Source organism: Pseudomonas muyukensis (assembly GCF_019139535.1).
Classification (GTDB): Bacteria; Pseudomonadota; Gammaproteobacteria; order Pseudomonadales; family Pseudomonadaceae; genus Aquipseudomonas; species Aquipseudomonas muyukensis.
On record NZ_CP077073.1, the window covers coordinates 926,925 to 1,041,560 of the forward strand.

The following is a 114,636-nucleotide window of genomic DNA, read 5'->3' on the forward strand; positions in this document are numbered from 1 at the left end:
AGGCGATGTCCTGCGCAAGATGCCCCTGGTCGGCTGGGCCAACCCCGAAGGGGTCGCGGTGCTCGAGGATGGCCAGATCGCCATCGTCGATGAGCGTAACCATGACCTGACGGTGGTCAAGGTAGACGCCGGCACCACCTCGCTCAACCGCGCCGATTACCCGAGCCACGACCTGGGGGACGCCGCCAACGGCAACAAGGGCTTCGAGGCCATTGCCTGGGATGTGCTGCGCCAGCGTCTGGTCATCGGCGAGGAGCGTCCGCCGAAGCTGTACACCTGGAACACCGATGGTCGCAGCCCCTTGCAGGGTGACAAGCAACCGCTGCCCAGCGACGAGTTGGACCTGCGCAACCTGTCGGCCCTGGGTGTCGACCCGCGCACCGGCCACCTGCTGGTGCTTTCGGCCGACTCCAACCTGCTGCTGGAGCTGGACGAGCAGGGCGAGCAAGTCAGCTTCATGACCCTGCTGGGCGGCTTCAATGGCCTGGAGGACACCATCCCGCGGGCCGAGGGCGTGGCCATGGACGAGCGAGGCACGCTGTATATCGTCAGTGAACCGAATCTGTTCTATCGCTTCAGAAAACCCTGACAGCACTCTCAGCCATTGCTGATGATGGCATTAAGCTTTGCTTCAGTTGATAGTGGTTAGATGCGTGCTCCTTCAGCCGAGTCTGCCACCATGCGCCGTCCCTTTCGCCTGCTTTTGCTCTTCATCGTGTTCGTGCCATTGCTCGTGCTGGGCGTGGCCGGCCACGAATTCCGCCTGTTCGAGCGCGGCTGGTTCAACCTCAAGACCTGGTGGCAGCCGGCCGAGCAGAGCATGGGCCTGGACCGTTACCAGGTGCTGATCGAGGCGCAGCCCGTCGCGGGGCTGGACGACGATATCTCGGCGCTGACCTACGACCCTGACCGCAAGAGCCTGTTCACCGTCACCAACGCCAAGTCGGAACTGATCGAGCTGTCGCTGGACGGGCGTATCCTGCGGCGGGTGCCGCTGACCGGCTTCGGCGACCCCGAGGCGGTGGAGTACGTGGGCCCCAACAGCTATGTGATAACCGACGAACGCGAGCAGCGGCTGATACGTGTGCGCCTGGACGATGACACCTTGTTCCTCGACGCCAGCGATGCCGAACAGCTGTCCCTGGGCATTGGCCTGAACGGCAACAAGGGTTTCGAGGGCTTGGCCTACGACTCGGCCGGCAAGCGCCTGTTCGTGGCCAAGGAGCGCGACCCGATGATGATCTACGAGGTGCACGGCTTCCCCCACGACAATCCCGACAAACCCTATGCCGTGCACGTGGTGCAGGACCGCAAGCGTGACCGCCGGCTGTTCGTGCGTGACTTGTCCAGCTTGCAGTTCGACGAGCGCAGCGGGCACCTGCTGGCGCTGTCGGACGAGTCGCGGCTGGTATTGGAACTGGATGTCAAAGGTCGGCCGTTGAGCACCCTGTCGCTGCGCAAGGGCTTTCAGGGCTTGCAGGCGACGGTGCCGCAGGCGGAGGGGATCGCGATGGACGAGGCGGGGACCATCTACCTGGTCAGTGAGCCGAACCTGTTCTACGTGTTCAAGCAGCCTTGATGCCATCGCGGCGCAAGCCCGCCCCCACATTGCCTGTGGCAGCGGGCTTGCCTGGCCTGTTTACTCGGCCTTGAGGGTCTTCACGCCTTCAGCGGTACCCAGCAGCAGCACATCGGCTGGGCGCGCGGCGAACAGGCCGTTGGTGACCACGCCGACGATGGCGTTGATCTGGCTTTCCAGCGCCACCGGGTCGCTGATCTGCAGGTTGTGCACATCGAGGATGACGTTGCCGTTGTCGGTGACCACGCCTTCGCGATAGACCGGGTCGCCGCCCAGCTTGACCAGCTGGCGCGCGACGTGGCTGCGGGCCATCGGGATCACTTCGACCGGCAGCGGGAAGGCGCCGAGCACCGGCACCAGCTTGCTGGCGTCGGCAATGCAGATGAAGGTCTTGGCCACTGCCGCGACGATCTTCTCGCGGGTCAGGGCCGCGCCGCCGCCCTTGATCAGGTTGAGGTGGGCGTCGCTTTCGTCGGCGCCGTCGACGTAGAACTCCAGCTCGCTGACGCTGTTCAGCTCGTATACCGCAATGCCGTGGCCCTTCAGGCGCTGGGCGGTGGCCTCGGAGCTGGCGACGGCGCCGTCGAAGGCGCTCTTGTGCTGGGCCAGGGCGTCGATGAAGAAGTTGGCGGTCGAGCCGGTGCCGACACCGACGACGCTTTTGTCGTCCAGTTTCGGCAGGATGAGGTCGACGGCGGCCTGGGCGACGGCCTGTTTGAGTTGGTCCTGGGTCATGCGGGCTCCGGGAGGGGCGGGCGGATATCGAAAGTTGCCTAGTATAACGGCTCGCGCGGCGTTGCTGTGGTCGCCCGACGTAGCGCTGCGGTAGACTCCCAGCCCTTGTCCCGCGGCCCAGTGAAGCTTTCCGATGCTCGAACAGTACGTCAAGAAGATCCTCACCTCGCGCGTCTACGACGTTGCCGTCGAAACCCCGCTGCACAGCGCCGGGCAATTGAGCAAGCGCCTGGGCAACACGGTGCTGCTCAAGCGCGAGGACCTGCAGCCGGTGTTCTCGTTCAAGATCCGTGGGGCCTACAACAAGCTGGCGCAGCTCAGTGCCGAGGAACTGGCCCGCGGCGTGGTCACCGCCTCGGCCGGCAACCACGCCCAGGGCGTGGCCCTGGCGGCCCGCGAACTGGGGATCAAGGCGACCATCGTGATGCCCAAGACCACCCCGGAGATCAAGGTCGAAGGCGTGCGTTCGCGGGGCGGCAAGGTGGTGCTGCACGGCGACTCCTTCCCCGAGGCGCTGGCCTACTCGCTGAAGCTGGTCGAGGAAAAAGGCTTCGTCTACATCCACCCCTACGACGACCCGCACACCATCGCCGGGCAGGGCACGGTGGCCATGGAGATCCTGCGCCAGCACCCGGGCCAGCTGGACGCGATCTTCGTGCCGGTCGGCGGCGGCGGCCTGATCGCCGGCATCGCCGCCTACGTGAAGTACCTGCGCCCGGAAATCAAGGTGATCGGTGTCGAACCGGACGATTCCAACTGCCTGCAGGCCGCCATGGCCGCCGGTGAGCGCGTGGTGTTGCCCCAGGTCGGGCTGTTCGCCGATGGCGTGGCCGTGGCGCAGATCGGCCAGCACACCTTCGACATCTGCCGTCATCACGTGGATGAGGTGATCACCGTCAGTACCGACGAGATCTGCGCGGCAATCAAGGATATCTACGACGATACCCGCTCGATCACCGAGCCTGCCGGCGCTTTGGGCGTAGCCGGGATCAAGAAGTACGTCGAGCTCAAGGGCGTTGCCGGGCAGACCCTGGTGGCCATCGACTCAGGCGCCAACGTCAATTTCGACCGCCTGCGCCACGTGGCCGAGCGCGCCGAACTGGGTGAGAAGCGCGAGGCGATCATCGCCGTGACCATTCCCGAGCGTCCGGGCAGCTTCAAGGCCTTCTGCGAGGCCATCGGCAAGCGCCAGATCACCGAATTCAACTACCGCAAGCACACCTCCGACGAGGCGCACATCTTCGTTGGCGTGCAGACCCACCCGGAAACCGACCCGCGTGCCGCCTTGGTGCAGCAACTGGGCGAGCAGGGCTTCCCGGTAACCGACCTGACCGACAACGAACTGGCCAAGCTGCATATTCGCCACATGGTCGGCGGCCACTCGGCCGGGGCCAGCGACGAGATGGTGCTGCGCTTCGAATTCCCCGAGCGACCGGGTGCGCTGTTCAACTTCCTCAACAAGCTGGGTGGGCGCTGGAACATCTCGATGTTCCACTACCGCAACCACGGCGCCGCCGATGGCCGCGTGGTCGCGGGCCTGCAAGTGCCGGAGGAAGAACGCCACCTGGTGCCGGCGGCACTGGCCAAGATCGGCTACCCCTACTGGGACGAAACCGAGAACCCGGCGTACCGGCTATTCTTGGGCTGAACACGCCACACCGGCCCCGTGGGCGCGGCGGCACGCCGATGCGACGTGCCCCGCGATGCGGCCATCAGCAAGAAGGACGAACGCAAAATGGAACACCTGACCACCCTCAAGACCCTGCACATCCTCGCCACCGCCGTGCTGCTGCTCGGCGCCCTGGGCCTGGCGACCTGGACCTGGCTGGCCCGCCGCAAGGGTGACCGCGAGGCCTATGCCAAGCTGCTGCGCCGGCCGCTGCTGTTCGTCTGGCTGCTGATGGGCCTGTGCCTGGTGAGCATGCCGTTCACCGGCTGGTGGCTGGTGCACCTGGTGGGTTGGCCCCTGGGGCAGACCTGGGTGCTGGCCTCCAGCGTCATCTACAGCGTTGGCGCGTTCGCCGTGTGGTGGTTGCTGGTGCGCCTGAACCGCCTGCGCAAGGCCGAGGCGGTGGGCCTGAAGTTCACCCTGGCGTTGGCGCTGTTCAGTGGTGTGTGCTTCCTGTCCATCGCCGGCCTGATGGGCGCCAAGCCAGTCTGAAGGCCTGCGCCCACCTGGAAGAGCCAGCCTTGCTGGCGCGCTCGACGGCGATTCGCCAGCAACGCTGGCTCTTCCCGTGCAACACGGCGTTTTCAGCGCGCCGCAGATAAGCGTGGCGGGCGCGTTGCTGCGCGCTCGGGCTTTGTGGAACAATGCGGCGACATGCGTTTGCGAGGTTGCTGCCGTGATCGACCCGGATGGTTTTCGCCCCAATGTCGGGATCATTCTTACGAATGATGCCGGGCAGGTGCTATGGGCTCGGCGGATCAACCAGGATGCCTGGCAGTTTCCCCAGGGTGGCATCAACCCTGATGAAACGCCGGAAGACGCCCTGTACCGCGAGCTGAACGAAGAAGTGGGCCTGGAGCGCGAGGATGTGGAAATTCTTGCCTGCACCCGTGGCTGGTTGCGTTATCGTTTACCCCAGCGCCTGGTGCGCACCCACAGCCAACCGCTGTGCATCGGCCAGAAACAGAAGTGGTTCCTGCTGCGCCTGGTGAGCAACGAGCAACGGGTACGCATGGACCTCACCGGCAAACCGGAATTCGACGGCTGGCGCTGGGTCAGCTACTGGTATCCGCTGGGCCAGGTGGTGACATTCAAGCGCGAGGTGTACCGACGCGCCCTGAAAGAGCTAGCCCCGCGCCTGCTGACGCGCGACTGACGACGGAGTCCGACCCCGAGCCATGCTCAATACGCTGCGCAAGATCGTCCAGGAAGTGAACTCCGCCAAAGATCTCAAGACGGCGTTGGGGATCATTGTCTTGCGCGTCAAGGAAGCCATGGGCAGCCAGGTCTGCTCGGTGTACCTGCTCGACCCGGACAGCAACCGCTTCGTGCTGATGGCCACCGAGGGCCTGAACAAGCGCTCCATCGGCAAGGTCAGCATGGCCCCCAACGAGGGCCTGGTCGGCCTGGTCGGCACCCGCGAGGAGCCGCTCAACCTGGAGAACGCCGCCGACCACCCCCGCTACCGCTACTTCGCCGAGACCGGCGAAGAGAAATTCGCCTCCTTCCTCGGTGCGCCGATCATCCACCACCGCCGGGTGGTCGGGGTGCTGGTCATCCAGCAGAAGGAGCGCCGCCAGTTCGACGAGGGCGAGGAAGCCTTCCTGGTCACCATGAGCGCCCAGCTCGCCGGGGTGATCGCCCACGCCGAGGCCACCGGCTCGATCCGTGGCCTGGGGCGCCAGGGCAAGGGCATTCAGGAGGCGCGCTTCGTCGGCGTGCCGGGTTCGCCCGGCGCGGCGGTCGGCCGTGCCGTGGTGATGCTGCCCCCCGCCGACCTGGAAGTGGTGCCGGACAAGACCGTCGAGGACATCGACAACGAACTGAAACTGTTCAACAACGCCCTTGAAGGCGTGCGCGAGGACATGCGCAAGCTGTCGGCCAAGCTGGCCACCCAGCTGCGCCCCGAGGAGCGCGCGCTGTTCGATGTGTACCTGATGATGCTCGAGGACGCCGCCCTCGGTGGCGAGGTGATCGAGGTCATCAAGACCGGCCAGTGGGCCCAGGGCGCGCTGCGCCAGGTGGTCGGCGAGCACGTCAACCGCTTCGAACTGATGGACGACGACTACCTGCGCGAGCGTGCCTCCGACGTCAAGGACCTCGGCCGGCGCCTGCTCGCCTACCTGCAGGAAGCGCGCTCGCAGTCGCTGGTGTACCAGGACAACACCATCCTGGTCAGCGAGGAGCTGACCCCGGCCATGCTTGGCGAGGTGCCGGAAGGCAAGCTGGTGGGCCTGGTGTCGGTGCTCGGCTCGGGTAACTCCCATGTGGCGATCCTCGCCCGGGCCATGGGCATTCCCACCGTCATGGGCCTGGTCGACCTGCCGTATTCGAAGGTCGATGGCATCGAGCTGATCGTCGACGGCTACAAGGGCGAGGTGTTCACCAACCCCGGCGAAGTGCTGCGCAAGCAGTACAGCGACGTGGTCGAGGAGGAGCGCCAACTGGCCAAGGGCCTCGACGCCCTGCGCGAGCTGCCCTGCATCACCCCTGACGGCCATCGCATGCCGCTGTGGGTCAACACCGGCCTGCTCGCCGATGTCGCCCGCGCCCAGCAGCGTGGCGCCGAGGGCGTCGGCCTGTACCGCACCGAAGTGCCGTTCATGATCAACCAGCGCTTCCCCAGCGAGAAGGAACAGCTGGCGATCTACCGCGAGCAGTTGCAGGCCTTCCACCCGCTGCCGGTGACCATGCGCAGCCTCGACATCGGCGGCGACAAGTCGCTGTCGTACTTCCCGATCAAGGAAGAGAACCCGTTCCTTGGCTGGCGCGGCATTCGCGTGACCCTCGACCACCCGGAAATCTTCCTGGTGCAGACCCGCGCCATGCTCAAGGCCAGCGAGGGCCTGAACAACCTGCGCATCCTGCTGCCGATGATTTCCGGCATCCACGAGCTGGAAGAAGCCCAGCACCTGATCCACCGCGCCTGGGGCGAGGTGCGGGACGAAGGTACCGACGTGCCGATGCCGCCGGTGGGGGTGATGGTGGAGATTCCGGCCGCGGTGTACCAGACCCGCGAACTGGCGCGCCAGGTGGACTTCCTGTCGGTCGGCTCCAACGACCTGACCCAGTACCTGCTGGCGGTGGACCGCAACAATCCACGGGTCGCCGACCTCTACGACTACCTGCACCCGGCGGTGCTGCAAGCGTTGCAGACGGTGGTCAGCGTCGCCCACGAGGAAGGCAAGCCGGTGAGCATCTGCGGCGAAATGGCCGGGGACCCGGCGGCGGCGATCCTGTTGATGGCCATGGGCTTCGACAGCTTGTCGATGAACGCCACCAACCTGCCGAAGGTCAAGTGGATGCTGCGCCAGGTCAACCTGGGCAAGGCCCGCGAGTTGCTGGCCGACGCCATGAGCCACGACAACCCGCAAGTTATCCACAGCTCGTTGCAACTGGCGCTGAAGAACCTTGGCCTGGCGCGGATGATCGGGCCGAACAAGACCCTCTGATTCGCGGCGCCTGGACGGGCCCTTTCGCCGGCAAAGCCGGCTCCTACGACGGTCGCGGCGTTACGCCTATCCTGTAGGAGCCGGCTTTGCCGGCGAACCGTCCGTAAACCACCTCAAACCTCCAGGCTGACCTCCCCGAGGTGCCCGCCAAACGGCCCGAAACTGCGCTCGACCATCCGCCGCCGCCCCTGGCCGTCCACGATCAGCACCGTGCTCGCCCGCGTCCCGTAGTTCTGGCTGGCAATGAACACGCTCGACAGCAGTCGCTCGGTGGCCAGCCCCACTCCAGTCTCAGGTAGGTCGCCGTCCAACGCAGGCTGTGTATCGCCCAGCAGCGCCAATAGCCGCTGTGGATCGGCGCTCTCAAGCAATCCCTCCAACCCACTGCGGGCCTTCACCAGCTTCGGCCAAGGCGTATCCAGCCCGGCATTCGACAGCCCGTAGACCCCGGCGTCCAACAAGCGTGGCGCCGGCTCTCGGCCATGCAGGTAGCCCAGCCGCTCGCTGTCTCCCACCAGCAGGTTGAACCCCGCGTAGTGCCCGCTACGGCTGGCCACCTGGTCCAGGTAGGCCTCCACCCCCAGCTCGCCTTGCAGGTACGCCGCCACCAACTCGCCCCGTGAGCGCGGCCCCACCGGCTGGCCTGGGGCGCGGATGTTGGTCAGCGCCGCGAAGCGCCCGCCCGGGCCGATACCCAGCCAGGTGCCGCCGGCTTCCAGGTCGCGCCCGGCATGCACCCCCGGGGCATCCTCCCAGGCGGCCAGGGCCTGGGTCGGCCGGGCATAGAACTCGTCGCGGTTGGCCGCGACGATCAGCGGCAAGGCATGCCCCGGCCGCCAGGCGAATACGATCAGGCACATAGGTTGTCCCCTGTGTTTTCGGCCACTCTACCCGCGCTGCCGGCCGCTATCCATCATCTGACACAGAGTTCACTAGAGCGCCGGGCTTGGCTTCCGTTACCATGCCGGATTGTTTTCCACAGGGGCGGCGAATGGAATTCGTACTGTATCTGCTGTTGGGTGCCTGCGCCGGAGTGCTGGCCGGGCTGTTCGGCGTGGGCGGCGGCATCATCATCGTGCCGGTGCTGGTGTTCAGTTTCACCCTGCAGGGCTTCGACCCGGCAGTGCTGACCCACCTGGCCGTCGGTACCTCGCTGGCGACCATCGTCTTCACCTCGATCAACGCCGTGCTCGAGCACCAGCGCAAGGGCGCGGTGCAGTGGCCGATCTTCGCCTGGATGACCCTGGGCATCCTGCTCGGCGCGCTGGTCGGGGCCAAGACCGCCTCGTTGATCCAGGGCCCGATACTGCAGAAGATCATCGGCGTGTTCGCCCTGGTGATCGCCGTGCAGATGGCCCTGGACTTCAAGCCCAAGGCCAGCCGCGGCATCCCCGGCAAGCCGGGCCTGAGTGCCGCTGGCGGGGTGATCGGCTGGGCCTCGGCGATCTTCGGCATCGGTGGCGGCTCCTTGACCGTGCCGTTCCTGACCTGGCGCAGCCTGCCCATGCAGCAGGCGGTGGCGACTTCGTCGGCCTGCGGCCTGCCGATCGCCCTGGCCAGTGCCCTGAGCTTCATGTGGCTGGGCTGGCACGAAACCCACCTGCCGGCGCACAGCCTCGGTTACGTATACCTGCCGGCGCTGCTCGGCATCGCCGTGACCAGCATGTTCTTCGCCCGCTTCGGTGCGCGCCTGGCGCACAAGTTGTCGCCGCGTCTGCTCAAGCGCCTGTTCGCCGCGTTGCTGTTCTGCGTCGGCCTGAGCTTCCTGATTTGAACCAAGAGGAATAACCATGCTGCCTTACCCGCAGATCGACCCCGTGGCCGTGGCCCTCGGGCCGCTGAAAATCCACTGGTACGGCCTGATGTACCTGATCGGCATCGGCGGCGCCTGGCTGCTGGCCTCGCGCCGGCTGAACCGCTTCGACCCGAGCTGGAACCGCGAGAAACTCTCCGACCTGGTGTTCTGGTTGTCGATGGGGGTGATCGTCGGCGGCCGCCTGGGCTACGTGCTGTTCTACGACCTGCACCAGTACCTGGCCAACCCGACGCTGATCTTCGAGGTGTGGAAGGGCGGCATGTCGTTCCACGGCGGCTTTATCGGCGTGATGCTGGCGGCGCTGTGGTTCGGCAAGCGCAACAACAAGTCGTTCTTCGAGCTGATGGACTTCGTCGCCCCGCTGGTGCCGATCGGCCTGGGCGCCGGGCGCATTGGCAACTTCATCAACGCCGAGCTGTGGGGCAAGGCCACCGATGTGCCGTGGGCCATGGTGTTCCCGCCGTTCAGCGACCCGGCCCAGTTGCCACGTCACCCGTCGCAGCTGTACCAGTTCGCCCTCGAAGGTGTGGCATTATTCGCCATCCTTTGGCTGTACTCGCGCAAGCCGCGCCCGACCATGGCGGTTTCCGGCATGTTCGCGCTGTTCTACGGCATTTTCCGCTTCATCGTGGAGTTCGTGCGGGTACCCGACGCCCAGCTCGGCTACATCGCCTTCGGCTGGTTGACCATGGGTCAGTTGCTCTGCGTGCCGATGATCGTCGGCGGCATCTTCCTGATCTGGCTGGCCTACAACCGCAAACCGACGGCCAAGGCCACCGTTTGATTCCCACGGCAGGGGCGATCCCCCTGCCGTTCTTGCTACAGGTAAGCCATGAAACAGTATCTAGACCTGGTCCGTGACGTCATCGACAACGGCACGCTGCAGCAGAACCGCACCGGCGTGCGCACCATCAGCCTGCCGGGCGCCATGCTGCGCTTCGACCTGCAAAAAGGCTTCCCGGCCATCACCACGCGCAAGCTGGCGTTCAAGTCGGCGATCGGCGAGATGGTGGGCTTTTTGCGCAGCGTGAAGAACGCTGGCGAGTTCCGCGACCTGGGCTGCAAGGTCTGGGACCAGAACGCCAACGAGAATGCCCAGTGGCTGGCCAACCCGTTCCGCCAGGGCCATGACGACCTCGGCGAGATCTACGGCGTGCAGTGGCGCCAGTGGCCGGGCTACAAGCGCATCCCGCTGAGCAACCCGGCGGCCATCGAAATGGCCGAACAGGCGGGCTTCCGCCAGATCGCCAGGGACGAGGAGGACGGCCAGGCGTTCGTCATCCTGTACAAGGCCATCGACCAGGTGCGCCAGTGCCTGGACACCATCGTCAACGACCCGGGCAGCCGGCGCATCCTGTTCCACGGCTGGAACTGCGCCCAGCTCGACGAGATGGCCCTGCCGCCGTGCCACTTGCTGTACCAGTTCCACCCGAATGTCGAGACCAAGGAAATCTCCCTGACGCTCTACATCCGCTCCAACGACCTGGGCCTGGGCACGCCGTTCAACCTCACCGAAGGCGCGGCGCTGCTGTCGCTGTTCGGTCGCCTGACTGGCTACACCCCGCGCTGGTTCACCTATTTCATCGGCGATGCCCATGTGTACGAGAACCACCTGGACATGCTGGGCGAGCAGATGAAGCGCGAGCCGCTGGCGGCGCCGAAGCTGGTGATCAGCGACCGTGTGCCGGAGTTCGCCAAGACTGGCAAGTATGAGCCGCAGTGGCTGGAGAAGATCGAGCCGAGCGACTTCTGGCTGGAAGGCTACGAGCACCATGCGCCGATGACGGCGCCGATGGCGGTGTAGTTTTTCAGATCGCCGGGGCTGCCTCGCAGCCCATCGCGGCACAAGGCCGCTGCCACAGGTATGGCGCAGAACCTGAAACTGCGCCGTACCTGTGGCAGCGGCCTTGAGTCGCGAAAGGGGTACGCAGCGCCCCCAGTACTTTCAATGCCCGTGGCTTCTGCCTACATGGGAATGCTCGGTCTCCGGCACCGACACTGCCCCAGTGGTCTCCAACTGCTGCAAGATCGCGCACTCCGCCCCCTGCGCGTTGCACTGGCGCCTCAACTCCACCAGCTGCGTCTGCAGCGCCAGCAACCCATCGATCCTCGCCTGCACATGTTCGATATGCTCGTCGATCAGCGCATTGACGCTGCCGCACGAGCTGTCCGGGCTGTCGCGCAGGTTCAGCAGGCTGCGAATTTCGTCCAGGGTCATGTCCAGGGTGCGGCAGTTGCGGATGAAGGTCAGCCGCTCGACATGCGCCTGGGTATACACCCGGTAGTTGCCGTCGCTGCGCGCAGGCTCTGGCAGCAGCTGTTCACGCTCGTAATAGCGAATGGTCTCGACCGCGCAGTCGGTGGCTTTGGCCAGCTCTCCGATCTTCATGATGGCAAATCTCCAGCAAGGGGCTTGACCCTATAGTGGCTACAGGGTGTTCACTTGGCAACAACCCTCCCCGTAGGAGCCGGCTTGCCGGCGAAGGCGTCAGCAGGAACGGCACCTTTGCCTGGGCGGACGCTTTCGCCAGCTAGGCTGGCTCCTACAGGAAGCAAGCACCCTTTAAGGACGATGCCATGAACCAGCCTGTCAGCCCCGAACACAAGCATGACCACGACCATGGTGAACAGGGTCATGGCCACGAACCCCATGCGCACAGTTGCTGCGGCTCTCACGCCGCGCCGGCCAAGGTGCAATTGACCGAGAAGGCCAGCGACCAGGCGCGCCTCAGTCGCTTTCGCATCGAGGCCATGGATTGCCCCACCGAGCAGACCCTGATCCAGGACAAGCTGGGCAAGCTGGCCGGCATCGAGCAACTGGAGTTCAATCTGATCAACCGGGTGCTCGGCGTGCGCCACACCCTGGGCGATACCGCCGAGATCGAGCGGGCCATCGACAGCCTGGGCATGAAGGCCGAGCCGCTGGCCGCCGAGGACGATGGCAGCGCCGCTGCGCCCCAGGCCGCCAAGACCCGCTGGTGGCCGCTGGCCTTGTCGGGGGTTGCCGCCATCGCCGCAGAGCTTGCGCACTTCTCTGGCAAGGCCCCGGAGTGGCTGGTGGCCGCGCTGGCCTTGGCCGCGATCATCGGCTGTGGCCTGGGCACCTACAAGAAGGGCTGGATCGCCCTGAAAAACCGCAACCTCAATATCAACGCGCTGATGAGCATCGCCGTGACCGGCGCCGTGCTGATCGGCCAGTGGCCGGAAGCGGCGATGGTGATGGTGCTGTTCACCGTCGCCGAGCTGATCGAGGCGCGCTCGCTGGACCGCGCGCGCAATGCCATTGGCGGGTTGATGCAGCTGGCGCCGGACATGGCCACCGTACAGCAGGCCGATGGCCAGTGGCGCGAAGTCGATGTGCGCGAGGTGGCCATCGGTGCCCTGGTGCGGGTGCGCCCAGGCGAGCGTATCGGCCTGGACGGCGAGGTGGTCAGTGGCCAGTCCAGCGTCGACCAGGCGCCGATCACCGGCGAAAGCCTGCCAGTGGAGAAAGCCGTGGGCGACAAGCTGTTCGCCGGCACCATCAACCAGGCGGGTTCGCTGGAATACCGTGTCACCGCGGGCGCTGGCCAGTCGACCCTGGCGCGCATCATCAAGGCGGTCGAAGAAGCCCAGGGCGCCCGTGCGCCGACCCAGCGCTTCGTCGACCAGTTCTCGCGCATCTATACCCCGGTGGTGTTCGCCGTGGCCCTGGCGGTAGCGATCATCCCGCCGCTGTTCATGGCCGGTGCCTGGTTCGACTGGATCTACCGGGCCCTGGTGCTGCTGGTGGTGGCCTGCCCGTGCGCGCTGGTGATCTCCACCCCGGTGACCATCGTCAGCGGCCTGGCCGCGGCGGCGCGCAAGGGCATCCTGATCAAGGGCGGGGTGTACCTGGAAGGCGGTCGCAAGCTGGACTACCTGGCCCTGGACAAGACCGGCACCATCACCCACGGCAAGCCGGTGCAGACCGACAGCCAAGTGCTCGACAGGCTGTTCGAAGACCGCGCCCAGGCCCTGGCCGCCAGCCTGGCGGCCCGCTCCGACCACCCGGTGTCCGGTGCCATCGCCCTGTTCGCCAAGGACCAGGGGCTGGTCCTGAGCGAAGTCAGCGAATTCGCGGCGCTGGCCGGGCGTGGTGTGCGCGGTGATATCGACGGTCAGACCTACCACCTGGGCAACCATCGCCTGGTCGAGGAGCTGGGTTTGTGCTCGGCGCAGTTGGAGGCGCAGTTGGACGTGCTGGAGCGCCAGGGCAAGACCGTGGTGTTGCTGCTCGATCGCAGTGGCCCGCTGGCGCTGTTCGCCGTGGCCGACACGGTCAAGGACAGCAGCCGCGAGGCGATAGCCGAGTTGCATGAGTTGGGTATCAAGACGGTCATGCTGACCGGCGACAATCCGCACACCGCCCAGGCGATCGCCGCCCAGGTGGGGATCGACCGCGCCGAGGGCAACCTGCTGCCGGCGGACAAGCTGGCCAGCATCGAAGCCCTGTACGCCCAGCAGCACCGTGTCGGCATGGTCGGTGACGGCATCAACGACGCGCCGGCCCTGGCCCGCGCCGAAATCGGCTTCGCCATGGCCGCCGCGGGTACCGACACGGCCATCGAGACCGCCGACGTGGCGTTGATGGACGATGACTTGCGCAAAATCCCGGCGTTCGTCAGGCTGTCGCGCCAATGTGGGGCGATCCTCACCCAGAACATCGTGCTGGCCCTGGGGATCAAGGCGATTTTCCTGGCGATCACCTTCGCGGGCATGGCGACCATGTGGATGGCGGTGTTCGCCGACATGGGGGTGAGCTTGCTGGTGGTGTTCAACGGCCTGCGCCTGCTGCGCAAGTAGCAGGGTAGGCGCGGATCTGTTCAATGCGAGGTTATTCACAATGCTCAGTGCCGAGCTCAAAGCCTTCTACATGGTGGCCCGCCTGGGCAGCGTCACCTTGGCGGCGAAGAAGCTTGGGCTCAGCCAGCCGACGGTGACCACGCAGATTCGCAACCTTGAGAGCCAGTACAACGTCGAGCTGTTCTATCGGGGTGGTCGGCGTCTGGTATTGAGCGAGGAGGGTGTGCGCTTGCTGCCGTTGGTCAAGGCGTTGTTGCAGCAGGAGGCGGACATCGAGTTCGAGCTGCGTAACAGCGGCCAGGCCCAGGGCAGCTTGCGCATCGCTGCCACCGCGCCGTACTACATCCTCGACCTGGTGAAGATCTTCCGCGAGCGTCTGCCCCAGGTGGAGGTGGCGGTGGAGATTGGCAATTCGCAGCAGGTGTTGCAGATGCTGGAGGATTACCGGGTGGACATCGCGGCCTCTTCGCAGCTGCTTGAGGATGCGCGGTTGGTGCGGCGAGTGTTGGGGACTGATCCGTTGGTGCTGGCGGTGCATCGCAACCACCCGTTGGCCCAGCGTCAGGCGGTGTCGATCGATGCGCTGGCGGGGCATTGCCTGCTGATGCGCGAGGCCGGTTCGACCACGCGCAAGCTGACTGAACAGATGATGCAGGAGGCGGGGGTCAAGGCTGGGGCGTTGCTGGAGATTGGCAGCCGGGAGTCGATTCGCGAGGCGGTTTTGCGCAATATCGGGGTCAGTGTCATTGCCCGGCATGAAGTGCCGCATAACCCGGAGTTACGGGTGTTGGCGTTGGAAAATGCGCCGGTGATGCATGAGTATCTGTATTGCCTGAAAGAGCGGCGTCAGGCGCGGTTGCCGGCGGCGTTTCTTGGGGTGGCGCAGGAAGTTGTTGGATCGCAGTTCTGAAAGTACTCTTCTCTTGACCGAAAGCCACAAATAACAACGCAACTTCCTTGCTCTTGCTCTTGCTCTTGCTCTTGCTCTTGCTCTGTTTTTGATTTTGCTTCTAAGCGCGCGATAGTCCAGGCAACACAAATTGCGACTTCAGGAGGCCGAGCGGAGTTCTTGCGTAGTGGGGCGACGGCCATGGATGGCCGTCGAGCGCTGCGCCCCAGGATGGGGCGTACAGCGCGGTACCCACGGGAGCAAGAACGGAGCGAGGGGACCCCGGAGCGAAGCGTAGGGGCCGGATGAATGGAGCGAGGATTTTTTGGTTCCTTTTTGATCCTTCAAAAAGGGACCCGCCGTAAGGGCGGAAAGGTGACTATGCGTCGCCATCGCCAATGAATGCGCGTATAGCTTTCAAAACTCACGCTCTGAAAGTCAAAGTCAAAGTCAAAGTCAAAGTCAAAGTCAAAGTCAAAGTCAAAGTCAAAGTCAAAGTCGGTCGGTGTGTGTATTTACAGGTGTAAGCGCATTCATTGGCTATATCGACGCTTAGTCATCTTTTCGCCCTTACGGCGAGTCACTTTTTGTCAAACGCGACAAAAAGTAACCAAAAAACGCTGCGCTCCATTCATCCGGCCCTACGCTTCGCTCCGGGTTCCCTCACTCCGGCCTTGCTCCCGGGAGGACCGCGCTGTAGGGCCCATCCTGGGCCCCAGCGCTTGACGGGCATCCATGCCCGTCACCTCCCTACGCAAGGCCTGCGTTCGGCCTCCTGAAGTCGCGAAGATACGGGCGGCGCCTGGGCTGGCGCAGCTGTCGCTCGCTGGGGTTGGCGCTAGCCTCTTGATCGCCAAAGCCAAAGCCAAAGCCAAAGCCAAAGCCAAAGCCAAAGCCAAAGCCAGCGGCTCGCACTTGCATGGCTAGTACAAAATCCATCAATACAACTATCAGCCGCTTTGGCCTCACCGCCATACAACCGTCTCATAGCCTTCCTAGCATGGCCCCCATCGCTTCGATGAGGACCGGCCATGAACAACGTCACCCCAGGCGCACAGATGAAAGTGCGTGGTATCCACAAACGCTTCGGCGCCTTCACCGCGCTCAACGACGTGTCCCTCGACATCGCCGCCGGCGAACTGGTCTGCCTGCTCGGCCCCTCCGGCTGCGGCAAGACCACCCTGCTGCGCTGCATCGCCGGGCTCGAGCGCCAGGACCGCGGCACCCTGCACATCGGCGAGCGCGACATCTCCGAACTGCCACCCCAGGCCCGCGACTACGGCATCCTGTTCCAGTCCTACGCGCTGTTCCCCAACCTCACCGTCGAGGCCAACATCGCCTACGGCCTGACCGGCGACAGCCGCGACGCCGCCCGCCAGCGGGTCGCCGAAATGCTCGAACTGGTCGGCCTTTCGGGCAGCGAAAAGAAATACCCCGGCCAATTGTCCGGCGGCCAGCAACAACGCGTCGCCCTGGCCCGCGCCCTGGCCCCCAAACCCTCGCTGCTGCTGCTCGACGAACCGATGTCGGCACTCGACGCCCGGGTGCGCGAGCACCTGTGCACCGAGCTGCGCCAACTGCAGCGCCAGCTCGGCATCACCACCCTGATGGTTACCCACAACCAGGACGAAGCCATGCTGATGGCCGACCGCATCGCCGTGATGAACAACGGCCAGGTCGAGCAGTACGCCACCCCCCAGGAAATCTACGACCAGCCGGCCACGCCGTTCGTCGCCGAGTTCGTCGGCCAAGGCAACTGGCTGCCGTTCCAGCGCAGCGGCGACAGCCATGCCCAGGTCGGCGGCATGCACATGCGCCTGGCGAGCAACGCCGGGGGCGCCAGCAGCGGCCGCCTGTTCTGCCGCCCCGAGGCGATCACCGTCAACCCGCTGGTGCACGAGGAAAACCTGTTCCCGGCCAAAGTCCGCGAAATCACCTTCCTCGGCAACCGCTGCCGCATGAGCTTCGAACTCATGGCCCTGCCGGGCCACGCGCTGCTCGCCGAGCTGGCGCCGGAGGCCATGCCGCGCCTGGGCTCGCAGGACATCTGGGTGGCGCTGCCGCCGCACAGCCTGCAGGTGTTTGCCTGAGATGGCCGCGTCCATGAGCCAGCCGCTCCCCCAGGCCAAGGCCGCGCCGCGCAACGGGGTCGCCCTGGGTGATCGCCTGTTCGTCGTCGGTGGCAAGAGCCTGCTGCTGATCCTGCTGGTGCTGGCGGTGCTGCTGCCGCTGCTGGCGATCTTCTGGAAAGGCTTCAGCGCTGAGGCCGGGCAGGGCGGTGGCTTGCCGGCCGCCCGTGAACTGTTCGCCAGCGCCAACTTCCACTGGCTGCTCGGCAACAGCCTGTCGGTGGCCGGCACCGTCGCGCTCATCGTCGTGCCGCTGGCCTACCTGTTCGCCTATGCCCTGCAACGCACGCTGATCCCGGCCAAGGGCCTATGGCGCGGTATTTCGTTGCTGCCGCTGTTGGCACCGTCGATGCTGCCGGCCATCGCCCTGGTCTACCTGTTCGGCAACCAGGGCCTGCTGCGCGGGCTGCTCAGCGACAACATCTACGGCTTCTGGGGCATCGTCCTCGGCGAGGCCATCTACACCTTCCCCCATGCCTTGATGATCCTGCTGTCGGCGCTGTCGCTGGCCGACGCACGGCTGTTCGATGCGGCCTCGAGCATGGGCGCCGGGCCTGCTCGGGCGTTCTTCAGCATCACCTGGCCAGCCACGCGCCAGGCTGTGTTCGCCGCGTTCTGCCTGGTGTTCACCCTGACCATCACCGACTTCGGCGTGCCGGTGGTGGTGGGTGGCGATTACCAGGTACTGGCGCTGGAAGCCTACAAGGCGGTGGTCGGCCAGCAGCAGTTTGGCCGCGGCGCGCTGATCGGCATGGTGCTGCTGGTGCCGGCGCTGCTCAGCTTTGCCGTCGACGCCTGGCTGCGCCGGCGCCAGGGCCAGGGCATGAGTGGCCGCGCCCAGGTGTTCGAGCCTAAGCCGTCGAAGCTGCGCGACAACTGTTTTCTGGCCATCGTGCTGCTGGTGTGCGCGGTGCTGTTGGTGGTGATCGGCATGGCGGTGTACTCGTCGCTGGTCAAGTTCTGGCCCTACAACCTGTCGCTGTCGCTCAAGCACTACAGGTTCGACGACACCGCCGGCGGCGGCTGGCTGGCCTACCGCAACAGCGTGACCATGGCCCTGTGCACGGCGCTGATCGGCAGCGTGGTGATCTTCACCGGCGCCTACCTGATGGAAAAGACCCAGGGCCTGCGCCCGCTCAACCAACTGCTGCGCCTGCTCAGCTTCATCCCCATGGCGGTGCCGGGCTTGGTGCTGGGCCTGGGCTACGTGTTCTTCTTCAACCTGGCCGGCAACCCGCTGCATGTGTTCTACGGCAGCATGGCGCTGCTGGTGGTGTGCACCATCGCCCACTACCTGACCACCGCGCAGATGACCGCCACCACCGCCCTGCGCCAGCTCGACGGCGAGTTCGAAGCCGCCGCGCTGTCGCTCAAGGCGCCGCTGTACAAGCACTTTGTGCGCGTCACCGTGCCGATCTGCCTGCCGGCGCTGCTGGACATCATCCGCTACCTGTTCGTCTCGGCGATGACCACGGTGTCGGCGGCGATCTTCCTCTACAGCCCCGACACCATCCTTGCCGCCGTCGCCGTGCTGAACATGGACGATGCCGGCAACGTCGGCGGCGCCGCGGCCATGTCCACCCTGATCCTGCTCACCAGTGCCGCCGCTTCGTTGGTACTGGCCGGCGCATCACGCGGCCTGCTGCGCCGCTCCCAGGCTTGGCGCCAGCGCGCGCCCGGCCACTGACCGACTGCCCATACCCATAGGAAACGCACCATGTTCAAGCCCTTCGCACTTGCCGCTGCCGTATCCGCCGTCTTCACCCTGCAAGCTTCGGCTGCCACCCAGCTGACCGTCTACACCGCCCTGGAGGCCGAACAGCTCAAGCGCTACCAGCAGGCCTTCGAGAAGGCCAACCCGGACATCGAGATCAAGTGGGTACGGGATTCCACCGGCATCATCACCGCCAAGCTTCTGGCCGAAAAAGACCGCCCGCAGGCCGACGTGGTATGGGGCCTGGCGGCTTCCAGCCTGGCCATCCTCGACCAGAACGGCATGCTTGAAGCCTACGCACCGAAAGACCTGGGCAAGATCTCGGCAAACTACCGCGACGCCGCCAACCCGCCGGCCTGGGTGGGCATGGACGTATGGGCCGCGACCCTCTGCTTCAACACCGTCGAGGCCGAAAAACAGGGCCTGAGCAAGCCGGTGAGCTGGCAGGACCTGACCAAGCCTGAATACAAAGGCAAGATCGTCATGCCCAACCCGGCCTCCTCCGGCACTGGTTTCCTCGACGTCAGCGCCTGGCTGCAGACCTTTGGCGAGCCCCAGGGCTGGGCCTACATGGATGCGCTGCACCAGAACATCGGCCAGTACGTTCACTCCGGCTCCAAGCCGTGCAAGCTGGCAGCGGCTGGCGAATTCCCGATCGGGATCTCGTTCGAATACCCGGCGGTGCAGCTCAAGCGCCAGGGCGCGCCGTTGGACATCGTGCTGCCGAAGGAGGGCCTGGGCTGGGAGATCGAGGCCACGGCGCTGATCAAAGGCTCGCCCAAGACCGACGCGGCCAAGCGCCTGGCCGACTTCTCGGCCAGCCCGGCGGCGATGGAACTGTACAAGGAGAACTTCGCCGTGCTCGCCGCGCCAGGGATCGCCAAGCCGCAGACCGAGCTGCCGGCCGACTATGAGCAGCGCCTGATCAAGAACGACTTCGCCTGGGCCTCGAAAAACCGTGACCAGATCCTCAGCGAATGGCGCAAGCGCTATGACGGCAAGTCGGAGAAAGTCGCGCAGCAGTAGGCCCGGCGAGGCCTGCGGCCTCGTTCGCCGGCAAGCCGGCTCCTACCGGTCGCTGTAGGAGCCGGCTTGCCGGCGAACATTCCGTGCCTCAGGAGCATGCCAGTGCTCTGCGACGGCGAAGACATGGGCGGCTATGGTGTGGTCAGCCACGAACGCATTGGCGCCGTCTACAGCTCCTCTACCAGGGCATCCAGCTGCTCCTGGCGCTCGGCCTGGTTGACCTTGGCCCCGGGATTGAGCGTCGACCACTGCGGATGCGCTCGCGCCTTGCTCAGCGCCTCGGGCAGCTTGCCCTCGCGCCAGCTCGTGGCATCCGGCGCCGCCAGGCGAATGCTGTCCTGCGCCGCATGCCCACGCCCCTCCAATGCCACCATCAGCTGCTGCTGACGCAGCGCCAACAAGCGCAACACCGTGTCGTCCACGGTCAGCTCACGCTGCCCCTTGAGCTTGCCCATCAGCCGCGATCCATAGTTGCGCGCGGTCTGCAGCGCGCCGCCGGCAATCGCCCCGGCCAGGGCGGCGGCGCCGAGGGTCAGGCCACCCACCAGCAGGTCTACCCCCGCCCCCGCCGCCGCACCTGCGGCCACGCCGCTGCCCAGGCGCACGCCCAGCAGCTTCAAGGTCTCGGGGTTGAACAGGTCATCGCCCCAGCGGCCGTCGAGCAACGGCAGGTCACCGGCGTTGGCATCTTCGCGGCGGAAGGCGTAGAGCTTGAGCAGCGCCTCGACGCAGCGCTGCTCGCGCTGGCGCACGTCCTGACGCAGGGCCTCGATGGCCTGGGCCTCGGCGGCCGGTTCCGCGGCGACGGCGCGCCGGCAGGCGGCGCAGTCGAGCAGCAATTCGGCGATCAGGCGCTTGCCGCTGTGCTGGCGGGCCAGGCGCTGGGCCTGCTGGTCGTCGATCAGCCGTTGCAGGGCTGGGCGGGCCTCCTCCAGCAGCAGGGCCAGGCTTTCGTAGAGGCGGCGCTCGCCGTCCTCGGGTGGGGCCACGCTGTCGAACCGCACCAGCGCGTGCAGGCCCAGGCGGGCCAGGGCCTCACGCCATTGCGGCTCACGGTGGTGCTGGCTGGCGACGAAGTTGAGCACCGGCAGCAGCGGCTTGCCGCAGCCGGCCAGCACCTGCAGTTCGTCGCGGTACTTGGCCAGCACCGGCTCCCGGGCGTCGATCACGTACAGGCCGGCGTTGCTCGCCAGCAACTGGCGCAGCACCTTGGCTTCCTGCTCGAAACGCTGGCGCGCCTCGCTGCCCTGCAGGAAGCGCTCCAGGCGGGCTGGGCCGTCCAGGCGTTCGCCCGGCCGTTCCAGGCGCTCGAGATAGTCGAGCAGGGCGATGGCGTCTTCCAGGCCCGGGGTGTCGTACAGCTCCAGCAGCGGCTCGCCATCCACCGACAGGCGCGCGCCTTCGACATGGCGGGTGGTGCTGGGGCGGTGCGAGACCTCGCCGAAGCCGACATCGCGGGTCAGGGTGCGCAGCAGCGAAGTCTTGCCGACATTGGTATGGCCGACCACGGCCAGTTTCAGCGGCTCAGTCATGGCCATGCTCCAGCCAGGTCAGGGGCGAGGTGTCGGCGTGGGCCAGGCCGAGGCGGTCGAGCGCTGCGTGCCAGTCGCCCAGGCGCGCGGCGTCCAGGGCCTGGCCAGGCGCTGCCTGCAACAGCCAGACGCGCGTGGCGCCGGCATTGCGCGCAAGCTCGGCGAGCAGCGCCAGGCTGCCGCGGTCCGGCGAGCGCTGCGGGTCGCAGGCGATGGCCAGGCGTGCCGGCGGGAAGCGGCCGAGTTGCTCCAGCAGCTTGTTGCGCGATTCGCGGCTGTCGAGCACGCCGGCATCGACCACGCCCTTGGGCAGGGCCGGGGGCCAGGGGCGCTGGTTATCCAGCTCCAGGCCAACCAGCAGGGCGCCGCTGCTGCCGCTTTCCAGCTGGCCGGCCGCGAAGTGGGGCAATGCCTCGGGGGCGGCGTCCTGCACGCCGATGCGTTCGCTGCGCGGCATCAGCGCGTCGCGCAGCGGCGCGTAACCGGGCAGGTTGAGGTCCAGGGCCAGGCGCGCGCGGCCCTGGCGCCAACGCCACAGGCACAACGCGGCCAGCGCCAGGCGCGGCAGCAGGCCGTAGACCAGCACCACGCCGAGCAGCCAGCTGGCCCAGGCCTGGCGTGCCAGGTCGAGGGCCGGCAGGCTGTCGCCGCTGGCACGGATCATCGCGGCGTCCGGCACGTTGAAACCGAGCAGCGCGGGCAGGGCGCCCAGGGCCTGGGTCAGGCCAATGAAGGGTTCGGCGGCCAGCAGCGTGGTTTCCCAGACGAAACCGTAGCGCCGCGTCGCCAGCAGTGCCAGGAGCATGCCCAGGGCGCTGAGCATCGCCAGCAGCCACAGGCCATGCACCAACAGGCCGAGCAGCCAGCGGTTCAGGCGCTGGCGCTGCAGCAACACCAGCAGCGCCGGGGCCAGTTGCGCGGCCTTGGCGTCGCGGGCGAAGCGCTCGCTCAGCCACAGCCACAAGCGTCCCAGCGGCGCGCCTTGGTCGCCCGCGAAGAGCAAACCCAGCGCCCAGCCGACCAGCAACAGCAGGTTGACCCCGAGCAGGCTGCCCAGGGCCCAGAACACGTTGACCGGGCGCTGGCCGTCGCCCAAGGCCGCCATGCCGAGGCCAGCGCCGCTGAGCCCGGCGAACAGCAGCAGGGCCAGCAGCGCCAGGCGCGCGCCCTGTTTCCAGTGTTGCAGCGCCGTGCTCATGCCGTCGCGCTCGGCCAGCCACAGGGCGCGGGTTTCGATGCGCGTTGCCAGGTCGCCGCCTTGCTGGCGGGCGCGGCGGTTGGCCTCCTGGTCTTCCAGGGGGCCGGCGTGTTCCTCGCGCAGGCGCACCGCTTCGGTGAGCCAGCGCTTGTCGAGTGGCGTCAGTGCGGTCACAAGCTCTTCCATTGCACAGGTCAGGGCGCAAGCATAACCCACGTGCCCGGTGCTATCCTCGCCGGCATGAATACATCACTCCCCCTCAGCCTGATCGCGGCGCTCGCCGAGAACCGTGTGATCGGCATCGACAACTCCATGCCCTGGCACCTGCCGGGGGATTTCAAGTACTTCAAGGCCACCACCCTGGGCAAGCCGATCATCATGGGGCGCAAGACCTGGGACTCACTGGGCCGGCCGCTGCCGGGGCGCTTGAATATCGTGGTCAGCCGCCAGCCGGGGCTGCAGCTCGAAGGCGCCGAGGTGTTCGCCTCGCTGGAGCAGGCGCTGGTACGTGCCGAGCAGTGGGCGCGGGAGCAGGGTATCGATGAGCTGATGCTGATCGGTGGCGCGCAGCTGTATGCGCAGGCGCTGGAGAAGGGGCTGGTGAGCCGGATGTACCTGACCCGGGTGGAGCTGTCGCCGCAGGGGGATGCCTGGTTCCCCGAGTTCGACAACAGCCAGTGGCACCTGGCCTCGAGCGCGGCACAGGCTGAAGAGGGCAAGCCTGCCTATCACTTCGAGGTCTGGGACAGGGCTTGAGGTTGCTGGGGCTGCTGCGCAGCCCTCTGGCGACGCATGGCCGCTCCTACAGGGAATAATCGGAGCGGCGCAATTAAGCTGTAGGCGCCGGCTTTGCCGGCGAATGCGGCCTCAGGAATGGTTCAACTCGGCGTGCTCATCGCCGCCCAGCACCTGCTGGTCGGTCTGTTTGAGCAACTGGCTGGTGACCACGCCAGCGGTCATCGACCCATTCACGTTCAGCGCCGTGCGGCCCATGTCGATCAGCGGTTCCACCGAGATCAGCAGCGCCACCAGTTCCACCGGCAGGCCCATGGCCGGCAGCACGATCAGCGCGGCGAAGGTGGCGCCGCCACCGACCCCGGCGACGCCGGCCGAGCTGAGGGTGACGATGGCCACCAAGGTGGCGATCCACAGCGGGTCGAAGGTGTCGATGCCCACCGCCGGGGCGACCATCACCGCCAGCATCGCCGGGTACAGGCCGGCGCAGCCGTTCTGGCCGATGGTGGCGCCGAACGAGGCGCTGAAGCTGGCGATCGACTGCGGCACGCCCAGGCGCAGGGTCTGCGCCTCGATGCTCAGCGGGATGCTGGCAGCGCTGGAGCGGCTGGTGAAGGCGAAGGTCAGCACCGGCCAGACCTTGCGCAAGAAGCGCAGCGGGCTGACCCCGGTCAGCGCCAGGATCACCCCGTGGACCACGAACATCAGGCCCAGGCCGATGTACGAAACCACCACGAAGCTGCCCAGCTTGAGGATGTCCTCCAGGTTGGAGCTGGCCACCACCTTGGTCATCAGTGCCAGCACGCCGTAGGGGGTGAGCTTCATCACCAGGCGCACCAGGCGCATCACCCAGGCCTGCAGCACGTCGATGGCCGCCAGCGCGCGTTCGCCTTTGTCCTTGTCGTCCTTGATCAGTTGCAAGGCGGCAAGGCCCAGGAACACGGCGAAGATCACCACGCTGATGATCGAGGTCGGCTTGGCCCGGGCCAGGTCGCCCACCGGGTTGCTCGGCACGAACGACAGCAGCAGCTGCGGGATGTTGAGGTCGGCGACCTTGCCCGCGTAGTCGTTGTGGATGGCTTGCAGGCGAGCGCTTTCCTGGACGCCAGCCACCAGGCCCTCGGCGCTGAGGCCGAACAGGTTGGTCAGGGCGATGCCGATCAGGGCGGCGATAGCGGTGGTCAGCAGCAGGGTGCCAATGCTCAGCACGCTGATCCGGCCCAGTGACGAGGCGTTGTGCAGGCGGGTCACGGCGCTGAGGATCGAGGCGAAGATCAGCGGCATGACGATCATCTGCAGCAGGCCGACGTAGCCGTTGCCGACCAGGTCGAGCCAGGCGATGGTGGCCTTGAGCACCGGGTGGCCCGCGCCGTACAGCGTGTGCAGGACCAGGCCGAAGAGCACGCCCAGCACCAGGCCGAGCAGGACCTTTTTAGCCAGGCTCCAGTCGGTGCGGCGGGTTTGTGCCAGGCCCAGCAGCAGGGCCAGGAACGCCAGCAGGTTGAGTGACAGGGGCAGGTTCATTGAAGCTCCAGAAAAAGGCAGAAGAGGCATCGCCTCTGTGAGCGATTACGAACGGAAATGCTAACAGCCTGAAAACAAACGAATTTATACCCAAAAGTAATTTGCATAGTCGTTTATGGAATAACGACCTGTCGTTATTGGCAATCAACATGGCGTTTGCGGTTGCGTCGGGGTCGGTGTCGAGCGTCTGGCTGTCACGAATCGGGTCTAGGGTTGAGCGGCCACGTCTTTGGGAGAACTGCACATGATGTCTGCTCCGAGAATCCTCGCCGCCAGCCTGGCCTTGCTGCTCAGCGCCAACAGCTGGGCGGCCACCGAGCTCAAGCACTGGCCCGCCGAGGCCGCGAAACAGCTGGATGCGATGATTGCCGCCAATGCCAACCAGGGCAACTATGCGGTGTTCGACATGGACAACACCAGCTACCGCTTCGACCTTGAGGAGGCATTGCTGCCGTTCATGGAGAACAAGGGCCTGCTGAGCCGCGACAAGCTCGACCCTTCGCTCAAGCTGATGCCGTTCAAGGACACCGCCGAGCACAAGGAGAGCCTGTTCAGCTACTACAACCGCCTGTGCGAAGTCGACGACATGGTCTGCTACCCGTGGGTGGCCCAGGTGTTCTCCGGTTTCACTCTCGAGGAGCTGAAGGTCCAGGTCGATGAGCTGATGGCTTCGGGCAAGCCGGTGCCGGCGACCTACTTCGACGGCGACCAGGTCAAGACCACCGAAGTGCAGCCGCCCAAGGTGTTTGCCGGGCAGACCGAGCTGTACAACAAGCTGATGGAGAACGGCATCGAGGTCTATGTGATCTCGGCGGCGTCCGAAGAGCTGGTGCGCATGGTCGCCGCCGACCCCAAGTACGGCTACAACGTCAAACCGCAGAACGTCATCGGTGTCAGCCTGCTGCTCAAGGATCGCCAGAGCGGCGCGCTGACCACCGCGCGCAAGCAGATCAGCGCCGGGCACTACGACCCCAAGGCCAACCAGCGCCTCGAACTGACCCCCTACCTGTGGACCCCGGCGACCTGGATGGCCGGCAAGCAGGCGGCCATCCTCACCTACATCGATGAGTGGAAGAAACCGGTGTTGGTGGGTGGCGACACGCCAACCAGCGATGGCTACATGCAGTTCCACGGTGTCGACGTGAGCAAGGGCGGCATCCACCTGTGGATCAACCGCAAGGCCAAGTACATGGACCAGTTGAACGGCATGATCGCGAAGAACGCGGCGGCGCAGGCCAAGCAAGGCTTGCCGGTGACGGCGGACAAGAACTGGGTGATCGTCACGCCCGAGCAAATACAGTAATCGGTGTTGCTCCCTTCGCCGGCAAGCCGGCTCCTACAGGTCATGTGCCGACCCTGTAGGAGCCGGCTTGCCGGCGAAGAGGCCGGTACAGGCAATAAAAAAACCGGCGCACCAGGCGCCGGTTTTTTCATGCCTTCAAAGCCTCACAGCCCCTCGAGCATCGCCTTGTTGCGCACCGCGCCCTTGTCGGCGCTGGTGGCCAGCAGGGCGTAGGCCTTCAGCGCGGTGGTCACCTTGCGTGGGCGTACTTCGGCTGGCTTCCAGCCCTTCTTGTCCTGCTCGATGCGGCGTGCGGCCAGCTCGTCGTCGCTGACCAGCAGGTTGATCGAGCGGTTGGGGATGTCGATCAGCACCTTGTCGCCGTCCTGCACCAGGCCGATGGCGCCGCCTGCGGCCGCTTCCGGCGAGGCGTGGCCAATGGACAGGCCCGAGGTGCCGCCGGAGAAGCGGCCGTCGGTGAGCAGGGCGCAGGCCTTGCCCAGGCCCTTGGACTTCAGGTACGAGGTCGGGTAGAGCATCTCTTGCATGCCCGGGCCGCCTTTCGGGCCTTCGTAGCGGATGATCACGATGTCGCCGGCCTTCACTTCGTCGGCGAGGATGCCGCGCACGGCGCTGTCCTGGCTTTCGAAGATCTTCGCGGTGCCTTCGAACACCAGGATCGAGTCGTCGACCCCGGCGGTCTTCACCACGCAACCGTCCAGGGCGATGTTGCCGTACAGCACGGCCAGGCCGCCCTCTTGCGAGTAGGCGTGCTCGACGCTGCGGATGCAGCCGTTTTCGCGGTCGTCGTCGAGGGTTTCCCAACGGGTCGACTGGCTGAAGGCGGTTTGCGTAGGGATGCCGGCCGGGCCTGCCTTGAAGAAGGTGTGCACGGCTTCGTCATCGGTCTGGGTGATGTCCCACTTGGCGATGGCCTCTTCCATGCTGCGGCTGTGCACGGTCGGCAGGTCGGTGTGCAGCAGGCCGCCGCGGGCCAGCGAGCCGAGGATGCTGAAGATGCCGCCAGCGCGGTGCACGTCTTCCATGTGGTACTTCTGGATATTCGGCGCCACCTTGCACAGCTGCGGCACCTTGCGCGACAGGCGATCGATGTCGCGCAGGTCGAATGCCACCTCGCCTTCCTGGGCGGCGGCCAGCAGGTGCAGGATGGTGTTGGTCGAGCCACCCATGGCGATGTCGAGCATCATGGCGTTCTCGAACGCCTTGAAGTTGGCGATGCTGCGCGGCAGCACCGATTCGTCGTTCTCGCCGTAGTAGCGTTTGCACAGCTCGACGATGGTACGGCCGGCGGTGAGGAACAGCTGCTCGCGATCGGCGTGGGTGGCCAGGGTCGAGCCGTTGCCCGGCAGGGCGAGACCCAAGGCTTCGGTCAGGCAGTTCATCGAGTTGGCGGTGAACATGCCGGAGCACGAGCCGCAGGTCGGGCAGGCGCTGCGCTCGTACTCGGCGACCTTCTCGTCGCTGGCGGTGGAGTCGGCGGCGATGACCATGGCGTCGACCAGGTCCAGGCCATGGCTGGCCAGCTTGGTCTTGCCGGCTTCCATCGGGCCGCCGGAAACGAAGATCACCGGGATGTTCAGGCGCAGGGCGGCCATCAGCATGCCGGGGGTGATCTTGTCGCAGTTGGAAATGCACACGATGGCGTCGGCGCAGTGGGCGTTGACCATGTACTCGACGGCGTCGGCGATGATCTCGCGGCTGGGCAGCGAATAGAGCATGCCGTCGTGGCCCATGGCGATGCCGTCGTCCACGGCGATGGTGTTGAACTCTTTCGCCACGCCACCGGCGCGTTCGATCTCGCGGGCGACCAACTGGCCCAAGTCCTTCAGGTGCACGTGGCCCGGGACGAACTGGGTGAACGAGTTGGCGATGGCGATGATCGGCTTCTTGAAGTCTTCGTCCTTCATCCCGGTGGCGCGCCACAGGGCACGCGCGCCGGCCATGTTGCGGCCCTGGGTGGAGGTCTTGGAACGATAATCAGGCATGGAGCGCTCCTGGCGGCTTAATCAGGTCACTAATAGGGGAGTGAGCTTCTCTTGTCCTCATGCGCCGAGGGCCGGTTGCCACAGGCAAGGATGGGCGTCGAAGGACCGCGCGGGATCGCCGCAGGCTCGACCAGAGCTCATAAACCCGCCGGGGATGACTGGCGATGAATAGGCCGATTCTACACCGCTGGCGCGGTGAGGGAATGCAGATGTGCAGGCTTGGCGGGGAGTTTGCAGCAGGAAAGGGCCGCTCGGCGGCCCTTTTTGGCAGGGATCAGCTGTTTGGCAGCAAGCGGCAGGTGATGCTCTTGATGTAGCGGGTCTCGGCGATCGCCGGGTGTACCGGATGGTCCGGGCCCTGGCCGCCGCGTTCGAGCAACTGCAGGTTGCGGTCCAGGTGGCGGGCGCTGGTCAGCAGGATGTTGTGCAGGTCGTCCTCGGGCAGGTGCATCGAGCACGAGGCGCTGACCAGGATGCCGTCCTTGTTCAGCATGCGCATGGCCTGTTCGTTGAGGCGGCGGTAGGCCGCTTCGCCGTTTTTCAGGTCTTTCTTGCGCTTGATGAAGGCGGGTGGGTCGGCAATGATCACGTCGAAGCGCTCCTCGGCGGCCTTCAGCTCGCGCAGGGCCTCGAACACATCGCCTTCGATGCAGGTCAGCTTCTCGCTGATACCGTTCAGCGCGGCGTTGCGCTCGACGCCGTCCAGGGCGAAGCCCGAGGCATCCACGCAGAACACTTCGCTGGCGCCGAACGCGCCGGCCTGCACGCCCCAGCCACCGATGTAGCTGAACAGGTCGAGCACGCGCTTGCCCTTGACGTAGGGGGCCAGGCGCGCGCGGTTCATGCGGTGGTCGTAGAACCAGCCGGTCTTCTGCCCTTCGCGTACCGGGGCCTCGAACCTGACGCCGTTCTCTTCCAGCGCCACCCAGTCCGGTACTTCGCCGTAGACGGTCTCGACATAGCGCCCGAGGCCTTCGGCGTCACGGGCGGCGGAGTCGTTCTTGAACAGGATGCCGCTGGGCTTGAGCACCTGGACCAGGGCGGCGATCACCTCGTCCTTGTGCGCTTCCATGGTGGCCGAGGCCAGTTGCACCACAAGGATGTCGAAGAAGCGGTCGACCACCAGGCCGGGGAGCAGGTCGGAATCGCCGTACACCAGGCGGTAGCACGGTTTGTCGAACAGGCGCTCGCGCAGCGACAGGGCCACGTTCAGGCGGTGCACCAGCAGCGACTTGTCCAGGGGCAGCTTGGCGTCGCGCGACAGCAGGCGGGCGCAGATCAGGTTGTTCGGGCTCACGGCCACCACGCCCAGGGGCTTGCCGCTGGCGCTTTCGAGAATGGCCTGCTGGCCGGCCTTCAGGCCCTGCAGCGGGGTCGCGGCAACGTCTACTTCATTGCTGTAGACCCACAGGTGGCCGGCGCGCAGGCGGCGGTCGGCGTTGGCTTTGAGACGAAGGCTGGGCAGGGACATGACGTCGCTCCGGGAAAAAAGAGCGGGAGTATACCGCGTCGGCCCCGGATTCGCTGTCGCCTGCGACCAAGCGTGAGGTTATCGCTTCATCCTGTAGGGACCGCTCCTACAGGTCCGGTTGGGCCGGTCAGGAGGTGTATGCGAGCCGCGGGTGAGCGCACTCCATGCGGCGCTGCTGAAACCTGGGGCCGCTGCGCGCCCCATCGCGACGCATGCTGGCGAACCAGACGCCGCAGTGCATGGCACCGGCCTTGCCGGTGTTCGCCAGCAAGGCTGGCTCCGACAGCGCTAAAGAAATTCTTGGATCCAACGATCCACTGATAGTTACCCTGCCGGAGTACAGGGTTAGAATCCCCCGTCCCCAGCGAGAGTGCACGCATGTCCCAGGAACTTACCGCCGAACAGATCCAGCAAGCCCTGCAGGGCATTACCATTCCGCCGCAGCCGCAGATCATGGTCGACCTGCAGTTCGAGCAGTACATGCCCGACCCGGACCTGGAAACCATCGCCAAGTTGATCGCCCAGGACCCAGGCCTGTCCGGCGCCTTGCTCAAGCTGGTCAATTCGGCGCAGTTCGGCCTGGCGAATAAGATCGGTTCGATCCAGCGCGCGGTGAACCTGCTGGGTAGCCGTTCGATCATCAACCTGATCAACGCGCAGTCGATCAAGGGCGAGATGAGCGACGAGACCATCGTTACCCTCAACCCGTTCTGGGACACCGCCCAGGACGTGGCCATGACCTGCCTGACCCTGGCCAAGCGCACCGGCATCCAGGCGGTGGACGAGGCCTACACCCTGGGCCTGTTCCACGATTGCGGCGTGCCGCTGATGCACAAGCGCTTCCCCAACTACATGGAAGTGCTGGAGGAGTCCTACGCCAAGGCCAGCGATGAAGTGCGCGTGGTGGACACCGAGAACCGCGTGTTCAACACCAACCATTCGGTGGTCGGCTACTTCACCGCCAAGTCCTGGCGCCTGCCGGAGCACATCAGCGCGGCCATCGCCAACCACCACAACGCCCTGGCGGTGTTCCGCGACGAGTCCTCACGCAACACCCAGACCCAGCTGAAGAACCTGTTGGCGGTACTGAAGATGTCCGAGCACATCTGCGCCTCGTACCGGGTCCTGGGCAACCAGAGCGTCGATCACGAATGGAACATGGTCGGCCCGCTGGTGCTGGACTACATTGGCCTGACCGAATACGACTTCGAGCAGCTCAAGCAGAACATTCGCGAAATGGGCGGGCACTGAACCATGCCGGAACTACCAGAGGTCGAGACCACCCGGCGCGGTATCGCTCCGCACCTGGAAGGCCAGCGGGTCAGCCGCGTGGTGGTGCGCGACCGGCGCCTGCGCTGGCCGATTCCGGAAGACCTCGACGTGCGCCTGTCGGGGCAGCGGATCGTCAGTGTCGAGCGCCGGGCCAAGTACCTGTTGATCAACGCCGAGGTCGGCACGCTGATCAGCCACCTGGGCATGTCGGGCAACCTGCGCCTGGTCGAGCTGGGGTTGCCGGCGGCCAAGCACGAGCATGTGGATATCGAGCTGGAGTCGGGGCTGATGCTGCGCTACACCGACCCGCGGCGCTTTGGCGCCATGCTCTGGAGCCTCGACCCGCTCAACCATGAACTGCTCTTGCGCCTGGGGCCGGAGCCGTTGACCGAGCTGTTCGACGGCGAACGCCTGTTCCAGCTGTCGCGCGGGCGGTCGATGGCGGTCAAGCCGTTCATCATGGACAACGCGGTGGTGGTGGGGGTGGGCAACATCTACGCCACCGAGGCGTTGTTCGCCGCCGGTATCGACCCGCGCCGCGAGGCGGGCGGGATTTCCCGGGCGCGTTACCTGAAGCTGGCGATCGAGATCAAGCGCGTGCTGGCGGCGGCCATCGAGCAGGGCGGCACCACCTTGCGCGACTTCATCGGCGGCGATGGCCAGCCGGGGTATTTCCAGCAGGAGTTGTTCGTGTATGGGCGCGGTGGGCAGCCGTGCAAGCTGTGCGGCACCGAGCTGCGCGAGGTGAAGCTGGGGCAGCGGGCCAGCGTGTTCTGCCCGAAATGCCAGCGCTAGCGTCAGTACGGAGCCTGCAGGGGCGGCCTGATGGGAATCTGTAGGAGCCGGCTTGCCGGCGCAAGGGCCGAGGGCTCAGTAGCCTGTTGCTGACTGCCCCACGCCTCGCGGATCACTGGCCGCCTCCACGGTCCCGCCAGCCTTGTCCCAATACAGCACCTGCTGATTTCCATACTGGCGCCCGACATCCTTCAGCCGATACCCGCGCTCTTCAAGTTCGGCCTTCTGCCGTGCACTGAACGTCCCCGGCTCATGCTCCAGCACATCCGGCAGGTACTGATGGTGATAGCGCGGCGTCGCCGGCCACTCGGCCACTGGCCTGCCTTCGAGCAGACCCATGACCGATAGCAGCACCATGCTGGGTATGCGGCTGCCGCCAGGGGTGCCGAAGCTGGCGAACTGGCCGGGGCTTTCGATGAAGGTCGGGCTCATGCTCGACAATGGCCGCTTGCCCGCCGCCACGGCATTCGCCTGGCTGCCCGCCAGCCCGTAGCTGTTGCTGCCGCCAGGATCGGCGGCGAAATCGTCCATTTCGTTGTTCAGCACCAGGCCGGTGCCGGGCACGCTGAAGGCCGCGCCAAACGGCAGGTTGACCGACAGCGTGGCCGAGACGGCATTGCCCTGGGCGTCGATCACCGAGAAATGCGTGGTGTGGTCGCCTTCGCGCCAGGCCGGCGAGGGCGGCAGGGCGCTGCTCGGCGTGGCCTGGTGCACCTCGATACTGTCGGCCAGGCCGGTCAGGTAGTGCCGCGCCAGCAGGCGATTGACCGGATTGCTGACATAGTCCGGGTCGCCCAGCAGGCCGCGGTCGCGGTAGGCGCGGCGCAGCACCTCGACTACGTAGTGGCTGCGCTGCACCGGCTCGGCACTCTGCCAGGGCAGGCGCTGGAGCATGGCCAGGCTCTGGGCCAGGGCGATGCCGCCGGCCGAGGGCGGTGGGCTGCTGATCAGCTCGCGCTGCTCGGCCAGTGGGTAGCGCAACGGCTCGCGCCAGGCGCTGCGGTAAGCGGCCAGGTCGTCCAGGGTCCAGATGCCGCCGGCCTGGCGCACGCCATCGACCAGGCGCTTGGCCAGCGGGCCGCGATAGAAACCGTCGCGACCGTGCTCGGCCATGCGCTGCAGGGTGGTGGCCAGCTCCGGCTGGCGGATCAGCGTGCCCAGGGCCGGTACGTCATTGCCGGCGAGGAACAGCCGGGCGCTCTCGGCGTCGTCACGCAGGGCGTTCAGGCGCATGGTGGCGCGGTCGCGGTAGATGCGGTCGACGGCAAAGCCCTGGTTGGCCAGGCGAATGGCCGGGGCCAGGCTGTCCTTGAGCGGCAGCTTGCCGTGGGTGGCGGCGAGGTCGGCCAGGGCCTGGGGCAGGCCGGGAATGGCGGCCGCCAGCGGGCCGTTGATCGACAGGCCCGGCTGCACCTTGCCGTCCTTGAGGTACATATCGGCACGCGCAGCGGCGGGCGCGCGCTCGCGCGCGTCGAGGAAGGCATAGCGCGGCGTGTCGCCCGCTTCGCGCAACAGGAAGAAACCGCCGCCGCCCAGGCCCGAGCCATAGGGCTCGACCACGGCCAGTGCGGCGCTGATGGCCACCGCGGCGTCGAAGGCGTTACCGCCCTGCTGCAGGATGTGCTGCGCCGCCGCGGTGGCTTCGTGGTGCGGGCTGGCGATCGCCGAGCGGCCCGGGCCTGCGGCCAGGGCACCGCTGGCCAGCAGCGCCAGGACGGCGCCGAGGGCTACGCGGCGTATTGCGGCGACGAACGGCATCAGGCCTTGCCGGTGATCCGGCGGTACTTGGCCATCAGCTCGTCTTCGGTTTCCGGGTGGGCTTCATCCAGCGGGATGCAGTCGACCGGGCAGACCTGCTGGCACTGTGGCTCGTCGTAGTGGCCCACGCACTGGGTGCACAGGTTCGGGTCGATCACGTAGATCTCTTCGCCTTGCGAGATGGCGGCGTTCGGGCACTCGGGTTCGCAGACGTCGCAGTTGATGCAATCGTCGGTGATGATCAGGGACATGGGGACTCCGGCCTGGGCGTCGGGCCCGGGCATGTTTCAAAGCGATGGGGGCAATTGTGCCGGATTCGCGCCCGCAGTGCACGCGGGCGCGACATCCTGCCCCGTGGCTTACTTGCGGAAGCGCTCGGTCAGCGCGTCGGCCACCGCCGGGTGGACGAACTTGGTGATATCACCACCCAGCGCGGCGATTTCCCGGACCAGGGTCGAGGAAATGAACGAGTAGCGCTCCGATGGCGTCAGGAACAGGCTTTCGACGTCCGGCGCCAGCTGGCGGTTCATGTTGGCCAGCTGGAACTCGTACTCGAAGTCGGAGACCGCGCGCAGGCCACGCAGGAAGACATTGGCGCCCTGCTCCTTGGCGAAGTGCGCCAGCAGGGTGGAGAAGCCGATGACTTCGACATTGGGCAGGTGCTTGGTGACCTCGCGGGCCAGCTCGACCCGTTGTTCCAGCGGGAACAGGGGGTTTTTCTTGGGGCTGGCCGCCACGGCGATGATCACGTGGTCGAACAGCCGCGAGGCGCGTTCGACCAGGTCGCCATGGCCTTTGGTAATGGGGTCGAAAGTACCCGGGTACAACACTCGGTTCATCGCGTCATCCTGGCTGGAGTGCGTTGGGGAGTCGGATGGTAGCGCAGCGATTGCGCCCGGCCAAGTCGCGTGGCCGGCCGATGGCACTATAGACAGTACGGCCATTGGCTGTCATGCGCGTGCTGCCAGGCGGCCGATCAGCGCGTCACTGAGCCGCGCGGCCAGGGCATACACCGATAATTGCGGGTTGGCGCCGATGCTGGTGGGGAACAGCGAACCATCGTGGATCGACAGGTTTTCCAGCTGGTGGTGGCGGCCGAGGCTGTCGCACACGGCCTGGCGCGGGTCTTCGCCGAGGGCGCAGCCGCCCATCACATGGGCGCTGCCCAGGCGCATGCGCAACAGTTGCAGGGGCAACTGGTCGATCATCACCTGGGCTTGCCCGAGCGTGTCGACATAGCGGGCGTCGCCGTGCACCGGCAACACCCTGCGGGCACCGGCGGCGAACTGGATCTGCGCCATGCTGTGCCAGGCGCGACGCAAACCGTCGCGCAGGTAGTCGGTCACCGGGTAGTCGAGCACGGGCGAGCCGTCGCCGCGCAGTTCCACCTGGCCGCCGGGGCTGTCGGGGTGGAAGCCGTCGCGCAGCAGCGCCAGCATCACATGGGTGTGGGGCAGCTCGGCCATGCGCAGGGCGTTGTCCTGGCCATGGCCGCCCAGCAGGGTGCTGGCCAGCGCCGGGTGCAGCGGCGGCACCTCGAGCTTGTAGCCGACCGGACCGGTGACGCCCGCCTGCCATTGGAACTGGTCGCTGTAGATCGACTGCGGGGCGCCGTAGTAAGGGTCGATGCGTGCCCCGAACTGCGCGGCGCTGAAATTGACCAGGTGCAGGAAGGTGCGTTTGCCCAGGCGCTGGTGCGGGTCTGGCGCCTGGGAGCGCAGCAGCAAGGCCGGGCTGTTGATGCCGCCGCCGGCCAGCACGTAGTGGCGGGCACGCACGCGCACCTGGCGGCCGCTGGGCTGGATGCCCTGGGCGTCGAGGGCCTGGCATTGCAGGTGGTCGATGCGCTGGCCGTCGTGGCTGAAACGTTCGGCGCGGGCCAGGTAGAGCAGCGCGCCGCCGTTGTCCAGGGTGGCGGGGATGCTGGTCACCAGCATCGACTGCTTGGCGTTGACCGGGCAGCCCATGCCGCAATAACCCAGGTTCCAGCAGCCGCGCACATTGCGCGGGATCACCGCCCAGCGATGGCCGAGGGCCTCGCAGCCACGGCGCAGCACGTCGTTGTTGGCGTTCGGCGGCAGCGCCCAGGGGCTGATGCCCAGGCGTTGCTCCATGCGCGCGAACCAGGGTGCCATGGTGGCACTGTCGAGGCCTTCGACTGCGTGTTCCCGGGCCCAGTGCTCCAGGGTCTGGGGTGGGGTGCGAAAGCTCGAGGTCCAGTTGACCAGGGTGGTGCCGCCCACCGCCCGGCCCTGGAGGATGGTGATGGCGCCATCCTTGCTCAGGCGCCCGAGGCCTTCCTGGTAGAGGTCGGCGTAGGCCTGGTTTTCCAGCAGGTGGAAGTCGCTGCTGGTTTTCAGCGGGCCTTCCTCGATCAGCAGCACCTTCAGCCCGGCGGCGCTGAGCAGCTCGGCAGTGGTGGCGCCGCCCGCGCCGCTGCCGATCACGGCGACGTCGGCCTCGAGGGTCTGGTCCTGCTCCAGGCGTGAACCGTCATGGGTGATCCAGCCTCGTTCGAGGCCTTGGCGAAACGGGTCTGGCACGGGCATGGGCTTCTCTCTGGCAGCTATCGGGTGGTTGAAACCATGGGCGCGATGAGTCAGATCCTGGGTGGCCCGGGGTAGCCGCAGGCCGCCCAGGCTTCGGGGCGCTCGTACCAGGCCATCAACAGCAATTGCAGCAACGACGCATGTCCCTGGCGCAGCAGGTCCAGTGAACTGTCGCGCCAGCGTTGCAGAAACGCCTCGACCTGCGTGGCGTCAGCGCTTGCCCAACTGCCCCAGACCCCGGTCAACGGCCCGCGGGTCAGGGGCAGGCTCAGCACATCGAACAATTGCCGGCTGAGCTTGAGCATGGCCGGCGACAGTGCTGCCAGCTTGTGGTCGAGGCTATGCAGCACCAGCTCGGGGGCTGCCTGGGTGCCGGCCAGCACCACCGGGATCAACGCCCGCAGCAGCGCCAGGTCGTCCTCGCGCAGCGCGTGGTAGCCGCTCGCGGGCGTCTGCTGGGCGCACCCGAGCAGGCTGGTGGCGCCCAGGAACAGCGTGGCGCCCATGCCCAGGCGCAGCAGCTCGCGGCGCTGCATCAGCGGATGAACAGCTTGTAGACCAGGCGTTGCAAGGCCTTGCCATAGGGTGGGTAGATCAGCCGGGCCGCATTGATGCGCTGCTTGGCCAGCACCGCCTTGGCCTTGCTGAAGGTCAGGAAACCCTCGTGGCCATGGTAGTGGCCCATACCCGACGGGCCGATGCCGCCGAACGGCAGGTCGTCCTGGGCCACGTGCAACAGGGTGTCGTTGAGGCACACCCCGCCGGAGTGGGTGTCGCGCAGCACCCGCGCCTGCTCGGCGCGGTCGTAGCCGAAGTAGTACAGGGCCAACGGCCGCGGGCGCTGGTTGATGTAGGCCAGCGCCTGGTCGAGGCTGTCGTAGGGCACCAGCGGCAGCAGCGGGCCGAAGATCTCCTCGTGCATCACCTGCATGTCGTCGTTCACCTCAAGCAGCAGGTGTGGCGGCAGGCAGCGGCCCTGGCGGGGCTCGTCGGGGTACAGGTCGAGCACCTGGGCGCCGCGGGCGCGGGCGTCGGCCAGCAGGTGCTCGAGGCGCTGCAACTGGCGTGGGTTGATGATGCGGGTGTAGTCAGGGTTGTCGGTAACCCGCGGGAACTGCCGGCGCACGGCGCGCTGGTAGGCCTCGGCGAAGGCGCCCAGGCGGTTGCGCGGCACCAGCACGTAGTCGGGGGCGACGCAGGTCTGCCCAGCGTTGAGGTGCTTGCCGAAGGCGATGCGTTCGGCGGCGGTGTCCAGGGGCACCTGCTGCGAGACGATGGCCGGCGACTTGCCGCCCAGCTCGAGGGTCACCGGGGTGAGGTTGTGCGCCGCGGCCTGCATGACATGGCGGCCCACGCCGGTGGCGCCGGTGAACAGCAGGTGGTCGAAGGGCAGGCGCGAGAAAGCCTGGCCCACCTCCACCTCGCCCAGCACCACGCTGACCAGGTCGGCGGGGAACACCCGCTCGAGCAACGCCTTGAGCAGCAGGCCGGTGGCCGGGGTGGCCTCGCTGAGCTTGAGCATCACCCGGTTGCCGGCGGCCAGGGCGCCGGTCAGCGGGCCGATGGCGAGAAACAGCGGGTAGTTCCACGGCACGATCACCCCCACCACCCCCAGCGGCTGGTACAGCACCTTGGCGCTGGCCGGCTGGAACGCCAGGCCCGCGCGCCGCCGTGATGGTCGCATCCAGCGCTGCAGGTGGCGCTCGGCATGGCGCAGGCCCTGCACCGAGGGCAGCAGTTCGGCGATCAGGGTCTCGTCGCGGCTGCGCCCGGAAAAGTCGCTGTCGATGGCCGCGATCAGCGCTTGCTGCTCATTCACCAGGGCTTCGCGCAGGCTTTTCAACCACTGCCGGCGTTGCGCGGCCGGCGGCATGGGGTTGTCGACGAACGCCTGGCGCTGGGCGGCGAACATCGCCTCCAGCCCGAGGTCGGATGCAACAGGAGGTGGGGTGGTGATCGAGGTCATGGCGCGGACACCCGTGGCTGGAAGTGAATAGAGCCTATACTCTAATTCTTTCCAGGGAGAGTGTTTTTTCTGCCAGATCAACGGACATTCGTGCAGCCCGGCCCTGACGTTACCGGGCAATAGCCCGTAAGATGCCCCATCACTTGAACGCCCGGAGACTGGAGCTGAGCATGGCCCCGCGCATGAAGACCCGAGAGCGCATCGTGCAGAACAGCCTGGAGCTGTTCAACCAGCAGGGCGAGCGCAGTGTCAGTACCAACCACATTGCCGCGCACATGGAAATTTCGCCCGGCAACCTGTACTACCACTTCCCCAACAAGCAGGCGATCATCGCCTTGCTGTTCAGCCAGTACGAAGAGCTGGTCGACAGTTTTTTGCGCCCGCCCCAGGGCCGCGTCGCCACCGTCGAGGACAAGCGTTTCTACCTCAAGGCGCTGCTGGCGGCGATGTGGAACTACCGTTTCCTGCACCGCGACCTCGAGCACCTGCTCGACAGCGACCCAGAGCTGGCCGCCCGCTACCGGCGCTTCTCGCGGCGCTGCCTGCAGCAGGGCCAGGCGATCTACCGTGGTTTCGTCGAGGCCGGGATCCTGGCCATGGAGGCTGCGCAGATCGAATCGCTGACCATCAATGCCTGGATCGTGCTGACCTCCTGGGTGCGTTTTCTCAGCACCACCCGCGAGCATAGCGCGCACCTGGGCGAGGAAGCGTTCAAACGCGGCGTGTACCAGGTGCTGGTGCTGGAGCTGGGGTTTGTCACCCCGGCCTCGCGCGGTGCGGTGGATGCCCTGTGCGACGAGTTCCACGTTCCCTTCAACCAGGCCCTGGAGCACTAGCCAGGGCCATCGAGCCACCTGTCAGGAGATTGTCATGCCCCTTGCGCAACTGATCACCCCGCAGCAACTGGCCGAGCGCCTGGACGCGCCCGGCCTGGTGATCCTCGATTGTCGCTTTGCCCTGGAAGATGTCGACTACGGCCAACGCAGCTATGCCCAAGGGCATATCGCCGGGGCGCACTTCGCCGACCTGGAACGCGACCTGAGCGGGCCGGTGGTCAAGGGCCGCACCGGGCGGCACCCGTTGCCAGACCCGCACCGGCTGGTCGAGCGCCTGCGCGAGTGGGGGCTGGACGACGACAGCCAGGTGGTGCTCTACGACGACGGCCCAGGGGCTTATGCCGCCCGTGCCTGGTGGTTGCTGGCCTGGTTGGGCAAGCGCAGCGCGGTGTTCATCCTCGATGGCGGGCTCAAGGCCTGGCATGCCGCGCACCTGCCGCTGAGCCTCGACCCGCCGCCACGGCGCGAGGGCACGTTCAGCGGTGAGCCAGACATGAAACTGTTGGTCGACGCCGAGCACCTGGCCAAGCGCCTGGGCGACCCGGCGCTGACCTTGATCGATGCCCGCGGGCTGCCGCGTTTTCGTGGCGAGGTGGAGCCAATCGACCCGGTGGCTGGGCATATTCCGGGGGCGCAGTGCGCGGCGTTTACCGACAACCTCGGTGCCGACGGGCGCTTCCTGCCGGCCGTGCAACTCAAGCAGCGTTTTGCCGAAAAACTGGGCGATCGCTCGCCGGAGCAGCTGGTGGCCTACTGCGGCTCGGGCGTGACCGCTTGCCACAACCTGTTCGCCCTGGCGCTGGCGGGCTATCCGTTGGGGCGGCTGTACGCAGGTTCCTGGAGCGAGTGGATCAATGAGCCGCAACACCCCGTGGCGACCGGCGACTGACCTGGACCTGTAGGAGCCTTGCTGGCGATGCAAGGCGCAGCCTTGCCAGCAGGCCCATTCACCAGCAAGGCTGGCTGCTGCAGAGTCACCGCCCCTGCAGCAGCCACTGTGGAATCCGTCGTTCCAGGTAATACCCCGGGTTACGCAGGCTGCCGTCCACGAAGCCAACGTGGCCACCCCGGCTGTGCAGTTCGAACTGCGTCCCTGTGGCCAGCTCATTGGCACTCGGCAGGCTGTGGCCGAACACGAATGGATCGTCGCTGGCGTGGATGATCAGCGTCGGCGTGCGGTTTTCGCCCAGGTAATAGCGGCTTGAGGCCCGCCGGTAGTAATCGTGGGCGTCGTTGAAACCATTGAGCGGCGCAGTGACTCGCCCGTCGAAATCCCAGAACGTGCGCAGGTTGCGCAGCGAGCCAAGGCGTTCGAGCGCGGCCAGCCCTTCGTGGTGGCCCTGGTCGCGAAAAAGCCGCTGCTTGTTGTGCACGTAGCCACGCATCTCGCGCATGAAATGCGCCTGGTAGACCTTCGAGAAACCCTGGCCGATGCGGTCGGCGCACTGGTCCAGGCGAAACGGCACCGACACTGCCACCGCCGCCTCCAGCAAGCTGGCCGAGCCACTTTCCCCCAGGTACTTGAGCAGTACGTTGCCGCCCAGCGAGTAACCCACTGCATACAGCGGCGCCAGCGGTCGCTGGGCGCGCAGGTGCCGGAGGGTCTCGGCCAGGTCTTCGCTGGCGCCGGAGTGGTAGCTGCGTGGCAGCAGGTTGGGCTCGCCCGAGCACCCGCGCCAGTTCAGCGCGACGCTGGCCCAGCCGTGCGCCTGCAGCGCTTGCTGCAAGCCTTTGACGTAGGGCGAGTGGGATGAGCCGGTCAGGCCGTGCAGTACCAGCACCAGCGGTGCGTCAGGCCGGTGCGGGCCGTGCCAGTCGAGGTCGAGGAAGTCGCCGTCAGCCAGCCACAGGCGTTCGCGTTGGCGTGGCAGGTCGGGGAGTTTGCGCCACAGTGGCCCCCACAAGGTTTGCAGGTGGGGGTTGGACAGGCCGGTGGCCGGGCGGAAGGTGGCGCTGAGGCTGGACATGCTGGGGGCTCGTGTTGTGCCCGCCTAGAGTGCCATGAAACAGCGCCACTGTACCTGCGCTATTGGTCGGCTGTCGGCAAAGGCGGCAGGGGGGCCTGGTCCTGCGAGGGCCCGGTACTCACCGCGACGATGGCCTCGAGGTCAAGATGGCGCAATGCGTGGCGAACCTCTTGTGCCGTGAGGCGGGTGAGGTTGTCGACGTACGTGGACAGATGGTCATCCGCCAAGCCCTGGCGCCCCATCTGGGCCAGCAACTGGGCCAGCGACTGGTTGCGAGCGACCTCGCGCAATCGCTGGCCGGCCAGTTGCTGGCGGGCCAGAACCAGTTCCGACTGGGTTGGGCCGTCGACGATGAATTGCCTGAGCACATCGGTCACCAGCGTTTGGGACGCGTCGTTGTAGCGCGCGTCGATCTCCCACTCGATGGCCAGTATTCCGCCGGCCTGCAAGGGAACCAAGGTGGACCGCACATCGTAGGTCAGCCCGCGCTGCTGACGCAGCACTTGCATCAACCGTGACTCGAGCCCGACGCCAAGCACCTGGTTGGCCAGCACAAGGGCGGGATAGCCTGGCGCGTCCGGCAACAGCGGCAAGGGCAACGCCAGCAGCACGGTGTTACTGATGCCGGCTTGTTCCACGTGGATGATTTCCGCCTCTGGTGCCGGCAATGGCTCGGCATCGACTGCCGCCCAGCCTTGTGGCAGGGCCCGACAGATACGCTCGGCCAGGGCCTCGGCCTGGGGCCTGGACAGGTCGCCAACCAGCGAGATCTGCAGGTTGGTGGCGCTGTAGGCTCGTTTGTGGAAGGTCCTGACCGCGTCGCCTGTCACCGCCTCAAGCCCTGCTTGCGTGGCGCCCATGGCGTGGGCGTAGGGGTGGCCCTTGAACAGGTGCTGGAAGGTTTCGTGGCGAATACGCGGTCGCGGCGATGCATCTTGCCCAGCCTGCGCTGTCGAAACCTGGCGCCTGATACGCTCCACGGCCGCGTCGCTCAACGCCGGTTGCGCCACCATCGCGATCAGCAGGTCGACCGCTGGCGCCAGCACCTCGCGGTCGGCCAGGCTGCGCAGGCTCACGCTTGCATATTCGGCGCGCAGCCGCTTTTCGACGTTGACGCCAAGGCTATCGAGGCGCTCGTTGAACTGCTGGGCATCCATTGCCTGGGTACCTTCGTCCAGGGTGTAGAGCGTCAGTGCGGCCAGCCCCGGGGTGTCGCCATCCTGTGTCCGACCTGCCTTGAAATCCAGCACCAGGTCGACCAGCGCAAGCTCATGGCTCGGCACGAACCTGACGGCTGTCCCTGTCTCGGTGTGCCAGTGCTGTACGTGCTTGCTGAGCTGTTCGGTCTGGTTCAGGTCAAGGCCGTGGGTCGAGCTGAACTGCTCGGGGATCAGGCCCGCGCCGGCCTGGGTCGGTTCGCTGCGAGTGGCGTCATGCATGGGCGTGCTCCTTGCGTTGCAGGTAAGTGATGGTCATGCGCTCGGGGGTTAGCCAGGTTTTCGCAGCCGCTTGCAACTGCTCGGCGCTGATGTGTTCGACCAAGTGTTTTTCCTGGCCCAGCCGTTGTGGGTCAAACCCGCTGGCGGCGGCTTCGCCAATGACCTGTGCCTGTTTCTCGATGTCGTCGCCGGTGAAGGCCTGCTGGGCGAGCAGGCGAATCCGTGCGCGCTTGAGTTCCTGCGCTGTGGGAGGGCTTTCCTGCAACAGGGCGATCTGCTCCAGTACCCGCTGGCCGGCGGCATGCACGCTGGTTCCAGGCGAGGTATAGGCAGTCAGGGTCCATAGACCGTCACCGCGACTCAGATGGTCGTACTGCGCACGCACGCCCAGCAATTGCTCTTGCTCGGTGACCAGTCGGCGGATCAGGCGCGAACTGTTGCCTTCGGCCAGCAAATGGCAGATCAGCCGCAGTGCGTGGGCCTGCTCAGGGACTGTGGCGGTCGTCAGGCTGGCGGTGTTGAAGCTGATCAACAGGCCATTGCGCAGGCCCGGTTGGGTCAGCGTCTGCTCGCGGGGGGAGAGTACGGCGGGTGTTCCAGGGCGAACCACGGGCGGCATCGGCTGCGCCGGGATGGCATTGAAATGGCGCAACACCATGCTTTTCAATCGCGCCAAGGTGGTGTCGCCGACCACCACCAGGGTTGCGTTGTTCGGCCGGTACCATTGGCGATGCCAGGCGCGGATGGCGTGCGTGGTCATTTGCGCAAGGTCTTCGCGGTGGCCGATCACAGGGGTCGCATAGGGGCTGGTGCCATGGGCCAGGGTCAGATGACGTTCGTACGCCAAGCCCAAAGGCGAGTTGTCGACCTGGGAGCGCCGTTCGGCCATGACCACGGCCAGCTCACGGGTAAAGGGCTCTTCGCCCAGTGTCGCGCTGGCCATGGCGTCGGCCATGGCTTCCAGGGCAACCTCCAGGCGTGAGGCGGGCAGGGTCGCGGGGAAGTAGGTGGCGTCGTGGCTGGTATAGGCGCCGGATGTACCACCCAGGCGGCTGATCAGGCGCGAATACTGGCCGGGGGCGAGTTTGCTGCTGCCTTCGAACATCATGTGTTCCAGCAGGTGAGAGAGCCCGGACTGGCCGTTGGGTTCATGGCTGGCGCCCACGTGATACCACAATTGGGCGCAGGCCAGCGGGGCGCGATGGTCCTCGCGCAGGTACACCGTAAGGCCGTTGTCGAGGGTGAAGTGCTGCAGCGCTGACGTGGCAGCCGCTGGCGGAGAAAGGGCGGGCATGGCGTGAGTTGCTCCGTTGAGGCGATATGCCGGAGCAGTGTCATGCTGCTGAGCTGCCCGCCTGCGTTACATATGTCTGCAGGCGGGGAGTTTGTGCCTTAGCCGCGTTGCCACAGGGCGTAATGCACCTGCCCGGTCTTTTTCTCGCGGTGCAGGCGCCAGTTGCCCGGCATCGGCAGCGAGGAAGGGGACGCCTCGCTTTCGGTGTAGATCCACGCCTGCTCGCGCAGCCACTGGCCTTGTTCCAGCAGGTTGCAGGTGTTGGCCAGCAGGTCCTGGTGGAACGGCGGGTCGAGGAACACCACGTCGAACTGCTGCTTGGTCAGGCCTTGCAGGTAACGCAGGGCGTCGCTGTGCAGGATCTGCCCGCGCGGGCAGCGCAGCAGCTCCAGGTTGTGCTTGAGGTTGGCGATGGCCGCTGGGTTGCTGTCCAGCGCCACGGCGTCTTGCGCGCCGCGCGACAACGCCTCGAGCACCAGTGCGCCGCTGCCGGTGAAGGCATCGAGCACCCGGGCGCCCTCGATGTAGGGCGCCAGCCAGTTGAACAGGGTCTCGCGCACGCGGTCGGGGGTCGGGCGCAGGCCTTCGCCTTCCGGCACGGCCAGGCGGCGGCTGCGCCACTCGCCGGCGATGATGCGCAGCTGGCCGGGGCCCTTGCTGGCGCCCGGGGCCGGGCGCGCGGTGGGGGTGGATCTTGGCATTAGTGCTCCGGTACGCCGAGCGGCTGCTCGGCGGGTTTGTCAGTGGGGGCCGGCAGCGGCTGTTGCGCCACCTTCGGGCCGACGGTGACGATCACCAGCTGGTCCGCCGCGAGGTGCTTGTTCATCGCGGCCTTGACCTGCTCGACGGTCAGCGCCTGGGACTGTTGCATGAAATCTTCCAGCCAGCTCAGCGGCAAGTTGTAGAAACCGATCGCGCCCAGTTGGCCGACGATGCTGGCGTTGCTGGCATTGGACAGCGGGAAGCTGCCGGCCAGTTCGCGCTTGGCGTCGTCCAGTTCCTGTTGCGTGGGGCCGTTCTTCAGGTACTCGGCGAGGATGTCCTGGACCAGCTTGAGCGTGCCTTCGCTGAGCTCGGCGCGGGTCTGCAGGTTGATCATGAACGGGCCGCGCACCTGCATCGGGCTGAATACCGAGTATACGCCGTAGGTCAGGCCGCGCTTCTCGCGCACTTCGCTCATCAGCCGGGTGCCGAAGGCGCCGCCGCCGAGGATCTGGTTGCCCAGCGACAGGGCGGCCCAGTCCGGGTCGTTACGGTCGATGCCCAGCTCGGCCAGCATCAGGTGGGTCTGCTTGGACGGGAAGTCGATGTGGGTCACCCCCGGCTTGGGCTCGACCGGCTGCTCGGGCTTGGCCAGGGCCTGGCCCTTGGGCAGGCCGGCGGAAACCTGGGCGGCGATGGCCTCGGCCTCGGTGCGGCTCAGATCGCCGACCAGGGCGATCACCGCGTTGCCAGCGGTGTAGGCCTTGGCGTGGAAGGCGCGCAGTTGCTCCAGGGTGATGCCGGGGATGGTCTGCGCGGTGCCGTCGCTGGGGTGGGCGTAGGGGTGGCTGGCATAGAGGTTGGCGAACAGCGTCTTGCCGGCGATCTTGCCCGGGTTCTGCTTCTCGTACTCGAAGCCGGCGAGCATCTGGTTCTTGATGCGCTTGAGGGCGTCCTCGGGGAAGCTCGGCTTGCCGACCACCTCGGTGAACAACCTGAGCGCCGGCTCGCGCTTGTCGGCAACGCTGAGGCTGCGCAGCGAGGCCACGGCCATGTCGCGGTAGGAGCCGTTGCCGAAGTCGGCGCCCAGGCCTTCGAAGCCCTCGGCGATGGCGGTCACGTCCTTGCCGGTCACGCCCTCGTTGAGCATGGCGTTGGTCAGGGCGGCCAGGCCCGGGACGCTGCCGTCCTGGCTGCTGCCGGCGGCGAAGGTCAGGCGCAGGTCGAACATCGGCAGCTCGCGGGCTTCGACGAACAGGACGCGGGCGCCTTCGGCGGTGGTCCAGTGCTGGATGTCCAGCTGACGGCGGCTAGGCGCCTTGCCGTCGAGCTCGGCCAGCGACTGCAAGGTATTGGCCGGGCGGGCGGCGGTGTCCGGCTTGGCGGCGTTGTCGGATTGGGCCGGGCGGGCCAGCAGTACGGCAACGGCCACCACCAGCACGATGATCGCCAGGCCGAACAGGGTGTAGCGCGGTGCGCTGCGATCACTCATGAGCGGACTCCTCGGGCAGTACATGGGCAACGCTCAGGCGTTCGCGGGTGAAGTAGGTGCGGGCGGCGGCCTGGATGTCCTGCGGGGTGACGCGCTTGAGGTCGTCGAGCTCGCTGTCGATCAGTTTCCAGGACAGGCCGACGGTTTCCAGCTGGCCGATGGTGGTGGCCTGGCTGCTGATGGAGTCGCGGTCATAGACCAGGCCGGCGATCACCTGGGCGCGTACGCGCTCGAGTTCTTCGGCACTGGGCGGGGTGGTCTTGAGTTCGTCGAGCAGTTGCCAGACGCCTTTCTCGACCTCGGCCAGGGTCTTGTGCTTTTGCACATTGGGCGTGGCCGAGATCAGGAACAGGCTGTCGCCGCGGGTGAAGGCGTCGTAGCTGGACGAGGCGCCGGCCACCAGCTCCTGGCCGCGCTCCAGGCGGGCCGGCATGCGGGCGCTGTAGCCGCCGTCGAGCAAGGCCGAGATCAGCCGCAGGGCGTTGACGCTGCGCGGGTCCTTGGCGGTGGCCAGGGCCGGGACGTTGAAACCGTAGATCAGGCTGGGCAGTTGCGTGCGCAGGTGCAGGGTCAACTGGCGCTGGCCGGGCTCGGCCAGCTCCAGCGGCAGTTTGCTCGGCGGCACGGCACGCTTGGGGATGGGGCCGAAGTACTTCTGCGCCAGGGCTTTGACTTCGTCGGGCTTGACGTCGCCGACCACCACCAGGGTGGCGTTGTTCGGCGCGTACCAGGATTCGTACCAGTGCCGCAGCTCCTCGACCTTCATGCGCTCGAGGTCGGCCATCCAGCCGATGGTCGGGGTGTGGTAGCCGCTGGCCGGGTAGGCCATGGCGCGGAACAGCTCGAAGGCCTTGGCGCTGGGCTGGTCGTCGGTACGCAGGCGACGCTCTTCCTTGATCACCTCGATTTCCCGGCTGAACTCATCGGCCGGCAGGCGCAGGCTGGCCAGGCGATCGGCCTCGAGCTCGAAGGCCACCGGCAGGCGGTCGCGGGCCAGCACCTGGTAATAGGCGGTGTAGTCGTCGCTGGTGAAGGCGTTTTCCTCGGCGCCGAGGTCGCGCAGGATGCGCGAGGCCTCGCCGGGGCCAACCTTGGCGCTGCCCTTGAACATCATGTGCTCGAGGGCGTGGGACAGGCCGGTCTGGCCCGGTGTCTCGTAGCTGGAGCCGACCTTGTACCAGATCTGCGAAACCACCACCGGGGCGCGGTGATCCTCGCGCACGACCACCTTCAGGCCGTTGTCGAGGATGAATTCGTGGGTGGGTTGCACATCGGCGGCCAAGGCCGCGAGCGGCAGGCACAACGTGCCGAGCAACAGGCCTGCGGCGCGGCGGGCTAGAGCATTCATACGGTGTTTAACCTGTTCGGCGGCCCGCTTGGGTTTAGCGTCGGCGGGCCAGGAGGTGCTAGGATACTGATCCGGTTGCCTGGCGACCATGCCTGTCGCCGTTCTGGCCCGCAGGCCCTTACGACAAAACGTTGCGCATGAACCAGATGGCTCCACGGTAGTCTGTTCTGCGTGACTCGAGAATTCCCGATGCGCCGCTGCTGGCCCATCGCTACCCTGAGATAGCCGTCTTCCATGTTTGGTTCCAACGACGACAAAAAAGCGCCGGCCGAGGCTGGCGAGAAGAAAGGCCTGTTCAGCTGGTTTCGCAAGAAGCCGCAGCCCACTGTCGCCGAACAGCCGCAAGCCCCTGAACCGCAGGCCGTAGAGCCGACGGCGCCGGTCGAGCCGGTTGCCGCGGCCGAACCGCCTGCCCCGCTCGAGCCGGTTGCGCCAGTGGCCCCGGTGGTCGAGGCGCCCGCGCCCGAGGCGGTGGCGTCCGTGCCTTCGCTGGCCCAGGCGGCAGATCCTGTCGTGCAGGTGCAAGCCGTCGAGCCGCAGGCCCAAGAGCCCGTCCAGCCCGCTCTGGTCGAGCCTGAGCCGACTCCGCCAGCCCCAGCCCCAGCCCCGGAGCAGGCGCCTGCCGCGCCGGTCAGCAACCTGGTTCTGCCGGTTGCCGAAGAGCCGGTGGCGCTGGTCCCTGATCTTGAGCCCAAGGCGCCGCCGGCCATTGCGCAACGTCCGACAGTCGAGCCGGAGGTAGTCGAGGCCGCCGTGCTGGCGCCAGTGGTAGTCGAACCCGTCATGGCCGCCGTTTCAGCGGAACCAGCACCGGAACCGGAACCAGCACCGGAGCCAGAGCCGACCCCCGTCGCCACCGAACAGGCCAAGCCTGGCTTCTTCGCCCGCCTCAAGCAGGGCCTGTCGAAGACCAGCGCCAGCATCGGCGAAGGCATGGCCAGCCTGTTCCTGGGCAAGAAAGTCATCGACGACGACCTGCTCGACGAGATCGAGACCCGCCTGCTCACCGCCGACGTTGGCGTCGAGGCCACCTCGACCATCGTCCAGAACCTCACGCAGAAGGTCGCCCGCAAACAGTTGGCCGACGCCGACGCGCTGTACAAGTCGCTGCAGGACGAACTGGCCGCGCTGCTGCGCCCGGTCGAGCAGCCGCTGAAGATCGAGGCGCAGAACAAGCCCTACGTGATCCTCGTGGTCGGCGTGAACGGTGCCGGCAAGACCACCACCATCGGCAAGCTGGCCAAAAAGCTGCAGCTCGAAGGCAAGAAGGTCATGCTCGCCGCCGGTGACACCTTCCGCGCTGCCGCGGTGGAGCAGTTGCAGGTGTGGGGCGAGCGCAACCAGATCCCGGTGATCGCCCAGCACACCGGTGCCGACTCGGCCTCGGTGATCTTCGACGCCGTGCAGGCCGCCAAGGCCCGTAACGTCGATGTGCTGATCGCCGACACCGCCGGGCGCCTGCACACCAAGGACAACCTGATGGAAGAACTGAAGAAGGTTCGGCGGGTCATGGGCAAGCTGGACGCCGAGGCGCCGCACGAGGTGCTGCTGGTGCTCGACGCCGGTACCGGGCAGAACGCCATCAGCCAGGCCAAGTACTTCAACCAGAGCGTCGAGCTGACCGGCCTGGCCCTGACCAAGCTGGACGGCACGGCCAAGGGCGGGGTGATCTTCGCCCTGGCCAAGCAGTTCAATATCCCGATCCGCTTCATCGGTGTGGGCGAAGGCATCGACGACCTGCGCACCTTCGAGGCCGAACCTTTCGTCAAGGCGCTGTTCGCCGAGCGGGAACCTTCATGATCCGATTCGAACAGGTAGCCAAGCGCTATCCCAACGGCCATGTCGGCCTGCACGAACTGAGCTTCCGGGCGCGTCGTGGCGAGTTCCTGTTCGTCACCGGCCATTCCGGCGCCGGCAAGAGCACCTTGCTGCGCCTGCTGCTGGCCATGGAGCGCCCGACCAGCGGCAAGCTGCTGCTGGCCGGCCAGGACCTGGGGCAGATCAGCAACGCGCAGATTCCATTCCTGCGCCGGCAGATCGGCGTGGTGTTCCAGAACCACCAACTGCTGTTCGACCGCACCGTGTTCAACAACATCGCCCTGCCGCTGCAGATCCTCGGCCTGTCCAAGGCCGAGATCGCCAAGCGGGTGGACTCGGCACTGGAGCGTGTGTCGCTGAGCGACAAGGGCGAGCTGTTCCCGGCCGACCTGTCCACCGGCCAGCAGCAGCGCGTCGGCATCGCCCGCGCGATCGTCCACCAGCCCGCCTTGCTACTGGCCGACGAACCCACCGGTAACCTCGACCCGCGCCTGGCCGCGGAGATCATGGGCGTGTTCGAGGACATCAACCGCCTCGGCACCACGGTGCTGATCGCCAGCCACGACCTGGCGCTGATCGCGCGCATGCGCCACCGCATGCTGACGCTGCAACGCGGCCGCTTGATCGGCGATGGGGAGGCCGGGCAATGAGCACTACACGTACACCAAAGGTTTCCGAGCGCGTCGCGCCGAAAGCCGCCGATCCGCAGCCGTCGAAGAAAAAGCGTGGCGATCACGATGACGATGGTCCGGACTTTCGCAGCCTCCTGCACGCCTGGCTGGAAAGCCATCGTGCCAGCCTCGCCGACAGCTTGCGCCGTCTGGGCAAGCAGCCGATCGGCAGTTTCTTCACCTGCCTGGTGATGGCCGTGGCGCTGAGCATGCCCATGGGCCTGTCGCTGCTGCTCAAGAACGTCGAGAAGCTTGGCGGCTCGTGGCAGCGCGCGGCGCAGATTTCGCTGTATCTCAAGCTCGATGCCAGCAGCCGCGATGGCGAGGCCCTGCGCGACGAGATCAAGGGCATGCCGGGGGTTGCCGAGGCCCAGTACATCAGTCGCGAGCAGGCGCTGGAAGAGTTTCAGCAGCAGTCCGGGCTGGGTGAAGCCCTGCGCGAGCTGCCGGACAACCCGCTGCCCGGCGTGGTGGTGGTGACCCCGACCGAGGTCGACAAGCCAGCCTTGGAAGCCCTGCGCCAGCGCCTTTCGGAGCTGCCGCGGGTGGAAGCGGCGCAATTGGACCTGGTGTGGGTCGAGCGCCTGGCGGCGATCCTCAAGCTCGGTGACCGTTTCGTCTTCGGTCTGGCGGTGATGTTGATTTCCGCACTGCTGTTAGTAATTGGTAACACTATTCGTCTACATATTGAAAACCGCCGCGTCGAGATCGAAGTGATCAAGCTGGTGGGTGGCACCGACAGCTACGTACGCCGGCCGTTCCTCTACATGGGCGCGCTGTACGGCCTGGGTGCCGGTGTGCTGGCCTGGGGCATCCTGGCGTTCGGCCTGAACTGGCTCAACGACGCGGTAGTCGGGCTTTCGGGCCTGTACGGCAGTGATTTTGCCCTGGGCGGTGTTCCCGCTGCGGATGGTCTTTCGCTCTTGATCGGGGCGGTGCTGTTGGGGTATATCGGTGCATGGATCGCAGTGGCTCGCCACCTGAACGAGCTGGCGCCGCGATAATGTTTTGTGGCCAGTATTGACAAAATTTTCATTTTGGAACTTGTACAAGGGTTCCTTGTCTATGCTGGCAGTGCCCAAAAGGCATGAGTCTGTAAGCCGGAGGTACTTGAATGACCAATTCGTTGCAACCTGCCTATGCCCTGGTTCCCGGTGCAAACCTGGAAGCCTATGTGCACACGGTCAACAGCATTCCGTTGCTGACCCCGGAGCAGGAGCGTGAACTGGCCGAGCGTCTCTACTACGAGCAGGATCTTGAGGCCGCTCGGCAAATGGTGATGGCCCACCTGCGTTTCGTTGTCCACATCGCCCGTAGCTATGCAGGCTACGGGCTGGCCCAGGCCGACCTGATCCAGGAAGGCAACGTTGGCCTGATGAAAGCGGTAAAGCGCTTCAACCCGGAAATGGGCGTGCGTCTGGTGTCCTTCGCGGTGCACTGGATCAAGGCCGAGATCCACGAGTTCATCCTGCGCAACTGGCGCATCGTCAAGGTGGCTACCACCAAGGCCCAGCGCAAGTTGTTCTTCAACCTGCGCAGCCAGAAGAAGCGCCTGGCCTGGTTGAACAATGACGAAGTGCATCGCGTGGCCGAAAGCCTCGGCGTCGAGCCCCGTGAAGTGCGCGAGATGGAAAGCCGTCTGAGCGGGCACGACATGGCCTTCGACCCGGCGGCGGAAGCCGACGACGACAGTGCCTTCCAGTCGCCTGCGCATTACCTGGAAGACCATCGCTACGACCCGGCCGTGCAGCTGGAAGACGCTGACTGGAGCGACAACTCCACCAGCAACCTGCATGAAGCCCTGCAAGGCCTGGATGATCGCAGCCGTGACATCCTCTACCAGCGTTGGCTGGCCGAGGAGAAGGCCACCTTGCATGAGCTGGCCGAGAAGTACAGCGTGTCGGCGGAGCGTATTCGCCAGCTCGAGAAGAACGCGATGAACAAGGTCAAGGCATTGATCACGATCTGATCGACGCCTGGCTGGTACGAAAAGGCCGCTTGCCTCCTGGGCAAGCGGCCTTTTCATTGGTGTTGTCTGCGCTGGCCTCTTCGCCGGCAAGGCCGGCTCCTACAGGTATCGCGCCCCCTGTAGGAGCCGGCCTTGCCGGCGAAGAGGCCAGTACACAAAACTCAAAGTTTGCGCGAAGCATCCAGCTGCATCAGATAGCTCGGCCCGCCCAGCTGGCTCATCTGCCGGCGGATCCAGCCGGCGCGGCTGGCCACATAGGCGCTGGGGCGGCTGGCGCTCCACTTGATCGGGCTCGGCAGCACCGCGGCCAACTGTGCGGCCTGTTGTCGCGTCAACCGGCTGGCATCCACGCCGAAGTGATAACGCGCCGCGGCCTGGGCACCGAACACGCCCTTGCCCCATTCGGCACTGTTCAGATACACCTCGAGTATCCGCTCCTTCGACCAGAACAGCTCGATCAGTGCGGTGAACCAGGCTTCCAGCCCCTTGCGCAGCCAGCTGCGCCCAGACCACAGGAACAGGTTCTTGGCCACTTGCTGGGTGAGCGTGCTGGCGCCGCGTACCTTGCCGCCACGCTCGTTGTAGGCCAGTGCCGCCTGGATTGCCGGAATGTCGAAGCCCCAGTGGTTGGCGAACTTCTGGTCTTCGCCGGCGATCACCGCCACCTTCAGTTCATCGGAGATGTCTGCCCAGGGTGTCCAGTCGCGTTGCAGGTCGATCGGCTCACCACTGCCCCAGGATTGCACCTTGCGCTCGACCATCAGCGCCGTGCCGGGCGGCGGCACCCAGCGCAGCACCAGCACCACGACAATGCTGGCAGCGGCGAACCAGAGCAGGGCGCGGGCAAGGCGACGGAGAAGGGATGACAGCATGGTGATGGCTTGGCCGGACGGTAGGAACCGGCCATTATACAGACCCCTCTCGAGGAGTCGTCCCATGCTTCGCAGCTTCCTGATGCTCGCCGCGTTCTTCGGCTTTACCGGCGTCGCGCTTGGCGCCTTCGCCGCCCATGGCTTGAAAAACCGGCTCAGCGCCGACTACCTGGCGATCTTCCATACCGGCGTCACTTACCAGCTGGTGCATGCCCTGGCGATTTTCGGCGTGGCGCTGCTGGCGGCGCATTTGCCCGGACGCCTGGTCGGCTGGGCCGGTGGTCTGTTCGCGCTGGGCATCCTGCTGTTCTCCGGTAGCCTCTACGTGCTGACCCTCAGCGGCTTGGGCAAGCTCGGCATGATCACCCCACTGGGTGGCTTGTGCTTCCTCGCCGGCTGGCTGTGCCTGGGCCTGGCCGCCTGGCGCCTGGGCTGACCGAACGGTCCACAATCGCGACTAATGGCGCGCGCCGCCCTTGGGTTGCGGGGTGGATCGGGGCTAGAATGCGGGCCCCAAAGAACAATGGTGGCCGTGCGCATGCTCATTCAACTGAACGGTGAACCTTACGAATTGCCCGCGGGCGAAAGCGTCGCGGCCCTGCTCGGCCGGCTGGAGCTGGCCGGCCGCCGGGTGGCGGTGGAACTGAACCTGGACATCGTGCCGCGCAGCCAGCACGAGAGCACGTCATTGCGCGAGGGCGACCAGGTTGAAGTGGTTCACGCCATTGGCGGTGGTTGAGCGCGTCCCGCCGTTTCATCCAAAAGCCCCGTAACCTTTGCAGAGGAACATCGATGAGCAACGTTCGAAGCGACAAGCCTTTCGTCCTGGCCGGGCGCACGTTCCAGTCGCGCCTGCTGGTCGGCACCGGCAAGTACCGTGACATGGACGAAACCCGCCTGGCCACCGAGGCCTCGGGTGCCGAGATCGTCACCGTAGCCGTGCGTCGCACCAACCTCGGCCAGAATGCGGGCGAGCCGAACCTGCTCGATGTGCTGTCGCCCGACAAGTACACCATCCTGCCGAACACCGCGGGCTGCTTCGATGCAGTCGAGGCGGTACGCACCTGCCGCCTGGCCCGTGAGCTGCTCGATGGCTACAAGTCCCACGAGAGCCGGACGCTGGTGAAGCTGGAAGTGCTGGCTGACCAGAAAACCCTGTTCCCCAACGTGATCGAAACCCTCAAGGCCGCCGAGGTGCTGGTCAAGGACGGTTTCGACGTGATGGTCTACACCAGCGATGACCCGATCATTGCCCGCCAGCTGGCCGAAGCCGGCTGCATCGCGGTCATGCCGCTGGCCGGCCTGATCGGTACCGGCCTGGGTATCTGCAACCCGTACAACCTGCAGATCATCCTGGAAGAATCCAAGGTGCCGGTGTTGGTCGATGCCGGCGTGGGTACCGCCTCCGACGCCACCATCGCCATGGAGATGGGCTGCGAGGCGGTGTTGATGAACTCGGCCATTGCCCACGCCCAGCAGCCGGTGCTGATGGCCGAGGCCATGAAACACGCCATCGTCGCCGGTCGCATGGCGTATCTCGCCGGGCGCATGCCGAAGAAACTCTATGCCAGCGCGTCTTCGCCGCTGGAAGGTCTGATCAAGTAAGAGCCCCTGATGACTGAATCGCAAGAAACGCCGATCACCGAAGACGGCGAAGCCCGCCCGCACCGCCGCATCAAGAGCTTCGTGATGCGCGCCGGGCGCATGACCGAAGGCCAGCAACGGGGCCTGGACCAGGGCGGCCCGCAGTTCATCCTGCCGCTGGCCGACAGCCCGGTGGACTACGACCAGGTGTTTGGCCGTTCGGCGCCGCGCACCCTGGAGATCGGCTTCGGCATGGGCCACTCGCTGCTGGAAATGGCGGCGGCCTCGCCGGAGCTGGACTTCATCGGTGTCGAAGTGCACCGCCCAGGTGTTGGCGCGCTGCTCAACGGCGTGCTCACTCAGGGCCTGAAGAACCTGCGGGTGTACGACTGCGACGCCATCGAGGTGCTCAACCGCTGTGTGGCCGACAACAGCCTCGACCGCCTGATGCTGTTCTTCCCGGATCCATGGCACAAGGCGCGTCACCACAAACGCCGGATCGTTCAGCTGGAGTTCGCCGAGCTGGTGCGCCGCAAACTCAAGCCCGGTGGCGTGTTTCACATGGCGACCGACTGGGAGCCCTATGCCGAATACATGCTGGAAGTGATGAGCGCAGCGCCCGGCTATCGCAACCAGGCGGCTGATGGCGCCTATGTACCGCGCCCTGAAGAGCGCCCGATCACCAAGTTCGAGCGCCGTGGTGAGCGCCTTGGGCATGGGGTGTGGGACTTGAAGTTCGAGAAGGTGAGCTGAGCCTGGGTTGCCTGACCGCAAACAAAAAAACCGCCTTGTGAAAGGCGGTTTTTTTATGCGGGCTTCGGGTTACGAATCCTCAGCCTGCGCGTTTCAAGCGTCACTGGAGACCACCCACAAACGCGATACTAGGAGTACTTGTGGAGTGCGTCAATCACGGAAATATTAGGCATCAAGTGTGACTGAGCAGGTAACAGCCTTGAACCTTTCGCTGTCGTAAGATTGCCCCGCTCTCATGGGGGAATCTCCAGTGGCGGGCCGGGAAACGAATTCGTTCTGTTGTCTCGGCCCCTTCGACGCGGCCTACGAACCGCGCCGGCAGGGTTTCGAAGGGCCATCTACCCGGCCACTTCACTGGAGACCACCCCACATGATCTCCGAAGGTGTCGAAGTGCCGGTTAGACGCTGGAAGAATGGCCCAGCCAACACGGAGGCCAAGGCATATGAAGCGTTTGCTGAATACGCTGAGCCGCGTTTGGAAGCTCATTCGGATCCTGATCGTTTTCAGGACCGTCAGGGACTTCCTGCGTGATCACTTCGACGATGCCCGATAAGAGGTTAGTCGGGTGAGAAGCCGCCCTGGCCCGCCAGGGCGGCTTTTAGCAAGTGCTCAACCCTGTTGATCCGCCACCACACCCATTCGAATCCTCCTGAAAATCAGGCCTGTGTTCTTGTCCGGCCTTTGCGCAGGTAGCACATGTTATGCACTGGTCGTCCACGCGCTGTGTGAGCCTTCTGGTCCGGGTATTCAAGCCTGAAAGACAGGAAACTCACCATGCATGTCACACCTTGTTCCGCGTCCACACCAGGTGCACTGCTTAGCGTTGCCACGCTATGCATGGTCGCGTTCGGCTGTGAAGCGTCGGCACCGCCAGGGAGCGGTATCAACCTCTCTGGCATGGCGATGTACGAGCGCACGACCAAAAACTTTGCACCGAACTTCGCGCTGCGCCAAGTCGCGCAGAGCACGGCATTTCTGATCGACAGCGGCAACGATGCAGCACCCGCTTTGCTAGTGGGTAGCGGACATGCACTGGAGGACAGCGCCGACATCGTCGAGGCAGAGTTGCCTGGGGTGGGGCATATCAGTTTCCCGGGTGTTGCCGGGAGGCATTTCTCCGTCGCTCGGGTGCGTTACGCCTCGCGTCGGGGCCTGGATTTCGCCATCCTCGAACTGTCCCAGACCCAGGGGGCACTCAAGGCGCTTGGGGTTGCGCCCTTGGCCTTGGCTGGACGCAAGGCCGTCGGGGGTGAAGCGGTTATCGCCGCGCCACGACTGAGTGACAGCCGTCTCGGTGTCGCCAGTTGGCCGGAACAGGACCTGCCGTGGATCGACATGAAGACTGGCGATGGTGTCGTGTACCGCCATCTGTTGAGGGTGGAGGGTGCAAGCCTGCAGCCGGGTGACTCTGGCAGTCCGGTGCTGGATGCAACGCATCGTGTCTTGGCAATCTTCCACAGCACCTTGCCTGGTGCCGGCCATGCTTCGGACCTGAGCTTCCTTCCGGCCTGCCTGACGCAGGGGCGCTTCAATGCTCAGGGCTGCGGGTTGGACAATGCCTTCAACGTGCTGGTGGAAAAAGACGATGACAGCCGCCTGATCTACAAGCAGTCCGTTCAGGCACCTATCGTCATCGATTCACCCGTGTACTCTACGACGCCCTTCTATCAGGCCAAGCTTGCGCAATGGCCGGAGCAATGTGAGCAAGCGGATGGATACGGCGTGCAGCAAGTCTCGGGTGATGCGCTGAATCTTTCTGCGACGGGCTTGATCCTGGCGCCGGCGAATCCAACGGTACTGGCGTTGTGCTTATGGGGGCGCGGGGCCGATGGACCCGAGCCTGCCAACCGCAATGCCGTGGCGTTGCCAGTGCTGGTACACCCGCCGGGGCCCGCAGCACAACCGCAGATGAGCGTCAGCGCACCCTACCAGGATGCATTCGGTCGCAGGGCCTACCGGATCAATGTGCCGTCAAGGCACATCCTGTTCCAGCGCGTGGAGTTCAAGCTGGGGCCCTGGCACAGTACCGCCTGTGCAGATCCCCGTGGCTACGGCGATTTGAGCAGCAAGATCATCGTCCGCCAAGACAGCCGCTTGTGTGCCGTGGGCATCGATCACGCCGGGCAGCGTTCAGTAGCGGTGGAGGCCAGGCTGCGCCCCTGAGCTCGAACAGTGCGCGGGTACTTTGCGGCCCGCGCACGCTTGCAGGCTCAACCCCGTCGATCAGCCACCACGCCGATCAGTACCAGCACCACCAGCAGCACCGGTGCCAGCGCATAGTTGTTGAACTGCCCCAGCCCCTTGACGATCCACGGCGTTGCGTAGATCAGCGCCGCGCCGCTGCCGATCATCACCAGCAAGGCCATGAACGGCACCCGCAAGGCGCCGGCCAGGCCGCCCAGGCGGCCTTCCACCCAGCCCTTGATATCGGTGCCGAACAGCACCAGCAGGCAGCCCACCAGGGCTAGCGAGATCTCCGACAAATTGCTGCGGCTCCAGCGGGAAACGGTCGAGAGCAGGTCAAGTACCAGGTCCATGGGTCATCCTTAATTCAAGAAGTACTGCAGCAGGTCGTTGAGGAACAGCTGGCCGCGCGGCGTGGCCGCCAATCGATCCGGTTCGACCCGCAAAAGGCCTTTTTGTTCGGCTTCACGGCGGGCTTCGGCCAGTTGTGCAAGAGGCAGGCCGGTACGCAGGTTGAACAGTTCGGCCTCCACTCCGTCGGTGAGGCGCAGGGCGTTCATCAGGAACTCGAAGGGTAGCTCTTCGGCGGGCAGCAGCTTTTCCCCGGCCTTGAACGGCTTGGCCGGGTTCAGGTAGTCCTTGGGCAGGCGGGTCTTCCAGGTGCGCAGGATGCGTCCGTCCGGGAACGACAGCTTGCCATGGGCGCCTGCACCGATGCCGATGAAGTCGCCGAAGCGCCAGTAGTTCAGGTTGTGCCGCGCGGCACGACCGGCCTGAGCGTAGGCCGAGACTTCATATTGGCGGTAACCGTGGTCGGCCATCAGCGCCTGGCCCGCTTCCTGGATATCCCAGAGGATGTCGTCCTCGGGCAGCTCCGGCGGCTGGTTCCAGAACACCGTGTTGGGTTCTACCGTCAGCTGGTACCAGGACAGGTGCGTCGGCGCCAGTTCGATGGCCTGGCGTAGGTCGCCCAAGGCGTCGTCGAGCGACTGGTCTGGCAAACCGTGCATCAGGTCCATGTTGAAGTTGTCGAAGCCTGCCGCGCGGGCCATATCGGCGGCGCGCACCGCTTCGGCGCCATTGTGGATGCGCCCGAGCTTCTCAAGCTTGGCGGGCTGGAAGCTCTGCACGCCGATGGACAGGCGGTTGATGCCGGTCTGGCGGTAGGCCTTGAACTTCTCCTGCTCGAAGGTGCCCGGGTTGGCCTCGAGGGTGATCTCGATGTCCGGGGCGAACGGGATGCGTTGCTCGACTCCGCGCAGCAGGCGCCCCAGCGCATCGGCGCTGAACAGACTGGGGGTGCCGCCGCCGAAGAAGATCGTGCTGATGGCGCGGCCCTGGACGGCCGGCAGCTCCTGGTCGAGATCGGCGAGCAGGGCGTCGATGTACTCGGCTTCTGGCAGGGTCGGGCCGGCCTGGTGCGAGTTGAAGTCGCAGTACGGGCATTTGCGCACGCACCAGGGGATATGGATATACAGCGACAGCGGCGGGAGCTCGGGAAGGACCAGGCCCGCCGGCTGCAAGGACAGCTTTTCGGTCATGCTAGGCCCAGACGTTGACGCAGCAGGGCCATGGCGCGGGCGCGGTGGCTGAGCTGGTTCTTTTCGAGCGGGGCGAGGTCGGCGCTGGAGCACTTGCGCTCCGGCACCCAGAACAGCGGGTCGTAGCCGAAGCCGTGTTCGCCGCTGGCCTCGAACAGGATGCTGCCATGCCACAAGCCTTCGCAGAGGATCGGCAGCGGATCGTCGGCATGCCGCACCAGGGCCAGCACGCAGACGAACTGCGCGCCGCGCTGGTCTGCAGGCACGTCCTTGAGGGCTTCGAGCAGCTTGGCGTTGTTCGCCGCGTCGCCCTTGCCGTCGGCGTAGCGCGCCGAGTAGATGCCCGGCGCGCCGCCGAGGAAGTCCACTGCCAGGCCCGAATCGTCGGCCAGCGCCGGCAAGCCGGAGATGCGCGCGGCGTTGCGGGCCTTGAGGATGGCGTTCTCGACGAACGACAGGCCGGTCTCCTCCGGCTCTACCTGGCTGAATTCGCCGATCGAACGCAGCTGCACGGACTCGCCGAGCATGGCCTGCAGTTCCTTGAGTTTGCCGGCGTTGTGGCTGGCCAATACGAGTTGCTGGAAATTCATCATTCGCCTGGGAACACTTCCTGGTTGAAGCTGAGTGTGTGGCTGACGCCGCCGGATTCGATATTGAGGTCGAAGGTGACGGTCTCGGCCTGGTCGATCTTGAACTGGGCGATATAGTAAACCGCGCCTTGGTCGGTGATCTGTTTGAACGACAGCGGGTTGCTGCGCCCGGTAAGGTCCTTCACGGTGCCGCTGACCACCGCCATGGCCGGCTTGCCAGCCTTGAGCACGGCGATGTTGAGCACGCCCTGGTTCTTGCTGCGGGTAAGGCCCGTGGCTGCGGCGATCTCCGGTTGCAGCATGCTCGAGGTGAAGGCGCTGTAGTGCACCGTCACGTCGCCGAAGTCCTGCTTGCGCTCGGGCCTGGCGGCATCGGCAGCCAGTACCGGCAAGGCCAGGCACAGGCTGATCAGAAACAGTGCTAGTCGACGCATGATCGCATTCCTCCGTTCGCGAGGGTCAGACCGCGAGCTGGTGCTCCTGCAGGCCCGGGCTGCTGACCCGATAGATACCGATTTCACCTAGAAGATTAGGCCAAAGCCGGCCGCCCAACCCATTACGGTGCAGGCGGTCGACGGCCAGGCGGTCGAGCACCTTGGCGTGGCGCTCATGGCACAGGTTCTCGAAGTCTTCGAAGGTGCAGAAGTGGATGTTCGGGGTGTTGTACCAGGTATACGGCATGAAGTCCGATACCGGCATGCGACCCTTGGTCGCCAGGTACCAGCGGCAGCGCCAGTGGCCGAAGTTGGGGAAGGTGATGATGCACTGGCGGCCTACACGCAGCATCTCGTCGAGGATCCGGTCGGGGTATTCCACGGCCTGCAGGGCCTGGGTCATGACCACCACGTCGAAGCTGTTGCTGGCGAAGTTGCCCAGGCCCTTGTCGAGGTCCTGTTCGATGACGTTGACGCCCTTGGCCACGCACGCGGCGATGTTGTCGGCGTCGATTTCCAGGCCATAGCCGGTGACGTTCTTGCGCTCGCGCAGCGAGGCCAGCAGTTCGCCGTTGCCGCAACCGAGGTCGAGTACCCGGCTGCCGGCGGGGATCCAGTCTTGGATGATTTCCAGGTCGGCTCTCATGGGGTCCTCAGACAGCGATGCGGTTCATGTAGTTGGCGAAGCCCTGCATGTAGCGGGGCGTCGGGATGAGGAAGGCGTCGTGGCCGTAGGGCGAGTCGATGTCCAGGTAGCAGACGTTCTTGCGCGCGGCCATCAGGGCGTCGACGATCTCCCGCGAACGGGCCGGCGAGAAGCGCCAGTCGGTGGTGAACGACATGATGCAGTAGTCCGCCTTGACGTGCGCCAGGGTGGCCGCCAGGTCGCCGCCATGGGCCGCGGCCGGGTCGTAGTAGTCCAGCGCCTTGGTCATCAGCAGGTAGGTGTTGGCGTCGAAACGCCCGGAGAACTCCTCGCCCTGGTAGCGCAGGTAGCTCTCGACCTGGAACTCGACGCTGTGGAAGTCGTAGTTGAGCTTGTCGCTCTTGAGCTCGCGGCCGAATTTCTCGCCCATCGAGTCGTCCGACAGGTAGGTGATGTGGCCGACCATGCGCGCCAGCATCAGGCCGCGCTTGGGGACCACGCCCTGGTCCTGGAACGAGCCGCCGTGGAATTCGGGGTCGGTGAGGATGGCCTGGCGCGCCACTTCGTTGAAGGCGATGTTCTGAGCCGACAGCTTGGGCGCCGAGGCGATGTCCACGCAGTGGCGCACCCGGTCGGGGTAGGTGATGGTCCATTGCAATGCCTGCATGCCGCCAAGGCTGCCGCCGACGATGGCGGCCCAGGTCTGGACGCCTAGGCGATCGGCCAGGCGCGCCTGGCTGTGTACCCAGTCTTCCACGGTCAGTACCGGGAAGTCGGCGCCGTAGGGCTTGCCAGTGGCCGGGTTGAGGCTGCTGGGGCCGGTGCTGCCGTTGCAGCCGCCGAGGTTGTTCAGGCTGACCACGAAGAACCGGTTGGTGTCGATTGGCTTGCCGGGGCCGATGCAGCTGTCCCACCAGCCCGGCTTGCGGTCGCTGGCGGCATGATAGCCGGCGGCATGGTGGTGGCCGGACAACGCGTGGCAGATAAGCACGGCGTTGCTGGCGCTGGCGTTCAGCTGGCCATAGGTTTCGTAGATGAGTTCGTAGCTGGCCAGGGCGCGGCCACAGGCCAGGGCCAGCGGTTCATCGAACCGGGCGACTTGCGGTGTTACCAGACCGACGGAATCTTCGGGAAGGACAGTGGACATCGACCCTGCTCACGCTTGACGGAGGCGTAAGTCTAAAGAGCGCTACCACCAGCGGCAAGCAAAGGCTTGCCGCTGGAAGTGTCGATGTGCCGGGGGCGGATCAGATCATCCGCCACAGCTCCTGCGGCATGCCGGCGTAGGCGGCCAGCTGCGGCATGAGGAACGACTGGATCACCTGGATGGCGATGAAGGCGAAGATCGGCGAGATGTCCATGCCGCCGAGGTTCGGCACCAGGCGCCGGAAGGGTGCCAGCACCGGCTCGCTGATCTGGTAGGCCAGCTCGGCCGCTGGGTTGTGGCTGTTCGGTGCGACCCAGGAGACGATCACCATGACGATCATCGCCACCCAGAAAATCTTCAGGAACAGCGAAGTGATGCCCAGGATCGACCACATCAGCAGGTGCAGGATGTCGCCGAAAGTGCCGTAGGTGACCATCAGCACGAAGGCCATCAACAGCGCCTGGATGATGATCGACAGCAGCAGCGACGAGGTGTCCAGGCCGGCGATGCTGGGGATCACCCGGCGCAGCGGCTTGAGCAGCGGCTGGGTGGCGCGCACGGCGAACTGGCTGAGCGGGTTGTAGAAGTCGGCCTTGACCAGTTGCAGCACGAAGCGCAGCAGGACGATCACCAGGTACAGGCTGACCAAGGTTTGCACCACGAAGATCGCGGCGCCGGACAGTGCATTCATCAAAGGCTCCTTATTTGCCCAGTTGTTCGGCCAGCTCGGCGGAACGGGTTGCCGCGGCTTGCAGTGCCTGCTCGACGATCGCTTCGAAGCCGCTGGCCTGGAAGGACTTGATCGCCGCCTCGGTGGTGCCGGCCGGCGAGGTGACGCGGCGGCGCAGTTCGGCGGCGTCGACATCGCTGGCTACCGCCATGCGCGCGGCGCCCAGGGCGGTTTGCAGGGTGAGTTGCGAGGCGGTTTCGCGTGGCAGGCCGAGTTTCTCGCCGGCGGCGGTCATGGCTTCGATCAGCAGGAAGAAGTACGCCGGGCCGCTGCCGGAAACGGCGGTGACGGCGTCCAGTTGCTGTTCCTGTTGCAGCCACAGTGCGGTGCCCACCGCGGACAACAGTTGCTCGGCTTGCTGGCGTTGTGCGGCGGACACTTGCTCGGTTGCATAGAGGCCGCTGACCCCTTGGCGCAACAACGCCGGGGTGTTGGGCATGCAGCGCACCAGCGGGACCTGGCCCAGCCAGGCCTGCAGGCTGGCGCAGGTGATGCCGGCGGCAATCGAGACGATCAGTTGGCCGGGTTTCAGGTTGGGCTTGAGCGTTTCGCAGACCGCCTTCATCACCTGCGGCTTGACCGCGAGGACGATCACATCCACGCCGTCGATGGCCTGGGCGTTGCTTTCGAAGGCTGCGATGCCGTGTTCGGCCTGGATCCGCGCGCGGGTCTCGGCACCCGGGTCGCTGGCGCGAATCTGCGCGGCGTCCAGGCCCTGGGCACGCAGGCCGCCGATCAGGCTGGCGGCCATGTTGCCGGCGCCGATAAAGGCAATACGAGTCTTGCTCATGTCAGGTCCTTGAGGGAAAGAGTGAGTTAAGCATGGATTCAGGCCTGGCCGTAGTCGCGGGCACCGAACAGGGCGGTGCCGATGCGGACCCAGGTCGCCCCTTGGGCGATGGCGGCTTCCAGGTCATGGCTCATGCCCATCGACAGGGTGTCCAGGCCAAGGCCCAGTTGCTCCTGGAGCTGGCGCAGGGTGGCGAAGGCGGCCTCTTGTTCGGCGCGCTCCTCGGTCGGTTCCGGGATCGCCATCAGCCCGCGCAGGCGCAGGCCGGGCAGGGCATTCACGGCCTGCGCCAGGGCCGGCAACTCGGCTGGAGCGCAACCGGACTTGCTGTCCTCGCCACTGACATTCACCTGCAGGCAGATGTTCAGCGGCGCCAGGCCGGCGGGGCGCTGCTCGCTGAGGCGTTGGGCGATCTTCAGGCGGTCCACGGAATGTACCCAGTCGAAATGCTCGGCGATGGCCTTGGTCTTGTTCGACTGAATGGGGCCGATGAAGTGCCAGATCAAGGGCAGGTCGGAAAGTGCCTGTTGTTTGGTCAGGGCTTCCTGAAGGTAATTCTCACCTACATCGCGCAGGCCGGCGGCGTAGGCCTCGCGGATGGCGCTGGCAGGCTTGGTCTTGCTCACCGCCAGCAGCTGGACGCTGGCGGGATCGCGCCCGGCGGCCCTGGCCGCGCTGTCGATGCGGCGGGCAATGGCGCAAATGTTGTCTGCTAGGGTGGACATGGTTGGTCGCCGACGGCTTTGGGGTCTGCGGCATTCTACCTGCTTGCTCGTCGTTGGGGAGTCTCATGGATGTGACCGAGCTGCTGGGCCAGGCCCGGGCGGCGGGTGCCAGCGACCTGCACCTGGCCGTGGGGGAGCGGCCGTTGCTGCGCCTGGAGGGTGTGTTGCAGCGGCTGGCGCTTGCGCCGTTGACCGCGCTGGTGCTGGAGCAAGGCATGGCCGCGTTGCTCGACGACGACCAGCGCCGGCAATGGCTGGCGGCAGACGAACTGGACCTGGCGGTGAGCCTGCCTGGGCTGGGGCGCTTTCGGCTGAACCTGTTTCGTCAGTGCAATGGGCTGGGCGCCAGCGTGCGCTTGATCCCGGCGCAGGTGCCGAATCTCGAGGCGCTGGAGCTGGTGGATGTTTTTGCAGCTATCAGCCGCTGTCGTGATGGCCTGGTGCTGGTGAGCGGGCCGACCGGCAGCGGCAAGTCCAGCACATTGGCGGCGCTGGTCGACCGCCTCAACCGCGACCATGCGCTGCACATCGTCACCCTCGAAGACCCGATCGAAGTGATCCACAGCGGCCAACGCAGCCTGGTCAATCAGCGCGAGATCGGGCGTCACAGCCGCGACTTCGCCCAGGGCCTGCGCAGTGCCCTGCGCCAGGATCCGGATGTGATCATGGTTGGTGAACTGCGTGACCTGGAGAGCATCCGCCTGGCGCTGCGGGCAGCGGAAACCGGGCATCTGGTGCTGGCCACCGTGCATACACGCTCGGCGGTGAACAGCATCGACCGGCTGGTGGAGGTGTTCGCGCCGCAAGAGAAACCATTGGTGCGCGCGATGCTCGCCGAATCGCTACGCCTGGTGGTCGCGCAGGTGCTGGTCAGGCGTCGCGGTGGCGGGCGTGTGGCGGCGCGTGAGGTGCTGGTGGCGACGCCTGCGGTGCGCAATTTGATCCGCGAGGGACGGATGGCGCAGCTCTACTCGTTGATGCAGGCGGGCGGGGCGGTCGGGATGCGGACGATGGAGGCGGCGATGCAGGCGCTGAAGGCCCAAGGTGTGCTGTAGGCGGCAACACCCAGGCGTGCCTGCTTCGCCAGCAGCAGGGGGCTTGGGCTTAGCGTTTGGCCAGGCGCAGCGCCTGCTGCTCTTTGGGCAGCACGCGCTTGGCCACCACGTAGTGCTTCTGCCAGTAGGGTTTTTCCAGGCTGTCGATGCTTACCCGCTTGCCGGTGCGCGGGGCGTGGATGAAGCGGTCGTTGCCCAGGTAGATGGCCACATGGTTGACCCGGCGGCTCTTGATGTTGAAGAAGATCAGGTCGCCCGGCTTGAGGTCGCCCTTGGCCACCTTCACCCCCTGGCCCTGGGCCATGGCGTTGGAGGTGCGCGGCAGGTCGACATCGGCCACGTCGTTGAAGGCGTACTTGACCAGGCCGCTGCAGTCGAAACCTTTCTTCGGGCTGCTGCCGCCCCAGCGGTAGGGGGTGCCGAGCACGTTCACCGCGCGGCTGAGCACCTCACTGCTCTGCTTGGGCGACATCGCCACGGCCTGCAGGCCCACGGCCTGTTGCTTGGCGGCGTTGCCTGGGCGGGCGCGCAGGGTGGTGGTGCGGTATTGAACCGGGGCGCGTTTCACCGTGGCATCGGCATTGGCCGTGTAACCGGTGAAACCGCTGGGGAGTCGTTGCTCACGGTTGGTGGCGTGGGCGGCCAGGGGCAATAAAAGGCAGAGGGTCAGCCATGTCTTGAAGAAAGGTGGCATAGATGAAGCTCTTATAGGTGTTGGCGCGCAACTTTATAACAGCTTTTTGATCAAATTCTGATCCGTTGGTCGCTCGGCCACGTACCATATGTCGGGTCAACACGGAAAAGTCACATTTTCCGTTAGAAAATTTTCGGCTAACCCACGAGGGCTTCGAATGAATGGTTATCAACAGGGTGTGCCTGCGCACGACACCCACAGCAAGGTCCTCGGCTACCTGCTCTGGATCTTCGGCTTCACCGGTTCGCACCGGTTCTACTATGGCAAACCCGTTACCGGGACGATCTGGTTCTTCACCTTTGGCCTGCTCGGCATCGGCTGGCTGATCGACCTGTTCCTGATCCCGTCGATGGACCGCGAGGCGGACGTGCGCTTTGAGTCCGGTGGGGTGGACTACAACCTGGCGTGGATCTTCCTGACCTTCCTGGGCATCTTCGGCGTGCACCGCCTGTACCAGGGCAAATGGATCAGCGCGTTGATCTACCTGTTCACCGGTGGCCTGTTCCTGCTGGGGGTGCTGTATGACTTCTGGACCCTGAACCGGCAGATTTCCGAGGTCAACCTCGCCCGTCGGCGGGTATGAAAAAAGGCCTTGTCGCGGTGTGCGGCAAGGCCTTTTTCGTTATTGGCGGCGTTGTTGCAGCAGCAGGTTGCTGAAGCCTGCCCCGGCCAGTTGCTTCTGCGCCACGGTCAGCTGTTCGCGGTTGCTGAACGGGCCGACCATCACGCGGTACCAGGTCTCTTCCTTGACCGTCCCCGACTCCACCTTCACCGCCTGGCCGAGCAGGATGATCTGTGCGCGGACCTTGTCGGCGTCCGCCTGCTTGCGGAACGAGCCGGCCTGCAGGAAGAACTGGGTGGTGGCCGCCGGCTTGATCACCGGTGGTGCCGGTGGCGGTGTCTGCCCCAGCAGCGCGGCCTGGGCACGGGCGGTATCGATCTTCGCCGCCTCCGCCGGGGTGACCGGCGTGCTCGGCACCGGTGGTTGCGCCGGCACCGGCGGGGTCTTCTCCGGCACGGCCTCGGGCGGCACGATCACCTCCGACTCCGGCAGCAGGGTGTAGAAGTCGTACTTCGGCTTCACCGGCTGCTGGGGTGTCGGCGTGGTGGTCTTGCTGGTCTCGGCGACTCGCTCCGGCTTCTGCTGTTCGGGCTTGGCGCGCTTGATATCGCCGCCGCCGGGTTCGAGCTTCATCAGGAACACGATAAAGGCGCCCACGGTCAGGCCGACCGCCAGCCACACCCAGCCGGGGATCGGCTGCTTGGCGGGTGGCTGGTGGCGGCTGGCGCCGCGCTTGGGCGCGGGTTTTTTCTTTGCAGCCAACTTACATGCGCTCCAGGGTTTCCAGGCCGAGCAGCTCCAGGCCCTGCTTGAGGGTGCGGCCGGTCAGGGCGGCCAGGCGCAGGCGGCTCTGCTGCTGTTCGGCGGTATCGGCGGAGAGGATCGGGCAGTTCTCGTAGAAGCTTGAGAACAGGCCGGCGAGGTCGTACAGGTAGCTGCACAGTACGTGCGGGGTGCCCTTGTCGGCAACGTTGTTGAGGATTTCGCCGAACTGCGCCAGGCGCGCGGCCAGGTCCTGCTCATGGGCCGCCTGCAGGACGATTGCGCCGTCCACCTCGTCGAAACCCTTGCCCAGCTTGCGGAACACACCGGCCACGCGGGTGTAGGCATAGAGCAGGTAGGGCGCGGTGTTGCCTTCGAAGTTGAGCATCAGTTCGAAATTGAAGCTGTAGTCGCTGGTGCGGTGCTTGGACAGGTCGGCGTACTTGACCGCGCCGATACCGACCACCTCGCCGATGTGGCGCAGTTCGTCCTCGCCCAGCGAGGGGTTCTTTTCCTTGACCAGCGCGTAGGCGCGGTCCTTGGCTTCGCTGAGCAGGTCGATGAGCTTGACGGTGCCGCCATCGCGGGTCTTGAACGGACGGCCGTCGGCGCCGTTCATGGTGCCGAAGCCCATGTGCTCCATTTTCATCGGGTGGCCGACGAAGCCGGCACGGCGGGCCACTTCGAACACCTGGTTGAAGTGCAGGGCCTGGCGCTGGTCGACGAAGTACAGGGCGCGATCAGCGTGCAGCGTGTTGCTGCGGTAGCGTACCGCGGCCAGGTCGGTGGTGGCGTACAGGTAGCCGCCGTCGGCCTTCTGCACGATCACCGGCAAAGGCTCGCCTTCGCTGTTCTTGAATTCGTCGAGGAACACGCACTGGGCGCCCTGGTCCTCGACCAGCAGGCCCTTGGCCTTGAGGTCGGCGACCACGTTGGCCAGGTCGGCGTTGTAGGCGCTCTCGCCCATCACGTCAGCCATGGTCAGCTTGACGTTGAGCAGCTCGTAGGTCTTCTGGCAGTGCGACAGCGAGATGTCCTTGAAGCGCGTCCACAGGGCCATGCACTCAGGGTCGCCGGCCTGCAGCTTGACCACCAGGCCGCGGGCGCGGGTGGCGAACGCCTCGGACTCGTCGAAGCGCTTCTTCGCGGCGCGGTAGAAGTTCTCCAGATCCGACAGTTCGTCGCTGGTGATCGGGTTCTCTTCCAGGTACGCCAGCAGCATGCCGAACTGGGTACCCCAGTCGCCGACGTGGTTCTGGCGGATGACGTCGTCGCCGAGGAACTCCAGCACCCGCGCGACGCTGTCGCCGATGATGGTCGAGCGCAGGTGGCCGACGTGCATCTCCTTGGCCAGGTTCGGCGCCGACATGTCGATGACGACTTTCTCGGCCGGGCCGGCCTTGCGCACACCCAGTTGGGCATCGGCCAGGGCGGCGTCGAGGCGCTGAGCCAGGGCGGCGGTGTTCTGGAAGAAGTTCAGAAAGCCAGGGCCGGCGATCTCGACCTTGCTGATGTCGGCGCTGGCGGGCAGGGCGGCGATCAGCTTTTCAGCCAGGTCGCGTGGCTTCATGCCGGCCGGCTTGGCCAGCATCATGGCGATGTTGCTGGCGAAGTCGCCGTGGGTCTTGTCCCGGGCGTTTTCCACCTGGATCGCCGGCGTCAGCCCGTCAGGCAGCACACCGTCGGCGACGAGTTGGGTGAGGGCTTGCTGGATCAGCTGGCGAATGGTGTCTTTCATGGGGTTCTCTTTTCGACCGCAAGCGCGGTGGAGCGCTTCGATGCGCAGGTGGAAAAACTGGGCATTATCCGTTGCCGGGGGCGGGTTGCCAACCTTTTGGCCGGTATCGCTGGTCAGGCGTGGGGGCGGGCTTGCCCCGCGATGGGCTCGATCGCGGGGCAAGCCCGCTCAATCGCTCAATACAGGTCGACCGGGTCGACATCCAGCGACCAGCGTACCTGGCGCCCCGATGGCATCTGCTCCAACACTAGCAACCAGGCGCTGATCAGTCGATGCAAGGGGCCCCGGGCATTGGCCTGGAGCAATAGTTGCGCGCGGAATCGGCCCGCCCGTCGCTCCATCGGCGCGGGCACCGGGCCCAGCAGCTCGATACCGTGCAGGCCTTGCTCGCGCAGCAGGCGCTCGGCGGCGCTGCACGCCTCGTCGAGGAAGCTTTCTGCCTGGCCCGGCATGTGCGCATCGGCGCGCAGCAGGGTCAGGTGGGCGAACGGTGGCAGGCCGGCGGCGCGGCGTTCGCTCAGGGCCTGCTCGGCGAAGGCGAAGTAGCCCTGCTCGGTGAGTTGCACCAGCAGCGGATGGTCGGCCAGGTGGGTCTGTACGATCACCTTGCCAGGCTCCTCGGCCCGCCCAGCGCGGCCGGCCACCTGGACGATCAACTGGGCCATGCGCTCGCTGGCGCGGAAGTCGCCGGAGAACAACCCGCCGTCGGCATCGAGGATGGCCACCAGGGTCACCCGGGGGAAGTGATGCCCCTTGGCCAGCATCTGGGTGCCGACCAGGATGCTCGGCTGGCCGCGCTGGATGGTGCTGAACAGCTGGTGCATGGCGTCCTTGCGCGAGGTGCTGTCGCGGTCCACGCGCAGGATCGGGTAGTCGGGGAACAGCACCTTGAGGCGCTCTTCGGCGCGCTCGGTGCCAGCACCCACCGGGCGCAGGTCGACATGGGCGCACTGCGGGCACTGCAGTGGCAGGCGCTCGTCGTAGCCGCAATGGTGGCAGCGCAGCACGCCCGAGCGTTGGTGCACGGTCATGCGCGCGTCGCAGCGCGGGCACTCCGACAGCCAGCCGCAGTCATGGCACAGCAGGGTCGGGGCGAAGCCACGGCGGTTGAGGAACACCAGCACCTGCTGGCCAGCCTCCAGGGTCTGGCGGATGGCCTGTTGCAACGGGCCGCTGATGCCGCTGTCCAGCGGCAGGCTGCGCACATCCAGGCGCAGGAAGCGCGGCGGCTTGGCACCACCGGCGCGCTGGGTCATGCGCAGCAGGCCGTAGCGGCCGCTGTGGGCGTTGTGCAGGCTCTCCAGCGACGGCGTGGCCGAGCCCAGCAGGATCGGCACGTTCTCCTGGTGCGCGCGTACCACCGCCAGGTCGCGGGCATGGTAGCGCAGGCCTTCCTGCTGCTTGTAGGAGCCGTCGTGCTCCTCGTCGATGATGATCAGCCCGGGGTTTTTCATCGGCGTGAACAATGCCGAGCGGGTGCCGATGATGATGTCGGCCTCGCCATCGCGGGCCGCCAGCCAGGCGTCCAGGCGTTCGCGGTCGCTCACTGCCGAATGCAGCAGGGCGATGCGGGCGTTGAAGCGTTGTTCGAAGCGCTGCAGGGTCTGCGGGCCGAGGTTGATCTCGGGAATCAGAATCAATGCCTGCTTGCCGGCCTCGAGGGTCTCGCGGATCAGTTGCAGGTAGACCTCGGTCTTGCCGCTGCCGGTGACGCCGGCCAGCAAATAGGCATGGAAGCCGCCGAAGCCCGCGCGCACGGCCTCGAAGGCGGCGCGTTGCTCCTCGTTGAGCGGCAGCTCCGGCTGGGCCAGCCAATGTTCGTGGCGTGCTGCCGGCAGGTGGCGGCGTACTTCGACCTGCACCAGTTCCTTGGCCAGCAGCAGGTCGAGGCTGTCCTTGTTCAGGCCAAGCTTGCCCAGCAGCGCGTGGGCAACACCGTGGGGGTGCTGCGACAGGGTCTTGAGCGCTTCGCGCTGGCGTGGCGCCCGGGTGATGCGAGGGTCTTCCAGGCGCGCGCCGCCGGCAACGTGCCAGAAGCGCTCCTGGCGGGCCTCGGCCGGCTCGCCCTGGCGTAGCAGCGTCGGCAGCGCCCAGCTGAGGGTGTCGCCGAGGCTGTGCTGGTAGTACTGGGCGGTCCACAGGCACAGCCTGAACAACGCCGGCGGTAGCGGCGAGACCGGGTCGAGCAGGGCGCTGGCAGGCTTGAGCTTGTCGGCCGGCACTTCGCTTTTGTCGGCGACCTCCACCAGCACCCCGATCATCTCGCGTCGACCGAATGGCACGCGGATGCGCATGCCAGGGGTCAGCGCCTGGCGTGCCATGCTCGCAGTGGCCCGGTAGTCGAACAGGCGACGCAGGGGCGAGGGCAGGGCAAGGCGCAGGATGACGTCGGACACGCGGAAGGTCTCTGGAGGGCGTTTCACAAATCAGGCGAGCCTAGCAGACGACAGCCGGTGCAAGCGACAACTTGCGCTGGCCCTGCGCTCTGGTATTATTCGCCGCCTAATTACGTGCGGTATTCAACAATAGGTGTTGGGTGGCGGCACGCAGCTCGAGGAAGTGACCATGAAAGCAGATATTCATCCGAACTACGAAGCGGTTGCAGTCACCTGCAGCTGCGGCAACAAATTCGAAACCCGTTCGACCCTGGGTAGCACCCTGGCGATCGACGTTTGCAACCTGTGCCACCCGTTCTACACCGGTAAGCAGAAAGTCCTGGACACCGGTGGTCGCGTACAGAAGTTCGCCGATCGCTTCGGTATGTTCGGTACCAAGAAGTAATCATGCGCATGGCGAATCTCTCGAGGTTCGCGCTGTTGCAAAAGAAGGCGCCCCTGGTGGGCGCCTTTTTTGTGGGCGCGATCTGGCATTTTCCAGCCTTGGCGTTCTGTCCGCTGCCCGAGCAGGCGCAGCAGGTGGCGGTGCGCACTGTGGTCGATGGCGACACCCTGCGCCTGGTCGATGGCCGCAGCGTGCGGCTGATCGGTATCAATGCCCCGGAGATCGGCCGCAAGGGGCGGACCAGCGAAGCCTATGCCGAGGCGGCCAAGCGGCGCCTGCAAGCCTTGGTAAGGGCCAACGACGGACGGGTCGGGCTGGTGCTGGGGGCTGAGCCCAAGGACAAGTACGGGCGCACCCTGGCGCACATCTATGGCCGTACTGGCGACAATTTCGAAGCACAACTGCTCAGCGAAGGCCTGGGCTATCGGGTTGCCATCGCGCCCAACGTCAGCCTGTCGCGCTGCCAGCAGCAAGCCGAGCAGGTGGCGCGCAAGGCGGCCGCCGGGCTTTGGCGACAGTCGCCGGTGCTGCGCGCGGGGGATATCCGCCAGTCCGGCTTTGCGGTCATCGCCGGCAAAGTCACGGGTATCGAGCGCAATCGTGGCGGTACCTGGCTGGAGCTCGACGACAGCCTGGTGCTGCAGGTACCCGCTCGTCTGCAACGCAGCTTCCCTGCCAGCTTCTTCGCTAACCTCAAGGGACGCCAGGTCGAGGCGCGCGGCTGGGTGCTGGATCGTTCCCGCAAAGGCGGGCTCAAGCCCGGGCAGCGACGCTGGCTGTTGCCATTGACCGATCCGAGCATGGTGGAGCCTAAATAGTTGTAGACAGTTTGCTATTGGATTGTACACACTGGGCCCGGTAAGCCCCGTGGGTTATAGCGTAAAGTCGTAGGCCAGAGGCCTTGACACCGAGTGACCGGGCAGTCTTGTCGCCCCCCGGCTCTTTGCGTATCCTCGGCGGTCCGTCAGAACAGTAAATAGCGGAATGCCCATCATGTCAGACCTGAAAACCGCCGCTCTCGAATACCATGCTCAGCCTCGTCCGGGGAAACTGAGCGTCGAGCTCTCCAAGCCCACCGCCACCGCCCGCGACCTCGCCCTGGCCTACAGCCCAGGCGTCGCCGAACCCGTGCGCGAGATCGGTCGTGATCCAGAGCTGGCCTACAAATACACCGGCAAGGGCAACCTGGTCGCGGTGATTTCCGATGGCACCGCCATCCTCGGTCTGGGTGACCTCGGCCCGCTGGCCTCCAAGCCAGTGATGGAAGGCAAGGGTGTTCTGTTCAAGCGTTTCGCCGGTATCGACGTGTTCGACATCGAAGTCGAGTCCGAGAGCCCGCAGGCTTTCATTGACACCGTGCGCCGCATTTCCATCACCTTCGGTGGCATCAACCTCGAAGACATCAAGGCGCCAGAGTGCTTCGAGATCGAGCGCACCCTGATCGAGCAGTGCGACATCCCGGTATTCCACGATGACCAGCACGGTACCGCCATCGTCACCGCGGCCGGCATGATCAACGCCCTGGAAATCGCCGGCAAGAAGCTCGAAGAAGCGAAGATCGTCTGCCTGGGCGCCGGCGCCGCGGCCATCTCCTGCATGAAGCTGCTGGTGAGCATGGGTGCCAAGGTCGAGAACATCTTCATGATCGACCGCAGCGGCGTGATCCACGCTGGCCGTGACGACCTGAACCAGTACAAGGCCCAGTTCGCCCACGCCACCGACAAGCGCACCCTGGCCGACGCCCTCGACGGCGCCGATGTGTTCGTCGGCCTGTCCGGCCCGAACCTGCTGAGCCCGGAAGGCCTGAAGTCGATGGCGGCCAACCCGATCGTGTTCGCCTGCTCGAACCCTGATCCGGAAATCAAGCCAGAGCTGGCCCACGCCACTCGCAGCGACGTGATCATGGCCACCGGTCGTTCCGACTACCCGAACCAGGTCAACAACGTGCTGGGCTTCCCGTTCATCTTCCGTGGTGCCCTGGACGTTCGCGCCAAGCGCATCAACGAAGAAATGAAGATTGCCGCCGCCATCGCCCTGAAGGACCTGGCCAAGCAGCCGGTGCCGAAGGAAGTGTGCGAGGCCTACGGTGTACAGGCCCTGGAATTCGGCCGTGAATACATCATTCCGAAGCCGCTGGACGCACGTCTGATCACCGTGGTTTCCGATGCCGTGGCCAAGGCCGCCATCGAATCCGGCGTGGCTACCCTGCCTTATCCGAAGCACTACCCGCTGAAAAGCGTGGATGACGTGTTCAACGGCTGATGCCGTTGTAGCGACATGAAAAAGCCCCGGCTCGCAAGAGCCGGGGCTTTTTGTTTGCCGATGTCCGGCTGGCGCGGTCCCTTGTAGGCGCGGCCTTGCCGAGGCCGCTCCTGCACGGACGGTGTGTTTAGAACAGGTCCATCGGCGCCGCTTCATCCGCCGGCAGCGGGCTGCCTGGTGCCGCGCCATTGCCCAGTTCGTCCACCGAAGGCGGCGAATCCTCGGCCTTGAACAGCTCGAAGTAGGCATTCGGCGTGCTCGGGGTGGCGGCGCGGCCGCTCACTGGATCAACGCGCAGGCTGAGAATGCCCTCGGGCTCGGCAGGCGCATGCTCGGGCATGCCCTTGAGGGCGGCGCCCATGAAACTCATCCAGATCGGCAGGGCCACGGTGCCGCCGTACTCGCGGCGGCCCAGGGTTTCCGGCTGGTCGAAGCCGACCCATACGGTGGTGACGTAGTCGGCGTTGTAACCGGAGAACCAGGCGTCCTTGGACTCGTTGGTGGTGCCGGTCTTGCCTGCCAGGTCGGTACGGCCCAGGGCCAGTGCCCGGCGGCCGGTACCGCGCTTGATCACATCCTGCAGCATGCTGGTGAGGATGTACGCGGTGCGCCCGTCGATGATCTGCTCGGCCACTGCCGGCGCCTGCGGCGCAGCCGCGACCTGGCCATAGGCCGATGGCGCCTCGCCGGGTACCGGGGCGACGCTGATCGGCTGCTCGGGCGCGGCGAGACCGGCCTGGTCCTGGCTGCCCTGGGGCACGCGCGCCGGGTTGGCGGTGAACAGCGTCTCGCCGTTGCGGCTGTCGATGCGCTCGATCAGGTAGGGGTTGATCTTGTAGCCGCCGTTGGCGAAGGCGCTCCAGCCGGTGGCGATCTCCATTGGCGTCAGCGTCGCGGTGCCCAGTGCCAGCGACAGGTTGCGCGGCAGGTCTTGCTTGTTGAAGCCGAACTTGGCGATGTAGTCGATGGTGCGGTCCACGCCCATGGCTTGCAGCAGGCGGATCGACACCAGGTTACGTGACTTGTACAGCGCCTCGCGCATGCGGATCGGGCCGAGGAAGGTGTTGGTGTCGTTCTTCGGACGCCAGACCTTGTCCAGGTATTCGTCGACGAACACGATCGGTGCGTCGTTGACCAGGCTGGCGGCGGTGTAGCCGTTGTCCAGGGCAGCGCTATAGACGAAAGGCTTGAAGCTCGAGCCCGGCTGGCGCTTGGCCTGCATGGCACGGTTGTAGTTGCTCTGCTCGAACGAGAAGCCGCCGACCAGGGCGCGGATGGCGCCATCGCGGGGGTCGAGGGTGACCAGTGCGCTCTGCGCGCCCGGCACCTGGCTGAACTTGAGCGTGCCGTCCTCCAGGCGCTGCAGGCGCACCAGGTCGCCGACCTGGGCGACATCGGCCGGGGCTTGCGGCGCGCGGCCCTGGGCGTTGTTGTTGAGGTACGGCCGGGCCCACTTCATGGTGTCCCAGGCCACGGTCTCTTCCAGGCCGGCGCGGGTCATCACCTTCAGGCCGGTCTTCTCGACCTGGGTGACGATCGCCGGCTCCAGGCCGCCGAGGGTGCGTTGCTTGCCCAGGTCCTGCAGCCAGGCGGCGCGGGTCTTGCCTGGGAAGCGCGCTTCCGGGCCACGGTAGCCGTGGCGCTCGTCGTATACGCTAAGGCCGTTGAGCACAGCGTTGTTGGCCATTTGCTGGGTGGCGCTGGGCACCGTGGTGGTGACGCGGAAACCTTCGGTATAGGCGTCGCTGCCGTAGCGGCCGACCATCTCGGCGCGGGCCATCTCGGCCACGTAGGGGGCGCTCACTTCCGGGGTCGGCACGTGGTAGCTGGCGTTCAGTGGCTCGGCCAGGGCGGCCTGGTAACTGGCCTCGTCGATCTTGCCGAGCTTGTACATGCGCCCGAGGATCCAGTCGCGGCGCTCCTTGGCACGCACCGGGTTGGCCAGCGGGTTGAAGCGCGACGGCGCCTTCGGCAGGCCGGCGATCATGGCCATCTGCGCCAGGCTGACATCGCGGATCGACTTGCCGTAGTACACCTGCGCCGCGGCATCGATGCCGTAGGCGCGGTTACCCAGGTAGATCTTGTTGACGTACAGCTCGAGGATCTCGTCCTTGGTCAGCTCGCGCTCGATCTGCAGGGCCAGGAGGATCTCGTTGGTCTTGCGCGAAAAGCTGCGTTCGCTGGTCAGGAAGAAGTTCTTCGCCACCTGCATGGTGATGGTGCTGCCGCCGGTCTGGATATGCCCGGACTTGAGCAGCTGCGACGCGGCGCGCATCAGGCTGCTGGGGTCGACGCCGTAGTGGTTGAGGAAATTGTCGTCCTCGGCAGACAGAAGCGCCTGGATGAACTGTGGGGGAATTTCCTGGAACTTGATGGGCGAGCGGCGCATTTCGCCGAACTCGGCGATCAGCTTGCCGTCGCTGCTGTAGACCCTCAGGGGGATTTGCAACTGGACGCTTCTGAGTGCGTCGACCGAGGGCAGGCTGGGACTAAGATACAGAAACGCACCGCTCACACCGAGTACGAGCGCGCAGATGACTGCGACGAAAGACCACCAGAAGAACTTCAGCAGGCGTATCAAGGCTTTGGGGTGTCCTGGTTGAGGAGTGGAGGGCGCGAGGGGCCGGCGGACGGGAAAATTCGCTGGGCATTATAAGCATTTTTCGCCCCGCCGGGTGACCGCCCGGGGCGGCGCGGCGACCGCCTGCAGCGCAATGGCACGGGCTGCGCACGACAGGGAAGTGACAGTCATGCTTGGAGACTTTGGCCGCAGCGTCGGTTCACTGCTGGGGGTGGAAATTACCGCCGATTTCATACGAATGGTGCATCTGCGCCGGCACAGGCGGGCCTTGCGGGTCGCCGGTTGGGCCGTAGAGCCCTACCTGGGCGCTTCATCCGCGGGTAACGAGCACTTGCACAGGGCGTTGCGCAAAGCGCATGCGCGTTGCGCGACACGCCAGCGCCAGGTGGCCCTGGCACTGCCGGCCTGCCAGGTGATCTGCAAGGTTTGCCAAGTGCTGGCCGACCCGTCCGCTCAGGCCATGGAGGCGCAGTTGCTGGGGCTCGCCGACCAGCTCTTTCCTTTCCCGCTGGATGATCTTGCCCTGGACTTTCAACTGCTCGGGCCCAGCGCTCAGGCGCCGGGCAAGATCGACGCCCTGGTCGTGGCCTGCCGGCAGAGCCAGCTCGATCCCTTCGAGCAATTGTTCGCTCAGGTTGGGTTGGAGCTGGTGGCCGTGGAGGTGGACAGCCTGGCGCTTTGGCGCGCGCTGACGCCGGGCGACAGCCTGGTCCTGCAGATGGAAAACACGCACCTGGTGACGCACCGCTGGCCGGATGGTGATGTTCCCCAGCGCCAGCAAACCGTGATGGCCTCGCCGGATCAATGGGGTGAACACATCGATGGCCTGGCTGGAGCCCGCGAGGTCCTGTTGATCGGGGCCGCTGCGAGCCCTGGGCGAGCCCGGTCGATCTCCGAACGGCTGGGGGTGGCCTGCCGCCTGGCGTGTCCGCCCGCACTGGCCGGGCTGGAGGATATCGGTCCATCGATGGTGCTGGCCTACGGGCTGGCGCAGGGCGGTGCCGCATGAGGGTGCGACTGAACCTGATGCCTTGGCGCGAGCAGCGGCGGGCGAAGACGTTGCGGCGCTTTCAGCGGGCACTGGTGCTCAGCCTGATCCTGGCCTTGGTCGGTGTGTTGCTGCTCGACCAGGCGGCGCGGGCGCGGCTGGCGAGGCAGGCCGAAGTGGTTGCCCGGCACCAGGCTGAGCTTGCCCGGCTCGAGGGTGGGCTGCTGCAGCTTGAGCGGCTGCGCGAGGCGCGCCAGGCGGCGCAGGCGCAATATGCCGCCTTGACCACGCTGCGTGCCAGGCAGGCGTTGCTACCGGGGCTGTTGCTCAGCCTGGAGCAGGCGATGCCCGAGGGGGCGCAACTGACCGAGGTCGACTGGCAGGACAACCGCTTGCAACTGGCTGGGTTGGCCGCCTCGGCGGCGGTGGTGGCGCGGCTCATGCGTGACTTGCAGCACAGCGGTGTGGTGCAGGAGGTCGAGCTGGTCCACCTGCGTTACCAGCAAACAGGTGATGAGTTTCTGCTGGCGGCGCGTTTGGCGCCGGGGGCGTCATGAGTGGCTGGCGCTGGGGCGACTGGCAGGCGTGGGTCTGCCGATCCCCGGCACTCGGCATCGTGGTGATCTTGTTGAGCCTATTGGCGGTGCTGGTCACGGGGTACTTCGTGCGTCTGCGCGAGCCGGGGCTGGCGTATGGCGCGGCTGTCGCGCAGGTGGTTGGCATGCAGCAAGCGTTGCAGGCGCGTGCAGCGCAGCTCGCCGAGCTGGGCGCCGAGCGTCGGGCACTCGAGGAAGCCGAACAGCATGTGCGCACGGAGCGTTGGCGACTCTCCGCAGGGGAGGGCATGAGCGAATGGCTCGAAACCTTGGCGCTATCCGGCCATGAGCATGGCCTGTTGTTCGAGCGTCTCGATGTGCTCGATGAGCGCCACGAACCCGGTTATCGGCTGATTCCCCTGGAAATTCGAGTGAGAGGGCGCTATCCGGCCGTGCGTGCGTGGCTGGAGCAAGGGCATCGGCAGTTACGCTTGTTGAATGTGGCGCGGCTGCGCCTGACCCGGGCGGATGAGCGTTCGGGCCTGGTCGTGGGACAGTTGCTGATCAACGCCTATCACGCCGGCGAAGCGTTGCCGGTGCCGGCCGGGCTGGCGCACGAGCCTGCTCGGCCGGCACCGGCCGTGACGGCATTCGATCCATTCCGGGCCTGGTCATCGGCCCGGCTCGGCCTTGGGCTTGGCCGTATCCCGCTGGAGCAGCTGGAAATGGTCGGCACGCTGGCGCGTGGCGGGCGTCATCAGGCGCTGTTGCGCTCGGGTGGCCACGTGTATCGGGTCGGGGAGGGCGAGGCGCTGGGGCGTGACGAAGGGACAGTGGTGGCGATTGCGGCGGACCAGGTAACCGTGCGCGAGCGGATCTATATCGGGGATACCTGGCAGGAACGCCATCGGTATCTGCTGCTTGGGGCACGCATGACAGAGGAGGTCGGGGATGAAACAGGGGCGATGGCTGGGCGGGTTGCTGTTCATGCTGATGGGGATGCGCGGCGCCTTGGCGACAGAAGGTGAGCCGCTGTCGCTGAACTTCCAGGACGTCGAAGTTCGCGCGGTCCTGCAGATCATGGCGGATTATGTGGGTGTCAACCTGGTGGCCAGCGACACCGTGCAAGGGCGGATCACCTTGCGTCTGGAGCAGGTGCCTTGGCAGCAGGCCCTTGACCTGGTGCTGCGCAGTCGGGGCCTTGGTCATCGTCAGGAGGGTAACGTGCTGCTGGTCGCGCCCTTGGCGGAACTGGCCGAGCGGTCTACGGGCGTTCGCCAGGAGCAGGCCCTGCAAGCGCAGTTGGCGCCGCTGCAACGTGCATTGATCCCGGTGTTCCATGCCAAGGCGGCGGAGCTGGCCGAGCTGCTGATGGCCAGCCTGGCCGACGACGGCATCCTCGCCGGGCGTGGCGCCGTCAGTGTGGATGCGCGTACCAATACCTTGGTGGTCGCCCAGCCTGCGCGGCAGTTGGCGGAGTTGCGCAAGCTGGTGGCGCAGCTGGACGTGCCGGTGCGCCAGGTGATGATCGAGGCGCGGATCGTCGAGGCCAGCGTCGATTATGAAAAGACCCTCGGCGTCCGTTGGGGCGGGCCGCTGTATGGCCAGGACAGCCGCCTGGGCAGCGAGCTGTTCGTCGACCTTGGTGTCGAGCGCGCCACCTCGGGCCTGGGGCTCGGCCTGCTGCGCAGCGACATTCTGCTCGACCTGGAGCTCAGTGCCATGGAAAAGAGCGGCAACGGCGAGATCATCTCCCAGCCCAAGGTGGTCACCGCCGACAAGGAAACCGCGCGGATCCTCAAGGGTACCGAGGTGCCCTACCAGGAAACCACCAGAAGCGGCGCCACCTCCATTTCCTTTCGCGAGGCCTCGCTGTCGCTGGAGGTGACCCCGCAGATCACCCCCGACGGCAAGGTGGTGATGGCGGTACGGGTGACCAAGGACGAGCCGGACTTCATCAATGCCCTGAACAACGTGCCGCCGATTCGCAAGAACGAGGTCAATGCCAAGGTGCGCGTGGCCGATGGCGAAACCATTGTGATTGGTGGCGTGTACTCGACGTCGCATAACAAAGTGGTCGACAAGGTGCCATTTTTCGGCGATCTGCCGTATGTTGGACGGCTGTTTCGACGCGATGCATTACAAGAGAAAAAATCCGAGCTGCTGGTCTTCCTGACTCCGCGTATCATGAGTGACCAGGCGATTGCTGTGAGTCGTTGATTCTGTGCGAAATTTGATACTTGTGGGGCCCATGGGCGCTGGGAAAAGCACCATCGGACGCCTGTTGGCCAAAGAGCTGCGCCTGCTGTTCAAGGATTCCGACAAGGAAATCGAACTGCGAACCGGCGCCAACATCCCGTGGATCTTCGACAAGGAAGGCGAACCGGGCTTTCGTGATCGCGAGCAAGCGATGATCGCCGAGCTCTGCGCCCTCGACGGCGTGGTGCTGGCCACCGGTGGCGGCGCGGTGATGCGCGATGCCAACCGCGCCGCGCTGTTTGCCGGCGGGCGGGTGATCTACCTGCACGCCTCGGTCGAGCAGCAGGTCGGGCGCACTGCGCGGGATCGCAACCGGCCGCTGCTGCGCACCGCCAACCCGGAGGCCACCCTGCGTGCCCTGCTGGAGACCCGGGACCCGCTCTACCGCGAGATCGCCGACCTGGTGGTAGAAACCGACGAACGGCCACCGCGCATGGTGGTGCTGGACATTCTCGAGCGCTTGCAGAAGTTGCCGCCCCGCTGAGCGGGGACTATGCTCGGCGACCAACGCCGGGACGGGGTTGAACGTCACCGCGCGGGGCCGCTCCGACGCCGCCGCGCCTTAGTACATTGTGGGGATACATGCAGACACTAAAGGTCGACCTGGGCGAACGTAGCTACCCGATCTACATTGGCGAGGGCCTGCTGGACCAGCCCGAGCTGCTGGCGCCGCACATTGCCGGCCGACAGGTCGCCATCGTCTCCAACGAGACCGTCGCGCCCCTGTACCTCGAACGCCTGAGCAAGACCCTGGGTGCCTATTCGGTGCTGCCGGTGGTGTTGCCTGACGGTGAGGCCCACAAGAATTGGGAAACCCTGCAGTTGATTTTCGACGCGCTGCTCACCGCTCGGCACGATCGGCGCACCACCGTGGTGGCCCTCGGCGGCGGTGTGATCGGCGACATGGCCGGTTTCGCCGCCGCCTGCTACCAGCGCGGCGTCGATTTCATCCAGGTGCCGACTACCCTCTTGTCCCAGGTCGACTCCTCGGTGGGCGGCAAGACCGGCATCAACCACCCGCTGGGCAAGAACATGGTGGGCGCCTTCTACCAGCCCAACGCGGTGCTGATCGACACCACCAGCCTGAAGACCCTGCCAGAACGCGAGCTGTCCGCCGGCCTTGCCGAAGTCATCAAGTACGGCCTGATCTGCGACGAGCCGTTCATGGTCTGGCTCGAAGACAACATGCAGGCGCTGCGGGCGCTGGAGCCGGTTGCGCTGACCGAGGCCATCCGCCGTTCCTGCGCGGCCAAGGCCGCCGTGGTGGGTGCCGATGAGCGCGAGTCGGGCGTGCGCGCCACGCTCAACCTTGGCCATACCTTTGGCCATGCCATCGAAACGCATATGGGCTATGGCGTCTGGCTGCACGGCGAAGCCGTGGCGGCGGGCACGGTCATGGCCCTGGAGATGTCCATGCGCCTAGGCTGGATCGATCAGTCGGCGCGGGACCGCGCCATTGTCCTGCTGCAGGACGCAGGATTGCCGGTGGTGCCACCACAGGAAATGACCCCGGCGCATTTCATGGAGCACATGGCGGTCGACAAGAAAGTGCTCGACGGGCGCCTGCGCCTGGTGCTGCTGCGCCAGCTGGGCGAGGCCGTCGTCACCGACGACTATCCGAAAGAGATTCTACAGGCCACGCTGGCGGCGGATTACCGCGCGATCGTGGCCCAGCTTTGAGGTTGTGACAACGCAATGAGCACTCTGCATGCCGATGAGGCGTTCCTCGAACATTACCAGCTGACCCACGATCCGTTCGCGCCGCGGGTGCCTGGCTTCAAGTTCTTCCCTGCCCAGCGCAAGCCGGTATTGGGCCAACTGCACCACCTGGCGCGCTATAGCCAGCTGATGCTGGCGGTTACTGGCCCCATGGGCAGCGGCAAGACCCTGCTGCGCCAGGCGCTGGTGGCCAGCACCAACAAGCAGTCGGTGCAAAGCGTGGTGGTGTCCGCCCGCGGCGCTGCGGACGCGGCCAGCGTGCTCGGCCAGGTAGCCCAGTCGCTGGGTGTGGCCCAGGCCGAAGTGCAGGCGATCCTCAAGCAGGTGGTGCAACTGGCCCTGACCGGCCAGGAAGTCTATCTGTTGGTGGACGACGCGGAACAACTCGACGAGTCGGCACTCCAAGCGTTGCTGGAGTTGGCGGCCGGCGTCGCCGAAGGGCGACCGCATGTGTTCCTGTTTGGCGAGCCGTCGTTGATCGCCGGGCTGGAGGAGCTCAATGCCGATGGCGAGCGTTTCCATGTCATCGAGCTGGCGCCCTATAGCGAGGAAGAGACCCGCGAGTACCTGGAGCAGCGCCTGGACGGCGCCGGCCGGGGCATCGAGGTGTTCACCCGCGAACAGATCGTCGACATCCACGAAAACTCCGACGGTTGGCCTGGCAACATCAACCAGGTTGCCCGCGATACCTTGATCGAAGCCATGATCGCCAGCCGCACCACGGCCAAGCGACCATCCATGGGGTTCAAAATGCCTAAGAAACACGTGCTCGCGTTGTCCGCTGTGGTCGTGGTCGCCGTTGGCGCGGCGGTCCTGATGCCCAAGAAGGGCGACAAGGCCCCGGCCGAGGCGCCCGCCGCCCAGGCCCAGCTGCCATTGGGCCAGGGCGGCAATGGTGGCGCGCCCGCCATCGAGTTCTCTGGCTCCTCGCAGCCAATGCCACTGCCGCTGGTGGGCCAGTCGCAACCGGTGATGCGCGAGCCGCTGGCCGAAGCCGCTGGCATGGGCGAGGGCGAGGAAGGTGGCCCGGCCGGCAATACCGCGTTGCAGCCTGCCGCGCCATCGGCGGCCGTACCGCCGACCGTGACTACCATCGCGCCGCCAGCCGGTGCCACCGCCAGCCCCGCGCCAACCCCGGCCCAGCCGGTGACAACCGCTCCGGCACAGCCGGTTGCGCCAGTGGCGAAACCGGTTGCAACCCAGCCAGCCAAGCCGGTTGCGCCTGCCAAGCCGGCAGCGGCCCCGACCCAGGTCGCCAGTGCCAAGCCAGCAGCCAAGCCCGCTGCCGGTGGCGCCGGCAACAGCAGCTGGTATGCCGGCCAGAAGCCCGGTAATTACGTGGTGCAGATCTTCGGCACCAGCTCCGAGGCGTCGGCCCAGTCGTTCGTCAAGGCCCAGGGTGGCGACTATCGCTACTTCAAGAAAAACCTGCAGGGCAAGCCACTGTACGTGGTGACCTACGGCAACTTCGCCAGCCGCGACGCCGCGGCTGCGGCAATCAAGAACTTGCCAGCCAAGGTCCAGGCTGGTAAACCTTGGCCACGTACCGTCGGCAGCGTCCAACAAGAGCTGGCCACGGCCCGCTGATACCTTCCGGGCGGCAGCACCCCGCCGCCCAGTTGCTGAGCGAATCCTGATTCACGTCTAGCCTGCTGCGCACCCCGCGCGGCAGGCTTTTCTGTCCCAGACTGCCGGCCAAAAGCCCTCCCTTGCAGTCCTGGCTGAAACGCTTCAGACTCAAGCCAAGTCGCTATCACGACGCAAGGCGAAAAACATTCAAAATTGCGACATAAATTTTCAATGGTGAGACATGAAAATTTGTGGGCGTCGCTATCGCTGTGCAACAATGGTTTTCCATGACCACCGCAAAAAAGCTGGCGTTTGATCGGCGTGGATGGTAAGTGGTTGTTAAAAAAGAGATTTGCCTCCGGTTGAGAGGTGAACCTGGTGAGAAAGTGTCTATGAAAACAGGTCTGTACCATCCCGAAGAATTCAAGGACAACTGTGGTTTCGGCCTGATCGCCCATATGACGGGGCAGCCGAGTCACCACCTTCTGCAAACCGCCATGCAGGCGCTGACCTGCATGACCCACCGCGGCGGCATCAACGCCGACGGCAAGACCGGCGACGGTTGCGGCTTGCTCATGCAGAAGCCCGATCAATTCCTGCGTGCCGTGGCCCAGGAGCACTTCGCCGTCGAGCTGCCCCGGCAGTACGCCGTCGGCATGGTGTTCTTCAACCAGGACCCGGTCAAAGCCGAAGCCGCCCGCGCTAACATGGACCGCGAAATCGTCGCTGCCGGCCTGAAGCTGGTCGGCTGGCGCAAGGTGCCGATCGACACCCGCGTGCTTGGCCGCCTGGCCCTGGAGCGCCTGCCGCAGATCGAACAGGTGTTCATCGGCGGTGAAGGCCTGAGCGACCAGGAATTCGCCATCAAGCTGTTCAGTGCCCGTCGCCGTTCGTCCGTGGCCAACGCCCATGACGCCGACCACTACATCTGCAGCTTTTCGCACAAGACCATCATCTACAAAGGCCTGATGATGCCGCGCGATCTCGCGGCGTTCTATCCGGACCTTGGCGACGAGCGCCTGCAGACCGCGATCTGCGTGTTCCACCAGCGCTTCTCCACCAATACCCTGCCGAAATGGCCGCTGGCGCAGCCGTTCCGCTTCCTCGCCCACAACGGCGAGATCAACACCATCACCGGCAACCGCAACTGGGCCATGGCCCGGCGTACCAAGTTCGCCAACGACCTGATCCCCGATCTGGAAGAGCTCGGCCCGCTGGTCAACCGCGTCGGTTCCGACTCCTCGAGCATGGACAACATGCTCGAGCTGATGGTCACCGGCGGCATCGACCTGTTCCGTGGCGTGCGCATGCTGGTGCCGCCAGCCTGGCAGAACGTCGAGACCATGGACGCCGACCTGCGCGCCTTCTACGAATACAACTCCATGCACATGGAGCCGTGGGATGGCCCGGCCGGTATCGTCATGACCGAAGGCCGCCACGCGGTGTGCCTGCTCGACCGCAACGGCCTGCGTCCGGCGCGCTGGGTGACCACCACCAACGGCTACATCACCATCGCCTCGGAAATCGGCGTGTGGGGCTACCAACCTGAGGACGTCCTGGCCAAGGGCCGGGTCGGCCCGGGGCAGATCCTTGCCGTGGACACCGAGACCGGCCAGATCCTCGACACCGACGCCATCGACAACCGCCTGAAGTCGCGCCACCCGTACAAGCGCTGGCTGCGTCAGCACGCCACGCGCATCCAGGCGACCTTGAGCGACGACCAGGGCGTGGCCAGCTACGACGCCGACCAGCTCAAGCAATACATGAAGATGTTCCAGGTCACCTTCGAGGAGCGTGACCAGGTGCTGCGCCCGCTCGGCGAGCAGGGCCAGGAAGCGGTCGGCTCGATGGGCGACGACACGCCCATGGCCGTGCTGTCGCAGCGCGTGCGTTCGCCGTACGACTTCTTCCGCCAGCAGTTCGCCCAGGTGACCAACCCGCCGATCGACCCGCTGCGCGAAGCGATCGTCATGTCCCTGGAAATCTGCCTGGGCGCCGAGCGCAACATCTTCCAGGAATCCCCCGAGCATGCCTCGCGGGTGATCCTCAGTTCGCCGGTGATCTCGCCCGCCAAGTGGCGTTCGCTGATGAACCTGGAGCGCGAAGGCTTCGACCGCCAGCTGATCGACCTCAACTATGACCAGAGCGTCGGCCTGGAAGCGGCCATCCGCAACATCGCCGACCAGGCCGAGGAGGCCGTGCGCGGCGGCAAGACCCAGCTGGTGCTGAGCGACCGCTACATCGCCCCGGGCAAGCTGCCGGTGCATGCTTCGCTGGCCGTCGGTGCGGTGCATCACCGCTTGACCGAGCAAGGCCTACGTTGCGACAGCAACATCCTGGTCGAGACCGCCACCGCGCGCGACCCGCACCACTTTGCCGTGCTGCTGGGCTTCGGTGCCTCGGCCGTATACCCGTACCTGGCCTATGAGGTGCTGGCCGACCTGATCCGCACCGGCGAAGTGCTGGGCGATCTGGACGAGGTCTTCAAGTACTACCGCAAGGGCATTTCCAAGGGCCTGCTGAAGATCCTGTCGAAGATGGGCATCTCCACCATTGCCTCCTACCGCGGCGCCCAGCTGTTCGAAGCCGTGGGCCTGGCCGAGGAAGTGGTCGGCCTGAGCTTCAAGGGCGTTTCCAGCCGCATCAAGGGTGCGCGTTTCGTCGACCTCGAAGGCGACCAGAAGCTGCTCGCCGCCGAAGCCTGGAGTGCGCGCAAGCCGATCCAGCAGGGCGGCCTGCTCAAGTTCGTCCACGGTGGCGAGTACCACGCCTACAACCCGGACGTGGTCAACACCCTGCAGGCCGCCGTGCAGCAGGGCGACTATGCCAAGTTCAAGGAATACACCACGCTGGTCGACCAGCGCCCGGTGTCGATGATTCGCGACCTGCTGAAAGTGAAAGTGGCTGACCAGGCCCTGGCACTGGATGAAGTCGAACCGCTGGAGGCCATCCTCAAGCGCTTCGACTCCGCCGGCATCTCCCTGGGCGCACTGTCGCCAGAGGCTCACGAAGCCCTGGCCGAGGCCATGAACCGCCTGGGCGCGCGCTCCAACTCCGGCGAGGGCGGCGAAGACCCGGCCCGCTACGGCACCCTCAAGAGCTCGAAGATCAAGCAGGTGGCCACCGGCCGCTTCGGCGTGACCCCGGAATACCTGGTCAACGCCGAAGTGCTGCAGATCAAGGTGGCCCAGGGCGCCAAGCCCGGCGAGGGCGGCCAGCTGCCGGGCGGCAAGGTCAACGGCCTGATCGCCAAGCTGCGCTATGCGGTACCGGGCGTGACCCTGATCTCGCCGCCACCGCACCACGACATCTACTCGATCGAAGACCTGGCCCAGCTGATCTACGACCTCAAGCAGGTCAATCCGCAGGCGCTGGTGTCGGTCAAGCTGGTGGCCGAAGCCGGCGTGGGCACCATTGCCGCTGGCGTGGCCAAGGCCTACGCCGACCTGATCACCATTTCCGGCTATGACGGTGGCACCGGTGCGTCGCCGCTGACCTCGATCAAATACGCGGGCGCCCCGTGGGAGCTGGGCCTGGCCGAGACCCACCAGACCCTGCGCGGCAACGACCTGCGCGGCAAGGTGCGGGTACAGACCGACGGCGGCCTGAAGACCGGCCTGGACGTGATCAAGGCAGCAATCCTCGGTGCCGAGAGTTTCGGCTTCGGTACCGCGCCGATGATCGCCCTGGGCTGCAAGTACCTGCGCATCTGCCACCTGAACAACTGCGCCACCGGCGTGGCCACGCAGAACGACAAGCTGCGCAAGGACCACTACATCGGCACCGTCGACATGGTGATCAACTTCTTCACCTTCGTCGCCGAAGAAACCCGCGAATGGCTGGCCAGGCTCGGCGTGCGCAGCCTCGGCGAGCTGATCGGGCGTACCGACCTGCTCGACGTGCTGCCGGGTGACACCGAGCGCCAGCAGCACCTCGACCTGTCGCCGCTGCTGGGCAGCTCGCACATTCCGGCGGACAAGCCGCAGTTCTGCGAAGTCGACAGGAACCCGCCGTTCGACAAGGGCGAGCTGGCCGAGAAGATGGTCGAGATGGCCCTGCCGGCGATCCGTGACCTGGCCGGTGGCGAGTACACCCTCGATATCTGCAACTGCGACCGTTCCATCGGGGCGCGCATCTCCGGCGAGATCGCCAAGCTGCACGGCAACCAGGGCATGGCCGCGGCGCCGATCACCTTCCGTTTCAAGGGCACCGCGGGGCAGAGCTTTGGCGTGTGGAACGCCGGTGGCCTGAACCTGCACCTTGAGGGCGATGCCAACGACTACGTCGGCAAGGGCATGACCGGTGGCAAGCTGACCATCGTGCCTCCTGCCGGCAGCCCGTTCGAAACCCAGCACAGCGCCATTGTCGGCAACACCTGCCTGTACGGGGCCACTGGCGGCAAGCTGTTCGCCGCCGGCACCGCGGGCGAGCGTTTCGCTGTGCGCAACTCCGGGGCCCACGCTGTGGTCGAGGGCACCGGCGATCACTGCTGTGAATACATGACCGGCGGCTTTGTCTGCGTCCTGGGCAAGACCGGTTACAACTTCGGTTCCGGCATGACCGGCGGTTTCGCCTACGTGCTCGACATGGACAACAGCTTCGTCGACAAACTCAACCATGAGCTGGTGGAAATCCAGCGTATCAGTGGTGAGGCGATGGAGGCCTACCGCAGCCACCTGGCGCGGGTCCTGGGCGAGTACGTGGAAGAAACCGGCAGCGAGTGGGGGCGTGAGCTCTGGGAGAACCTGGACGACTATGTACGGCGCTTCTGGCTGGTCAAGCCGAAGGCGGCCAACCTCAAGCAACTGCTGTCCAGCACCCGCGCCAACCCGCAGTAACAACAGCTGCAAGTGGCAGCCCCGTGCGCGGGGCCTGCCCGGCTCAAGTGATCGTCTTGCAGCTTGCGGCGAATGCCGGCAACTGCGGTAAAGAGGTTTTGAAAAATGGCTGAACGTCTGAACAACGACTTCCAGTTCATCGAAGTGGGCCGCAAGGACCCGAAGAAAAAATTGCTGCGCCAACGCAAGAAGGAGTTCGTCGAGATCTACGAACCCTTCAAGCCGCAGCAGTCGGTCGAGCAAGCCCACCGCTGCCTGGGCTGCGGCAACCCGTACTGCGAGTGGAAGTGCCCGGTGCACAACTTCATTCCCAACTGGCTGAAGCTGGTCGCCGAGGGCAACATCCTGGCGGCGGCGGAGCTGTCGCACCAGACCAACACCCTGCCGGAAGTGTGTGGCCGGGTGTGTCCGCAGGACCGTCTGTGCGAAGGTGCCTGCACCCTGAACGACGGCTTCGGCGCGGTGACCATCGGCTCGGTGGAGAAGTACATCACCGACACGGCCTTCGCCATGGGTTGGCGCCCGGACATGTCCAAGGTCAAGCCCACCGGCAAGCGTGTCGCCGTCATCGGTGCCGGCCCTGCGGGCCTGGGCTGCGCCGACGTGCTGGTGCGTGCTGGCGTGACCCCGGTGGTGTTCGACAAGAACCCGGAGATCGGTGGCCTGCTGACCTTCGGCATCCCTGAATTCAAGCTGGAAAAGACCGTGCTGAGCAATCGTCGCGAAGTCTTCACCGGCATGGGCATCGAGTTCCGCCTGAACACCGAGGTGGGCAGGGACATCAGCATGGAGCAGCTGCTGGCCGAGTACGATGCGGTGTTCATGGGCATGGGCACCTACACCTACATGAAGGGCGGCTTCCCTGGGGAAGACCTGCCGGGCGTGCACGACGCGCTGGACTTCCTGATCGCCAACGTCAACCGCAACCTGGGCTTTGAAAAGTCGCCACAAGACTTCGTCGACATGCAGGGCAAGAAGGTCGTGGTGCTCGGCGGTGGCGACACCGCGATGGACTGCAACCGCACCTCGATCCGCCAGGGCGCCAAGTCGGTGACCTGCGCCTATCGCCGGGACGAAGCCAACATGCCGGGTTCGCGCAAAGAGGTGAAGAACGCCAAGGAAGAGGGCGTGAAGTTCCTCTACAACCGCCAGCCCATCGCCATCGTCGGCGAGGACAAGGTCGAGGGCGTGAAGGTGGTCGAGACCCGTCTTGGCGAGCCGGATGCCCGTGGCCGGCGCAGCCCGGAGCCAATCCCGGGGTCCGAGGAGATCCTGCCGGCCGATGCCGTGGTCATCGCCTTCGGCTTCCGCCCGAGCCCGGCGCCATGGTTCGAGCAGCATGACATCCAGCTCGACAGCCAAGGCCGCGTGGTGGCGCCGGAGAAGGGCAAGTTCAAGCATCAGACCAGCAACCCGAAAGTGTTTGCCGGTGGCGACATGGTAAGGGGGTCGGACCTGGTGGTGACGGCGATCTTCGAAGGGCGTACCGCCGCCGAAGGGATCCTGGACTACCTCGAGGTCTGATCCGGCCACAAACCTGGGCACGCTCTCTCCTGCAGGTGCGCCGCGGCAGCTGCGGGGGAGCGTTTCCGAGTGACTTGTAGGCGTGGGAAAAACGCCGTTGTGCCCGTGGGATTTACCCCGCGCGGCATGTTGAAAGCCCCGCTGTTTTGCACGCGCACTAATTCCGAGACTGGGTAGGTCAAGCCTTACGAGGCAGTAACCCATTCAAGGAATTACCTGCATGCACCTTTCTGCATTAAACCCTGCCGCCCTGCTGAACAGCGCTGCACGGGCCAGCTCTGAATTCGATGGCCCAGCCTTCACGTCGATCATCGAGGCTGACAGCAGCGACTTTGCCTCCATGAGCGCGTTGAAAACACGCCTGGAGGACGGCTCGCTGACCTCGGTCCAGCTGGTGACCCGCGCGTTGGCGCGCATCGCGGCGCTCGACCGGGAGGGGCCGAGCCTGCGAGCCGTGATCGAAACCAACAGCGAGGCGCTGAGCATCGCTGCAAGCCTGGATGCGGAGCGCGCGGCGGGCACGCTGCGTGGGCCTTTGCATGGTATCCCGGTGCTGATCAAGGACAGCGTCGATACCGGAGATCTCATGCAGACGAGCGCTGGCTCGCCGGCGCTGGTGGGGGAGCCGGCCGCTGCGGATGCCTATGTGGTCCAGCGCCTGCGTGCTGCTGGCGTGGTGGTGTTGGGCAAGACCAACCTCAGTGAATGGGTCGGTATGCGTGACTGGAGCACAATGCCGCTTGGCTGGAGTGGGCGCGGTGGGCAGACGCGCAGTGCCTTGGGGCTCGACTTCCCGGTGCGTGGCTCAAGTTCTGGCTCGGCAGTGGCGGTCAGTGCTGGCTACGCACCGATGGCCGTCGCGACCGAGACCAGTGGATCGCTGGTGGGACCGGCGGTGGTCAGTGGGGTCGTCGGGTTGCGCCCGACGCTGGGCCTGCTCGACCAGTCCGGCCTGGTGCCGCTGACGAAGCGACAGGACACCGCGGGGCCCATGGCGCGCAACGTCATGGATGCTGCGTTGCTGCTCGATGCGATGTTCGGGGTCGACGGACCTGGCCCTGTGGTCGAGGGCGCCCCTACGGCGTTGATCGACTACGCATCAGGGCTGCAGAGCAATGCGCTGCAGGGCGCGAAACTGGGCTACCCGGCAATGGCTGCCGACGGCACCCCGCTGAATCAGCACCCTGAGTTCGCCATCATGGCCGCCAGGCTGGAGCGTGCCGGCGCGACGCTGGTGCCCGTTGATTTCACCTTCCCGGCGCTGAACGAGGCGCAGATCGTTGTGTTGTGCGTCGACGTGAAACGCGAGCTGGCGACCTACCTGGCCGGCCGGCCTGGTATTGCAGTGAAGACCCTGGCTGACGTGATTGCCTTCAACATCGCCAATCCTGATGAGGCGGGCTATGGCCAGGACATGTTGCTGCTTGCCGAATCAGTGAACATTCCCGAGCCGCTCTACCAGGTGTTCGCGGAGCAATTACGCAACGAAAGCCGCAAGCTGATCGATGACGCCCTCGCCGCGCATGGTCTGGTCGCATTGGTCGACCTGACCCTCGGCAGGCTTGCCGGGTATGGGGCGCAGGCTGGTTACCCGGGGCTCACGGTACCGGCAGGTCGCGGACCTTCCGGGCGGCCCATGGGCTTGTACTTCACGGCTTCGAAATGGACCGACCAGACATTGTTGTCGTTGGGCTACGCGTTCGAGCAGGTCGCCGACTGAGGTTTCCTGTCCGCATAGACAAATTGGCGCGGCTTCACGCCGTGCCTTTTCCGGTGGGGTCTGCGAAAATGCCCCCACCTTTCTGCCGGATATCGCTATGACCGCCCTGAAGAACGACCGCTTCCTTCGTGCACTGCTCAAGCAACCCGTAGACGTCACCCCGGTGTGGATGATGCGCCAGGCCGGCCGCTACCTGCCGGAGTACCGCGCCAGCCGGGCCAAGGCCGGCGACTTCATGAGCCTGTGCATGAACCCGCAGTTCGCCTGCGAGGTCACCCTGCAGCCGCTGGACCGCTACCCGCTGGACGCGGCGATCCTCTTCTCGGACATCCTCACCATCCCCGACGCCATGGGCCAGGGCCTGTACTTCGAAACCGGCGAAGGGCCGCGCTTCAAGAAGGTCATCAGCACCCTGGCCGACATCGAGGCGCTGCCGATCCCCGATCCGCAGAAAGACCTGGGCTACGTGATGGACGCGGTCAGCACCATTCGTCGCGAACTCAATGGCCGCGTGCCGTTGATCGGTTTCTCCGGCAGCCCCTGGACCCTGGCCACCTACATGGTCGAGGGCGGCTCGTCCAAGGACTTCCGCAAGACCAAGGCCATGGCCTATGACAACCCCCAGGCCCTGCACCTGTTGCTGGACAAGCTGGCCCAGTCGGTCACCAGCTACCTCAATGGCCAGATCCTGGCCGGTGCCCAGGCGGTGCAGATCTTCGACACCTGGGGCGGTAACCTGTCGGCGGCGGCCTACCAGGAGTTCTCGCTAAACTACATGCGCAAGATCGTCAGCGGCCTGATCCGCGAGCACGAAGGGCGCAAGGTGCCGGTGATCCTGTTCACCAAGAACGGCGGCCTGTGGCTGGAAAGCATCGCCGAGGCTGGCGCCGATGCGCTGGGCCTGGACTGGACCTGCGAAATCGGCGATGCCCGCCGTCGCGTGGGTGACAAGGTGGCTTTGCAAGGCAACATGGACCCGACCGTGCTGTACGCCAAGCCCGAGGCCATTCGCCAGGAAGTCGCGCGGATCCTCGCCAGCTATGGCAAGGGCACTGGCCATGTGTTCAACCTGGGCCACGGCATCACCCCCGAGGTCGATCCGGAGCACGCTGGCGTGTTCATCAACGCCGTGCACGAGTTGTCGGCGCAGTACCACCAGTAATTGGTGTGCAACGCGAGAAGCCCGGCCAAGTGCCGGGCTTTTTGTTGTATTAAGTTTCAATTCAGCGATCGTCGGTAATCTGGGACCATCAAAACGCAAACAGGACCCGATCACCATGAAAGCCCGTTACCTGCCCCTGATCCTCGCCCCGCTGTTCAGCACCGCTGCCCTGGCTGCCGGCTACACCGGCCCTGGCGCCCAAGCCGTGACCACCGTTGCCGCCGCCAAGGAAGCTGCCGATGACACCCCCGTGGTGCTGCAGGGTTACGTGACCAAGAAGATCAACAACGACGACAAGTACGAGTTCAAGGACAACACCGGCAGCATCACCGTTGAAATCGACGACGAAGACCTGCCGCCGACGCCGTTCAATGAAAAGACCAAGGTCAAGCTGACCGGCGAGGTGGAAAAGCACCTGATGAGCCGTGAGGTGGATGTGGATATCGTCGAGATCATCAACTGATCCGAGATTTTGCGGCTGCTGCGCAGCCCATCGCGACACAAGGCCGCTCCTACAGGGAAACGCGTACCCCTGTAGGAGCGGCCTTGTGTCGCGAAAGGGCCGCAAAGCGGCCCCAGCGATCAGAAAGTCTTTGGCGGTAATTTGCTCAAGTGCAGCGCCACCAGCAACGCCACCGCCAGCAGGCTGGCGATGAACAGGCCGATGCCGTTCCAGCCCCACTGGTGCCAGAACACCCCGCCCGCCGTTCCGGCGACACTCGACCCCGCGTAATAGCTGAACAGGTACAGCGACGACGCCTGCCCCTTGGCCTTCAGTGCCCGCCGCCCGATCCAGCTGCTGGCCACCGAGTGCGCGCCGAAGAAGCCGAAGGTGAACACCAGCATGCCGACGATGATCAGCGCCAGCGGGCTGGCCAGGGTCATCAGCAAACCGCTGGCCATCACCACGATACTGGCCCAGAACACCTTGCGCCGTCCCAGTTTGTCGGCCAGCGCGCCGACCTGTGCCGAGCTGTAGATCCCCGACAGGTACACCACCGACAACAGGCCGACCAAGGCCTGGTTCATGTGGTAAGGCCCGGCCAGCAGTCGGTAGCCGATGTAGTTGAACAGGGTGACGAAGGCGCCCATCAGCAGGAACGCCTCAAGAAACAGCCAAGGCAGCCCGGCGTCCTTGAAGTGCATGACGAAACCGTCCAGCAGGCTGCGCGGTTGCAACGGCTGTGGGCGGAAGTTGCGCGACTCGGGCAGGACTTTCCAGAACACCACGGCTGCCACCAGGGCCAGGCCGCCCATCACCAGCATTGCCGCATGCCAGCTGACGAAGTCGATCAGCACGCCGCTGATCAGTCGCCCGCTCATGCCGCCGATGGCATTGCCGCCGATATACAGGCCCATGGCCAGGCCGATGTGCTGCGGGTGGATCTCTTCGCTCAGGTAGGTCATGGCCACCGCCGCCAGGCCGCTCAGCGACAGGCCCACCAGGGCGCGGGTGGCCAGCACCAGCTCCCAGCTTTGCATCACCGCGCTGGCCAGGGTCGACAATGCCGCGCACAGCAGGGCGAAGACCATCACCGGCTTGCGCCCGATGCGGTCGGAAATCGGGCCGGTGATCAACAAGCCGATGGCCAGCATGGCGGTGGACACCGACAGCACCAGGCTGCTCTGCGCGGCGTTGATGGCGAATTCCCGGGACAGCAGCGGCATCATCGGTTGCACGCAGTACAGCAGGGCGAAGGTGGCGAAGCCGCCGCTGAACAGCGCCAGCACGGTCTTGATGAAGCCAGGAGTGCCTTTTTCGATCCAGATATCGTTGACCACGGGGCTGGGTTCAGGGGGCAGGGGGGCGACGGCGGATCTCACGGACGGATACCTCGGGCGCTGGGGCCAGGTGTTGCGGTGAAAAAAGCATATAGCTGGCTAATGATTAGATCCAATATATTGTTCGACCTGTTTGAGACGTTTTACGACTTGTTTGGAGTGGGCCATGGAACTGCGTCACCTGCGTTACTTCGTCGCGGTGGCCGAAGAGCTGCATTTCGGTCGCGCCGCCCAGCAACTGGGGATCTCCCAGCCGCCGCTGAGCCAGCAGATTCAGGCGTTGGAGCAGGAGCTTGGGGCGCGCCTGTTCGAGCGCACCAACCGTCGTGTAGCGCTCAGCGAAGCCGGCCGGCTATTCCTGGAAGAAGCCCGGCAGGTGCTGGCGCAAGTGGAAAAGGCCGCCGATGTGGCCCGCCGGGCGCAGCTGGGCGAACTGGGCGAGATGAAGGTCGGCTTCACCTCCTCGGCACCCTTCACCTCACGTATTCCCCAGGCCATCCATGCCTTTCGCCAGCGCTTCCCGGCGGTGCACCTGAACCTCAAGGAAATGAGCAGCCGCGAGGTGGTGGAGGCCGTATTCGACGAGTCCATCGAGGTCGGCCTGATGCGCCCGATGCCCTTGCCGGACGGTATCGTCTGTACCGAGTTGTTCCGCGAGCCCCTGGTGGCGGTGCTCAATGCCTCGCACCCGCTGGCGGCCGGCAGCGCCCAGGGGCTGTACATGCAGGCCCTGGCCCAGGAGCCGTTCGTGTTCTTTCCGCGCAGCTATGGCAGCGGCTTGCACGCCCAGTTGCTGAGCCTGGCGCGCAAGGCCGGCTTCACCCCGCATTTCGCCCAGGAGGCGGGCGAGGCGATGACCATCATCGGCCTGGTCTCGGCGGGGCTGGGGGTGTCGGTGCTGCCGGCGTCGTTCCAGCGCATGCGTATCGAGGGCGTGGTGTACCGCACCCTGTTGGACGACGAGGCGATGACCGCCGTCTGGCTGGTGCGTCGCGCGGCGTCGGGCTCGGCCATGGCCAATGCCTTCGGCGCCCTGCTGGCTGGGCTGGAGCAGCCCGAAGGTGCTGGCTAAACCGCCGCGCTGGCCACATACTCGGGCATTCGTTGATACACGGAGGTCTCTCATGCGGCGCGTGGTGTTCAATCAGAAAGGTGGCGTGGGCAAGTCGAGCATCGCTTGCAACCTGGCGGCGGTCAGCGCCAACGAGGGCTACCGGACCCTGCTGATCGACCTGGATGCCCAGGCCAACTCGACCCAGTACCTGACCGGCCTGACCGGCGACGACATCCCCATGGGCATCGCCGACTTCTTCAAGCAGTCGCTGTCCAGCGGGCCCTTTGCCAAGAAGAACAAGGTCGATATCTACGAAACCCCCTTCGACAACCTGCACGTGGTCACTGCCACTCCCGAGCTGGCCGACCTGCAGCCCAAGCTCGAGGCCAAGCACAAGATCAACAAGCTGCGTAAGCTCCTCGACGAATTGGACGAGGACTACGAGCGGATCTACATCGACACCCCGCCGGCCCTTAATTTCTATGCGGTTTCCGCGTTGATCGCCGCCGATCGCGTACTGATCCCCTTTGACTGCGACAGTTTTTCGCGTCAGGCCCTGTATGGCCTGCTGGCCGAGATCGACGAACTCAAGGAAGACCACAACGACGAACTGGTGGTCGAGGGCATCGTCGTCAACCAGTTCCAGTCACGTGCCAGCCTGCCCCAGCAAATGCTCGACGAGCTGCTGGCCGAAGGCCTGCCGGTGCTGCCGGTGTACCTGGGCAGTTCGGTGAAGATGCGCGAGTCGCACCATGCCAGCCTGCCGCTGATCCACCTGGAGCCACGGCACAAGCTGACCCAGCAGTTCGTCGAGCTGCATGACTTGCTGGAGCGCAGCGCTTAGATACCCTGGCTGCGTAGCCATTCCAGCAATGACTGGAGTGGAAACGCACCGGCCTGGCGGGTCACTTCACGGCCGTTCCTGAACAGGATCAGGCTGGGGATCGAGCGAATGCCCAGCTGCCCGGCCAGGTTGCGGTTGGCTTCGCTGTCGAGCTTGGCCAGGCGGCAGCGGCCAGCGAGCTGTCGCGCGGCCTGCTCGAACACCGGGGCGAAGCTCTTGCACGGGCCGCACCAGTCGGCCCAGACATCCAGCAGCAATGGCAGGTCGCCCTTGACCTGGGCGGCGTAGTTGCCTTCGCTCAGGTCGAAGGGGCGGGCCAGCAGCACATCCTGCTTGCAGCGGCCGCACTTGGGGCTGTCGCCCAGGCGTTCGGCGGGCAGGCGGTTGAGGCCGTTGCAGTGGGGGCAGGGGATTACCAGGGGTTCGGACATGTTGTTTCCTTGAGATTTTTGCGGCTGCTTTGCAGCCCATCGCGACACAAGGCCGTTCCCGCAAGGATACGCGGACTCCTGTGGGAGCGGCCTTGTGTCGCGATGGGCCGCAAAGCGGCCCCAGGATTCATGACGAGCAACTGATTTCCAGGTGCTTGCCCCATTCCGGTGGTCGCTCGGCATAGGCCTGCATCCCGGGCTGCTCTTCGAAGGGCTTGCTCAGTACCTGGTGCAACCGCCGCACTTCACTGTAGTCACCCGCTTCGGCAGCCTCGATCGCCTTCTGCGCCAGGTAGTTGCGTAGCACGTACAGCGGGTTCACCGCATGCATCCGCGCGCGCCGCCCGTCGGCATTGCCCGGCTCGCGCTGGCAGCGCGCCAGGTAGTCCGCGCCCCAGGCATCGAAGCCGGCCAGGTCGACGAAATCGTTGCGCACCACCTGCAGCGCGTCGGTCACCGGCTGCTCGCCCAGGCGGCGGAAGAACAGGCTGTAGTCCACGCCGCCGCTCTGCATGCGTTGCAACAGGCGTTCGACCAGCGCCATGTCGTCATCCTCGGCAGTGGTCAGGCCCAGCCGTCGGCGCATCACGTCCAGGTAATGGGCCTGGTACAGCGGCAGGAACAGCCCCAGCGTCTCTTTGAGCGGCTCTACCTCGATTACCGTGGTCAGCGCCTGGGCCAGCGCGCTGAGGTTCCAATGGGCGATGGGCACCTGGTTGGCGTAGCTGTAGCGGCCACGGTCGTCGGAGTGGTTGCAGATGAAGTTGGCGTCGAAGTCGTCGAGGAAGGCGTAGGGGCCGAAGTCGAAGGTGATGCCCAGGATCGACATGTTGTCGGTGTTCATCACCCCATGGCAGAAACCATAGGCCTGCCAGCGGGCGATCAGCTCGGCGTTGCGCTCGACGATGCTGCGGAACATGGCCAGGTAGGGTTGCTCGGCTGCCCGGCATTCGGGGTAGTGCTGTTCCAGCACATGGTCGATCAGCACGCGCTGTTGTTCTGGCTGCTGGGTGTAATAGAAATATTCGAAATGGCCGAAGCGTACGTGGCTCTGCGCCAGGCGTAGCAGCATCGCCGCGCTCTCGCGGGTTTCGCGCCATACCGGGGTGCTCGAGCCGATCACGCACAGCGCGCGGCTGCTGGGGATGCCCAGGGCATGCAGGGCCTCGGAGGCGAGGAACTCGCGGATCGACGAGCGCAGCACGGCGCGGCCATCGCCCATGCGCGAGTAAGGGGTCTGGCCGGCGCCCTTGAGGTGCAGGTCCCAGTGCTGGCCGGCGTCGTTGCGCACTTCGCCCAGCAGCAGGCCACGGCCATCGCCCAGGCGCGGGTTGTAGGATCCGAACTGGTGCCCGGAGTAGACCATCGCCCGCGGGTCGGCGTGTTCCCAGAGCTTGTGGCCGCTGAACAGCTCGGCGAACACGGTTTGCTCGGCCTCGGCCGGGTCGAGGTCGAGCAGGGCCATGGCCGAGGCGCTGGCCACCACCAGGCGCGGGTCGGCGATCGGCTCGGGCAGCACCTGGGTGGAGAAGGCATCGCCCAGGCGGGCGAAGCGGTTGTCGAAGACGAGTTGGTCGAGGGACTTCACGGGGCCTGCTCCTGGGTGGCGGTGCCATGGGGCCGCTTTGCGGCCCTTCGCCGGCAAGCCGGCTCCTACCGGTGGGTGGTGTAGGAGCCGGCTTGCCGGCGAACGAGGGCAAAGCCCTCGCAGCGAATGTGCACAGGATAAAGTATTCGAGCGTTCTCAGGCCGACGCCGTGCCATCCGGCTTCGATTGCCCCATCGGGATCAGCTGCTGCTTGCCGCCCTTCTGGTCCATCAGGAACACCTCCACCTGGCGCACCGAGATCTTGATGTTGTGCGCCTTGAACTCGCGGTTGATATAGCGGTTCAGTTCGTCCAGGGTCGGGTTGCGGTCGCCCAGGTCGCGTACGTGCATGCGCAGTTCGTGGTCCAGCGAGCTTTCGCCGAAGTTGAGGAAGTACACCAGCGGCTCCGGGTCCTTGAGCACCCGCGGGTTCTCATGGGCGCCCTTGAGCAGCAGGTCGCGTACCAGGTCCAGGTCCGAACCGTAGTCGATGCCCAGCTTCAGCGTCACCCGGGTGACCGTGTCGGTCAGCGACCAGTTGATCAACTGGCCGGTGATGAAGGTCTTGTTGGGGACGATGATGTCCTTGCGGTCGAAGTCGGTGATGGTGGTGGCGCGGATGCGGATACGGCTGACCGTGCCGGACAGGTTGCCGATGGTGATGGTGTCGCCGATGCGCACCGGGCGTTCGAACAGGATCATGATGCCGGAGATGAAGTTGGCGAAGATCTCCTGCATGCCGAAGCCAAGGCCCAGGGACAGGGCCGCCACCAGCCACTGCAGCTTGTCCCAGCTGACCCCGAGGGTGGCCAGGGTGCTGACGATACCGACGCCGGCGATGACATAGGACAGTAGCGTGGTGATGGCGTAGGCGCTGCCCTGGGCGAGGTTCAGGCGCGACAGCACCAGCACCTCGAGCAGGCCGGGCAGGTTGCTGGCCAGGGCCACGGCGATGCCGGCGATGACCATGGCGCCGAGCAGGTCGCCGAGGCTGATCGGCACCATGCTGGCGGCCGCGCCGGTGCCGCTGCTGTATTCGTACAGGGTGATGTTGTTGAGGTAGGCGAACACGCTGATCAGGTCCGCCCAGACCCAGTACAGGCCACCGATGAAGCCGCCGAGCAGGGCCAGGCGAATCAAGCGCAGCGACTGCTGGTTGACCTGTTCGATGTCCAGGGTCGGCTCCTCGACCACCACTTCGCCGTCCAGGCCCTCCTTGGCCGCCTGGCGCTTGCTCAGGGCGCGCTGGTAGGCCAGGCGCCGCGCCGCTACCGACAGGCCGCGGACGAACGCGGCTTCGATCACCAGCCAGAACAGCAGCAGGTACAGGGTGTAGATCAAGCGGTCGGTGAGCTTGAGGGCGGTGTAGTAGTAGCCGAAGCACACTGCCACGAACAGGGCGATGGGCAGCGCGGTGAAGGCCACCCCCACCGCCTTGCGGAACAGCGAGGTATTGCGGTGCGCCGGGCTGCTCAGCAGCAGGCGGCTGAGCAGCCAGGCCATCAGCGCGTAGCAGGTCAGCACCACGCCGATGCCCAGTACGTCGTCGGCCAGCGCCGAAGGTTGGTGCTCGGCCACCGCCACCACGCCGACCAGGGCCAGCACCACGGTGCCCAGGCGGCGTACCCAGCCACGCAGGAACTCGACCTGCGGCTTGTGCCAGCGGAAGTGGATCTCGGCCACCCCACCGGGGGCGAGGATGCGGTAGGCGGTGTAGAACACCAGCCAGGCCTGGGCGAGCTGCCACAGCGCGGCGCCGAGGTTGGCGTTCTGCCCGCGGGCGTCGAGTTGCAGGGCGTAGCTGCCCAGGGTCAGGGCCAGGGCCACCGGCAAGGCCAGGAGGATGTTGATCAGGATCGCCTGGGGGGTGTGCCACTGGCTGTCGCGCTTGAAGTGGCCGATGTCCTGGTGGACCTTGCCCAGGCGCCGGTACAGCGCCTTGCGCCGCCACAGCAGGGCGCCTATCACCAGGATCAGCGGCAGGAACAGCAGCGGCTGCTGCACCAGGCCGTCGCCCAGTTCCTTCACGCCGGCGCCCCAGGGCAGGCTGGCCACCTGGTAGGTCAGGCGCTGGGGTACGTCGCGCAACCACTGCCAGTCCAGCGGCTTGTTGCTGGGGATCCAGAACATCTGTTCTTCGAGGGTGGTACGCAGGTTCTGCGCGGTGCTCAGCAGCTGCTTCTGGTTCAGTTGCAGGGTGATGCTTTCATTGAGCAGCGCCGACAGTTCGCGGTTCAGCCTTTCCAGCAGGTCGCTGCGGGTGATTGCCACCTCCAGCAGGGCCTTGCGCAGCTGGGGGGTGATGTCTTCCTGGGGTTGGTTGGCCAGCAGCTTGTCCACATAGCTGGACGGGCTGCTCATCTGCTCGCGTTCCTGGTTGATCTCGAACTGGTAGAGGCGGATATCGGCAATCTGGTCGGCCAGGTCGCGGTCGACCTTCAGGTGCGGCAGGGCTTGCTTTTGCTTGTAGAGGATCTTCGACAGCAGCAGGCTGCCCTTGAGCACGCTGATCTGTTCGTCCAGGGCCTGGTCGGCCTGGGTCAGGCTGTCGAGCTGCTGCTTGGTGCGCAGGTTCTGCTGGGTGACTTCGTTGAGCCGGTCGGTGCCACGCAGCAGGTAGTCCGACAGCTGCAGGTTCTCGGCGCTCTCGGCGGCCAGCAGGTTGCTGCCGCCGGCCTTTTGCGCCTCGATCGATTGCTGGGTGACGGTCTGCTGCGACTGGGCCAGGCGCTTCTGGTTGATCAGCGTCTGCAGGTCCTGGATCTCCTGCTCCAGGCGCGCGGCGCGCTCGAGCAGCAGGTCGTGGCGGGCGTTGCCCAGGTCTTGCAGCAGGCTGTTGCCGGCCAGCTCCTGGCGGCGCAGCAGGGTCAGGGCGTTGAGCGAGGCCAGCTCGGCGTTGAGCTGGTTGCGCTGGTCGGCATTGAGCGGCTTGCCGTTGTCCTTGCCGCTCTTGAGGCTGTTGTTGATCTGTTGCGCGCGTACCTGGTTGTTGCTGATCTCGGCCTGGGCGCGCTCGGGGCGAGTCTGCGAATTGATGATCAGGCTGTTGGCCTCGGACAGCGCCTTTTGCAGGTCGCCCTGCTGGGTGCTGCGCTCGCTGAGCATCTGTTCGAGCTGCGGCACTGTGAGGCTGGCGTAGCGCTGGGCCACCGGCAGCGGGCTGGTGGCCTTGAGCTTGATCAGCTCGCGCTGGCTGTCGCGGGTTTCCTGGGGGGCGGTGGCCAGCTGCTGCTTGAGCGCGGCGAGTTTCTTCTCGCTGTCGTCGCGCGCGGCCAGCAGTGCCAGGGTTTGCTCCAGCACCTGCTGCACGGCCTTCTGCTCGGGCTCGGGCAGCTTGCGCTCGGTGATCTTGCTCAGGCTGCCCTGGATGCCCGGAGTGGTCGGGACTTCCGCCATGGCGGTGAACGGGAGGGTCAGGCACAGCCCCAGCAGGGCTGTGCGGCAGTACGCACGCAGGGACATAGGCAACATTCTTGGATTACGAGGCAAATCGGAGTTTAGAGGAACAACCCGGGGCCGGGTCGAGTACCTTCGGGGAATCTGACGCCCACTTTCTGGATCTTGTTCCCGTCCATGACCGCGACGGTCCAGATCGTGCCATGCCATTCGATCTGGTCGCCTACTACTGGCGCGCCTCCGACCTTCTGTCGGATGAACTGCGCCAGCGGCATTTTCGCGTCCAGGCCATCGAGTTTCAGGCCATACAGTGCGGCCACCGCGCCCAGTTCGGCGTCGCCCTCGAGCACGAAATCGCCGAAGAAACGCAGGTCGAGGCCGCGCTGCGGCGCCTGGCTGAACAGCTTGCCCAGGGCCGGCAGGTTGTGTTCGTGGCCGATCACGCAGAGCATGTCGCCGACTTCCAGCACGGTACTGCCCGATGGGTGCAGCAGTTGCTCGGCGCGAAACAGCGCGGCGATGCGCGTGCCTTCGGGCATCTTCAGTTCGCGCAGGGCGGCGCCGATGCACCATTTTTCCGCGCCCAGGCGGTAGACGAACAGCTCCCACTCGCTGGTGACATGCACCTCCAGCGCCGAGCGGGAGATGGGCGCCGGGTCTGGCGGCACGGTGACTTTCAGCAGCTTGGCCATCCACGGCAGGCTGGTGCCCTGCACCAGCAGCGACACCAGCACGATGAAGAACGCCAGGTTGAAGAACAGCTGCGCATCCGGCAGGCCGGCCATCAGCGGGAACACCGCGAGGATGATTGGCACCGCGCCGCGCAGGCCGACCCAGCTGATGAAGCCCTTCTCGCGACCATGGAAGGCCTTGAACGGCAACAGCGCGGCAACCACCGACAGCGGCCGGGCGAACAGGATCATCCACAGCGCCAGGCCCAGCGCTGGCAGGGCGATGGGCAGCAGGTCGTGGGGGGTGACCAGCAGGCCGAGCACCAGGAACATGCCGATCTGCGCCAGCCAGGCCATGCCGTCGAGCATGTGCAGGATGCCGTGGCGGCTGCGGATCGGCTTGTTGCCCAGTACCAGGCCGCACAGGTAGACGGCGAGGAAGCCGCTACCGTGCAGGGCGTTGGTCAGCGAGAACACCACCAGGCCGCCGGCCACCACCAGGATCGGGTACAGGCCGCCGGCCAGGTTGATGCGATTGACCAGTTGCAGCATCAGCCAGCCGCCGCCCAGGCCCATCAGCCCGCCGATGCCGAACTCGCGCAGCAGATGGGTCAGCAGGCTCCAGTGCAGGCCGGTCTGGCCGCTGGCGATCATGTCGATCAGGGTGACGGTGAGGAACACCGCCATCGGGTCGTTGCTGCCCGACTCGATTTCCAGGGTGGCGGTGACCCGCTCGTTCAGGCCCTTGCCGCCGAGCAGCGAGAACACCGCCGCGGCGTCGGTGGAGCCGACGATGGCGCCGATCAGCAGGCCCTGGATCAGGCTCAGGTCGAACAGCCAGGCGGCGACCATGCCGGTCAGCCCGGTGGTGATCAGCACGCCGACGGTGGCCAGTGACAATGCCGGCCATAGCGCCACGCGAAAACTCGCCACCCGCGTGCGCAGGCCGCCGTCGAGCAGGATCACCGCCAGGGCCAGGTTGCCCACCAGGTAGGCGGTCGGGTAGTTGTTGAAGATGATGCCGCCACCGTCCACGCCCGCGACCATGCCGACGGCGAGGATGATGACCAGAATGGGGATGCCCAGGCGCGACGACAGCGAGCTGACCAGGATACTGGCCCCGACCAGCAACGCGCCGATCAGGAACAGACTGTTGATGGTGCTCGCATCCAAAGGCGGTACTCCGGGACAGCGCAGAGAAAAGGGACCTGCTGGGTGAACTAGCAGGTCGCGTGCCAATCGATTCTAACCTGATGAATTGGCAGGCTGTAAAGCGTTTCTGCAGATGTAGAAAAGGCACCTCGAAGGGTGCCTTTCCAGGTGTCGCCAGGGAGGGCCTCATCGCCGGCAAGCCGGCTCCTACGGGATGATCGCAGGCCGTGAAACCTGCGCCCTCCCTGTAGCGATGGGGCTGGAGCAGGATTACGCCTGCTTCACTTCCCGCATCGGCTTGCCCTTCACCGGGGCATCGCCTGCCACGTAGTACTTGGCGGTGCTGCGCGGCAGTGGCTTGCGGCCACGGATCTTGTCCGAGATTTTCTCGGCGATCATGATCGTGGTGGCGTTGAGGTTGCCGGTGATGATCAGCGGCATGATCGAGGCATCGACCACGCGCAGGCCCTGCATGCCATGCACGCGGCCTTCGCCATCGACCACGGCCATGTCGTCGGTGCCCATCTTGCACGAGCAGGACGGGTGGAAGGCGGTTTCGGCGTGCTCGCGGATGAACTTGTCCAGCTCTTCATCGGTTTGCACGTGGGCGCCCGGGCTGATCTCGCGACCGCGGTACGGGTCCAGCGCCGGCTGGGCCATGATTTCGCGGGTCAGGCGGATGCCGTCGCGGAACTCCTGCCAGTCCTGCTCGGTGGACATGTAGTTGAACAGGATGCTCGGGTGCTGGCGTGGGTTCTTCGACTTGGCCTGGATGCGACCACGGGCCGGCGAGCGCATGGAGCCCATGTGCGCCTGGAAGCCGTGCTCCTTCACACCGTTCGAGCCGTTGTAGTTGATGGCTACCGGCAGGAAGTGGTACTGGATGTTCGGCCATTTGAACTCAGGGCGAGTACGGATGAAACCACCGGCCTCGAACTGGTTGCTGGCGCCAATGCCGGTGCCGTTGAACAGCCACTCTGCACCGATTTTCGGCTGGTTCCACCACAGCAGCGACGGGTACAGCGACACGGGCTGGGTGCAGGCGTACTGCAGGTACAGTTCGAGGTGGTCCTGCAGGTTCTCGCCGACGCCCGGCAGGTCGTGGACCACCGGAATGTCGAGGCTTTCGAGCAGGGCGCGCGGGCCGACGCCGGAGCGCTGCAGCAGTTGCGGCGATGCGATGGCGCCGGAACTGACGATGACTTCCTTGCGCGCGCGGGCTTCGACGCGCTCTTCGCTGTCACCGACCAGGTAGGTCACGCCGACGGCGCGCTTGCCGTCGAACAACACGCGGTCGCTCAGGGCGTGGGTGACGATGGTCAGGTTCGGGCGCTTCTTGGCCTGGTCCAGATAGCCGCGAGCGGTGCTCGAGCGACGGCCTTTCTTGGTCACCGAACGGTCCATCGGGCCGAAGCCTTCCTGCTGGTAGCCGTTGAGGTCTTCGGTGCGCGGGTAACCGGCCTGCACGCCGGCCTCGACCATGGCGTGGAACAGCGGGTTGTTGCCGGCCTTGGGCGTGGCCACGCTGACCGGGCCTTCGCCGCCGTGGTAGTCGTTCGGGCCGATATCGCGGGTTTCGGCCTTGCGGAAGTACGGCAGGCAGTCCAGGTAGGTCCAGTCCTCGAGGCCTGGCAGTTCAGCCCAGCCGTCGAAGTCCATGGCGTTGCCGCGGATGTAGCACATGCCGTTGATCAGCGAGGAGCCACCCAGGCCCTTGCCGCGACCGCATTCCATGCGGCGGCCGTCCATGTGCGGCTCTGGGTCGGTCTCGTAGGCCCAGTTGTAGCGACGACCCTGCAGCGGGAAGGCCAGGGCGGCCGGCATCTGGGTGCGGAAGTCGAAGCGGTAGTCGGGGCCGCCGGCTTCCAGCAGCAGGACGGTGACGCTGGCGTCTTCGGTCAGGCGGGTGGCCAGGGTGTTACCGGCCGAACCGGCACCGACGATGATGTAGTCGAATTCTTGGGACATTGAAGTACCCTCGTTGGCAGTTGTCAGGGAGCGAAAACGCCCGCGCTCAAGGGCGCGGGCGCGGCGGGACCGGGTTTAGAAAACCGAGTTGTAGCCGCCCAGCTCGACCTGAACCGACTTGATGCGGGTGTATTGAGCCAGCGAGCTGACGCCGTTCTCACGGCCAACGCCCGACTGCTTGTAACCGCCGACCGGCATTTCGGCCGGCGATTCGCCCCAGGCGTTGATCCAGCAGATACCGGCTTCGAGCTTGTGGATGATGCGGTGGGCGCGGCTGATGTCGTTGGTGCAGACGCCGGCGGCCAGGCCGTACTCGGTGTCGTTGGCGCGGCGGATGACTTCTTCCTCGGTCTCGTAGCTGAGGATGCTCATCACTGGGCCGAAGATCTCTTCCTTGACGATGGTCATGTCGTCGCGGCAGTCAGTGAACACGGTCGGCGCGACGAAGGCACCCTTGGCGAAGTCGCCGTCCAGCAGGCGCTCGGCGCCGCACAGCACGCGGGCACCTTCTTCCTTGCCCTTGGCGATGTAGGACAGCACGCTTTCCATGTGGGCGAAGCTGACCAGCGGGCCGAAGTTGGTGTTCTCGTCTTCCGGGTTGCCAACACGGATGCGTGCGACGCGCTCGGCGATCTTGGCTTCGAAGGCGGCCTTCATCGAGGCCGGGATGAACACGCGGGTGCCGTTGGTGCAGACCTGACCGGAGCTGTAGAAGTTGGCCATCATGGCGATGTCGGCGGCCTTGTCCAGGTCGGCGTCGTCGCAGATGATCAGCGGCGACTTGCCGCCCAGTTCCATGGTGACTTCCTTGAGCGAGGAGCTCGAGGCGCTGGCCATGACTTTTTTACCGGTGGTGGTGCCGCCGGTGAAGGAGACTTTCTCGATGCGCGGGTGCTCGGTCAGCCAGGTGCCGACTTCGCGGCCGCTGCCGGTCAGGACGTTGAACACGCCGTTCGGCAGGCCGGCTTCGGTGAAGATCTCGGCCAGTTTCAGGGTGGTCAGCGAGGTGACTTCCGACGGCTTGAAGATCATCGCGTTGCCGGCGGCCAGGGCTGGGGCGGATTTCCACAGGGCGATCTGGATCGGGTAGTTCCAGGCACCGATACCGGCGGTCACGCCCAGCGGCTCGCGGCGGGTGTAGACGAAGGACGATTCGCGCAGCGGGATCTGCTCGCCTTCGATGGCCGGGACCAGGCCGGCATAGTATTCCAGCACGTCGGCGCCGGTGACGATGTCGACGTAGCGGGTTTCGGAGTACGACTTGCCGGTGTCCAGGGTTTCCAGCATGGCCAGCTCGTCGTTGCGCTCGCGCAGGATGTCGACGGCGCGGCGCAGGATGCGCGAACGCTGCATGGCGGTCATCGCGGCCCAGACTTTCTGGCCACGTTCGGCGCTCTCGACGGCCTTCTCGACGTCAGCCTGGGTAGCGCGCTGCACGTGGGCGAGGACTTCGCCGGTGGCTGGGTTGATGGCTTCGAAGGTGGCATCGCTGCCAGCGTCGACGTAAGCGCCATCGATGTAGAGTTTTTGCGTTCCGAAACGGGCCATAGTGTCCTCGCAAGTGCAGTGTGTGGTTGGCTACCGCGTCACGCTCCTGCCGGTTGGCTGGTCGCTGCGCGCGGCTGTTCAGCGGCCTGGTCGGTTGTGCCCAGGGTCTGCTGCTTAGCCAGTTGTAGATCCATGTATTCGTAAGCGATGCGTATTGCCTGCTCGGTGTCGAATGCGTCACCCGACAGGGCGCCACGCAGCCACAAGCCGTCGATCAGCGCCGCCAGCCCGCGGGCAGCCTTGCGCGCATGGTAAAGCGGCAGGACGCGGCGGAACTGGCAGCACAGGTTGGAATACAAGCGGTGATCGTTGATCCGCTGCAACCTGTGCAAAGACGGCTGGTGCATGCTGGAGGCCCAGAAGGCCAGCCAGGTTTTCATTGCCGGGCCGTTCACCTGGCTGGCATCGAAGTTACCCTCGATGATCACCTTCAGGTGGGCGCGCGGGCTGTCATCCGTGAGGGCCTGCCGACGCGCGATCACGCCCTCGTTGAGCATGTTCATGATGTAGCGCATCGTCGCTGCGATCAGGCCGTTCTTGTCCTGAAAGTAGTGACTGATGATGCCGTTCGACACGCCGGCCAAACGGGCAATCAGCGCAATGCTGGCATCTCCCAGACCGACCTGATCGACCGCCAGCAAGGTGGCTTCGATCAACTGCTGGCGGCGGATGGGTTGCATACCGACCTTGGGCATCTTGCTATCTCCTCAGGCCTGCGGGCAGACGACGAGCGGCTGCCTCGGCGAAGGCCAGTCTATTTTGTTTTGATTGAACGTTCAATCAATAAAGAATAAGCTCTGCGACAATTTGTGCCATTGACAGTTTTCAGGACGGTCACAGAAGCACGAATCGACACCCCAGGAAATCGTGTAACCCCCGGAATACAAGGCGTTGACGGGCATGGACGATGCAAAATACAGATTCTGCCGAGCGGTCACAGGCTGCGCGGTCGGCCCTTGGAGCGGGCCAGGTGTCTGTGGCGAATGCGCGCACCTCCACACGGAGAGCGTGGTTTTTCACAGGCGACCGGTCTGGTTTTTTTGCAACGTTTCTATTCGGGATCACGGTTTCCAGGGTGCTTTTATAACACCTGTCGCAGTAGGGCTATTGCACCAATTGCGTGGGAAATAACTGTTTAGCCTCCACTGCCGCACTGCCCGGAGCATTCGTGCAATGAGTTCTGCCTCCCTGACAAAGCCTCCCGCCGAGCGGGTACGGGTCAATCGCGTGGTGTTCTTCACCTCGGCGATGATGATCCTCGTTCTGACTGCCCTGCTGATCGCTGTACCCGATATCGCCGGCCAGGTGCTCGGTGTCGCCCAGAAATGGCTGACCCGTACCTTTGGCTGGTACTACATGCTGGTGATCTGTGGTTACCTGCTGTTTGTCGTCTACCTGGCCTTCTCCGACTTCGGCAAGCTCAAGCTGGGCGGCAAGGACGACACCCCGGACTTCAGCTACGGCGCCTGGGCCGGCATGCTGTTCTCCTCCGGTATCGGTATCTCGCTGCTGTACTTCGGCGCTTCCGAGCCGCTTGACCACTACTTCAACCCACCGGAAGGCACGCCCGCCAGCCTCGAGGCCGCGCGCCAGGGCCTGCAGCTGACCTTCCTGCACTGGGGCCTGCACGGCTGGGCGATCTACGCCCTGGTCGGCCTGGCCGTGGGCTACTTCGCCTACCGCCACAACCAGCCGCTGGCCCTGCGCTCGGCGCTGTACCCGCTGGTCGGCGAGCGCTGGGTCAAGGGCGGCGCCGGCCATGCCGTGGACATCTTCGGCATGTTCGTCACCCTGCTGGGCCTGGTGACCAACCTGGGTATCGGCTCGATGCAGGTGGCCTCGGGCCTGGAATACCTGTTCGGCATGGACCACAGCAAGACCAACCTGCTGGTGGTGATCCTGGTCATGGCCGGCGTGGCCACCGTGGCCGCGGTGTCGGGCGTGGAAAACGGCATCCGCCGCCTGTCCAACCTGAACATCCTGCTGTTCAGCGGCTTGCTGATCTTCGTGCTGCTGGCCGGCAACACCCTGCACCTGCTCAACGGCTTCGTGCAGAACGTCGGTGACTACCTCAACGGTGTCGTGCTGAAGACCTTCGACCTCTATGTCTATGAAGGCGACAACGACAAGTCCGAGCGCTGGCTGGGCCTGTGGACCGTGTTCTACTGGGCCTGGTGGATCTCCTGGGGCCCGTTCGTCGGCATGTTCATTGCCCGTATCTCCAAGGGCCGGACCGTGCGTCAGCTGGTCAGCGGCGTGCTGCTGATCCCGCTGGGCTTCACCCTGGCCTGGTTGTCGATCTTCGGTAACACCGCGCTGGACCTGGTGATCAACCAGGGTGCGGTGGAACTGGGCAAGACCGCGCTCGAACAGCCGTCGATGTCTATCTACCAACTGCTGGAATTCTTCCCGGCGGCCAAGATCGTCATCGGCCTGGCTGTGTTCGTCGGCTTCGTGCTGTTCCTCACCCCGGCCGACTCCGGCGCGGTGATGATGGCCAACCTGTCGTGCAAAGGCGGCAAGGTCGACGAGGACGCCCCGCACTGGATGGTGGTGTTCTGGTCGGTGGTCATCACCCTGGTCACCATCGGCTTGCTGTTCGCCGGTAACTTCGAAGCCATGCAGACCATGGTGGTGTTGGCCGGCCTGCCGTTCTCGGTGGTCCTGGTGCTGTTCATGTTCGGCCTGATGAAGGCCATGAAGCAGGACGTCGCGGTCGAGAGCGAGCGTGCCGAGCTGGCCGCCCGTGGCCGTCGCGGTTTCAGCGAGCGTCTCAGCCAGCTGGACCTGCAGCCGACCCAGGCCGTTGTCCAGCGCTTCATGGACAAACAGGTCAGCCCGGCGCTGAAAGAAGCCGCCGAGCAGCTGCGCACCCTGGGCTTCGAGGTCGAGACCCGGGTTGGCCAGTCGCGCAACATGATGGGCCTGCGAGTGATGATGGTAGAGGGCAACCCCTTCGTCTATGAAGCCAGCCTGGATGGCTACCTGGCCGCGCCGAGCGAGGCGCCGGTCGAGGGCGAGCCGGAAGTGCAGCAGCGCTTCTACCGTGCCGAGGTGTACCTGCACGACGGCAGCCAGGAGTACGACCTGATGGGCTTTACCCGCGAGCAGATCGTGCGTGACGTGCTCGACCAGTTCGAGAGCCACCGCCAGCTGCTGGGGCGTGTGTACAGCTGATTACGGCTGATCCCAGGCAAGGGCCCGGTTCCTCGGAACCGGGCCCTTTGCGTTTGTGCTGCCGCCAGGGCGCGGCTTGGCCTGGCGGCAGTATCAACATGTAGTGCCCGCTGACCAGGCGAAGTGGACAGGCTGGTATCTCCATTCCTTGGGATACACCGTCATGTCCAGCGCAATACTCCCTCTCTTCGACTTCAAGGCTGTGGTCGCGCAGCAATTCAGCGGGCGGCCCATGCTCCGGCAGCTACTCGCCGAGCAGCTGCTGGCGCTGCTGGTCAAAAAACACCCCGCACTGGCGCGCGTGACACCGAAGCTTGCGTCAGCGGACGCCTTGCTGCTGTTGATACCTGATCCAGACAGACCGTTCTCGCACCGCAAGCCTCTGCTCGATGTCGCCTTGCAGGCCGCACTGGACGGGGCCGCGCTGAACCTTGAGGCAATCGATGGGCGTCACTTTGGCTTGAGCCTGGCCGATCCCTATCGGCTGCCGGGGGCCACGGATCGCTTCGAGTACCTGCAGATCAACGGCTGCGATGCCGAACTCGACGAACTGCTGGTGACGCTGGTCGACCGTTGGTGCCAGGCCCAGGTGGAATACTGGCGTGCGACAGCTTCAGCGGGTGTCAGCCGTGATCGCTGGCTGCAGTTGCTGCTGAAGATGGCCATGCTGCGTAACTTGCCGATGCAAGGGCTGGACAGCTATCAGCAATCCTGTGTGCGTGGGCTGCTGGGGCCTATCGCCAAACAGCCTACGGTCTTTGCGGTGAGCGTGGAGATGACATCCCAGGGCCAGCGCCTGAGCGAAACCCAGGCCGGGCTGCTGGTGACCGGTGAATGGGACGAACGGCAGGTGATCCTGTGGTGTACGCCATCAAGCATCATCAGGGCCTTCGATTCGCTCGGCGACTTCGCCACGGCGCTATGCGAGGAGTTGGCCGGCCGTCATCGCTTTGCCGAGATGACCTGGCATCGCCAGCAACTGAGCGGCGATGTGTTCGCCCAGCAGGCAACGCTGATGCTGGAAAACATGCTCGAGCGGGCGCAACGGGTCGCAAGCGCAGCGGGGTTGGAGGCGTCTGAAAAAGTGCGTTTGCTCGACGCGCTGAGCGATCCCTCGCAGTGGTTCATCGACGGTTACTTCGTCGCGCCCACAGGCCAGGCTGTGCTGCCGCCCGGTGTGGCCAGGGCGGGCGTGACCAGCCGTTTCGCTTATCAGGAGGCGCTGTTCGCATTGGCGCTGGACCAGTCGACCTCCCAGGGCGCGCGGGCGCTGGATGGCATCGAGGATCTGCAAAGCTATACCCGTGAGCGCTTGCGCCAGGCGCTGCTGGAGGATCACCCGGTCGATGCCAACTACCACTCGGACGACCTGATACTCGAGCTCAAGCGCGCCGAAGGTGAGCCCGGCGGGGCCGCCGCAGGGGCCGGTGGTGGCGAGCCGCTGGCAGATGCCGGGGAAAAGTCCCTGACCGACTTCGCCATCGGCAACCTGGGCTCGTTGCATGGCGCTGTCATTACCTCGGTCAAGCACCGCGATGGCCAGTTGATCATGCCCTGGTTGACGGTCGATTACCTGCGCCGGCTTGTCCAGCGGGTGGATATTGGTGGCCGTTACCCTGCCTACGTGGCGCGGTCCCTGGATGCGCCAGACGGGCGGGCACGGCGTGTCGAGCATTTCGCCAGGGAGTGGCGACAAACGCTGCTGTTCAGCGCGCTGTCGGCAAGGCTCGACGGCACCCTGAGCGAAGCTGGCCTGCAGGTTGTCTGCGACTATGTGCGCGGCTTGGCCGATACCACCACCTCGTTGACGCCGCTGGCCTATACCGAGGCCGGTCAGTCATCGCGGTACGACATTGTGCATGGCATGTATGTGCTCAACTGTGTGGAGCCCGCGCGGGTGATCCTGTATCGGCCGCTGTACGGCCATGGGGCTGTGCGCGAGTTCAGCGACCTGGAGGCGCTCGGCAGCGGGATTCGCCAGTCCTCCACCCTGCGCGCCAGCGTCCTGCAGTGGATGGATGAGGCGGCGCGCCAGCATTACCACAGCGATCTCAGCGCCGATACGCGCCTGGTGCACGTCGGCATTGACCCGGGTCTGCTTGCTGAGCCGGCGAGGCTGGACCTGCAGTTCTGGCGCATCGATGTCGACGGCAAGCTGTACAACGCCAATCGGGACTGGCTGGTGGCAATCGCCGAGCAAGCGACGACCTCTTCGGCGCAAAGTCGCTGGGCGATGCTCGAGCAGGCGGCCTGGTTGTTGTTTCAGACCGCCGTGCCGCTGCTGCGCGGGCCGGTTGCGCTGGTGGCGTGGCTGGCACAGGCGGTGATGGCGTTCTCGGCCGATGTTTCTGCGCTGCTCGAAGGCAATGCATTCGAAGCCTCGCAAGCGGTGGTGGACCTGGTGCTCAATGTCGGCATGGTCTTGCTGCATCAACACCTGCCGGGGGTGAAGCCTGCGGCGCCCAAGCCTGGGGCGGCAATGGGCGACGCCTTGCTGGGCTACCCGACAGGCCACCAGGCGATCGTGGCGCCGAAACAGGGCCGGGTCGGCCTGCCCGGCCCGGTAACGCAGGCGCGATTGGATTTCGCCTGGCGCGGCAACGCCGGTTTCAACTGGCTTGATGCGCCACGGCGCCTGGCGTTGCAGGCTTTGCGCGTCAGCGTGGATCTGGCTGATAGCCAGCCGCTGGCGATGGGGCAGGCCCGCGGGCTCCATCGACTCGGTGAACGGCTCTATGCGGTGATGGCCGCGGATGTCTATCCCGTGGCGCTGTTCGACGGCGATGTACGCATCATCGATGCGCAGGGCGAGCCGCAGGCATGGATCGTGCGCAGCGACGGCGCCTGGCGCATCGACGCCTCGATGCGCCTGGCCGGAGCGGGTCCGAAGACCCGGCGCCAGTTGCTCAAGGAAGAAAACCAGCGCCTTGTGGCGTCACTGAAGGATGAAGACAGGAAACTCATTACCGAAATGAATGCGTTGGACCTGGAGTTTGCCAGGCATCGAGACTTCTTCACCAAGGCCAAGGCGGATCTGCTCGACCTCGAGGCCAAGGCGCAACCCGGCGCAGGTGACGAGCAGCGCTTGCAGCTGCAGCGCAAAATACAATACCAGGCCAGGTTGCGTGTGGTGGATGACTTGAAGTTGCTGGTGGAGAAAGGGCTCGCCCATGACAAAGTGGTGTCGCGTCTGGAAGCGCTGCGGCTGATGGACCCGCTGATGCCGGACGCGATCAGGCTGCAGCGCAACGTCACGCGCGAAGAGCTGGTTTCGCGCTGCGAGATCTACTACAACGAGCTGATCACGCTGATCAACGATGTGAACGTGCAAGCGCTGAGCGAGTCCATGCCGATCCTTCCGCTCTCGCCGGGCGAGGCCCAGTTCTACCGGCGCTTCTATACCCAGTTGGAGCAAGTTATCGCCTGGGAAGGCGAGCTGGTGAACTTGTCGAATGATTTCGATACCTTGCTGGAGGATACCCTGCGCGATGACTCGATCATCTTCAAGCGCGGTATCCATGACGAGCCTGCCGACAAGCACGCGCAACTGCTGGAAATCATCGAACAGCGGCGCCTGACGGCCACCGAGCTGGCGTTCCGACGGTTGATCGACCTGGCCGAGGCCTGTCTGAATCGCCTGGCGAGCGTCGATGAGCAAGTCCTGAGCGACTATGCGCAGTACCTGGCCGGGCCCGAGTTGGTCAGCGCCGGCGCTGCCCATGGCGACCTCGCCGGTGGCGAGCTGACCCTCAACGAACGCATCGACATTCTTACCGGCGTGCTGGACTCCTATGGCCAGGCCGAGGTGATGAGCCGCTATCTGTCCAGCTTGGGTGGGGACGCCATCCGCCCGGCCCGCTTGCAGGAATACCGCAAGGCGCTTCGGGAATTGATCGAGAGTGCCGAGCGTGCGCTGGAGCAAGCCATTCGCGAGCAACAACTGGCTGAAAAGTCGCCATCACGCCCGGCCGTCTACGCGGCGCGCGGCGGCAAGCGACGGGTCGTCAGGACCCAGCGTGGCAAGAGTGTCGTGGGTGAGCAGCGGCAACTGGGGGGCGAGGAGGTCGTGCAGCAGATGGACTCGCGCAAGACCGTGCTCAAGACGTTTCGGCGCCGAGGTGAAGAGTGGGTCGAGGATATCGCGCCGTACGAACCGAGCCCCGCGCAGGTCAGCGACCCCGGCCGTTGGGCAGGGCAAGGGCGCAAGCTGGTGAGGCAGATCGAGTCGGTGGTCAAGTTGGCCAGGCAGTACATCAGGAGCGATGAGCCCAAAGGCCTGTCAACGGTCATCGACGAGCATGTCGACAAGCTCCACGAGGTGCTCGGGCAGTTGCCGGACGACCAGGCGAACACTGAGTTGTCGGAGCAGTTGCAGGCAGGGATCACCCGCCTCGAGGCTTCCCGGGATGACCTGCTGGAGGCGTTGTACCTGACCACCAGCCACCCCAATGCCGAGAGCTTGCGCTACCTGTTGTCGCGCGAGCAGGTGACGGTCAGTCGCGTGCCGGGGCGCACGCAGCTCAAGGCCGGCGACCATCTGGATATCTACGAAGTGCGGCGCAGGCCGAAAACTGCAGGGCGCATGGGCGATGGCCTGTGGGAGGCGCACTTTCACTACCCCGCGGCGGATACCCCGGGGCGGCAGTTCAGCAAGGGGCATATCAAGCTCTGGGCCGAGCGCAAGCTAGGCCGGGAAGCGCAGTTGCGCGCGGCGATCGAGCGCAACGAGTTGCTGCCGATCTACCGCGGCAATCTACACCTTGCCCAGGTGGAAGGCTTGATTCCGTTCGATTGATGCCTCAGCGATTGCTGTAGACCCCA

The 114,636-nt window shown here is 65.6% G+C and carries 95 protein-coding genes (2 of these 95 running past the window's edge); 51 read left to right on the plus strand and 44 right to left on the minus strand.

Features of this window, described 5'->3' with window-relative positions:
* Window positions 1-589: the 3' portion of an SdiA-regulated domain-containing protein gene (locus tag KSS95_RS04270; RefSeq protein ID WP_217851947.1), read on the plus strand. The gene continues 332 nt to the left of window position 1, outside the view; only the last 589 of its 921 coding nucleotides appear in the window; the start codon falls outside the window, past its left edge; its stop codon occupies window positions 587-589.
* Window positions 590-679: 90 nt separating this feature from the next.
* Window positions 680-1,579 (plus strand): SdiA-regulated domain-containing protein, encoded by a 900-nt coding sequence (locus KSS95_RS04275; RefSeq protein WP_217851949.1) that lies wholly within the window; start codon window positions 680-682, stop codon window positions 1,577-1,579.
* 60 nt (window positions 1,580-1,639) lie between these two features.
* Here the strand turns inward: KSS95_RS04275 and rpiA are convergent, their stop codons facing one another.
* Window positions 1,640-2,314 (minus strand): ribose-5-phosphate isomerase RpiA, encoded by a 675-nt coding sequence (gene rpiA, locus KSS95_RS04280; protein ID WP_217851951.1) that lies wholly within the window; start codon window positions 2,312-2,314, stop codon window positions 1,640-1,642.
* Window positions 2,315-2,447: 133 nt separating this feature from the next.
* Here rpiA and ilvA point away from each other — a divergent pair, with 133 nt between their 5' ends.
* The 4 genes from ilvA to ptsP all read left to right on the plus strand — a co-directional run bounded on the left by ilvA (window position 2,448) and on the right by ptsP (window position 7,435).
* Entirely contained in the window at window positions 2,448-3,962 is a 1,515-nt protein-coding gene (gene ilvA / locus KSS95_RS04285) for a threonine ammonia-lyase, biosynthetic (RefSeq protein WP_134694061.1), read from the plus strand.
* Window positions 3,963-4,049: 87 nt separating this feature from the next.
* Entirely contained in the window at window positions 4,050-4,475 is a 426-nt protein-coding gene (locus tag KSS95_RS04290) for a DUF2269 domain-containing protein (protein ID WP_217851953.1), read from the plus strand.
* A 184-nt stretch (window positions 4,476-4,659) separates the two neighbouring features.
* Entirely contained in the window at window positions 4,660-5,139 is a 480-nt protein-coding gene (locus KSS95_RS04295) for an RNA pyrophosphohydrolase (protein WP_029614755.1), read from the plus strand.
* Window positions 5,140-5,161: 22 nt separating this feature from the next.
* Window positions 5,162-7,435, plus strand: coding sequence for a phosphoenolpyruvate--protein phosphotransferase (gene ptsP / locus KSS95_RS04300; RefSeq protein WP_217851955.1), 2,274 nt, complete (start codon window positions 5,162-5,164; stop codon window positions 7,433-7,435).
* Between the two features lie 113 nt (window positions 7,436-7,548).
* Here ptsP and KSS95_RS04305 read toward each other — a convergent pair whose 3' ends face one another.
* Window positions 7,549-8,295, minus strand: a complete 747-nt coding sequence (locus tag KSS95_RS04305) for an NRDE family protein (protein WP_217851957.1) — start codon at window positions 8,293-8,295, stop codon at window positions 7,549-7,551.
* A 131-nt stretch (window positions 8,296-8,426) separates the two neighbouring features.
* Between KSS95_RS04305 and KSS95_RS04310 the strand changes: the two genes are divergently transcribed.
* The 3 genes from KSS95_RS04310 to KSS95_RS04320 are packed head-to-tail and all read left to right on the plus strand — an operon-like array spanning window position 8,427 to window position 11,055.
* Complete coding sequence (locus KSS95_RS04310) at window positions 8,427-9,209, plus strand: sulfite exporter TauE/SafE family protein (RefSeq protein ID WP_217851959.1); 783 nt, start codon at window positions 8,427-8,429, stop codon at window positions 9,207-9,209.
* A 16-nt stretch (window positions 9,210-9,225) separates the two neighbouring features.
* Window positions 9,226-10,035 carry a prolipoprotein diacylglyceryl transferase gene (gene lgt, locus KSS95_RS04315; RefSeq protein ID WP_217851961.1) on the plus strand — a complete coding sequence of 270 codons (810 nt, stop codon included), beginning with the start codon at window positions 9,226-9,228 and terminating at the stop codon, window positions 10,033-10,035.
* A 48-nt stretch (window positions 10,036-10,083) separates the two neighbouring features.
* Window positions 10,084-11,055 (plus strand): thymidylate synthase, encoded by a 972-nt coding sequence (locus KSS95_RS04320; RefSeq protein WP_217851962.1) that lies wholly within the window; start codon window positions 10,084-10,086, stop codon window positions 11,053-11,055.
* A gap of 141 nt (window positions 11,056-11,196) precedes the next feature.
* On the opposite strand, the gene cadR is transcribed toward KSS95_RS04320, so the two are convergent.
* Window positions 11,197-11,640 carry a cadmium resistance transcriptional regulator CadR gene (gene cadR, locus KSS95_RS04325; protein ID WP_217851964.1) on the minus strand — a complete coding sequence of 148 codons (444 nt, stop codon included), beginning with the start codon at window positions 11,638-11,640 and terminating at the stop codon, window positions 11,197-11,199.
* 188 nt (window positions 11,641-11,828) lie between these two features.
* Here cadR and KSS95_RS04330 point away from each other — a divergent pair, with 188 nt between their 5' ends.
* From KSS95_RS04330 to KSS95_RS04350, 5 genes are all read left to right on the plus strand, one after another.
* Window positions 11,829-14,075: a heavy metal translocating P-type ATPase gene (locus KSS95_RS04330; RefSeq protein WP_217851966.1), complete on the plus strand. Its 2,247-nt coding sequence runs from the start codon at window positions 11,829-11,831 to the stop codon at window positions 14,073-14,075.
* A 40-nt stretch (window positions 14,076-14,115) separates the two neighbouring features.
* On the plus strand, window positions 14,116-14,985 hold the full coding sequence (locus KSS95_RS04335; protein ID WP_217851968.1) for a LysR family transcriptional regulator: 870 nt from the start codon (window positions 14,116-14,118) through the stop codon (window positions 14,983-14,985).
* Between the two features lie 1,010 nt (window positions 14,986-15,995).
* Window positions 15,996-17,054 (plus strand): putative 2-aminoethylphosphonate ABC transporter ATP-binding protein, encoded by a 1,059-nt coding sequence (locus KSS95_RS04340; RefSeq protein WP_217851970.1) that lies wholly within the window; start codon window positions 15,996-15,998, stop codon window positions 17,052-17,054.
* A 1-nt stretch (window position 17,055) separates the two neighbouring features.
* Complete coding sequence (locus KSS95_RS04345) at window positions 17,056-18,780, plus strand: putative 2-aminoethylphosphonate ABC transporter permease subunit (RefSeq protein WP_217851972.1); 1,725 nt, start codon at window positions 17,056-17,058, stop codon at window positions 18,778-18,780.
* A gap of 30 nt (window positions 18,781-18,810) precedes the next feature.
* The gene (locus tag KSS95_RS04350) at window positions 18,811-19,833 is read left to right on the plus strand and encodes a putative 2-aminoethylphosphonate ABC transporter substrate-binding protein (protein WP_217851974.1); all 1,023 of its coding nucleotides are present in this window, start codon (window positions 18,811-18,813) and stop codon (window positions 19,831-19,833) included.
* Between the two features lie 167 nt (window positions 19,834-20,000).
* Here the strand turns inward: KSS95_RS04350 and KSS95_RS04355 are convergent, their stop codons facing one another.
* Both KSS95_RS04355 and KSS95_RS04360 read right to left on the minus strand, forming a co-directional pair.
* Window positions 20,001-21,365, minus strand: a complete 1,365-nt coding sequence (locus tag KSS95_RS04355) for a GTPase/DUF3482 domain-containing protein (RefSeq protein WP_217851976.1) — start codon at window positions 21,363-21,365, stop codon at window positions 20,001-20,003.
* The gene (locus KSS95_RS04360; protein ID WP_217851978.1) at window positions 21,358-22,749 is read right to left on the minus strand and encodes a DUF2868 domain-containing protein; all 1,392 of its coding nucleotides are present in this window, start codon (window positions 22,747-22,749) and stop codon (window positions 21,358-21,360) included. Before KSS95_RS04360 ends, KSS95_RS04355 begins: the two co-directional genes overlap by 8 nt.
* A gap of 54 nt (window positions 22,750-22,803) precedes the next feature.
* On the opposite strand from KSS95_RS04360, the gene KSS95_RS04365 reads away from it, so the two are divergent.
* Complete coding sequence (locus KSS95_RS04365) at window positions 22,804-23,319, plus strand: dihydrofolate reductase (protein WP_217851980.1); 516 nt, start codon at window positions 22,804-22,806, stop codon at window positions 23,317-23,319.
* Window positions 23,320-23,430: 111 nt separating this feature from the next.
* Here KSS95_RS04365 and KSS95_RS04370 read toward each other — a convergent pair whose 3' ends face one another.
* Window positions 23,431-24,822: an L-cystine transporter gene (locus tag KSS95_RS04370; protein ID WP_217851982.1), complete on the minus strand. Its 1,392-nt coding sequence runs from the start codon at window positions 24,820-24,822 to the stop codon at window positions 23,431-23,433.
* A gap of 247 nt (window positions 24,823-25,069) precedes the next feature.
* Here KSS95_RS04370 and KSS95_RS04375 point away from each other — a divergent pair, with 247 nt between their 5' ends.
* Complete coding sequence (locus KSS95_RS04375) at window positions 25,070-26,125, plus strand: HAD family hydrolase (RefSeq protein ID WP_217853929.1); 1,056 nt, start codon at window positions 25,070-25,072, stop codon at window positions 26,123-26,125.
* 143 nt (window positions 26,126-26,268) lie between these two features.
* Here KSS95_RS04375 and ilvD read toward each other — a convergent pair whose 3' ends face one another.
* A complete protein-coding gene (gene ilvD / locus KSS95_RS04380) occupies window positions 26,269-28,110 on the minus strand; it encodes a dihydroxy-acid dehydratase (protein WP_217851983.1) in 1,842 nt (613 codons plus the stop codon).
* A 274-nt stretch (window positions 28,111-28,384) separates the two neighbouring features.
* Complete coding sequence (locus tag KSS95_RS04385) at window positions 28,385-29,581, minus strand: class I SAM-dependent rRNA methyltransferase (RefSeq protein WP_217851985.1); 1,197 nt, start codon at window positions 29,579-29,581, stop codon at window positions 28,385-28,387.
* 432 nt (window positions 29,582-30,013) lie between these two features.
* Between KSS95_RS04385 and KSS95_RS04390 the strand changes: the two genes are divergently transcribed.
* Both KSS95_RS04390 and mutM read left to right on the plus strand, forming a co-directional pair.
* The gene (locus KSS95_RS04390) at window positions 30,014-30,832 is read left to right on the plus strand and encodes an HDOD domain-containing protein (protein ID WP_217853930.1); all 819 of its coding nucleotides are present in this window, start codon (window positions 30,014-30,016) and stop codon (window positions 30,830-30,832) included.
* A gap of 3 nt (window positions 30,833-30,835) precedes the next feature.
* The gene (gene mutM, locus KSS95_RS04395; protein ID WP_217851987.1) at window positions 30,836-31,648 is read left to right on the plus strand and encodes a bifunctional DNA-formamidopyrimidine glycosylase/DNA-(apurinic or apyrimidinic site) lyase; all 813 of its coding nucleotides are present in this window, start codon (window positions 30,836-30,838) and stop codon (window positions 31,646-31,648) included.
* A gap of 75 nt (window positions 31,649-31,723) precedes the next feature.
* Here the strand turns inward: mutM and ggt are convergent, their stop codons facing one another.
* From ggt to KSS95_RS04425, 6 genes are all read right to left on the minus strand, one after another.
* Window positions 31,724-33,406, minus strand: a complete 1,683-nt coding sequence (ggt, locus tag KSS95_RS04400) for a gamma-glutamyltransferase (protein WP_217851989.1) — start codon at window positions 33,404-33,406, stop codon at window positions 31,724-31,726.
* Window positions 33,406-33,657, minus strand: coding sequence for a YfhL family 4Fe-4S dicluster ferredoxin (locus tag KSS95_RS04405; protein ID WP_011531711.1), 252 nt, complete (start codon window positions 33,655-33,657; stop codon window positions 33,406-33,408). The genes ggt and KSS95_RS04405 overlap by 1 nt, the downstream gene beginning before the upstream one ends.
* A 108-nt stretch (window positions 33,658-33,765) precedes the next feature.
* Window positions 33,766-34,245, minus strand: coding sequence for a pantetheine-phosphate adenylyltransferase (gene coaD, locus KSS95_RS04410; protein ID WP_134691301.1), 480 nt, complete (start codon window positions 34,243-34,245; stop codon window positions 33,766-33,768).
* A 111-nt stretch (window positions 34,246-34,356) separates the two neighbouring features.
* Window positions 34,357-35,955, minus strand: a complete 1,599-nt coding sequence (locus tag KSS95_RS04415; protein ID WP_217851990.1) for a GMC family oxidoreductase — start codon at window positions 35,953-35,955, stop codon at window positions 34,357-34,359.
* A 50-nt stretch (window positions 35,956-36,005) separates the two neighbouring features.
* A complete protein-coding gene (locus KSS95_RS04420; protein WP_217851992.1) occupies window positions 36,006-36,491 on the minus strand; it encodes a twin-arginine translocation pathway signal protein in 486 nt (161 codons plus the stop codon).
* A complete protein-coding gene (locus tag KSS95_RS04425) occupies window positions 36,491-37,921 on the minus strand; it encodes a coniferyl aldehyde dehydrogenase (protein ID WP_217851994.1) in 1,431 nt (476 codons plus the stop codon). The genes KSS95_RS04420 and KSS95_RS04425 overlap by 1 nt, the downstream gene beginning before the upstream one ends.
* 170 nt (window positions 37,922-38,091) lie before the next feature.
* On the opposite strand from KSS95_RS04425, the gene KSS95_RS04430 reads away from it, so the two are divergent.
* Both KSS95_RS04430 and KSS95_RS04435 read left to right on the plus strand, forming a co-directional pair.
* On the plus strand, window positions 38,092-38,757 hold the full coding sequence (locus KSS95_RS04430) for a TetR/AcrR family transcriptional regulator (RefSeq protein ID WP_217851995.1): 666 nt from the start codon (window positions 38,092-38,094) through the stop codon (window positions 38,755-38,757).
* Window positions 38,758-38,791: 34 nt separating this feature from the next.
* Window positions 38,792-39,646 carry a sulfurtransferase gene (locus KSS95_RS04435; protein ID WP_217851997.1) on the plus strand — a complete coding sequence of 285 codons (855 nt, stop codon included), beginning with the start codon at window positions 38,792-38,794 and terminating at the stop codon, window positions 39,644-39,646.
* A gap of 85 nt (window positions 39,647-39,731) precedes the next feature.
* Here the strand turns inward: KSS95_RS04435 and KSS95_RS04440 are convergent, their stop codons facing one another.
* From KSS95_RS04440 to KSS95_RS04465, 6 genes are all read right to left on the minus strand, one after another.
* On the minus strand, window positions 39,732-40,724 hold the full coding sequence (locus KSS95_RS04440) for a hydrolase (protein ID WP_217851999.1): 993 nt from the start codon (window positions 40,722-40,724) through the stop codon (window positions 39,732-39,734).
* Window positions 40,725-40,783: 59 nt separating this feature from the next.
* Window positions 40,784-42,163: a M16 family metallopeptidase gene (locus KSS95_RS04445; protein ID WP_217852000.1), complete on the minus strand. Its 1,380-nt coding sequence runs from the start codon at window positions 42,161-42,163 to the stop codon at window positions 40,784-40,786.
* The gene (locus KSS95_RS04450; RefSeq protein WP_217852002.1) at window positions 42,156-43,457 is read right to left on the minus strand and encodes a M16 family metallopeptidase; all 1,302 of its coding nucleotides are present in this window, start codon (window positions 43,455-43,457) and stop codon (window positions 42,156-42,158) included. The genes KSS95_RS04445 and KSS95_RS04450 overlap by 8 nt, the downstream gene beginning before the upstream one ends.
* Before the next feature lie 98 nt (window positions 43,458-43,555).
* Window positions 43,556-44,158 carry a 16S rRNA (guanine(966)-N(2))-methyltransferase RsmD gene (gene rsmD, locus KSS95_RS04455; protein ID WP_217852004.1) on the minus strand — a complete coding sequence of 201 codons (603 nt, stop codon included), beginning with the start codon at window positions 44,156-44,158 and terminating at the stop codon, window positions 43,556-43,558.
* Window positions 44,158-45,651, minus strand: coding sequence for a M16 family metallopeptidase (locus KSS95_RS04460; protein ID WP_217852006.1), 1,494 nt, complete (start codon window positions 45,649-45,651; stop codon window positions 44,158-44,160). Before KSS95_RS04460 ends, rsmD begins: the two co-directional genes overlap by 1 nt.
* On the minus strand, window positions 45,644-46,999 hold the full coding sequence (locus KSS95_RS04465) for a M16 family metallopeptidase (RefSeq protein ID WP_217852007.1): 1,356 nt from the start codon (window positions 46,997-46,999) through the stop codon (window positions 45,644-45,646). Before KSS95_RS04465 ends, KSS95_RS04460 begins: the two co-directional genes overlap by 8 nt.
* 234 nt (window positions 47,000-47,233) lie before the next feature.
* On the opposite strand from KSS95_RS04465, the gene ftsY reads away from it, so the two are divergent.
* The 4 genes from ftsY to rpoH all read left to right on the plus strand — a co-directional run bounded on the left by ftsY (window position 47,234) and on the right by rpoH (window position 51,457).
* On the plus strand, window positions 47,234-48,799 hold the full coding sequence (gene ftsY, locus KSS95_RS04470; protein ID WP_217852009.1) for a signal recognition particle-docking protein FtsY: 1,566 nt from the start codon (window positions 47,234-47,236) through the stop codon (window positions 48,797-48,799).
* A complete protein-coding gene (ftsE, locus tag KSS95_RS04475; protein WP_011531723.1) occupies window positions 48,796-49,467 on the plus strand; it encodes a cell division ATP-binding protein FtsE in 672 nt (223 codons plus the stop codon). The genes ftsY and ftsE overlap by 4 nt, the downstream gene beginning before the upstream one ends.
* Window positions 49,464-50,492, plus strand: coding sequence for a permease-like cell division protein FtsX (gene ftsX, locus KSS95_RS04480; protein WP_217852011.1), 1,029 nt, complete (start codon window positions 49,464-49,466; stop codon window positions 50,490-50,492). Before ftsE ends, ftsX begins: the two co-directional genes overlap by 4 nt.
* Window positions 50,493-50,602: 110 nt before the next feature.
* Window positions 50,603-51,457, plus strand: coding sequence for an RNA polymerase sigma factor RpoH (rpoH, locus tag KSS95_RS04485; protein ID WP_134691329.1), 855 nt, complete (start codon window positions 50,603-50,605; stop codon window positions 51,455-51,457).
* 161 nt (window positions 51,458-51,618) lie between these two features.
* Here the strand turns inward: rpoH and mtgA are convergent, their stop codons facing one another.
* Window positions 51,619-52,329 (minus strand): monofunctional biosynthetic peptidoglycan transglycosylase, encoded by a 711-nt coding sequence (mtgA, locus tag KSS95_RS04490; RefSeq protein WP_217852013.1) that lies wholly within the window; start codon window positions 52,327-52,329, stop codon window positions 51,619-51,621.
* A gap of 64 nt (window positions 52,330-52,393) precedes the next feature.
* Here mtgA and KSS95_RS04495 point away from each other — a divergent pair, with 64 nt between their 5' ends.
* From KSS95_RS04495 to KSS95_RS04520, 6 genes are all read left to right on the plus strand, one after another.
* On the plus strand, window positions 52,394-52,765 hold the full coding sequence (locus tag KSS95_RS04495) for a DUF423 domain-containing protein (RefSeq protein ID WP_217852015.1): 372 nt from the start codon (window positions 52,394-52,396) through the stop codon (window positions 52,763-52,765).
* Window positions 52,766-52,867: 102 nt separating this feature from the next.
* Entirely contained in the window at window positions 52,868-53,068 is a 201-nt protein-coding gene (thiS, locus tag KSS95_RS04500) for a sulfur carrier protein ThiS (RefSeq protein WP_217852017.1), read from the plus strand.
* Between the two features lie 53 nt (window positions 53,069-53,121).
* The gene (locus KSS95_RS04505) at window positions 53,122-53,934 is read left to right on the plus strand and encodes a thiazole synthase (protein WP_217852019.1); all 813 of its coding nucleotides are present in this window, start codon (window positions 53,122-53,124) and stop codon (window positions 53,932-53,934) included.
* A 9-nt stretch (window positions 53,935-53,943) separates the two neighbouring features.
* Complete coding sequence (gene trmB, locus KSS95_RS04510; RefSeq protein ID WP_217852021.1) at window positions 53,944-54,666, plus strand: tRNA (guanosine(46)-N7)-methyltransferase TrmB; 723 nt, start codon at window positions 53,944-53,946, stop codon at window positions 54,664-54,666.
* Window positions 54,667-55,036: 370 nt separating this feature from the next.
* Complete coding sequence (locus KSS95_RS04515; RefSeq protein ID WP_217852023.1) at window positions 55,037-55,198, plus strand: hypothetical protein; 162 nt, start codon at window positions 55,037-55,039, stop codon at window positions 55,196-55,198.
* A gap of 243 nt (window positions 55,199-55,441) precedes the next feature.
* Window positions 55,442-56,830: a S1 family peptidase gene (locus KSS95_RS04520; RefSeq protein WP_217852025.1), complete on the plus strand. Its 1,389-nt coding sequence runs from the start codon at window positions 55,442-55,444 to the stop codon at window positions 56,828-56,830.
* A gap of 47 nt (window positions 56,831-56,877) precedes the next feature.
* On the opposite strand, the gene KSS95_RS04525 is transcribed toward KSS95_RS04520, so the two are convergent.
* The 9 genes from KSS95_RS04525 to KSS95_RS04565 form a co-directional block, all read right to left on the minus strand.
* Window positions 56,878-57,204, minus strand: a complete 327-nt coding sequence (locus tag KSS95_RS04525; protein WP_011531731.1) for a DUF3392 family protein — start codon at window positions 57,202-57,204, stop codon at window positions 56,878-56,880.
* A gap of 9 nt (window positions 57,205-57,213) precedes the next feature.
* The gene (hemW, locus tag KSS95_RS04530) at window positions 57,214-58,392 is read right to left on the minus strand and encodes a radical SAM family heme chaperone HemW (protein ID WP_217852027.1); all 1,179 of its coding nucleotides are present in this window, start codon (window positions 58,390-58,392) and stop codon (window positions 57,214-57,216) included.
* Window positions 58,389-58,985 carry an RdgB/HAM1 family non-canonical purine NTP pyrophosphatase gene (rdgB, locus tag KSS95_RS04535; protein ID WP_217852029.1) on the minus strand — a complete coding sequence of 199 codons (597 nt, stop codon included), beginning with the start codon at window positions 58,983-58,985 and terminating at the stop codon, window positions 58,389-58,391. Before rdgB ends, hemW begins: the two co-directional genes overlap by 4 nt.
* Window positions 58,982-59,416, minus strand: coding sequence for a DUF4426 domain-containing protein (locus KSS95_RS04540; protein WP_134691336.1), 435 nt, complete (start codon window positions 59,414-59,416; stop codon window positions 58,982-58,984). Before KSS95_RS04540 ends, rdgB begins: the two co-directional genes overlap by 4 nt.
* Before the next feature lie 25 nt (window positions 59,417-59,441).
* Window positions 59,442-60,062 (minus strand): methionine biosynthesis protein MetW, encoded by a 621-nt coding sequence (gene metW / locus KSS95_RS04545; protein WP_011531735.1) that lies wholly within the window; start codon window positions 60,060-60,062, stop codon window positions 59,442-59,444.
* 7 nt (window positions 60,063-60,069) lie between these two features.
* Window positions 60,070-61,209 carry a homoserine O-succinyltransferase MetX gene (gene metX, locus KSS95_RS04550; protein WP_217852031.1) on the minus strand — a complete coding sequence of 380 codons (1,140 nt, stop codon included), beginning with the start codon at window positions 61,207-61,209 and terminating at the stop codon, window positions 60,070-60,072.
* Between the two features lie 100 nt (window positions 61,210-61,309).
* Complete coding sequence (locus KSS95_RS04555; protein WP_134691339.1) at window positions 61,310-61,900, minus strand: YggT family protein; 591 nt, start codon at window positions 61,898-61,900, stop codon at window positions 61,310-61,312.
* Window positions 61,901-61,910: 10 nt separating this feature from the next.
* Window positions 61,911-62,729 carry a pyrroline-5-carboxylate reductase gene (gene proC, locus KSS95_RS04560; RefSeq protein WP_217852032.1) on the minus strand — a complete coding sequence of 273 codons (819 nt, stop codon included), beginning with the start codon at window positions 62,727-62,729 and terminating at the stop codon, window positions 61,911-61,913.
* A gap of 38 nt (window positions 62,730-62,767) precedes the next feature.
* Complete coding sequence (locus tag KSS95_RS04565; RefSeq protein ID WP_217852034.1) at window positions 62,768-63,454, minus strand: YggS family pyridoxal phosphate-dependent enzyme; 687 nt, start codon at window positions 63,452-63,454, stop codon at window positions 62,768-62,770.
* Between the two features lie 65 nt (window positions 63,455-63,519).
* Here KSS95_RS04565 and KSS95_RS04570 point away from each other — a divergent pair, with 65 nt between their 5' ends.
* Window positions 63,520-64,509 (plus strand): type IV pilus twitching motility protein PilT, encoded by a 990-nt coding sequence (locus tag KSS95_RS04570; protein ID WP_217852036.1) that lies wholly within the window; start codon window positions 63,520-63,522, stop codon window positions 64,507-64,509.
* A 49-nt stretch (window positions 64,510-64,558) separates the two neighbouring features.
* Here the strand turns inward: KSS95_RS04570 and KSS95_RS04575 are convergent, their stop codons facing one another.
* Complete coding sequence (locus KSS95_RS04575; protein WP_217852037.1) at window positions 64,559-65,203, minus strand: C40 family peptidase; 645 nt, start codon at window positions 65,201-65,203, stop codon at window positions 64,559-64,561.
* A 157-nt stretch (window positions 65,204-65,360) separates the two neighbouring features.
* Here KSS95_RS04575 and KSS95_RS04580 point away from each other — a divergent pair, with 157 nt between their 5' ends.
* A complete protein-coding gene (locus KSS95_RS04580; protein ID WP_217852039.1) occupies window positions 65,361-65,786 on the plus strand; it encodes an NINE protein in 426 nt (141 codons plus the stop codon).
* 39 nt (window positions 65,787-65,825) lie between these two features.
* Here KSS95_RS04580 and KSS95_RS04585 read toward each other — a convergent pair whose 3' ends face one another.
* The 3 genes from KSS95_RS04585 to KSS95_RS04595 all read right to left on the minus strand — a co-directional run bounded on the left by KSS95_RS04585 (window position 65,826) and on the right by KSS95_RS04595 (window position 70,661).
* Window positions 65,826-66,527: an SPOR domain-containing protein gene (locus tag KSS95_RS04585; RefSeq protein ID WP_217852041.1), complete on the minus strand. Its 702-nt coding sequence runs from the start codon at window positions 66,525-66,527 to the stop codon at window positions 65,826-65,828.
* Window position 66,528: 1 nt separating this feature from the next.
* Window positions 66,529-68,265, minus strand: coding sequence for an arginine--tRNA ligase (gene argS, locus KSS95_RS04590; protein WP_217852043.1), 1,737 nt, complete (start codon window positions 68,263-68,265; stop codon window positions 66,529-66,531).
* A gap of 176 nt (window positions 68,266-68,441) precedes the next feature.
* Entirely contained in the window at window positions 68,442-70,661 is a 2,220-nt protein-coding gene (locus tag KSS95_RS04595) for a primosomal protein N' (protein ID WP_217852045.1), read from the minus strand.
* Window positions 70,662-70,830: 169 nt separating this feature from the next.
* Here KSS95_RS04595 and rpmE point away from each other — a divergent pair, with 169 nt between their 5' ends.
* The 3 genes from rpmE (at window position 70,831) to KSS95_RS04610 (ending at window position 73,308) form a co-directional block, all read left to right on the plus strand.
* Window positions 70,831-71,046, plus strand: a complete 216-nt coding sequence (rpmE, locus tag KSS95_RS04600) for a 50S ribosomal protein L31 (protein WP_134691348.1) — start codon at window positions 70,831-70,833, stop codon at window positions 71,044-71,046.
* A 2-nt stretch (window positions 71,047-71,048) separates the two neighbouring features.
* On the plus strand, window positions 71,049-71,864 hold the full coding sequence (locus KSS95_RS04605; protein WP_217852047.1) for a thermonuclease family protein: 816 nt from the start codon (window positions 71,049-71,051) through the stop codon (window positions 71,862-71,864).
* A 175-nt stretch (window positions 71,865-72,039) separates the two neighbouring features.
* Entirely contained in the window at window positions 72,040-73,308 is a 1,269-nt protein-coding gene (locus KSS95_RS04610) for a malic enzyme-like NAD(P)-binding protein (RefSeq protein ID WP_217852049.1), read from the plus strand.
* Window positions 73,309-73,435: 127 nt separating this feature from the next.
* Here the strand turns inward: KSS95_RS04610 and KSS95_RS04615 are convergent, their stop codons facing one another.
* On the minus strand, window positions 73,436-75,886 hold the full coding sequence (locus KSS95_RS04615) for a penicillin-binding protein 1A (RefSeq protein WP_437179598.1): 2,451 nt from the start codon (window positions 75,884-75,886) through the stop codon (window positions 73,436-73,438).
* Window positions 75,887-76,058: 172 nt separating this feature from the next.
* Here KSS95_RS04615 and pilM point away from each other — a divergent pair, with 172 nt between their 5' ends.
* From pilM to KSS95_RS04675, 12 genes are all read left to right on the plus strand, one after another.
* Window positions 76,059-76,898 (plus strand): type IV pilus biogenesis protein PilM, encoded by an 840-nt coding sequence (gene pilM, locus KSS95_RS04620; protein WP_217852053.1) that lies wholly within the window; start codon window positions 76,059-76,061, stop codon window positions 76,896-76,898.
* A complete protein-coding gene (locus tag KSS95_RS04625; protein ID WP_217852055.1) occupies window positions 76,895-77,434 on the plus strand; it encodes a PilN domain-containing protein in 540 nt (179 codons plus the stop codon). Before pilM ends, KSS95_RS04625 begins: the two co-directional genes overlap by 4 nt.
* Window positions 77,431-78,441 carry a pilus assembly protein PilP gene (locus KSS95_RS04630; RefSeq protein ID WP_217852056.1) on the plus strand — a complete coding sequence of 337 codons (1,011 nt, stop codon included), beginning with the start codon at window positions 77,431-77,433 and terminating at the stop codon, window positions 78,439-78,441. The genes KSS95_RS04625 and KSS95_RS04630 overlap by 4 nt, the downstream gene beginning before the upstream one ends.
* Window positions 78,401-79,633 (plus strand): type IV pilus secretin PilQ, encoded by a 1,233-nt coding sequence (locus KSS95_RS04635; protein WP_437179599.1) that lies wholly within the window; start codon window positions 78,401-78,403, stop codon window positions 79,631-79,633. The genes KSS95_RS04630 and KSS95_RS04635 overlap by 41 nt, the downstream gene beginning before the upstream one ends.
* A gap of 4 nt (window positions 79,634-79,637) precedes the next feature.
* Window positions 79,638-80,156: a shikimate kinase AroK gene (aroK, locus tag KSS95_RS04640; protein WP_217852060.1), complete on the plus strand. Its 519-nt coding sequence runs from the start codon at window positions 79,638-79,640 to the stop codon at window positions 80,154-80,156.
* A 98-nt stretch (window positions 80,157-80,254) separates the two neighbouring features.
* On the plus strand, window positions 80,255-81,352 hold the full coding sequence (gene aroB / locus KSS95_RS04645) for a 3-dehydroquinate synthase (RefSeq protein ID WP_217852062.1): 1,098 nt from the start codon (window positions 80,255-80,257) through the stop codon (window positions 81,350-81,352).
* A gap of 15 nt (window positions 81,353-81,367) precedes the next feature.
* Window positions 81,368-82,978 (plus strand): SPOR domain-containing protein, encoded by a 1,611-nt coding sequence (locus KSS95_RS04650; protein WP_217852064.1) that lies wholly within the window; start codon window positions 81,368-81,370, stop codon window positions 82,976-82,978.
* Between the two features lie 374 nt (window positions 82,979-83,352).
* A complete protein-coding gene (gene gltB / locus KSS95_RS04655) occupies window positions 83,353-87,798 on the plus strand; it encodes a glutamate synthase large subunit (protein ID WP_217852066.1) in 4,446 nt (1,481 codons plus the stop codon).
* Between the two features lie 105 nt (window positions 87,799-87,903).
* A complete protein-coding gene (locus KSS95_RS04660; protein WP_217852068.1) occupies window positions 87,904-89,322 on the plus strand; it encodes an FAD-dependent oxidoreductase in 1,419 nt (472 codons plus the stop codon).
* Window positions 89,323-89,542: 220 nt separating this feature from the next.
* A complete protein-coding gene (locus KSS95_RS04665; protein WP_217852070.1) occupies window positions 89,543-91,042 on the plus strand; it encodes an amidase family protein in 1,500 nt (499 codons plus the stop codon).
* Window positions 91,043-91,139: 97 nt separating this feature from the next.
* Complete coding sequence (gene hemE, locus KSS95_RS04670; protein ID WP_217852072.1) at window positions 91,140-92,204, plus strand: uroporphyrinogen decarboxylase; 1,065 nt, start codon at window positions 91,140-91,142, stop codon at window positions 92,202-92,204.
* A gap of 115 nt (window positions 92,205-92,319) precedes the next feature.
* Entirely contained in the window at window positions 92,320-92,667 is a 348-nt protein-coding gene (locus tag KSS95_RS04675; protein WP_134691363.1) for a NirD/YgiW/YdeI family stress tolerance protein, read from the plus strand.
* A gap of 119 nt (window positions 92,668-92,786) precedes the next feature.
* Here the strand turns inward: KSS95_RS04675 and KSS95_RS04680 are convergent, their stop codons facing one another.
* Entirely contained in the window at window positions 92,787-94,028 is a 1,242-nt protein-coding gene (locus KSS95_RS04680; protein WP_217852074.1) for an MFS transporter, read from the minus strand.
* A 124-nt stretch (window positions 94,029-94,152) separates the two neighbouring features.
* Between KSS95_RS04680 and KSS95_RS04685 the strand changes: the two genes are divergently transcribed.
* On the plus strand, window positions 94,153-95,058 hold the full coding sequence (locus tag KSS95_RS04685; RefSeq protein WP_217852076.1) for a LysR family transcriptional regulator: 906 nt from the start codon (window positions 94,153-94,155) through the stop codon (window positions 95,056-95,058).
* 52 nt (window positions 95,059-95,110) lie between these two features.
* Entirely contained in the window at window positions 95,111-95,884 is a 774-nt protein-coding gene (locus KSS95_RS04690; protein ID WP_134691366.1) for a ParA family protein, read from the plus strand.
* Here KSS95_RS04690 and trxC read toward each other — a convergent pair.
* The 7 genes from trxC to betI form a co-directional block, all read right to left on the minus strand.
* Window positions 95,881-96,315, minus strand: coding sequence for a thioredoxin TrxC (trxC, locus tag KSS95_RS04695; protein WP_217852078.1), 435 nt, complete (start codon window positions 96,313-96,315; stop codon window positions 95,881-95,883). The two genes, KSS95_RS04690 and trxC, sit on opposite strands and share 4 nt — an antisense overlap.
* A gap of 127 nt (window positions 96,316-96,442) precedes the next feature.
* A complete protein-coding gene (gene selO, locus KSS95_RS04700; protein ID WP_217852080.1) occupies window positions 96,443-97,903 on the minus strand; it encodes a protein adenylyltransferase SelO in 1,461 nt (486 codons plus the stop codon).
* A gap of 156 nt (window positions 97,904-98,059) precedes the next feature.
* Complete coding sequence (gene mscK, locus KSS95_RS04705; protein ID WP_217852082.1) at window positions 98,060-101,365, minus strand: mechanosensitive channel MscK; 3,306 nt, start codon at window positions 101,363-101,365, stop codon at window positions 98,060-98,062.
* Window positions 101,366-101,400: 35 nt separating this feature from the next.
* Entirely contained in the window at window positions 101,401-103,143 is a 1,743-nt protein-coding gene (locus KSS95_RS04710) for a potassium/proton antiporter (RefSeq protein ID WP_217852084.1), read from the minus strand.
* Window positions 103,144-103,392: 249 nt separating this feature from the next.
* A complete protein-coding gene (betA, locus tag KSS95_RS04715) occupies window positions 103,393-105,090 on the minus strand; it encodes a choline dehydrogenase (protein WP_217852086.1) in 1,698 nt (565 codons plus the stop codon).
* Between the two features lie 75 nt (window positions 105,091-105,165).
* Window positions 105,166-106,638, minus strand: a complete 1,473-nt coding sequence (gene betB, locus KSS95_RS04720; protein ID WP_217852088.1) for a betaine-aldehyde dehydrogenase — start codon at window positions 106,636-106,638, stop codon at window positions 105,166-105,168.
* 38 nt (window positions 106,639-106,676) lie between these two features.
* Window positions 106,677-107,333 (minus strand): transcriptional regulator BetI, encoded by a 657-nt coding sequence (betI, locus tag KSS95_RS04725; RefSeq protein ID WP_134691373.1) that lies wholly within the window; start codon window positions 107,331-107,333, stop codon window positions 106,677-106,679.
* Window positions 107,334-107,868: 535 nt separating this feature from the next.
* Here betI and KSS95_RS04730 point away from each other — a divergent pair.
* Both KSS95_RS04730 and KSS95_RS04735 read left to right on the plus strand, forming a co-directional pair.
* Window positions 107,869-109,815, plus strand: coding sequence for a BCCT family transporter (locus KSS95_RS04730; RefSeq protein ID WP_225935580.1), 1,947 nt, complete (start codon window positions 107,869-107,871; stop codon window positions 109,813-109,815).
* Between the two features lie 163 nt (window positions 109,816-109,978).
* Window positions 109,979-114,610, plus strand: coding sequence for a dermonecrotic toxin domain-containing protein (locus KSS95_RS04735; protein WP_217852092.1), 4,632 nt, complete (start codon window positions 109,979-109,981; stop codon window positions 114,608-114,610).
* A 4-nt stretch (window positions 114,611-114,614) separates the two neighbouring features.
* Here the strand turns inward: KSS95_RS04735 and KSS95_RS04740 are convergent, their stop codons facing one another.
* Window positions 114,615-114,636: the final stretch of a divergent polysaccharide deacetylase family protein gene (locus KSS95_RS04740; protein WP_217852094.1), read on the minus strand. Its footprint extends 746 nt past the window's final position; only the last 22 of its 768 coding nucleotides appear in the window; its start codon lies beyond the right edge, outside the window — the gene reads right to left on this strand; its stop codon occupies window positions 114,615-114,617.

Excerpts from the sequence above, each read along its gene's own strand:
- KSS95_RS04275 (WP_217851949.1), top strand. The coding sequence starts at position 680 with ATGCGCCGTCCCTTTCGCCTGCTTTTGCTCTTCATCGTGTTCGTGCCA.
- rpiA (WP_217851951.1), bottom strand. The coding sequence starts at position 2,314 with ATGACCCAGGACCAACTCAAACAGGCCGTCGCCCAGGCCGCCGTCGAC.
- ilvA (WP_134694061.1), top strand. The coding sequence starts at position 2,448 with ATGCTCGAACAGTACGTCAAGAAGATCCTCACCTCGCGCGTCTACGAC.
- KSS95_RS04290 (WP_217851953.1), top strand. The coding sequence starts at position 4,050 with ATGGAACACCTGACCACCCTCAAGACCCTGCACATCCTCGCCACCGCC.
- ptsP (WP_217851955.1), top strand. The coding sequence starts at position 5,162 with ATGCTCAATACGCTGCGCAAGATCGTCCAGGAAGTGAACTCCGCCAAA.
- KSS95_RS04305 (WP_217851957.1), bottom strand. The coding sequence starts at position 8,295 with ATGTGCCTGATCGTATTCGCCTGGCGGCCGGGGCATGCCTTGCCGCTG.
- KSS95_RS04310 (WP_217851959.1), top strand. The coding sequence starts at position 8,427 with ATGGAATTCGTACTGTATCTGCTGTTGGGTGCCTGCGCCGGAGTGCTG.
- lgt (WP_217851961.1), top strand. The coding sequence starts at position 9,226 with ATGCTGCCTTACCCGCAGATCGACCCCGTGGCCGTGGCCCTCGGGCCG.
- KSS95_RS04320 (WP_217851962.1), top strand. The coding sequence starts at position 10,084 with ATGAAACAGTATCTAGACCTGGTCCGTGACGTCATCGACAACGGCACG.
- cadR (WP_217851964.1), bottom strand. The coding sequence starts at position 11,640 with ATGAAGATCGGAGAGCTGGCCAAAGCCACCGACTGCGCGGTCGAGACC.
- KSS95_RS04330 (WP_217851966.1), top strand. The coding sequence starts at position 11,829 with ATGAACCAGCCTGTCAGCCCCGAACACAAGCATGACCACGACCATGGT.
- KSS95_RS04335 (WP_217851968.1), top strand. The coding sequence starts at position 14,116 with ATGCTCAGTGCCGAGCTCAAAGCCTTCTACATGGTGGCCCGCCTGGGC.
- KSS95_RS04340 (WP_217851970.1), top strand. The coding sequence starts at position 15,996 with ATGAACAACGTCACCCCAGGCGCACAGATGAAAGTGCGTGGTATCCAC.
- KSS95_RS04345 (WP_217851972.1), top strand. The coding sequence starts at position 17,056 with ATGGCCGCGTCCATGAGCCAGCCGCTCCCCCAGGCCAAGGCCGCGCCG.
- KSS95_RS04350 (WP_217851974.1), top strand. The coding sequence starts at position 18,811 with ATGTTCAAGCCCTTCGCACTTGCCGCTGCCGTATCCGCCGTCTTCACC.
- KSS95_RS04355 (WP_217851976.1), bottom strand. The coding sequence starts at position 21,365 with ATGACTGAGCCGCTGAAACTGGCCGTGGTCGGCCATACCAATGTCGGC.
- KSS95_RS04360 (WP_217851978.1), bottom strand. The coding sequence starts at position 22,749 with ATGGAAGAGCTTGTGACCGCACTGACGCCACTCGACAAGCGCTGGCTC.
- KSS95_RS04365 (WP_217851980.1), top strand. The coding sequence starts at position 22,804 with ATGAATACATCACTCCCCCTCAGCCTGATCGCGGCGCTCGCCGAGAAC.
- KSS95_RS04370 (WP_217851982.1), bottom strand. The coding sequence starts at position 24,822 with ATGAACCTGCCCCTGTCACTCAACCTGCTGGCGTTCCTGGCCCTGCTG.
- KSS95_RS04375 (WP_217853929.1), top strand. The coding sequence starts at position 25,070 with ATGTCTGCTCCGAGAATCCTCGCCGCCAGCCTGGCCTTGCTGCTCAGC.
- ilvD (WP_217851983.1), bottom strand. The coding sequence starts at position 28,110 with ATGCCTGATTATCGTTCCAAGACCTCCACCCAGGGCCGCAACATGGCC.
- KSS95_RS04385 (WP_217851985.1), bottom strand. The coding sequence starts at position 29,581 with ATGTCCCTGCCCAGCCTTCGTCTCAAAGCCAACGCCGACCGCCGCCTG.
- mutM (WP_217851987.1), top strand. The coding sequence starts at position 30,836 with ATGCCGGAACTACCAGAGGTCGAGACCACCCGGCGCGGTATCGCTCCG.
- ggt (WP_217851989.1), bottom strand. The coding sequence starts at position 33,406 with ATGCCGTTCGTCGCCGCAATACGCCGCGTAGCCCTCGGCGCCGTCCTG.
- KSS95_RS04405 (WP_011531711.1), bottom strand. The coding sequence starts at position 33,657 with ATGTCCCTGATCATCACCGACGATTGCATCAACTGCGACGTCTGCGAA.
- coaD (WP_134691301.1), bottom strand. The coding sequence starts at position 34,245 with ATGAACCGAGTGTTGTACCCGGGTACTTTCGACCCCATTACCAAAGGC.
- KSS95_RS04415 (WP_217851990.1), bottom strand. The coding sequence starts at position 35,955 with ATGCCCGTGCCAGACCCGTTTCGCCAAGGCCTCGAACGAGGCTGGATC.
- KSS95_RS04420 (WP_217851992.1), bottom strand. The coding sequence starts at position 36,491 with ATGCAGCGCCGCGAGCTGCTGCGCCTGGGCATGGGCGCCACGCTGTTC.
- KSS95_RS04425 (WP_217851994.1), bottom strand. The coding sequence starts at position 37,921 with ATGACCTCGATCACCACCCCACCTCCTGTTGCATCCGACCTCGGGCTG.
- KSS95_RS04430 (WP_217851995.1), top strand. The coding sequence starts at position 38,092 with ATGGCCCCGCGCATGAAGACCCGAGAGCGCATCGTGCAGAACAGCCTG.
- KSS95_RS04435 (WP_217851997.1), top strand. The coding sequence starts at position 38,792 with ATGCCCCTTGCGCAACTGATCACCCCGCAGCAACTGGCCGAGCGCCTG.
- KSS95_RS04440 (WP_217851999.1), bottom strand. The coding sequence starts at position 40,724 with ATGTCCAGCCTCAGCGCCACCTTCCGCCCGGCCACCGGCCTGTCCAAC.
- KSS95_RS04445 (WP_217852000.1), bottom strand. The coding sequence starts at position 42,163 with ATGCATGACGCCACTCGCAGCGAACCGACCCAGGCCGGCGCGGGCCTG.
- KSS95_RS04450 (WP_217852002.1), bottom strand. The coding sequence starts at position 43,457 with ATGCCCGCCCTTTCTCCGCCAGCGGCTGCCACGTCAGCGCTGCAGCAC.
- rsmD (WP_217852004.1), bottom strand. The coding sequence starts at position 44,158 with ATGCCAAGATCCACCCCCACCGCGCGCCCGGCCCCGGGCGCCAGCAAG.
- KSS95_RS04460 (WP_217852006.1), bottom strand. The coding sequence starts at position 45,651 with ATGAGTGATCGCAGCGCACCGCGCTACACCCTGTTCGGCCTGGCGATC.
- KSS95_RS04465 (WP_217852007.1), bottom strand. The coding sequence starts at position 46,999 with ATGAATGCTCTAGCCCGCCGCGCCGCAGGCCTGTTGCTCGGCACGTTG.
- ftsY (WP_217852009.1), top strand. The coding sequence starts at position 47,234 with ATGTTTGGTTCCAACGACGACAAAAAAGCGCCGGCCGAGGCTGGCGAG.
- ftsE (WP_011531723.1), top strand. The coding sequence starts at position 48,796 with ATGATCCGATTCGAACAGGTAGCCAAGCGCTATCCCAACGGCCATGTC.
- ftsX (WP_217852011.1), top strand. The coding sequence starts at position 49,464 with ATGAGCACTACACGTACACCAAAGGTTTCCGAGCGCGTCGCGCCGAAA.
- rpoH (WP_134691329.1), top strand. The coding sequence starts at position 50,603 with ATGACCAATTCGTTGCAACCTGCCTATGCCCTGGTTCCCGGTGCAAAC.
- mtgA (WP_217852013.1), bottom strand. The coding sequence starts at position 52,329 with ATGCTGTCATCCCTTCTCCGTCGCCTTGCCCGCGCCCTGCTCTGGTTC.
- KSS95_RS04495 (WP_217852015.1), top strand. The coding sequence starts at position 52,394 with ATGCTTCGCAGCTTCCTGATGCTCGCCGCGTTCTTCGGCTTTACCGGC.
- thiS (WP_217852017.1), top strand. The coding sequence starts at position 52,868 with ATGCTCATTCAACTGAACGGTGAACCTTACGAATTGCCCGCGGGCGAA.
- KSS95_RS04505 (WP_217852019.1), top strand. The coding sequence starts at position 53,122 with ATGAGCAACGTTCGAAGCGACAAGCCTTTCGTCCTGGCCGGGCGCACG.
- trmB (WP_217852021.1), top strand. The coding sequence starts at position 53,944 with ATGACTGAATCGCAAGAAACGCCGATCACCGAAGACGGCGAAGCCCGC.
- KSS95_RS04515 (WP_217852023.1), top strand. The coding sequence starts at position 55,037 with ATGATCTCCGAAGGTGTCGAAGTGCCGGTTAGACGCTGGAAGAATGGC.
- KSS95_RS04520 (WP_217852025.1), top strand. The coding sequence starts at position 55,442 with ATGCATGTCACACCTTGTTCCGCGTCCACACCAGGTGCACTGCTTAGC.
- KSS95_RS04525 (WP_011531731.1), bottom strand. The coding sequence starts at position 57,204 with ATGGACCTGGTACTTGACCTGCTCTCGACCGTTTCCCGCTGGAGCCGC.
- hemW (WP_217852027.1), bottom strand. The coding sequence starts at position 58,392 with ATGACCGAAAAGCTGTCCTTGCAGCCGGCGGGCCTGGTCCTTCCCGAG.
- rdgB (WP_217852029.1), bottom strand. The coding sequence starts at position 58,985 with ATGATGAATTTCCAGCAACTCGTATTGGCCAGCCACAACGCCGGCAAA.
- KSS95_RS04540 (WP_134691336.1), bottom strand. The coding sequence starts at position 59,416 with ATGCGTCGACTAGCACTGTTTCTGATCAGCCTGTGCCTGGCCTTGCCG.
- metW (WP_011531735.1), bottom strand. The coding sequence starts at position 60,062 with ATGAGAGCCGACCTGGAAATCATCCAAGACTGGATCCCCGCCGGCAGC.
- metX (WP_217852031.1), bottom strand. The coding sequence starts at position 61,209 with ATGTCCACTGTCCTTCCCGAAGATTCCGTCGGTCTGGTAACACCGCAA.
- KSS95_RS04555 (WP_134691339.1), bottom strand. The coding sequence starts at position 61,900 with ATGAATGCACTGTCCGGCGCCGCGATCTTCGTGGTGCAAACCTTGGTC.
- proC (WP_217852032.1), bottom strand. The coding sequence starts at position 62,729 with ATGAGCAAGACTCGTATTGCCTTTATCGGCGCCGGCAACATGGCCGCC.
- KSS95_RS04565 (WP_217852034.1), bottom strand. The coding sequence starts at position 63,454 with ATGTCCACCCTAGCAGACAACATTTGCGCCATTGCCCGCCGCATCGAC.
- KSS95_RS04570 (WP_217852036.1), top strand. The coding sequence starts at position 63,520 with ATGGATGTGACCGAGCTGCTGGGCCAGGCCCGGGCGGCGGGTGCCAGC.
- KSS95_RS04575 (WP_217852037.1), bottom strand. The coding sequence starts at position 65,203 with ATGCCACCTTTCTTCAAGACATGGCTGACCCTCTGCCTTTTATTGCCC.
- KSS95_RS04580 (WP_217852039.1), top strand. The coding sequence starts at position 65,361 with ATGAATGGTTATCAACAGGGTGTGCCTGCGCACGACACCCACAGCAAG.
- argS (WP_217852043.1), bottom strand. The coding sequence starts at position 68,265 with ATGAAAGACACCATTCGCCAGCTGATCCAGCAAGCCCTCACCCAACTC.
- rpmE (WP_134691348.1), top strand. The coding sequence starts at position 70,831 with ATGAAAGCAGATATTCATCCGAACTACGAAGCGGTTGCAGTCACCTGC.
- KSS95_RS04605 (WP_217852047.1), top strand. The coding sequence starts at position 71,049 with ATGCGCATGGCGAATCTCTCGAGGTTCGCGCTGTTGCAAAAGAAGGCG.
- KSS95_RS04610 (WP_217852049.1), top strand. The coding sequence starts at position 72,040 with ATGTCAGACCTGAAAACCGCCGCTCTCGAATACCATGCTCAGCCTCGT.
- pilM (WP_217852053.1), top strand. The coding sequence starts at position 76,059 with ATGCTTGGAGACTTTGGCCGCAGCGTCGGTTCACTGCTGGGGGTGGAA.
- KSS95_RS04625 (WP_217852055.1), top strand. The coding sequence starts at position 76,895 with ATGAGGGTGCGACTGAACCTGATGCCTTGGCGCGAGCAGCGGCGGGCG.
- KSS95_RS04630 (WP_217852056.1), top strand. The coding sequence starts at position 77,431 with ATGAGTGGCTGGCGCTGGGGCGACTGGCAGGCGTGGGTCTGCCGATCC.
- KSS95_RS04635 (WP_437179599.1), top strand. The coding sequence starts at position 78,401 with ATGCTGATGGGGATGCGCGGCGCCTTGGCGACAGAAGGTGAGCCGCTG.
- aroB (WP_217852062.1), top strand. The coding sequence starts at position 80,255 with ATGCAGACACTAAAGGTCGACCTGGGCGAACGTAGCTACCCGATCTAC.
- KSS95_RS04650 (WP_217852064.1), top strand. The coding sequence starts at position 81,368 with ATGAGCACTCTGCATGCCGATGAGGCGTTCCTCGAACATTACCAGCTG.
- gltB (WP_217852066.1), top strand. The coding sequence starts at position 83,353 with ATGAAAACAGGTCTGTACCATCCCGAAGAATTCAAGGACAACTGTGGT.
- KSS95_RS04660 (WP_217852068.1), top strand. The coding sequence starts at position 87,904 with ATGGCTGAACGTCTGAACAACGACTTCCAGTTCATCGAAGTGGGCCGC.
- KSS95_RS04665 (WP_217852070.1), top strand. The coding sequence starts at position 89,543 with ATGCACCTTTCTGCATTAAACCCTGCCGCCCTGCTGAACAGCGCTGCA.
- hemE (WP_217852072.1), top strand. The coding sequence starts at position 91,140 with ATGACCGCCCTGAAGAACGACCGCTTCCTTCGTGCACTGCTCAAGCAA.
- KSS95_RS04675 (WP_134691363.1), top strand. The coding sequence starts at position 92,320 with ATGAAAGCCCGTTACCTGCCCCTGATCCTCGCCCCGCTGTTCAGCACC.
- KSS95_RS04685 (WP_217852076.1), top strand. The coding sequence starts at position 94,153 with ATGGAACTGCGTCACCTGCGTTACTTCGTCGCGGTGGCCGAAGAGCTG.
- KSS95_RS04690 (WP_134691366.1), top strand. The coding sequence starts at position 95,111 with ATGCGGCGCGTGGTGTTCAATCAGAAAGGTGGCGTGGGCAAGTCGAGC.
- trxC (WP_217852078.1), bottom strand. The coding sequence starts at position 96,315 with ATGTCCGAACCCCTGGTAATCCCCTGCCCCCACTGCAACGGCCTCAAC.
- mscK (WP_217852082.1), bottom strand. The coding sequence starts at position 101,365 with ATGTCCCTGCGTGCGTACTGCCGCACAGCCCTGCTGGGGCTGTGCCTG.
- betA (WP_217852086.1), bottom strand. The coding sequence starts at position 105,090 with ATGTCCCAAGAATTCGACTACATCATCGTCGGTGCCGGTTCGGCCGGT.
- betB (WP_217852088.1), bottom strand. The coding sequence starts at position 106,638 with ATGGCCCGTTTCGGAACGCAAAAACTCTACATCGATGGCGCTTACGTC.
- betI (WP_134691373.1), bottom strand. The coding sequence starts at position 107,333 with ATGCCCAAGGTCGGTATGCAACCCATCCGCCGCCAGCAGTTGATCGAA.
- KSS95_RS04735 (WP_217852092.1), top strand. The coding sequence starts at position 109,979 with ATGTCCAGCGCAATACTCCCTCTCTTCGACTTCAAGGCTGTGGTCGCG.